Annotated in this window: 72 protein-coding genes and 4 pseudogenes; 56 read left to right on the forward strand and 20 right to left on the reverse strand. The window is 56.7% G+C overall.

Annotated elements, in window-relative coordinates:
- Positions 1-123: 123 nt before the first annotated feature.
- The 7 genes and pseudogenes from AC3WQH_RS12740 to AC3WQH_RS12770 form a co-directional block, all read left to right on the forward strand.
- Positions 124-225 (forward strand): annotated as a pseudogene (locus AC3WQH_RS12740) (HTH domain-containing protein); the annotation flags it as partial.
- A 25-nt stretch (positions 226-250) separates the two neighbouring features.
- Complete coding sequence (locus tag AC3WQH_RS12745; protein WP_005835352.1) at positions 251-454, forward strand: helix-turn-helix transcriptional regulator; 204 nt, start codon at positions 251-253, stop codon at positions 452-454.
- A gap of 71 nt (positions 455-525) precedes the next feature.
- Entirely contained in the window at positions 526-1017 is a 492-nt protein-coding gene (locus tag AC3WQH_RS12750) for a GyrI-like domain-containing protein (RefSeq protein WP_309478724.1), read from the forward strand.
- Between the two features lie 133 nt (positions 1018-1150).
- On the forward strand, positions 1151-1738 hold the full coding sequence (locus AC3WQH_RS12755) for a TVP38/TMEM64 family protein (protein ID WP_005835348.1): 588 nt from the start codon (positions 1151-1153) through the stop codon (positions 1736-1738).
- Between the two features lie 21 nt (positions 1739-1759).
- The gene (locus tag AC3WQH_RS12760) at positions 1760-2449 is read left to right on the forward strand and encodes a response regulator transcription factor (protein ID WP_005835347.1); all 690 of its coding nucleotides are present in this window, start codon (positions 1760-1762) and stop codon (positions 2447-2449) included.
- Between the two features lie 8 nt (positions 2450-2457).
- Positions 2458-3834, forward strand: a complete 1377-nt coding sequence (locus AC3WQH_RS12765) for a sensor histidine kinase (RefSeq protein WP_283859202.1) — start codon at positions 2458-2460, stop codon at positions 3832-3834.
- A gap of 76 nt (positions 3835-3910) precedes the next feature.
- Complete coding sequence (locus AC3WQH_RS12770; protein ID WP_005835343.1) at positions 3911-4537, forward strand: LysE family translocator; 627 nt, start codon at positions 3911-3913, stop codon at positions 4535-4537.
- Between the two features lie 108 nt (positions 4538-4645).
- On the opposite strand, the gene AC3WQH_RS12775 is transcribed toward AC3WQH_RS12770, so the two are convergent.
- The 3 genes from AC3WQH_RS12775 to AC3WQH_RS12785 all read right to left on the reverse strand — a co-directional run bounded on the left by AC3WQH_RS12775 (position 4646) and on the right by AC3WQH_RS12785 (position 6801).
- Positions 4646-5875 carry an MFS transporter gene (locus AC3WQH_RS12775; protein ID WP_007783547.1) on the reverse strand — a complete coding sequence of 410 codons (1230 nt, stop codon included), beginning with the start codon at positions 5873-5875 and terminating at the stop codon, positions 4646-4648.
- A 204-nt stretch (positions 5876-6079) separates the two neighbouring features.
- Positions 6080-6337, reverse strand: a complete 258-nt coding sequence (locus AC3WQH_RS12780) for an STAS domain-containing protein (RefSeq protein ID WP_005835339.1) — start codon at positions 6335-6337, stop codon at positions 6080-6082.
- 17 nt (positions 6338-6354) lie between these two features.
- The gene (locus AC3WQH_RS12785; protein ID WP_492332074.1) at positions 6355-6801 is read right to left on the reverse strand and encodes a hypothetical protein; all 447 of its coding nucleotides are present in this window, start codon (positions 6799-6801) and stop codon (positions 6355-6357) included.
- Between AC3WQH_RS12785 and AC3WQH_RS12790 the strand changes: the two are divergent.
- From AC3WQH_RS12790 to AC3WQH_RS12800, 3 genes and pseudogenes are all read left to right on the forward strand, one after another.
- A pseudogene (locus tag AC3WQH_RS12790) lies at positions 6745-8155 on the forward strand (ABC transporter ATP-binding protein). The gene AC3WQH_RS12785 and the pseudogene AC3WQH_RS12790 overlap by 57 nt on opposite strands.
- A gap of 69 nt (positions 8156-8224) precedes the next feature.
- Positions 8225-9016 carry a (2Fe-2S)-binding protein gene (locus tag AC3WQH_RS12795; RefSeq protein ID WP_005835331.1) on the forward strand — a complete coding sequence of 264 codons (792 nt, stop codon included), beginning with the start codon at positions 8225-8227 and terminating at the stop codon, positions 9014-9016.
- 151 nt (positions 9017-9167) lie between these two features.
- The gene (locus AC3WQH_RS12800) at positions 9168-11432 is read left to right on the forward strand and encodes an EAL domain-containing protein (protein ID WP_492332064.1); all 2265 of its coding nucleotides are present in this window, start codon (positions 9168-9170) and stop codon (positions 11430-11432) included.
- A gap of 70 nt (positions 11433-11502) precedes the next feature.
- Here AC3WQH_RS12800 and AC3WQH_RS12805 read toward each other — a convergent pair whose 3' ends face one another.
- The 4 genes from AC3WQH_RS12805 to AC3WQH_RS12820 form a co-directional block, all read right to left on the reverse strand.
- Entirely contained in the window at positions 11503-11643 is a 141-nt protein-coding gene (locus AC3WQH_RS12805) for a hypothetical protein (RefSeq protein WP_007783562.1), read from the reverse strand.
- A 6-nt stretch (positions 11644-11649) separates the two neighbouring features.
- A complete protein-coding gene (locus AC3WQH_RS12810) occupies positions 11650-14511 on the reverse strand; it encodes a DEAD/DEAH box helicase (RefSeq protein ID WP_005835323.1) in 2862 nt (953 codons plus the stop codon).
- Positions 14508-16112 carry an SWIM zinc finger family protein gene (locus AC3WQH_RS12815; RefSeq protein ID WP_492332065.1) on the reverse strand — a complete coding sequence of 535 codons (1605 nt, stop codon included), beginning with the start codon at positions 16110-16112 and terminating at the stop codon, positions 14508-14510. The genes AC3WQH_RS12810 and AC3WQH_RS12815 overlap by 4 nt, the downstream gene beginning before the upstream one ends.
- A gap of 76 nt (positions 16113-16188) precedes the next feature.
- Positions 16189-17232, reverse strand: a complete 1044-nt coding sequence (locus AC3WQH_RS12820) for a DUF4855 domain-containing protein (protein WP_429782133.1) — start codon at positions 17230-17232, stop codon at positions 16189-16191.
- A 185-nt stretch (positions 17233-17417) separates the two neighbouring features.
- Between AC3WQH_RS12820 and AC3WQH_RS12825 the strand changes: the two genes are divergently transcribed.
- Positions 17418-18302 carry a YitT family protein gene (locus AC3WQH_RS12825; protein ID WP_007783572.1) on the forward strand — a complete coding sequence of 295 codons (885 nt, stop codon included), beginning with the start codon at positions 17418-17420 and terminating at the stop codon, positions 18300-18302.
- 325 nt (positions 18303-18627) lie between these two features.
- Here the strand turns inward: AC3WQH_RS12825 and AC3WQH_RS12830 are convergent, their stop codons facing one another.
- Positions 18628-19929: an IS1380 family transposase gene (locus tag AC3WQH_RS12830; protein ID WP_492332066.1), complete on the reverse strand. Its 1302-nt coding sequence runs from the start codon at positions 19927-19929 to the stop codon at positions 18628-18630.
- 183 nt (positions 19930-20112) lie between these two features.
- Between AC3WQH_RS12830 and AC3WQH_RS12835 the strand changes: the two genes are divergently transcribed.
- The 9 genes from AC3WQH_RS12835 to cdaS all read left to right on the forward strand — a co-directional run bounded on the left by AC3WQH_RS12835 (position 20113) and on the right by cdaS (position 30280).
- Positions 20113-23649: a M14 family metallopeptidase gene (locus AC3WQH_RS12835; protein ID WP_492332067.1), complete on the forward strand. Its 3537-nt coding sequence runs from the start codon at positions 20113-20115 to the stop codon at positions 23647-23649.
- A gap of 31 nt (positions 23650-23680) precedes the next feature.
- Positions 23681-24385 (forward strand): DUF969 domain-containing protein, encoded by a 705-nt coding sequence (locus AC3WQH_RS12840; protein ID WP_005835315.1) that lies wholly within the window; start codon positions 23681-23683, stop codon positions 24383-24385.
- Between the two features lie 3 nt (positions 24386-24388).
- A complete protein-coding gene (locus tag AC3WQH_RS12845) occupies positions 24389-25342 on the forward strand; it encodes a DUF979 domain-containing protein (RefSeq protein ID WP_327921193.1) in 954 nt (317 codons plus the stop codon).
- Between the two features lie 88 nt (positions 25343-25430).
- Positions 25431-26201 carry an IclR family transcriptional regulator gene (locus AC3WQH_RS12850; RefSeq protein ID WP_007783581.1) on the forward strand — a complete coding sequence of 257 codons (771 nt, stop codon included), beginning with the start codon at positions 25431-25433 and terminating at the stop codon, positions 26199-26201.
- 37 nt (positions 26202-26238) lie between these two features.
- A complete protein-coding gene (gene pcp / locus AC3WQH_RS12855) occupies positions 26239-26886 on the forward strand; it encodes a pyroglutamyl-peptidase I (protein WP_005835309.1) in 648 nt (215 codons plus the stop codon).
- Between the two features lie 95 nt (positions 26887-26981).
- Positions 26982-27695 (forward strand): 5-oxoprolinase subunit PxpB, encoded by a 714-nt coding sequence (gene pxpB / locus AC3WQH_RS12860; RefSeq protein ID WP_005835308.1) that lies wholly within the window; start codon positions 26982-26984, stop codon positions 27693-27695.
- Positions 27674-28720, forward strand: coding sequence for a 5-oxoprolinase subunit C family protein (locus AC3WQH_RS12865; protein ID WP_007783584.1), 1047 nt, complete (start codon positions 27674-27676; stop codon positions 28718-28720). Before pxpB ends, AC3WQH_RS12865 begins: the two co-directional genes overlap by 22 nt.
- Entirely contained in the window at positions 28717-29481 is a 765-nt protein-coding gene (locus AC3WQH_RS12870; RefSeq protein ID WP_005835304.1) for a LamB/YcsF family protein, read from the forward strand. The genes AC3WQH_RS12865 and AC3WQH_RS12870 overlap by 4 nt, the downstream gene beginning before the upstream one ends.
- 187 nt (positions 29482-29668) lie before the next feature.
- Positions 29669-30280 (forward strand): sporulation-specific diadenylate cyclase CdaS, encoded by a 612-nt coding sequence (cdaS, locus tag AC3WQH_RS12875; protein WP_005835302.1) that lies wholly within the window; start codon positions 29669-29671, stop codon positions 30278-30280.
- Between the two features lie 84 nt (positions 30281-30364).
- Here cdaS and AC3WQH_RS12880 read toward each other — a convergent pair whose 3' ends face one another.
- Positions 30365-31591, reverse strand: a complete 1227-nt coding sequence (locus AC3WQH_RS12880) for an aminopeptidase (RefSeq protein WP_005835300.1) — start codon at positions 31589-31591, stop codon at positions 30365-30367.
- A gap of 237 nt (positions 31592-31828) precedes the next feature.
- Here AC3WQH_RS12880 and pepF point away from each other — a divergent pair, with 237 nt between their 5' ends.
- Positions 31829-33628 carry an oligoendopeptidase F gene (gene pepF / locus AC3WQH_RS12885; protein ID WP_005835298.1) on the forward strand — a complete coding sequence of 600 codons (1800 nt, stop codon included), beginning with the start codon at positions 31829-31831 and terminating at the stop codon, positions 33626-33628.
- 115 nt (positions 33629-33743) lie between these two features.
- Entirely contained in the window at positions 33744-34058 is a 315-nt protein-coding gene (locus AC3WQH_RS12890) for an MGMT family protein (protein ID WP_005835296.1), read from the forward strand.
- Positions 34059-34112: 54 nt separating this feature from the next.
- On the opposite strand, the gene AC3WQH_RS12895 is transcribed toward AC3WQH_RS12890, so the two are convergent.
- On the reverse strand, positions 34113-34472 hold the full coding sequence (locus AC3WQH_RS12895) for a Lin0512 family protein (RefSeq protein ID WP_005835290.1): 360 nt from the start codon (positions 34470-34472) through the stop codon (positions 34113-34115).
- Between the two features lie 165 nt (positions 34473-34637).
- Here AC3WQH_RS12895 and AC3WQH_RS12900 point away from each other — a divergent pair, with 165 nt between their 5' ends.
- On the forward strand, positions 34638-36602 hold the full coding sequence (locus tag AC3WQH_RS12900; protein WP_026557137.1) for an ATP-dependent DNA helicase: 1965 nt from the start codon (positions 34638-34640) through the stop codon (positions 36600-36602).
- A 202-nt stretch (positions 36603-36804) separates the two neighbouring features.
- Here AC3WQH_RS12900 and AC3WQH_RS12905 read toward each other — a convergent pair whose 3' ends face one another.
- The 4 genes from AC3WQH_RS12905 to AC3WQH_RS12920 all read right to left on the reverse strand — a co-directional run bounded on the left by AC3WQH_RS12905 (position 36805) and on the right by AC3WQH_RS12920 (position 40065).
- Positions 36805-38427 (reverse strand): multicopper oxidase family protein, encoded by a 1623-nt coding sequence (locus AC3WQH_RS12905; RefSeq protein WP_005829521.1) that lies wholly within the window; start codon positions 38425-38427, stop codon positions 36805-36807.
- 231 nt (positions 38428-38658) lie between these two features.
- Positions 38659-38829, reverse strand: a complete 171-nt coding sequence (locus AC3WQH_RS12910; protein WP_309478718.1) for a hypothetical protein — start codon at positions 38827-38829, stop codon at positions 38659-38661.
- Positions 38798-38965: a hypothetical protein gene (locus tag AC3WQH_RS12915; protein ID WP_309478717.1), complete on the reverse strand. Its 168-nt coding sequence runs from the start codon at positions 38963-38965 to the stop codon at positions 38798-38800. Before AC3WQH_RS12915 ends, AC3WQH_RS12910 begins: the two co-directional genes overlap by 32 nt.
- A gap of 479 nt (positions 38966-39444) precedes the next feature.
- The gene (locus tag AC3WQH_RS12920; RefSeq protein ID WP_157179536.1) at positions 39445-40065 is read right to left on the reverse strand and encodes a hypothetical protein; all 621 of its coding nucleotides are present in this window, start codon (positions 40063-40065) and stop codon (positions 39445-39447) included.
- A gap of 237 nt (positions 40066-40302) precedes the next feature.
- On the opposite strand from AC3WQH_RS12920, the gene AC3WQH_RS12925 reads away from it, so the two are divergent.
- The 3 genes from AC3WQH_RS12925 (at position 40303) to AC3WQH_RS12935 (ending at position 44691) form a co-directional block, all read left to right on the forward strand.
- Positions 40303-42444, forward strand: a complete 2142-nt coding sequence (locus AC3WQH_RS12925; RefSeq protein WP_290425995.1) for an acyltransferase family protein — start codon at positions 40303-40305, stop codon at positions 42442-42444.
- A 298-nt stretch (positions 42445-42742) separates the two neighbouring features.
- Entirely contained in the window at positions 42743-43669 is a 927-nt protein-coding gene (locus AC3WQH_RS12930; protein WP_026557140.1) for an MsnO8 family LLM class oxidoreductase, read from the forward strand.
- A 104-nt stretch (positions 43670-43773) separates the two neighbouring features.
- Positions 43774-44691, forward strand: coding sequence for a DMT family transporter (locus AC3WQH_RS12935; RefSeq protein ID WP_026557141.1), 918 nt, complete (start codon positions 43774-43776; stop codon positions 44689-44691).
- Positions 44692-44892: 201 nt separating this feature from the next.
- On the opposite strand, the gene AC3WQH_RS12940 is transcribed toward AC3WQH_RS12935, so the two are convergent.
- Complete coding sequence (locus AC3WQH_RS12940) at positions 44893-46209, reverse strand: helix-turn-helix domain-containing protein (RefSeq protein WP_492332068.1); 1317 nt, start codon at positions 46207-46209, stop codon at positions 44893-44895.
- A gap of 389 nt (positions 46210-46598) precedes the next feature.
- Here AC3WQH_RS12940 and AC3WQH_RS12945 point away from each other — a divergent pair, with 389 nt between their 5' ends.
- From AC3WQH_RS12945 to AC3WQH_RS13055, 23 genes are all read left to right on the forward strand, one after another.
- Entirely contained in the window at positions 46599-47531 is a 933-nt protein-coding gene (locus AC3WQH_RS12945) for an ABC transporter permease (protein ID WP_005829531.1), read from the forward strand.
- A 3-nt stretch (positions 47532-47534) separates the two neighbouring features.
- Positions 47535-48479, forward strand: coding sequence for an ABC transporter permease (locus tag AC3WQH_RS12950; protein WP_005829533.1), 945 nt, complete (start codon positions 47535-47537; stop codon positions 48477-48479).
- A 28-nt stretch (positions 48480-48507) separates the two neighbouring features.
- Complete coding sequence (locus AC3WQH_RS12955; RefSeq protein ID WP_005829535.1) at positions 48508-49527, forward strand: ABC transporter ATP-binding protein; 1020 nt, start codon at positions 48508-48510, stop codon at positions 49525-49527.
- Positions 49528-50475 carry an ABC transporter ATP-binding protein gene (locus AC3WQH_RS12960; protein WP_005829537.1) on the forward strand — a complete coding sequence of 316 codons (948 nt, stop codon included), beginning with the start codon at positions 49528-49530 and terminating at the stop codon, positions 50473-50475.
- A gap of 36 nt (positions 50476-50511) precedes the next feature.
- The gene (locus AC3WQH_RS12965; RefSeq protein ID WP_005829540.1) at positions 50512-52146 is read left to right on the forward strand and encodes a peptide ABC transporter substrate-binding protein; all 1635 of its coding nucleotides are present in this window, start codon (positions 50512-50514) and stop codon (positions 52144-52146) included.
- A 125-nt stretch (positions 52147-52271) separates the two neighbouring features.
- A complete protein-coding gene (locus AC3WQH_RS12970; protein WP_007783651.1) occupies positions 52272-54059 on the forward strand; it encodes a S9 family peptidase in 1788 nt (595 codons plus the stop codon).
- A gap of 5 nt (positions 54060-54064) precedes the next feature.
- Positions 54065-56083, forward strand: a complete 2019-nt coding sequence (locus tag AC3WQH_RS12975) for a S9 family peptidase (protein WP_007783660.1) — start codon at positions 54065-54067, stop codon at positions 56081-56083.
- A 36-nt stretch (positions 56084-56119) separates the two neighbouring features.
- Complete coding sequence (locus AC3WQH_RS12980) at positions 56120-57520, forward strand: M20/M25/M40 family metallo-hydrolase (protein ID WP_005829546.1); 1401 nt, start codon at positions 56120-56122, stop codon at positions 57518-57520.
- 155 nt (positions 57521-57675) lie between these two features.
- Positions 57676-58647 carry a peptide-methionine (S)-S-oxide reductase MsrA gene (gene msrA, locus AC3WQH_RS12985; RefSeq protein WP_005829548.1) on the forward strand — a complete coding sequence of 324 codons (972 nt, stop codon included), beginning with the start codon at positions 57676-57678 and terminating at the stop codon, positions 58645-58647.
- Between the two features lie 220 nt (positions 58648-58867).
- The gene (locus AC3WQH_RS12990; protein ID WP_290425993.1) at positions 58868-60394 is read left to right on the forward strand and encodes a glutathione ABC transporter substrate-binding protein; all 1527 of its coding nucleotides are present in this window, start codon (positions 58868-58870) and stop codon (positions 60392-60394) included.
- Positions 60395-60653: 259 nt separating this feature from the next.
- A complete protein-coding gene (locus AC3WQH_RS12995; RefSeq protein WP_025847681.1) occupies positions 60654-61580 on the forward strand; it encodes a bile acid:sodium symporter family protein in 927 nt (308 codons plus the stop codon).
- A gap of 179 nt (positions 61581-61759) precedes the next feature.
- Positions 61760-62680: a M15 family metallopeptidase gene (locus tag AC3WQH_RS13000; RefSeq protein ID WP_007786394.1), complete on the forward strand. Its 921-nt coding sequence runs from the start codon at positions 61760-61762 to the stop codon at positions 62678-62680.
- A gap of 131 nt (positions 62681-62811) precedes the next feature.
- Positions 62812-63459: a TetR/AcrR family transcriptional regulator gene (locus AC3WQH_RS13005; RefSeq protein ID WP_005829556.1), complete on the forward strand. Its 648-nt coding sequence runs from the start codon at positions 62812-62814 to the stop codon at positions 63457-63459.
- A 227-nt stretch (positions 63460-63686) separates the two neighbouring features.
- Positions 63687-64223 carry an acetyl-CoA carboxylase biotin carboxyl carrier protein gene (gene accB / locus AC3WQH_RS13010; RefSeq protein ID WP_025847684.1) on the forward strand — a complete coding sequence of 179 codons (537 nt, stop codon included), beginning with the start codon at positions 63687-63689 and terminating at the stop codon, positions 64221-64223.
- Positions 64224-64256: 33 nt separating this feature from the next.
- Positions 64257-66383 carry a methylmalonyl-CoA mutase family protein gene (locus tag AC3WQH_RS13015; protein ID WP_310669938.1) on the forward strand — a complete coding sequence of 709 codons (2127 nt, stop codon included), beginning with the start codon at positions 64257-64259 and terminating at the stop codon, positions 66381-66383.
- Complete coding sequence (gene scpA / locus AC3WQH_RS13020) at positions 66380-68563, forward strand: methylmalonyl-CoA mutase (RefSeq protein ID WP_005829562.1); 2184 nt, start codon at positions 66380-66382, stop codon at positions 68561-68563. The genes AC3WQH_RS13015 and scpA overlap by 4 nt, the downstream gene beginning before the upstream one ends.
- Positions 68560-69606 (forward strand): methylmalonyl Co-A mutase-associated GTPase MeaB, encoded by a 1047-nt coding sequence (gene meaB, locus AC3WQH_RS13025; RefSeq protein ID WP_005829564.1) that lies wholly within the window; start codon positions 68560-68562, stop codon positions 69604-69606. The genes scpA and meaB overlap by 4 nt, the downstream gene beginning before the upstream one ends.
- 21 nt (positions 69607-69627) lie before the next feature.
- Complete coding sequence (locus AC3WQH_RS13030; RefSeq protein WP_025847690.1) at positions 69628-71178, forward strand: acyl-CoA carboxylase subunit beta; 1551 nt, start codon at positions 69628-69630, stop codon at positions 71176-71178.
- Between the two features lie 17 nt (positions 71179-71195).
- Positions 71196-71657 carry an acetyl-CoA carboxylase biotin carboxyl carrier protein gene (locus AC3WQH_RS13035; RefSeq protein ID WP_492332069.1) on the forward strand — a complete coding sequence of 154 codons (462 nt, stop codon included), beginning with the start codon at positions 71196-71198 and terminating at the stop codon, positions 71655-71657.
- Between the two features lie 14 nt (positions 71658-71671).
- Positions 71672-73048 carry an acetyl-CoA carboxylase biotin carboxylase subunit gene (gene accC / locus AC3WQH_RS13040; RefSeq protein ID WP_492332070.1) on the forward strand — a complete coding sequence of 459 codons (1377 nt, stop codon included), beginning with the start codon at positions 71672-71674 and terminating at the stop codon, positions 73046-73048.
- Positions 73049-73424: 376 nt separating this feature from the next.
- Positions 73425-74903 (forward strand): Lsa family ABC-F type ribosomal protection protein, encoded by a 1479-nt coding sequence (locus AC3WQH_RS13045; RefSeq protein WP_492332071.1) that lies wholly within the window; start codon positions 73425-73427, stop codon positions 74901-74903.
- Between the two features lie 114 nt (positions 74904-75017).
- Entirely contained in the window at positions 75018-75602 is a 585-nt protein-coding gene (locus tag AC3WQH_RS13050) for a hypothetical protein (RefSeq protein WP_492332072.1), read from the forward strand.
- A gap of 25 nt (positions 75603-75627) precedes the next feature.
- Positions 75628-75966, forward strand: a complete 339-nt coding sequence (locus tag AC3WQH_RS13055) for a hypothetical protein (protein WP_005829576.1) — start codon at positions 75628-75630, stop codon at positions 75964-75966.
- Between the two features lie 398 nt (positions 75967-76364).
- Here the strand turns inward: AC3WQH_RS13055 and AC3WQH_RS13060 are convergent, their stop codons facing one another.
- Together AC3WQH_RS13060 and AC3WQH_RS13065 are read right to left on the reverse strand one after the other, a co-directional pair.
- A complete protein-coding gene (locus AC3WQH_RS13060) occupies positions 76365-77360 on the reverse strand; it encodes a homoserine kinase (RefSeq protein WP_026557146.1) in 996 nt (331 codons plus the stop codon).
- Between the two features lie 52 nt (positions 77361-77412).
- A protein-coding gene (locus tag AC3WQH_RS13065; RefSeq protein ID WP_309478711.1) for an IS5 family transposase occupies positions 77413-78188 on the reverse strand; the annotation gives its coding sequence in 2 pieces (ribosomal slippage) (positions 77413-77861 and positions 77861-78188; 777 coding nt in all).
- Between the two features lie 49 nt (positions 78189-78237).
- On the opposite strand from AC3WQH_RS13065, the pseudogene AC3WQH_RS13070 reads away from it, so the two are divergent.
- Positions 78238-79701: pseudogene (locus AC3WQH_RS13070) on the forward strand (TOMM precursor leader peptide-binding protein); the annotation flags it as partial.
- Positions 79702-79733: 32 nt separating this feature from the next.
- Positions 79734-81335, forward strand: coding sequence for a SagB family peptide dehydrogenase (locus AC3WQH_RS13075; protein ID WP_005829590.1), 1602 nt, complete (start codon positions 79734-79736; stop codon positions 81333-81335).
- 62 nt (positions 81336-81397) lie between these two features.
- Here AC3WQH_RS13075 and AC3WQH_RS13080 read toward each other — a convergent pair whose 3' ends face one another.
- The 3 genes from AC3WQH_RS13080 to AC3WQH_RS13090 form a co-directional block, all read right to left on the reverse strand.
- A complete protein-coding gene (locus tag AC3WQH_RS13080) occupies positions 81398-82651 on the reverse strand; it encodes a cation:proton antiporter (protein WP_005829592.1) in 1254 nt (417 codons plus the stop codon).
- Between the two features lies 1 nt (position 82652).
- Entirely contained in the window at positions 82653-83150 is a 498-nt protein-coding gene (locus tag AC3WQH_RS13085; RefSeq protein ID WP_007786369.1) for a cation:proton antiporter regulatory subunit, read from the reverse strand.
- Between the two features lie 220 nt (positions 83151-83370).
- Complete coding sequence (locus tag AC3WQH_RS13090; protein ID WP_167333261.1) at positions 83371-83520, reverse strand: hypothetical protein; 150 nt, start codon at positions 83518-83520, stop codon at positions 83371-83373.
- A 193-nt stretch (positions 83521-83713) separates the two neighbouring features.
- On the opposite strand from AC3WQH_RS13090, the gene AC3WQH_RS13095 reads away from it, so the two are divergent.
- From AC3WQH_RS13095 to AC3WQH_RS13115, 5 genes and pseudogenes are all read left to right on the forward strand, one after another.
- Positions 83714-84325 (forward strand): DedA family protein, encoded by a 612-nt coding sequence (locus AC3WQH_RS13095; protein WP_005829594.1) that lies wholly within the window; start codon positions 83714-83716, stop codon positions 84323-84325.
- Between the two features lie 266 nt (positions 84326-84591).
- Positions 84592-85740, forward strand: a complete 1149-nt coding sequence (locus AC3WQH_RS13100; RefSeq protein ID WP_290426832.1) for an amidohydrolase family protein — start codon at positions 84592-84594, stop codon at positions 85738-85740.
- 279 nt (positions 85741-86019) lie between these two features.
- Entirely contained in the window at positions 86020-86880 is an 861-nt protein-coding gene (gene kynA, locus AC3WQH_RS13105; protein WP_005829598.1) for a tryptophan 2,3-dioxygenase, read from the forward strand.
- Positions 86881-87402: 522 nt separating this feature from the next.
- Positions 87403-88501, forward strand: a pseudogene (locus AC3WQH_RS13110) (ATP-binding protein).
- The gene (locus AC3WQH_RS13115; protein ID WP_492332073.1) at positions 88489-88818 is read left to right on the forward strand and encodes a DUF5682 family protein; all 330 of its coding nucleotides are present in this window, start codon (positions 88489-88491) and stop codon (positions 88816-88818) included. Before AC3WQH_RS13110 ends, AC3WQH_RS13115 begins: the two are co-directional and overlap by 13 nt.
- Positions 88819-88882: the final 64 nt, after the last annotated feature.

An 88882-nucleotide genomic window follows, 5' to 3' on the forward strand; every position in this document is an offset into this window, starting at 1 on the left:
CCAAATTGGGGTGAAGTCCCTTTTTTATCCCTAGAAATCCTTGTGTCTCAAGGGCTCAGATTTCTGCAAAATGCTCACGTAAGAAAGCGCCGGTAGCGGAGCCGCCAAAAGGTGGAACGAGAGTTGAAAGTAGAACGATTCCTGGCGATTGTCATGATGCTGTTGAACAAACGCCGGATGAGCGCTCGCGAGCTGGCCGACCGCTTTGAAGTATCGCTGCGCACCGCGTGTCCACGTCCGGGTACGAGACATGTTTGATCCGCAAACGATTGAAACCGCGCCAAACGGCGAGATGACTGTCCGCACGACGATGGCAGACGATGAGTGGCTGACAGGCATGCTGCTCAGCTACGGCGACAGCGTGCAGGTGCTGGCGCCGGATTTCATCCGCCAGCGGATCGCGGATACGGCGAAAAAAATGTTGGCATGCTACGAGACAGACCAGAAACGTTGACAGACAGGTGTCAAGGTAGGATAGCTATACTAGGCATGTAATCCATTCTTTGAACAGGAGCGTGCAAACAGATGAATCCGACGATCGTCCAACTGGGGGAAATGCGTGTAGCTGGTCTGCAAATTCGGACCACGAACGAGGCTGAATGCGGAGCAAACGGGAAAATCGGGCCTTTGTGGCACCGCTATTACGAGCAAGGGTATCCGGCGCGTACGCCCGGGCAAAAAGAGCCGGGAGTCGTCTATGGCGTCTACTCGGATTACGCAAGCGATGAACAGGGAGCGTACTCGTTGCTCGTTGGCGTTGAGGTGGAAGCGGGGGGCGAGCTGTCTGCCGAGCTGACCGTGAAAACGATCCCGGCAGCTACATATGCGGTCTTTACAACCAGAGTCGGCCCGATGGTCGAGATCATTCAGGAGGCGTGGGCGCGCATCTGGGCGTGGGCGCAGGAGTCAGGCGTCAAGCGGACGTTCGTCTCGGATTTTGAGCGCTACGACGGCGTGCGCTGCGCCGACCCGAATCAGGCGCAAGTCGATATTTACGTGGCCATCGAGCAGAAATAAGGCGCTATTGCCGCCTTCCGCAAACAGTCGCTTCCAGAGAACGGGAGCGATTGTTTGTTTTTTTCCATGATTTCTTCACAATTTTCGTATAGGCTTAAAGGAACAGGCAACAGAGGGGAGTCCGCAAGCGAACATGGATGGATTGACGAATATAGAAGGCTTGGCAGAATGGATTCGCTCGTGGGGAATGCTGGGAGTAATCGGCAGCATCTTGTTGAATATCGCCATCAGCGTGGCAGGCGTCCTGCCGTCCATTTTTTTGTCTGCGGCCAATGCCGTTGTATTTGGCTTGTACGGAGGTTTTTTCCTTTCCCTCACAGGGGAGGTGCTCGGTGCGGGCATCGCTTTTTTCTTGTACCGCTATGTCATTCGAAAAGCCGATCGGCGCAAAAAGCTGGCGTCGTTCCAATGGGTAGCGGCGATTAACGGGGCGACCCGGGTGCGAAAAGGGCTCGCCGTCGTCTTGCTGCGGCTCAATCCGCTGCTCCCTTCGGGGGTAATCAATCTCGGGGCGGCGATGACGAACATGACGTTCGCCGATTTTCTTCTCGCGACACTCGTGGGCAAAATTCCTTCGATGGTGTTTGAGACATTCGTCGGGCACGATCTCGTCTACTTTGGCGAAAACAAGCTCAGGCTGGTGATCGCGCTTGCAGCAGGCGCGCTTGTTTTCCTGCTGTTCTGGAAGCGCGGGAAGGGACAGGCCAGCCAGTCGGAATAAGGGGCAAAAGGAGGCCAGGACATGTCTACGATTTTGCTGGTAGACGATGAACACAAAATTTTGGAGATTTTATCTTCCTATCTGCAAAAAGACGGCTATCACGTGCTGACGGCGATGACAGGCGGGGAGGCTATCCAGATAGCCAGCTCGGCGGCCGTCGACTGCATTATTCTCGATTTGATGCTCCCGGACGTCAGCGGTGAAGAAGTTTGCCAGCGCATCCGCAAGCATTCCCGCGTCCCGATTCTGATGCTCACCGCCAAGAGTCAGGAGGCTGACCGGATTTATGGGCTGGAAATCGGGGCGGATGATTACTTGATGAAGCCGTTCAGTCCGCGCGAGCTGGTGGCGCGCGTGCGGGCCGTCATGCGGCGCTCCGGCGACTATTCGGCGCTCTGCGACGAGTTCGAGGCAGGCCAGCTCACGATTTCGATTCGCGACAAAAAAATTCTCAAAAACAAGGTAGCGCTCGACGTCACCCCGAACGAATACCGGCTGCTCACGACGCTGGCCCGCCATCCCGGCCGGACGTGGAGCAGAGACGAGCTGGTGCGCGAAGTTCTCGGCTACGACTTCGAAGGCTACGACCGCACGATTGATACGCATGTCAAAAATTTGCGGCAAAAAATCGAGGACGATCCGAAGCAGCCTGTCTACATCAAGACGGTGTACGGACTGGGCTATCGGTTTGACGTCCCGGTGAGGAAATGAGGTTTGCGATGAAGCGCATATGGATGAAGCTGGCGCTCGCCTTTATGGCGATGGGCGTCGGTGCCGTACTGATTACGACATGGCTTGCGGTCAAGGAAATGGACGAGCATTTCATGATGTACGCAAACGAGGTGAAAAGCCAGCACAACGAAGAAATTTCCCAGGTGGCGCTCGCCTCCTACCGCGCCAGCCAGGCGTGGGACCAATCCGCTTTTTTGCAACTGGAGGCCGTCTCGTCTGTGCTCGGCCTGCACATTGCGCTGCACGACGCGCGGGGGGAAAAGCTGGGCGAATGGGGGCAAGCGCCGGGCGCTGGACGGGAGGGCGAGCACGCCACGCACGCCGAACATGCCGAGCGCGCAACCGAAACGATTCCGCTTTATGACGGCGGTCGAAAAATCGGGCAGCTTGTCATCAGCCACGATGACGAAAATGCGTACATGGCTTTGGAAGGCCATTTTCAATGGGCGCATAAAAATACCGCGCTGTGGACGATGGCGGTTTTGCTTGTGATCGTCGTCGTGCTGTGCATTCCGCTGGCCCGCACGATGGTTCGGCCTGTCGTGCAGGTGAGTGCGGCGGCGCAAAAGGTCGCGCAGGGCGATCTGCAAGTGCGCGTGCCTGTACCGGAACGGCAAGACGAAATTGCCGCGCTGGTCGTCGCCTTTAACAACCTGGTGACGAGCCTGCACGAACAGGAGGAGTTGCGCAAACGGCTGACCGCAGATATTGCGCACGAACTGCGTACGCCGCTCAACACCTTGCTGGCCCAGACAGAAGGGATGATCGACGGCATCTGGGAGGCGACGCCTAAGCATTTGGAGAGCACGCGCGCCGAAGTTCTCCGCCTGATCCGGCTCGTGAACGATCTCGATCAGGTGATTCAGGTCGAGGCAGGCGCCCTGCCGATGCGGCGCGAGCAGGTGAATTTGCGGGATGTCGCCGAGGAAGTCAGCGAAGCGATGCACGTCGCTTTTGCGCGCAACCAGATTCGCTTTCAGTTGGAAGGACCAAAAGACGCCTGGATGACAGGCGATCGGCAAAGAATCGCGCAAGTCGTGGCAAACTTGCTGGCAAACGCGTGCAAGCATACGCCGCCCGACGGAACGATCTGTGTGACGATCGAAAAAGCGGGCGGACATGTTAAGCTGCAGGTGCGCGACAACGGCGCAGGCATCGCCCCGGACGATTTGCCGCACGTTTTTGCGCGTTTTTACCGGGGGGACCGCTCGCGGGCGAGAGAGCGCGGAGGGGCTGGCCTCGGGCTGACGATTGCCAAAGGCATCGTGGAGGCGCACGGCGGACAGATCGCGCTGGAAAGCAGCCTGGGCAAAGGAACGACGGTCACGGTGCGCTTTCCGGGCGGGGACGAGGCCCGGACATGATCTTGTCGCCACGAATGCCAGGGCGCGCTATAATGGGAGCATCCATAGACAAACAAGAGAAGAAGGAGAGGAGAACATGTTTGATCTGGCGACGTTGAGCACGTTTTTGGCTGTCGTGATCGGCCTGTTTTTAATTCCCGGCCCTGCCGTGCTACTGACGGCGACACGCACCGTTCAGGGCGGCAGACGTGCGGGAATCATGGCGGGGCTTGGAATCGCGACAGGCGACTTCATCCATACGATTTTTGCCGCTGTCGGCTTGTCGGCGATCTTGATGACATCCGCCTGGGCGTTCCAGCTCGTCAAATTCGCCGGGGCCGCCTATCTCATCTACCTGGGGATAAGGGCGCTGCTGGAGAAACCGACAGACCCCGAGTTGCCAAAAGTATCGCCGCTGCCGCCGGGGAAGGCGTATGTGCAAGCGATCATCGCGGAAGTGCTGAATCCGAAGACGGCTTTGTTCTTTCTGGCGTTTTTGCCGCAGTTCGTCCACCCGGAGCGGGGAGCGTCCGTGATGCAGTTTGTTGTGTTGGGCCTGATTTTTTCCATTCTCGGCTTCTTCTACACGTCGCTGATCGCCCTCTCTGTGCGGCCGCTGGGGCATCTCGTCAGACGCATCTCCTGGATCGGTCGTTGGAGCGGCAAAATGATCGGGTCTGTCTACATTTTGCTCGGGTTAAAAGTAGCGCTGCAGCAAAAGTAAAGCAGGAAAAAAGCGGCATCGTCCATACGAGAAACTCCCTTTTGCCACCGCCAGGCAAGCGTTGTCTGACGAAGCGAAAGGGAGTTTTGTTTTTGGGCGTGCGCTGCGTTATTTCGCAGCCAGTTGCGGATCGGAAGACTGCTGTTGGGCTTGCTTCCCGGCCAGGCCCGGTTTTTTCGAGCGAATCAGGATGGCGGTAGCGAGCAGGGCGATTCCGTTGATAATGAACACGTAGCGGATCGGGATGGCGCCACCGAGCACGCCGCCGAGCACAGGGCCGAGCATCGTCGCGAGCTGGTTGGCGGACTGGTTCAGGCTGAAGGCTCTGCCGCGAAACTCGGGTTCGGTCACTTTGACGATCATCGCGTTAATCGAAGGGTAAACCGCCGCGAAAAACAGGCCGTAGGCGAAGCGCAAAACCCCGAAGCCGTACAGGTTGGTGAAGAAAAATTGCAGCAGGTTGCCGAAGGCGCCGCCGAGCAAGCCGATGAACAAAATTTTCGTGTAGCCGACCTTGCCGCCGAGTTTTCCCCATTGCGGAGCGGCGATCACGGTGGCAATACCGACGGCAGCGAAAATGATCCCGGCGCTGAGCGAGGCTTCCTGCTGCGAGGCCCCGAGCTGCAACACGTAGACGGTCAACAGCGGTTCCAAGAGCATGACGGAGATCGTGACCATCAGGCTGAGGCCGAGAATCGTCATGAGCGAGCGGTTGGCGATGGCAGCCCGCAAGTCTTCCCGCACGTTGGAGCGGCTGCCGGAGCGGTTCATGTTGGTCTCTTTGACGAGGAAGGTCGCGATCAGCGCCGCTACGAGCACGACACAGCCGGAGAAAAGAAAAGCCTCTGCGTTTCCCCAGAGGTGACTGACTACCCCGCCGACGAGCGGCCCGACAATCCCGCCCGTGGCTCCAGAGGTTGCCATCACCCCGAGAGCGTACCCGACGTTTTTTTCCGGTGTATTCGTCGCTACCAGCGCGATCGCGGCAGGCACGTAGCCGGCGAGCAGCCCCTGAAACACGCGCAGCACCAGGAAAAGGTAAGGATCTGTAATGAAGTAAGTCAGGAAGTACAACAAAGCCAGGCTAAAACCGGATCGGATCAACATCGGTTTTCGCCCGTATTTGTCGGCGAGCGAACCCCAGTACGGCGAGATCAGGGCGCTTGCCAAAAAGGTAATGCCAAACGAGATACCAGACCAGGCTTCCAAATGCTCGTGAACACCCAAAGATGTATGGAGGAAGATGGGCAAGAATGGTATGGAGATCGAGTAGGCTGTGCTGCAGAAGAAGACGCCGACCCATAACACAAACAAATTACGCTTCCATGAAAACTCCATCTTTCTGTTCACAACCTTTGCAGTAGAAAAGCCGGAAATTTGATATTGATTATTCTAGCACTGGTTTTTGGCGCTGACCAATAAAGAAATGTGATCGTACTATTGCAAAAATGAAATAAGGAAAAAACGAAACGGGCACAAGCAACGCGTCTGGCGCATACAAAAACCCCTTTTGACGGAGCGAAAAGGGGGAGTTGCTGTCTGTCAATGCCCGGCAGGAACCGTGATTCCAAGCCGATCTACAAGCTGTTTGCTTTCTTCATTCAATCCCGTGATGAGCACGAATTTATCGGCATCGCGGTATTTGGCGACTACTTTGGAGATGGCGGTTACGGCTGACATATCCCAGACATGCGAGCGGGAAAAATCAATGACAATCTGGCCGAGATCGTTTGGAACATCGAATTGCTCGACAAAGTGCGTCATCGTACCGAAAAACAGTTGCCCGGAAATCGCGTACACGTTTTCACCTGTTTCCCTCATAATAGCTGGTGGAGTGCAAGCGTGCCCGCCAGCATCGCGTACATGGTCCCCGAAGCTCCGACGAAATGCGGAAGCTGTGCCATGAAGATGAGGATCGCCAGTTTTTTTTCACAGGAGGCGATTGTCCAGTCTATGGCGATTCGCCGTGCCCCTTTGCGGACCGAAAGTATATTGGCAAAAGAGGCCGTGATCTGTCCAAACAGAAAGGGGTGGCCTTTTGCAGCCGCAAGCGGGACGAGCCGTGCTGCAAACTGCAAGGGACGCGTTCTTTTGCAAAATGATGATCGATCTTGCCAACCAATCCAGCTATAATGAAAATGATTTTCAAAAAAAGCGTGAGGAGCTGTGTCATGTAGCTTGTCAAAGAAAAAGGAGGTGCTGCTGCGATGCTTCGCAGATTTTTTTCTTACTACCGGCCTTATCGTGGATTGTTCGTACTCGATTTCACCTGTGCGATCTTCGTGGCTGTTCTGGAGCTGGGATTTCCGCTCGCGGTAAACATGGTAGTCGATCAGCTTCTGCCGAGCAAAGACTGGGAGCTGATTGTCTGGGCCTGTCTTGGGCTGCTTGCGCTTTATGCCATCAATGCGGGAATGAACTACGTACGAAGACATGGCGGATTTCAATGCGCGCGTCGAGGACAATGTCGGCGGCATGCGCGTCGTACAGGCGTTTGCCAACGAGAGCTTTGAAAACAAGCGCTTTGCGGAAAACAACCAGCGTTTTCGTCTGACCAAGCTGTTGTCCTACAAAATCATGGCCCAGAACGCCTCGGTCAGCTATATTCTGATGCGGCTCGTTATTTTGTTCGTGCTGATCTGCGGCAGTTGGTTTGTCATCGAAGGCTCTCTCACCTACGGGGAGTTCGTCGCCTTCCTGCTGTTGACGAACGTCTTTTTCCGTCCGCTGGAAAAGATCAACGCGATTATCGAAAGTTATCCGAAAGGCATTGCCGGCTTCAAGCGCTACATAGAAATTATGGATACGGCGCCAGACATCGCAGACGCTCCGGATGCGGTCAAGGTAGAGGCGCTGAAGGGCGATATCGAGTACAAAGGCGTCTCGTTCGGGTACGAGCAAGGCTCGCGCGTTTTGCAAAACATTGATTTGCGCATACGCGCGGGAGAGACGATTGCCTTTGTCGGTCCGTCCGGCGCGGGGAAAACGACGCTGTGCAGCCTGCTGCCGCGGTTTTACGAGATTGACGGAGGCAGCATCACGATTGACGGACTGGATATTCGCAACATGACGCTGGCTTCGCTGCGCAGCCAGATCGGGATCGTGCAGCAGGACGTGTTTTTGTTCTCCGGCACCATTCGGGAAAATATCTCTTATGGCAAGCAGCACGCAACAGAAGAAGAGATTTGGCAAGCGGCGCGCCGGGCCAAGCTGGAAGACTTTATCCGTGCGCAGCCGACAGGGCTTGATACGACTATCGGGGAGCGCGGGGTGAAGCTGTCTGGCGGACAAAAGCAGCGGCTCGCGATTGCCCGGATGTTTTTGAAAAACCCGCCGATCCTGATTTTGGACGAAGCGACGTCCGCTCTCGATACGGAGACGGAAGCGGCGATTCAGCAGTCGCTCGCGGAGCTGTCGCAAGGGCGCACCACGCTGGTGATCGCGCACAGGCTGGCGACGATCAAAAACGCGGATCGCATCGTCGTCGTGACAGAGCAGGGCATTACCGAACAGGGGAACCATGAGCAATTGCTGGCACAGGATGGCATCTACAGCCGGCTGTATCAGGCGCAGTTCGGCTCGTATCTGGAGCAGCCGCAAAACGCTTTTTCCAGCTAGCGCCCGTCCTTGTGCTGGCGGAGGCGTTTTGGAAGCGAGCTTTTCAATCAAAAAACGGGGGAGAGAGTCTTGCAAACATGGAATGAACCGTTTTTGGCGGAACAGTTTCACCTGACGACTACGCACCGAACAGACGCGCTGCTCTCGATCAAGGCAAGCGATCTGCTAAAAGCCAGACATGCGGAACAGTTGGTGCAGACGTACGCGCCGCTTATCAAGGCACATGACCAAAAGCCTGTCGGCACTTATGCGGCCAGTTGGCTGTCTGGGCTCGCGCTCGGCTTGCAGTACGCGCTGTCTGTATGGAACGTAGCGATTCGCATACCGCTCGACCAGTTGACGATTGAGCTGTACGACGAGGATGGCTACGTCCAGTTCTCTTTCGTCGTGGACGAGTGGCACAAGGCGGAGGGTCCGAGCACAAGCACAGCGCGTTCTGCCTGGCGCGCCGAGCAGTATCGGCAGTTTTACGGACATACGCTCCGGCCGTTGTTCCAGGTGCTGGCTGATGCGACTGGCAATCCGCTGAAAATGATTTGGGGCCAACTGCCGACGAGATTTAACTATTATCTCGATACTTTCGTCCAGGAGGCCCGGGAAGAGGCGATCCGCCAACGGCTGCGCGACGATTACGCGGCGCTTTGCGACGAACTGGACGGGGAGTGCTTCGGGCTGCCCAAAAATCCGTTCGCGGTCAAAGTGCGCTGGGTGGAGGACATGCGCGACCCGAACAAGCAGGTGCGCCTGAAAAATCAATGCTGCCTGTACTATCAAACCGGGGATGGACAGTACTGCTACACCTGTCCACGGCTGAAGGAAGACGAGCGCGCAGCCCGTCGCCAGGCGGCGCTGCAGGCATGAGTTCACCCCCCTCCAGCCAGGAGAGGGGGGTGTGCTTTTTCCTTCTCTGGACAGGGGGCGCATTCTTCCTATAAAGTAGAAAGAGAGGAAGTGTCAGAATAGTTCGGAATTGTGGGACTTGCTGTCGCTGTCCCGTTTGATGACAAACTTTATGAGGGACGTGGTTCGTATTCAAACAATCGACCAGGATGAGCTGAATCAGACCGATGAAGATCTGTTTCAAGCCATTGTGAACCAGCAGCTCACACTCTATTACCAGCCTTTTTTCGATTTGCGAACAACAGGGATGACGGGGGTCGAGGCCCTGGTTCGCTGGCATCATGAAAAGTGGGGACTTTTGCCGCAACAGACATTGCTGCTGCTTGCCAAAAAAAGCGGCGTGATTCATTTGTTGGAGGAATGGGTCCTGCGAGCCGCGTGCACGCAATGCAAGGAATGGATCGACATCGGCTTCGGGCCGCTGGTCGTATCGGTCAACCTGTCCGCGCATGCTTTCGAGTCTGTCGGATTCGGGGATACGATCCAGACGATTTTGCGGGAAAGCCAGTTGCCGCCGCGCTATTTGGATCTGGAAATAACGGAATTGGCCGGGGGCGATATGGAGCGTACGATTGGCGTCCTCGCCCAGCTCAAGCAGCTCGGTGTGCAGGTGAGTCTGGACGAGTTCGGAAAAGATCCGGTTTCGATCCCGTATTTATCGCGTGTTCCTGTAGACAAGCTCAAGCTCGATTCAACCTTGATCCAGCAAGCGCTGACCGACGCTGCGCAAGAGGCTGCGCTCAAAACCGCATTGGCGATCGCGCAGACAATGGGCCTGCAGGCGACGGCTGCAGGAGTCGAGAGTCGCGAGCAAGCAGAGTTGTTGGGGGAGCTTCTGTGCGACCTTGCCCAAGGAAATTACTTTTGCGAGCCGCTGCTGGCAGAGGGGCTTGTCGCGAAGATGAGCTCACAGGGCAAGGCGTTTGCCGATGCGCCAGCGCGCGCAAAGCAGGGAGCGGGCGAGAACCACAACTGTTTGCGCGAGGTGCTGCGCAATCAGCAAGGAATGACGTTTACATTTCGCAAGCAGGACGAGCGGTTTATCCATACGTTTTGCGCGGGGGAGTTGATCTACCGGATCGGCTTGACGCCGGAGCAGGTCGTAGGGAACGAGTTGTGCGACATCTTGCCCCGCAAGGAAGCGCTGCGCAAGACAGAGCATTACGAGCGGGCCTGGGGCGGCGAAGAAAACGTCACCTATGAGGGCGTCGTCAACGGCGTTTGCTACCTGGCTGTCATGCGCCCGATCTTCCGGGATGGGCGGGTGAAGGAAGTGATCGCTTCCTGTGTCGACATCACGGAACTGAAAAAAGCGGAGGAAGCCCAGCGGGTAAGCGAAGCGAAATACAGGCTGATTGCGGAAAACATTTCGGATATGATCGTGGTCATTGATTGCCATGGATATGTTACATACGTGTCGCCGTCCGTTCACACCGTCTTGGAGGTATCCCCGGAGGTGTTTTTGCATCAGCATCTGCAAACCATTTTGCCGAGCGAACAGCTCAAACGCGTCTGGCAGACGTTTCAGGAAATTATGGAGTGGAAGCTTCCCAGGGCGGTTACCTTTTCCTGCCAGCACCGCAATGGCAGCAAGCTGATTTTGGAAACAAAAGGAACGCCTGTGCAAAACGAGCAGGCCGAGGTGGAGCAGATCGTCTTCATCATCCGCAACAGTACGGCGCAGGTGCAGGCAGAGGAATTTTTGCGCAAAATGGACAAGATCGACGTCGTCGGGCAGCTCGCAGCAGGAGTCGCACATGAAATCCGAAACCCGGTGACCTCGATCAAAGGCTTCGTGCAGTTGCTGCGGCGCGACCAGTGGAAAAGCGAATACTTTGATATCATGCTCGCCGAGTTTCACCAGCTCGAAAGCATTTTGCGCGAATTTGTCTTTTTGACCCAGCAAAGGTCCCACCAGTTTGAGTCGCAAAATCTGGCGCAACTGCTGCGCAGCGTCACGCAGGTCGCGCAGGAGGAAGCGCCGGCACATCAGATGGTGCTCGAGATCGACGATGTCGAAGAGACGTGGCTGTGGTGCGATCAAAGCCAGATCAGGCAAGTGTTCATCCACTTGCTCTCCAATGCCGTGGAGTCCATGCCGGACGGGGGGACGATACGCATCCGGGCGCTGCGCTCGGGGCACGATCAGGTCATGATCCAGATTGTGGACAAAGGCTGCGGCATGTCCGAAGAGCGATTGAAGCGGCTCGGGGAGCCTTTTTACAGCACGAAGGAAAAAGGGACGGGGCTTGGCCTAATGATTACTTATAAAATTATTCAGTACCATGACGGGTACATCCATTTTTCCAGCGCCCCCAACCAGGGAACGAAGGTCGAAGTGTATTTGCCGCTGAACAGGCCGACGGATACCGCTTGACGCGCTGCGGCGACAGCAACAAAAAAAAGTCCGATCGGCTGGCGAGGCGGATCGGACTTTTTGGCGTGGTTTATTTGGCGGATGGCGGCTTTTGCGCGGAGAACTGGCTTTGGACTGCCTGTAAAAAGCGTTTCCACGCTTCGGGCAAGTCTTTGCTCTCGTGTTCTGTAGCCGGGGGAGAAGAGGGCTTGGTTTCCTTCACAGGCTCCATCTGACACTATCCTTTCGTATTGCTCCAGTCGTGGCGCAGGGCGAACAGCTCGCGAAGCTCGGCCGTCGACAACTCGGTAATCCAGCCTTCCCCGCTGCCGACGATCTGTTGGCTGAGCGAGAGTTTGCGCTCCATCATTTCGTCAATCCGTTCCTCGATGGTGCCGAGCGAAATGAATTTGTACACCTGCACGTTCCGCCGCTGACCGATGCGGTGCGCCCGGTCGGTTGCCTGGTTTTCCACGGCGGGGTTCCACCAGCGATCGACGTGAATGACGTGGTTCGCTTCCGTCAAGTTCAAACCTGTGCCGCCTGCGCGCAGGGACAGAATGAAAATGGCGCCGCGCTCCTCATCCGGGAGGGAGGCATCCTGAAAACGGGCGATCATCTCGTCCCGTTTTTCTTTTTTGGTGGCGCCGTTCAAAAAGTAAACGGGGCCGTAGCCTTCGCGCGTCAGCACGCGCTGGAGCAGGTTGCCCATCTCAATGTATTGCGTAAAGATCAGGCAGCGCTCCTTTTTTTGCCGAATTTCCTCGACCAGTTCCAGCAGTCGCTCCAGCTTGTGCGAGCGGCTTGCTTCATCCGCCGTAGTGATCTCGTTTAAGATCAACGCGGGATGGTCGCAAAGCTGCTTGAGCCGCGTCAATGTCGTGAGGATGAGGCCGCGCCGTTCCATGGCGGAGACGTTTTCCATCCGGGCGAACATGTCCTGGATCGCGGTTTCGTAGAGCGCGCCTTGCTCGGCGGTCAACGGCACGTATTCCTTGCTTTCGTTTTTCTCCGGCAAGTCGAGCTGAATCGCCGGGTCCGTCTTGGTGCGGCGCAGCAGGAACGGCTGAATGAGCCGTTGCACCGTCTGGATCAGCGCCTGGTCGCGGTCGCGCTCGATCGGCAGGACGAAACGCTGGGTAAAGTCGCCGAGGCTGCCCAAGTAGCCGGGATTGAGGAAGTCAAAAATCGACCAAAGCTCGCTCAGGCGGTTTTCGATCGGCGTTCCGGTGAGCGCGATCCGGTGCCACGCCTTCAGGTCACGGACGGCGGACGCTTGCTTCGTATAGGCGTTTTTAATGTTTTGCGCCTCGTCCAGACAGATCGTATTCCAGGTGATGGAGGACAGCTCCTGTTCGTCGAGGTGGGACAGCGCATAGGACGTAATGACCAAATCGACCCCCTCGATGGCCGGAGCAAAATCTTCTTTTTTCGGACGGGTATTCCCGTAATGAATGAACACGTTGAGCGAAGGGGCGAACCGCTGCAGCTCCTTTTGCCAGTTGCCGATGACGGAGGTGGGACAGATGAGCAGCGAAGGGGACTGGGCGGTTTTTGTCGCCTTCACATGCAGCAAGTAGGTGATAAACTGCACGGTTTTCCCAAGGCCCATGTCGTCGGCGAGACACGCTCCCAGACCGAACTGGCGCAAAAACAGCATCCACGAGCTTCCTTCCAACTGGTAGTTGCGCAGCGTGCCGCAAAACGTGTCCGGCTGCGGCAAAATCGGGATGTGCTTCGTTTCCTGCAGGCGGTGCATCAGCTCCAGCAAATGCGCGTTGAGCTGGACTTCCACCGTCAGCGGGTAAGGTTCAGCGAGATCGTCGTCGTCCGCTGGTTCTTCGGCTTCGACATTTGCGGTCAGGTGCATGCTCATCACGTCGCGCAAGGTCATGCCGTTTTTTGCGTTCGTTTTTTTCAGCGCTTCCTGCAGCTCGGCGAACAGGTCAGGCGTGAGCTGCACCCAATGCCCCCTGATTTTCAGCAGCCGCTGTTTCTGGCGGATCAACTGCGCAAACTCTTCCTCGCTCAGCTCGACAGGACCGAGCGCGAGCTTCCACTCGAAATCCATGACCTGCGAAATGCCCAAAAAAGACTGTCTGCTCGCCCCGACAGAGGAAGAGACTTTCGCCCGGAGCTTCGGTCTGACTCTGCGCACCTGCTCCCACCACGCCGGCAAAAAGACGTGAATGCCAGCCTGGACGAGCTGCAGGCTGCAGGACGTCAGGAAAAGCCACGCTTCCTCATTGGTAAGCTGGGTGCGCAGCCCGTCCGGTTCGTCAGCGCCGGACGTTTGCCAAGGGAAAATGTCGCGGCATTTGGCCAGGTCGCTTTGAAAACGCCGCCAGTGCTCTTTCCATTCCAGAGGGATGCGCGCGGTGTGCGCGTCTGGAGCGCCGAACTGATGCGGCTCGATCACAAACAGCCGATCCGGTTCTTCCCGATCCTGCAAATAAACCTGGAGCAGCCATTCGCTGGCGGCGTGCGCAGGCTCGACAATTTGCAAACAGGTGCGAAACGGCGTCACATCCGGCAGCCAGCCAATCGATTGCAGCCATTCCGTCTCCTGCAAATGGACGGACAGCTTGTCGCCCATGACGTGCAGCGCCGGAAACTGGGCAGTGAGCTGATCCCAGGCGCGGCCGACCTCACCAAAGGCGTGGACAGCTTCCTCCAACACATGCGAAAGCCACCTGTTGCCGTAGGGCGCAAACGAAGCCGGGGCCTGCTTCGCCCTCCAGCCGAATCGTCCTTGCTTCCATGCGGCAAAGTCTGGGACGATGGCGCCTGCGGCCAGCGTTTTTTGCAGGAACACGGCGACGCCCTGGTATTCCAGAAAACGCTTGTCGACGGAATAAGCCCGGTGCAAAAGCCACGGCGGCGAGGCGAAAAAGGCCAGCGCCTCTGTCGGGCCGAGCAGCAAGCCTTGCTCGTTTTTTTCCACGAACGTGCCGTAGTAGGAGGCTTCATCCCAGGCAAAAAGCGCTCCGGCGAGCTCATCCGGGTCGAGCGCCTGCCCGCTTGGGTCTGCTCCCGCAATAAGGAACTGGCCGTCTGCCAGAAGCTTTGCGGTTAGCACCATGGTTGTAACAGTGTTCATAGGTTCAGATTTCCTCTCCTTAGCTCCTCCTGAAATGCCCGCAGGCGGTTGTGCTTGGCGGACAGTTTGTCCACGAAGCGCTCCCAGTCGGACTCCTGCTCGGCCTTGGCGTAAGTGGCCCGCGCTTTTTTCAACAGCTTGATCGCCTCTTTGTAGGCGGGGCGGTTGCGCTCGCGGATCAGGCGGTTGATCTCGCGCACATAGTACGGATACAGCAAGGACGGATCGGCGTCCTCGATTTCTTTCAGGTGCACAGACGAGATGTCGGCAAGCGGCACCTGATAGGACATTTGCAAATCGACCCATTGCTTGAACTGCTTTTCCTCGTACAAATGCAGGGCGTACTCGGAATAGCTGCTCGGCAGGAAGTTTTTCAGCATGGCTCCGCACTCGTCGGAGCGGCCGACCTGCTTCATCGCTTCTTGCCAGATGGCGATGACCAAGCGATATTGTGCGGCCTCCGCCGACCCGATCAACTCGGTCAGCGCCTCCGTCCAAAACAGAAAGCGCTGCCACTCCTGATTGCGGGCGAAAGCTTTCATGTAGGGCAAGTAAAAACTTAAAGGCAAGCGGCGAATCGGCTTCCAGACTTGCAGGGCGAGCGCGTCCTCGTTTTCCATGACTGAAAAGTGGGCGCGCAGCAGGCGGTATTTTTCGCTTTCGGCTGCGGGCGCATTCGGCGTCTGCATGGCTTGTTCCAGCTCCGCCACCTCTTGTTTGATCCAGTCCGGGTCGGTGAGCAGCGACCACCAGATCATGCGATAGGCGTAGACCCAGTAGAGGGAGGACGTGTCGTTTTCCTTCCATTTTTGGATGATCGTCACCGTTTCAGCGAGCGCCGGGCGATGGTCGGCCCACAATGCCTGGCGATCGGCAAAGTAGATGGCCCCCTCCAACTGCTCGAGCAGCCGTTCCGCCGTCTGCGCCAAGTCCGGATACCAGTTGGACTGGCGGTAGCTCTTGACGTATTGCTGCAGCTTTTGCAGGTGAAACAAATTGGCGTGGATGTGAAACAACTGGGCCCGTTCCCGTGGCCATCCCGCGGCGACGGACTGGACGTTTTGGTAGCTGGAAAACATTTCGGAGGAAGCGCGGTACGATTCCATCGCGGATAACAAATTGCGCGTCCAGCTTTCGAAAAACGCCCACCAGTCGGAAACGGAGCTGGCTGCGGTCAGCGGGGAGGAAACGGGGGCGGCCTCATTCCCGTGCAAATCGCTTGCCACTGGCCGATAGCTCGGGATGAGCATGGCGGGAGTGAAGCTCACCCGACGCGGTTGCTGCGCCTTGGATAAAAAGTGGCGCGGGTTTTCGAAGACGCTGTACATTTGAAAAAAAGTAGCGGCGATATGCTTGCAAAGACGGGTGTACGGACAGGTACAGGTGCTGTCCTGCACATCTTCCAGGTCGAGTTGGACGTGGTACACCTGGGTGCCTTGCACATCGCTGCACAGGATGCGGTTGTTTTCGACGCGTGTATTAAAGACAACCCCATCGGAAAAGTACGAATAGCCACGCTCGATGATCGCACTCTCCATTCCTTGCAGGACTTGCTCTCCAGCCGCTACTGCCTGTTCCCGTGTCAACTCTCTTTGCAACATGTGTTCTGGTCCTCCGAACGAAGTGTCATCCCTCCATTATAACGCAAAAGTCGGGGAATGGAAAAAGCAAGAATCGTTACGGCGGCGCGATTCCGTTTAAAAAGGAGAAAAGCTCGTCGTAAAGCGGATCGCCTGACTGGTACAAGCTGACGAGCGCCTGCTTGCGCCCGTTTTTGCCGAAAAACCAGCCGCCCGTGTACCAGGCGAGCGGCGCGTCGTATTGAAAAGGCCCGAAAGCATTGCCATGCCCGTCTGTCCCGCCGGAAGCTCCGGCCCGCAAGTACGCCAGCAGCCGCTCGCGTTTTTCCCGATCGTAGGTGACTCCGAGGTCAAACTCGATTTCGACGCCCATTCCGGCTGCCTCGCTTGCGGCGGCGGAAGCATCCACGCTTTTTTTCGGGTTGAAGTAGTAGTTCGGTTGCAAAAAAGCGAGGTCGAAGCCAAGCTGTGCCCACTCGTTCCAGCCAGCCGCCTGTTGATACGGAATCCAGATGCTCCGAAGCATCCGTCCGGCGTGCGTGCAGCCGTGGATCGCGTCGTTGACCGCCCGGATGACTTGGCGGTCGTCGTGCTTGGGCCCTTGGAAGTACAGACTTTCCTGTAGCCAGTAGAAGCCTTTTAGGCAGAGGCAATCGTCCCACGGCTTTTTGGCCCACCTCGTAAGAAACAGGCACATCCACTCGATGACCGCCTCGATCCGGTAGGCGTCGTCGCCAAACTGCTGCGGATTCGGGTAAGGCAGGGCCACCCACACATTCGTGCGCGACAGCGGCGAGCAACGCACCGCCTGGCAGAGCGCGTCGAGATTCCGGTCGCCAAGGAACAGCTCATCCATGTAGCGCAACCATTCGTTCCAACCAGCGGGAGCCTTGTCGCTGCGCGCCAAAAAGCGGCCTTCCCCCGACTGATTCAAAATCCCGAGAGCCAAAAACAGAAAATCGGTGAACATGCCGCCGTCCGCCAATCCGGTCACCGGATCGGTATGGAAGAGCAAGGGCAAAAAGTCGGTGCACTCCCAAAACTGGTAGTGCGGAGTGCCGTCCGTGCCGATGCTGTAGCCTGTGTACGCGAGAAACAGTTGATTGATCGGGCTTTTTCCGAGCGAGGGATAGGGAGCCATGCCAACACACCTCTTCTTCTAACGGTTTGATCGCGAAAAGGTCCTTCGCTAACACGTATGTCAGAAAGCGGGCGTATATACAGCCAGCCGCAGGACTTACTAGCCGCTGAAAGCAGGCTGGCTATTTTTGGAGCAAGCGGGGAAAGCTGAATGCAGAAAAGAAAAAACGGGTAAGGATGATTTTTATGGAAGCCGCAAAAACGGGTCCGATTACCCATAAGCGGGCCAAAAAGCGAAGAATCGTCACAAGGGCGCTTGCGATTATCGTCGGAGCGCTGATGGTTGCCGTCGGCCTGGAAATTTTTCTCGTGCCGAACAAGATCATCGACGGCGGGGTCACAGGTCTGTCGATCATGATGTCACACCTGACCGGAATCAAGCTGGGGATTTTCCTCTTTCTGTTCAACTTGCCGTTTTTGTTGGTCGGCTACAAGCAGATCGGGAAAACGTTCGCGATCTCCACGCTGTTTGGGGTAGCCGTCATGTCGCTCGGGACGAATTTTTTGCACCACGTTCCCAGCTTGACCGACGATTTGCTGCTGTCTGCCGTCTTTGGCGGCATCATTATCGGGATTGGCGTCGGACTGGTGATTCGCGCAGGCGGGTCGTTGGACGGCACCGAGATCGTCGCGATTTTGCTGACGCGCAAAAGTCCGTTTTCCGTCGGGGAAGTCGTAATGATTTTCAATATTTTCATCCTCGGCAGCGCGGGCTTCATCTTTGGCTGGGACCGGGCGATGTACTCGCTGATTGCCTACTATATCGCGTACAAAATGATCGACTTGACGATGGTCGGCCTCGAACAATCGCGCTCGGTCTGGATTATTAGCGACTATCCGAACGAAATCGGGGACGCGCTGTCTGCCAGGCTGGGACGGGGGATTACGTATTTGCGCGGAGAGGGCGGCTACTCCGGGGACGACAAAAAAGTCATTTTCTGTGTCATCACCCGGCTGGAGGAAGCCAAGCTCAAATCAATCGTGGAGGAGATCGACGCATCCGCGTTTCTCGCGATCGGCCATATTCACGACGTATCGGGAGGGCGGTTCAAGAAAAAAAATATTCATTAACGGCGAGCGTGGCCGGCTAGGCTAGTCAGGCGCAAACAGGACAGGCAAGCAGCAGATGCTTGCTTTTTTCTGCGTGTCTGCCATTCCTAACTGATTATCTTTTCTGAAACTTGAAAATGATCTATTGATTTTTAAGCATTATGAATTTATCCTGAATTTCGAAAGTCCATAAGATCAGGGCGAGGTGCCGAAGCAATGGGATATTGAGATGTAAAAGTAAGGGAATTTCCCATTGTTTACGAGAGGATCTCGTGAGGAGTGGATAATCTTTCCCCCTCCCCACTGAAGGAGCAACTTCATTTTCCATGTAAAATTTTGGAGAATGTCATTCCAGCAAGGCTACTTTCGCTTCGATTCGTTTCCAAGCGTAGCGACCGGCGAAGTCCTTCAACAGCTTGAGCACGACAGATCGACTGTGCCGTACGAGTGTCGCCGCGCAATGGAAGAACTCCAGACGGAATCGGGCAATCGTATAGCCTTGATACACCGGTTCGCAGCAATCGCGTTTGAAACGCTCGAATAAATTATAGGTGAGCAGTTTGATCAGTAAATCCAGTTCATTGGCTGTAAAATCGCTTGTGGCGATGCGATCGATGGAGAATCCGTTCTTGGCTTCCTTGATGTAGTTCTCCATGCAGCAGCGCTGGTTGTAGAAGCGCCACAGATCAATCGCTTCCCATTCCAGATTGGTCACGATCGCTTCGTATTGCCAGTCGGTGTCGAACACGAATCGTCCTTGGTCGTCATCGAACACTTGTGCCTTGCGGATGATCGCCACCCGGCGCGCCTTCTTCCAGGACGTCGCTTTGTAGATCAAGGTAATGCCTTCGATGATCCAATCCTCGTCGACGTATCGCGTCCAGTAGTGGCAAGCACGGACTTCTTTTGCGAGTCGCTTCGTCCATTTGAGCTTGCCGACATAGCCGATGTCCTTGCGTTCCCACAGGCTGTAGAAATCCTCGCCGCCGAAGCCTTTGTCGAACCGGGCGTACTTCACCTGGCGCTCGCCGAGAAGTTCAAACGTCTGCTGAAGGAAGTCGACAGCGTCGGTGGAAGAGTGCGTATTGCCCGGCCGGAGGACCGCATTCAGATTCAACCGGGTTTGCCCTTCAAAGGCCAGCAGTGGATGGTAGCTTTTGCGTCCGGGTTTGTGCGGATTCGTCCCTTTGGCTGCACCGTCCTGATCGCCGTATACCGTCTCTACCGTGGAATCCAGATCGAGAATGATGTCAAACGGCAGGCAGGGTCGGATGATTTCCTGATTCAATCCCTTCAGTTCTGCCGTCAATTGCGGATACGACCGACCCAGTCTTCCCAGTTCTTTGTACAACAGGCTATGATGCGGACATCGCCCACCCAGGAAACGTTTTAACAGCACGTCATGCTGCAGTTTGCGAAAATGGAAAATCCGTTCGCAGCCGAGCATCCAGCCTATGATGAGATAAAGCAGAATCCGATGAATGGGGAAAAGTGAGTTGGGTGCTTTGCCTCCGGAGAGGTTGCGCATCGCTCCGGCCAGCTTGATTTTTTCCAGATATTCCAGAAAGATTTTGACGCCTCCGAAACTCGTTGCGTTCTGTAGAGAAAATTCGGTCTTGATTTTACTGACGGGTGTGGTAGACTTCATCTAAAAGGTGCTCCTCTCTTTGGGTTATGTTGTTCGGATAAACACCATTCTACCAAAGATTCGGAGATCTTTTCACGTTTTCAAAGAGTCGTACTTTCGAAATTCAGGTTTATGATTTGTTTACTGAATATGAAATAGTAGTTCCGAAATTCGGAACAAAATGAGAAAGACGGGTGAGGCAAGGTGAGGATAGACGAGCTGTGGAGTACGAACGGCTTTTTTCGGGCCAGCAAAGGGAGCAGCGCCCCTGACGGAATCGTCTCGAAAATCACGGTTCCGTCCGAGCGCACGAGCTGGGAATCTGCCGCGATGGCAGAGCTGGCCAGTCGGATCGGTTTGCACCTGACCGACTTGCCGCTGCCGATTTTTGAGCACTTGTTCATTTTCGATCAGCTCGATGAACAGGCTCTCCCGGTACAGGGGGACAAGCCGCGTACTTTGCGGATCGTCGTAGGGTACGAGCAGGCATGGCTTGCTTCGGTTTTGGGCGAACGCAAAGCGGCGCTACTCGCTCTGCACAAGCTGCGGGACAACGGCGAAAAAGAGGCAGGCATTCTGTATGTGAGCGAGGGCGAAGACGAGTCGATTCTCGTCATTACAGGCACATCGCCGCAAATGACGTTGCTTTCGGCACGCGCGCTCGTATCCGGGGAGTACAGGCAAGATGCAATAGAGCAGGCGGGCTTCGGCCATCAGCGCGCGATTTTGATTGCGCCAAAACCGGCGGCTCCGTTGACCGCCGAAAAGACGGCGACCATTCCAGGCAACAACCGCTCCCGGACTTTTTCGCTGCACGAACTGTTTACGACAGAAGGGCTGTACGAGCAAAACGACGGGGAGCTGCTGCCGACGCTGGACGTGTTGTTGTCCATGCCGGATGGCTCGCTGGAGAAGACGGTGGCGGCCGTGGAGCTTGGCGCGCGCCTCGCCTTGTCTGCGGGCTATGTGCGCACGCCTGTGACGCGGTGTGCAGGGGAAGAAAACGAGGCGGGGCGGTTTGAGATTGTCTTCGAAACAAAAACGGCCCCGGCTGCTCATGGAGAGAGCCGTATGGAGCTTTCCGAGGACGGCAAGCAGTTGCGGATCGAGAGCGATGCTTTGCATCTGGTCGGTTTTGTGCGCGAGCTGCTCGCAGACGGATTTGCGCCGCTTTCCGCAGGACAGCATTTCGGCTGGCGCCAGCGGTTGTTCGCCTTAAAGAGCGACAGCCAAGATTTGTCGTTGCGCGCGTCTCTTGGCTTGCAAACGTTTTCGCTGCGGGAGCGCACAGAGATCGCGCGCCTGGAAGTACCGGAGCATTTGGCCCGCCCCACAGAAGTATGGGAGCAGTATGTGGGCGGCGGTGGACGAGCGGGTGGCCCCGTGCCGCTTGCGGTTACGGAAGAGCTGCCTGTCTGGACGGCGGAGTGGAGCGATCCGGGCGAGCTGGCAGAGATGGGAGACTATTTGCTGGCCGTTGTGCAAAAGCACGCCGAACATTCCGGGGGAGCCGCTTTGGAGATCGAAGTGACGACCACGGCGAGCGAGCAGACGTTTGCGGCGTGGGCGAAAAAGCTGGTCGGGCAATGCGGGGAGCGCTACGGCGTCGAAGTCTGGTTCGCGTTTCGCGACGCAAACAAGTCGGGGCTGAACTGGGCCATGCAGGAGGTGTTGCCGCAAATCGTCCAGCTCAAAGACGTGCACAGCGTCGAACTGCGGGCGAGGGCGTTTCGGCCAGCGGACAAGCACTTCGACCTGGTTCACCGCTTTTTGCAGGAGCTGTATCCGTTTGATGCGATTTTGGCCGACAGCCTGTCGCTTCCGCTCGAACGCATTCGCCTGCAGCTTGCAGAAGATTCTGCCGCTCCGATGTTTTCCGTGTGTGCTTTTGCCGAGTCGAAAGAGGTGCTTGCCGACTGGAGCTGGGAAGGCTGGGCAGAGAGCAGGCCGTACATGCCGGATCAGCCGCAGCGCGGTCGTGTGCTCGTTCCGTTTGCAGGCGTCCGGGTAAAGGAAGCGCAGACGCAAAACGAGCTTGCGAGGAAACCGTTTGCAACCAATCCGTATCGCTTTTGGCAATGGTACCAGGAGCAGGTGCTGCCGATGATTTTCCGGCAGGTAGGGGGCAATCCTGGCGTGCCGAAGTTTTCCCGGCTGGAATGCCATGTCGGGATGGATGCCGTGGAGAAAAAGCTGCCGCATCTGGAGGAGAACAGCTCCGTCCTGGAAGCGCTGCACGAAGATATTTACTTTTACACGTTGCACGCCATGCACAACCACGGGAAAAAGGTCGGGGACCCGGAGTGGGACGCACCTGGCGGAATCGTGCCGTTCATGCACGTCGAACAGGGCGGCAAGCCGTGGGCGCGGATCGCTTTGTACGCCTTTCCGACGGAGCATGCGATCACGGCGGTCGACGCGAGCGGCGCGGCGACGGTCATCCGCCCGTTTGCGGGGATGCCGTTTCGGGATGCGGTAGCGACCGGGCTTTGCCGCAAAGAAACCGACTGGTCGGTTACGCTCGAAGGGATTGCGGACGCTACGCTGAGAGAGCAGTGCCAGGCATGGCTGGGCTTTTCCATGGCGCAATCACAAGCGCAGCCTGCCGACCAGCAGCCAATCGCGCAGCAGGCTACTACAGAAGCTTCCAAGGGAAAGTCGCTTTGGGAGGACGTTTTCACAGGCGAGGACGTGGAGCAGTGGCTCGCACAACACCGCGAGCAAGTGCCCGGACAGGTCGTGCCGCTCGATTTTTCGCTGAGCGGCCGCTGGATTTGGGCCGTCGAGCTGTTCGCCCGAAAAGCGCAGCACAGCTTTGCGACGAGCACGGCCAAGCACGCGCTGTACAGGCCGACGTTTTTCATCAACGCAAGGCACCACGCCAACGAAGTATCGAGCACGAACGCCGCTTTGCAAATGATCGCCCAGCTTGCAGACGATCCTTCTGTCCTGGAGGCGGTCAACCTCGTCATCATCCCGCTGGAAAACGTCGACGGAGCCGCGCTGCACGCGCAGCTTGCGCAGGACAACCCGTGCTGGAAGCACCACGCCGCCCGCTACAACGCATGCGGACTGGAATTTGCCAAGTATCGGTTTCAAAGCGGCGTGCCGTTTGGCGAGAGCCGGATTTATCCGAAAGTATGGGAGCGCTGGGCGCCTGACATCGTGCTCGACGACCACGGGATTCCGTCGCACGAATGGATTCAGCCGTTCAGCGGCTACAACAGCCCGCCGCGCTTCCCGGTTTCGTACTGGATTCCGAGCGCGCGGATGTACACGATCTGGCGCGCGCTGACAGAGGCGACCCCCGAGCAGCGCGAAGCCTACACTTCGCTGCGCGCAGCCCTCACCGCTTCGCTGCACCAGGACGCGGCTGTCGCGCAGGACAACGTCGATTGGCTCGCCACATACCGCAGATGGGGCCATGACTTTGACCCGCAGCATTTTCCGATTGAGCTGTCGAACGGAAGCATTGCCTACACGCGGGACAGCCCGATTAACCGCAACTCTCATGATCTGATCGAGCGCTTCCCGGAGTGGGTGACAGCCGACCTGATGACAGAGGTCAACGACGAGACGGTGTATGGCAAAGAATTGCAAGCGTGCCGACACGCCCACCATGTGGTCCACCAGGCGATTGCCGACTGGATGAAAAATCGGAAAGTAACAATAGAGGAAATCCGGGAGCACGAGGCAGATGGCACCATTCGCATCGGCCTCATCCGCAAGCGCCCGCTTTAGATTAGCGCTCATTTGAGAGGAGACTACCAACATGGTTTTGATTGGTGTTGCAATCGTGATTATCGGCTTCATCGTGCGGCTCAACCCGCTACTGGTGGTGACGGTCGCGGGGCTTGCCACCGGACTGCTCGCCAAGCAGCCGCTGTATGAGATCATCGAGCAATTTGGCAAGGCGTTTACAACGAACCGCTACATGGCGATTTTTATCGCCACCTTGCCCGTCATCGGGCTATTGGAGCGCTTTGGACTGCGCGAACAGGCAGAAGCGCTCGTCTCCAAAATCAAGGCCGCCACGGCAGGCCGCATCATTAACGTCTACTTTTTTATCCGCGAGGTCGCTGCCGTGTTTGGCCTGACCTCGATCGGCGGCCATGCGCAAATGGTGCGGCCGCTCGTCGCGCCGATGGCAGAAGGAGCGGCGGAGGCGAAGTACGGCAAAGACCTCCCCGACGACGTGCGGCAAAATATTCGCGCGCACTCTGCAGCGGCCGACAACATCGGCGTGTTTTTTGGCGAGGACGTGTTTATCGCGATTGGCGCAATTTTATTGATGAAAGGCTTTTTCGACCAGAACAACATTCCGTCCGATCCGCTGCAAATGGCGATGTGGGCCATTCCGACCGCGATTGCCGCGTTCGTCGTGCACAGCATCCGCCTGATTTTGCTCGACCGCAAGCTGGACCGACGGCTGGGACAGCGCAACAGCAAGCACACATCGACAGGCAAGGGGGAATAACCGATGTGGATTTCGATGGAAGCGATCTATGTATTTCTCGGTTTGATTGCGCTTGGCGGCAGCCTGTTTACGTTTGTGGACAAGAAAAATCCGCGCCGCTTCACCTCTGGCCTTTTTTATGCGCTCTACGGGATTTCCTTGCTGCTCGGCAGTATCATCCCGCCTTTTGTCATGGGACTTTTAGTCATTGTGATGGTGCTGATCGTCGGCTTGGGCGGCTTGAAGGTGGGAAGCTACGGCGAAGCCTCCGCTGAGGAGCGCAGGCAGAACCGCCAGCGGCTGGGCAACTGGCTGTTCGTGCCAGCGCTGTTGATTCCGCTGTTGACGATTGTCGGCAGTCTCGGCTTCAAGGACGTGAAAATCGGCGAGCTGTTCGTGCTCGACCAGAAAAACATTACGCTCGTCTCGCTGGGGCTTGCGACGTTGATCTCGCTGCTCGTCGGGATGGCGCTGACCAAAAGCAACCCGTTGACACCTGTCAAAGAATCGCGGCGCTTGCTGGAAGCGATCAGTTGGGCGGCTGTGCTGCCGCAGATGCTGGCTACGCTCGGAACGATTTTTACCAGCGCAGGTGTCGGGACGGTCGTCTCTGATCTGGTTGCGCACGTTATTCCGACGCATTCCTTGTTCTGGGTCGTCTTCGCCTACTGCGTAGGCATGGCGCTGTTCACGATGATTATGGGCAACGCGTTCGCGGCTTTCCCGGTCATGACGGCGGGCATCGCCATTCCGCTATTGATCGGCCAGTTCGGCGTCGATGCGAACCATCTGGCGGCAATCGGGATGTTCGCGGGCTACTGCGGCACGCTCATGACGCCGATGGCAGCGAACTTCAACATCGTGCCCGCCGCGCTGCTCGACTTGAAAGACAAAAACCACGTCATTCGCGTGCAGTTCCCGACAGCGCTCGTTTTGCTTGCGTTCAACATCATCCTTTTGTATCTCGTCTCGCTGTAGGCAAAAACCATCTGTTGTTTTTTCCTCCTGGCAACAATAATGATAAAATATGGACAAAAACAACCAGATCGCGAGGATGGAGAAGTCCATGATACAAAACCAGAACAAAACAGTCGTGAAGTCGATGGAGCTGCTCAATCTGTTCATCGACCACGACAGATTGAGCTTGAACGAGATGGTCGAGCTGACGAACATGCCGAAAACGTCGATCCATCGCATGATCGGCTCGCTCGAAGGAATGGGCTTTTTGCAGAGGGGCGAGGACGGCAAATTTTCGCTCGGGCTGTTGTTTTTGCAGTTCGGCCAGTTGGTGTCCGAGCGGCTGGATATTCGCCAGCTCGCTTTGCCCGTGATGAGCGCCCTGCGGGACGAAGTGGAAGAGGCGGTCAATCTCATCGTCCGGGACGGAAAAGAAGCGATCTATATCGAAAAGCTCGATACGCCACACCCGGTACGGCTCTATACGAAGATCGGGCGCAGATCGCCTCTGTACGCCGGGGCCTGTTCGCGAATTATTTTGTCTTTTCTGGAAGAAAAGGAAAGAGAGCAGTATTTGCGCGAAGTGGAGCTTGCGCCGATTGGACGCGGGACGATCACGGACAGGGACGAGTTGCGCAAAGCAGTGGCGGATGCGCGGGAAAAAGGGTACACGATCAGCTATTCGGAGTTGGAAAACGATACGGTAGCGGTCGCAGCGCCCATTTTTGACCACATGGGTCGTCTGCATGCAGGCATCAGCATCGCTGGACCGCAGGAGCGGTTCACCGAGGAGCGGCTGCCAACGCTGATCGCCCATTTGACGGCTGCCGCAGAGCGCATTTCCACGGCGCTGGGCTGGAGGCGAGCGAGGCGAAGCTGATTCATAAAACAGATAGCAGGGACAGGGGAGAGCGACGATGAAAACCATTTTGGTAACAGGCTTTGACCCATTTGGCGGCGAGCCGATCAACCCGGCGTGGGAATCGGTCAAGCGACTGGCTGACGTCCGGTCGGAACGGTATCGCATCGAAACAAGACAAGTGCCAACGGTGTTCGGCAAGTCCATCGAGCTTTTGCAGCAAGCGATTCGCGAGACGGAACCTGATCTCGTGTTCTGCATTGGACAGGCTGGCGGCCGGCCGGACATTACCGTCGAGCGCGTGGCGATCAATGTTAACGATGCGCGGATTCCCGACAACGAAGGAAACCAGCCGATCGACACCCCGATTGTGGAAGGCGGGCCAGCGGCTTACTGGTCCACGCTGCCGATCAAAGCGATGGTCAAGGAAATGAGGGCGAACGGCATTCCCGCTTCCGTTTCCCAAACGGCAGGAACGTTTGTGTGCAACCACCTTTTTTACGGACTGATGCATACGCTCGCGCAGCAAAACGCGGCGATCCGCGGCGGCTTTCTCCACATTCCGTACTTGCCCGAGCAGGCAGCGAAGCACCCCGGCCAGCCGAGCATGTCGGTGGAGACGATCGCCAAAGGACTGCAAGTCGCGATCGAAACAGCGGTGCGACTGGAGCAAGACATCGTCGAAGGCGGCGGACAAATCAGCTAATACGAAGAGGAGGACAACTCCTCTTTTCCTTTACTCTAAAATTCGGAATGATTATACCGATTATCGGAACAAAAATGGAATAGGAGGGGAGCAGGTTGGAGCAAGTCGCGTTTTTTCCACTCGGCGACTCGGGAATTGTCATCAAGCTCGGAGACGCCATTGACCAGGCGACACAGCAAAAAGTAAAGGCGCTCGCCGACTATTTCGAAGAGCACCCGCTTCCGGGAATGGTCGAATACGTACCGGGGTACACGTCTGTCACGGTGTATTACGATCCGGTGGCGTGGTACGATCCGCGCGCAGCGGACATGCCGTACGAGCGGTTCAAGGCGCTGCTCGCGGGGCAGCTTGTGCACATTCGCGCGGATGAACAGACGAAGCCGCGGCTGGTGGAGATTCCCGTCTGCTACGGCGGCGCGTTTGGCCCTGACCTGCTGGATGTGGCCGCGTATCACGGCATCACCCCGGATGAACTGATCCGCATTCACTCCGGGCAGGAGTATCTCGTGCACATGATCGGCTTTGCTCCTGGCTTTCCGTATTTGGGCGGACTGGACAAACGCATTGCCACCCCGCGCAGGCAGTCGCCGCGAACCGCGATTGCGCCGGGAAGCGTCGGAATCGGGGGAGAGCAGACGGGCGTCTACCCGATTGAGAGTCCGGGGGGCTGGCAGATTATTGGCCGGACACCGGAGCGCCTGTTCCGCCCGGAAGAACAGCCGCCGAGCTTGCTGCGCGCAGGCGACAGAGTCCGCTTCTGTCCGATCTCGGAGGAACAATACGGGAAATGGGGGCAGATCGGGCCATGACCATGAGCATCGAAGTCCTATCACCAGGCTTGTACACGACCGTTCAAGATTTGGGCCGATACGGGTACCAGCGGCACGGGGTGATCGTCGGCGGGGCGATGGACACGCTGGCGATGCGCATGGCAAACATGCTCGTCGGCAACGAGCCGAACGCCGCCGTTCTGGAGCTGACGGTAAAAGGGCCAGTGCTGTTGTTTCACCAGGATGCGCTCTTGGCCGTGTGTGGAGCGGACATGCAGCCTGCTATAGACGGCGTGCGCATCCACAGCAACCGTCCTGTCTGGGTGAAAAAAGGCAGCACGCTGAAGTTTGCCCATGCCAAAAAAGGCTGTCGCGCCTACCTTGCCATTGCGGGCGGCTGGGAGGTTCCGCTCGTCATGGGCAGCCGCAGCACGAATGTCCGGGCGGGCTTTGGCGGGGCATGGGGCAGGACGCTCCGGGAAAAAGACCGACTCGAGCCAGGCAAGCCGAGCGAGCTGGCGCTGTTTTTCGCAGAGCAGTTGCAAGCGAAAAGCAAAGCGCGAAACGCTGGTTGCGGCGAGATGGACTGGTTTGTCCCGCAGCATGTTTTTCCGTACCAAAAAGACGCGGTCGTCCGGGTCATGCGCGGAGCGGAGTTCGGCTATTTTTCCGAGGAGAGTCGCCGACAGTTTTTCGCGACGCCGTATCAGCTCGCGGCGCAATCCGACAGAATGGGCTATCGTTTGGAAGGGCCGCAGCTTGCGCTGGAGTCGCCGCTGGAACTGATTTCCGCCGCCGTCTCTACGGGCACGATCCAGGTCCCGCCGAACGGCCAGCCGATCATTTTGCTCGCGGACAGGCAAACGGTTGGCGGCTACCCGAAAATCGGCCATGTGGCGACCGTTGACTTGCCGATTTTGGCGCAGTTGCGGCCGGGCGATCGCGTGCAGTTTCAGGAAGTGTCTTTGCGTAAAGCCCAGCAGGCGCTGTACGAGCAAGAAACCGAGCTGCAACAAATCAAGCTGGGAATCCAAATCAACGCGGGATGGAGGCAGAGCAAATGAAGGTTGTCGATTTGAACTGTGACATGGGGGAGAGCTTTGGGGCGTATCGACTGGGCAACGATCAGGCGATTTTGCAGCATGTAAGCTCCGCGAACATCGCCTGCGGCTTTCATGCGGGCGACCCTTCCACGATGCGAAAAACGGTGAAGCTGGCCATCGAGAGCCGGGTGGCAATCGGGGCGCATCCCGGACTGGCCGATCTGGTCGGGTTCGGCCGCCGCAACATGGACATCTCCGCCCAGGACGCCTACGAGCTGGTCGTCTACCAGATTGGCGCGCTGCAAGCGTTCGTCCAGGCGGAAGGAGGCGTCATGCAGCACGTCAAGCCGCACGGAGCCTTGTACAACATGGCAGCGACGCGTCCCGCGCTGGCCGAGGCGATCGCCGAGGCGGTTTACCGGGTCAATCCGGAGCTCGTTCTGTTCGGACTGGCTGGCAGCGAATTGACGCGGGCCGGGGAAAAAATCGGGCTGTGCACCGCGCACGAAGTGTTTGCAGATCGGACGTACCAGGCGGATGGCACGCTGACGCCGCGGACGCAGCCAGACGCGCTGATCGCCGACGAAGCCGAGTCGTTAGCCCAGGTCGTGCGCATGGTGACAGAAGGCAAGGTGCAGTCGCTGCAAGGCGTCGACGTGCCGATTCGCGCGGACACGATCTGCATCCACGGGGACGGTGCGCACGCGCTTGCATTTGCAGAGAGCATTCGCCAGGCGCTGCAAGCGGCGGGCGTCTTTATTCGCTGCATCCGCTCGTCATAAGGAAGGGTAATCCGCCTGTTTTTCTGGGAAAAAGGGCGCTTTCCTCCATCTGACCCGCTTTCTTTTGCGACGAGGCGCGCCAGGCTCTTTCGCGAGAGGATAGCAGGATGAAAGCGCACGGGATGGGGAACAATCAAGGCAAGGAGCAGTCGGGTAGTCGAGAACACAGGAGGGAGAGGTTTCCTGCGTGCACGTAAACTGCGATTCATCTTCCTTGAAAGCCGAGCTGAAGCAAGAGCTGCTCAGCATTTCCCAGGCGATGGAGCAAAGTCTGCTCGCCCTCGACCAAGAGGAAGGCTGCTTGCTCGGTACGTTCGACCATATACGCAGCAGATTTAGCCGGCTGGAGACAGTGGCTGCCTCGTTTTACTTGCAATGCTATCTCGCGCCGTACACGGAAAAATACATAGACTTGACGATTGCCGTGCAGCATTTGGCCGAAAAACGCCAAGGGGCCCTGATCGTCATCGAGCGCGACGACTCCCTGGCCGAGCATTTGCAGGCGGGCATTCCCATCGGGGCTGTTTTGAGCTATTCGCTCCTGGAGTCGATCTTTTTTCCGGGCAGTCCGCTGCACGATGGGGCGGTGTACGTGCGGGACAATCAGATCGTTTCTGCGGCGAACGTCCTGCCGTTGTCGCACATTGCCGTCGGCGAAAAAAAGCTCGGGACACGGCACCGCGCCGCCCTGGGCCTGAGCGAGCAGAGCGACGCGCTGGTGATCGTCGTCTCCGAGGAGACGGGAAAGGCGTCCTTTGCCATGCAAGGCAGGCTGTATCCGATCATCACGCCTGCGTAGGCAACCAAAAAGAGGATCATGGCTCCCGACAGGGCCTGATCCTCTTTTTGGTTGGCTGAAAGCGTGCCGTTCGGCTCATTTGGCTTACGCCCAGTTGCCGTTGCGGAACAGCGGCTCACGCACGCCGTCCGCTGTCTCGCCGTCGATGTTCATCTCTGCGGAGCCGATCATGAAGTCGACGTGCACCAGGCTCGTATTGATGCCGCGGGCTGCCAGCTCTTCCTGGCTCATCGCTGCGCCGCCTTCGATGTTGACCGAGTAGGCGCTGCCGATCGCGAGGTGATTCGAGGCGTTTTCGTCAAACAGCGTGTTGTAAAAAATGATGTTGGACAACGAGATCGGAGACTGGTGCGGCACAAGCGCGACTTCGCCGAGATAGTGCGAGCCTTCATCGGTCGCAACGAGTTGCTTCAAAGCTTCTTCGCCCTTTTCCGCGCTGACCGAGACGATTTTGCCCTGCTCGAACGTCAAGGTGAAATTTTCAATCACATTGCCGTGATAGCTCAAAGGTTTCGTGCTGCGGACGGTTCCGTTTACGCCGTCTTTTTTCGGCGCGGTGAACACTTCCTCGGTCGGCATGTTCGCCATGAACGCCGCGCCTTTTTCGTTCACGCTGCCGCCGCCGATCCAGATGTGACGGTCAGGCAGCTCAATGGTCAATTGCGTGCCCGGCGCCTCGTAGTGGAGGTAGCGGTACTGCTTGGCGTTCAGTTGCTCTACTTTGCTGTTCAGCGTGGCATGATGCTCGTGCCACGCCTGAACAGGATCGTCCGTGTCCACGCGCGTCGCCCGGAAAATCGCGTCCCACAGGGCAGGCACCTGTTCGTCGGCGGGCAAGTCAGGAAACACCATGGCCGCCCATTCCGGCGACGGGACAGCAATCACGCTCCAGCTTACCTTGTCCGACATGGTGTAGTTGCGGAACGTCCGCAACGCTTGTCCCGCTGCCTTGTTCGCAGTCGCGATTCGCTCCAGCTTGACACCTTTGAGCAAATCCGGGTTGGTCGAGTTGATGTACAAAAACGCCGCTCCGTTTTCGGCCATCTCCTCCAGCCCTTTTGCCTTCCACTGCGGATAATCGGCAAAAGCTTCATCCGGCGCGAGATCGTATTTCATGCGGGTCAGCTCGTCATCGGTCCAGTCGATATGTACGTGTTTGGCTCCTGCTTCATACGCTTTGCGCGCTACCTTGCGCACGAACGGAGCAGCGGAGAGCGGAGCAGTCACAACCAGTGTTTGCATCGGCTGTACATTGACGCCGACTTTTACAGCGAGATCGGCATAGCGGTCAAACAAAAGTTCGAAAGACATAGGAAAGCCTCCTTTTCACTTGCGTTCAGCACCTCTCTATTATACCTGCACAACGGGAGTTGCTCGCTAGTCATTTTGAAAAAATTTCCTTGGAAAGCGCAGAAACAGACAGATTACGGAAGTTTTCGCGACATTTTTCGTTTATTTATTTTTTGGAATGGGAGGAAAATTCAAACGAGAATCAAACTTGAATAATAGAAAACATTTTATTGTAGGAATCATAAGGAGGCAGACACAGTGAAGACGAGACAGACGCGTGACCAGGTAGCCGTGGAATATACATGGAACCTGGATGACTTATTTGCCAGTCAAGCAGCGTGGGAGCAGGAGCTGGACGAGATTATCAGCCAACTGCCGGCCGTAACGGCTTTCAAAGGGCAACTGCACACAGGCGCAGAAACATTGCTGGCCTGCCTGGAAGCAAAAGAAGCGATCGAGGTTCGCGCCAATCTTGCAGCTACCTATGCTCGCCTGCGCTCATCCGAGGACGGAACCAATCCGCAAAATCAGGCAAATTCCGCGCGTGTCGGGGACGTCGTCTCCAGGCTGAACGCAGAGCTTTCGTTTGTGCCATCGGAAATTTTGGCCTTGCCGGACGGCACGATCGAGAAGTTCCTGCAAGAAGAGCCGGGTCTTGCGCCTTTCCGCAAAAGCCTTTCCGATCTGCTGGAAACCAAGCCGTATCGGCTGTCTGCGGAAACCGAAGCGTCGCTTGCCGCACTCGGCGAAGTATTCGGCGCTCCGTACACGATCTACCAGCGCGGGAAGCTGTCCGATATGTCATTTGCGCCCGTGCAGGACGGGGCCGGAGCAGAGCGCCCGGTGTCTTTTGCCCTGTTTGAAGCCGACTACGAAATGTCTGCGGACACGACGCTGCGCCGGGCTGCCTACGAATCGTTTTCAAACACGCTTGCTGCCTACCAAAACTCGTTTGCCGCTGTGTACGCCACTGAGGTGAAAAAGCAAACCGTGCTGTCCAGGCTGCGCGGCTTCGAGACAGTGACTGACATGCTCTTGCACACGCAGCAAGTAACACTGGACATGTACCACAACATTCTCGATATCATCGGCACAGAGCTGGCGCCGCACATGCGCCGCTACGCCAAGCTGAAGGCGCGCGAGCTGGGGCTTGAAAAGCTGAAATTCTGCGACCTGAAGGCGCCGCTTGATCCGGAATTCAGCCCGCCGATTACGATTGAGGAAGCGGGCCGCCTGATTCAGTCTGCTTTGCAAGTAATGGGACCGGAATACTCCGCAATCATGGAAAAGGCGTTGAACGAACGCTGGATCGACTACGTGGACAACGTGGGCAAATCGACAGGAGCGTTTTGCACGACACCGTACGGCAACCACTCCTACATCCTCATTACGTGGTCGGGCAACATGCGCAGCGCCTTTACGCTGGCTCACGAGCTGGGGCACTGCGGCCATTTCACGCTGGCGACCCGCGAGCAAAGCTATACCAATTCGCGTCCGTCCTTGTACTTTATCGAAGCGCCGTCGACGATCAACGAGCTGCTTCTGGGGCAGCACATCATGGCGCAGTCCGACGATCCGCGCCTCAAGCGCTGGGTGATTTTGCAACTGATGAATACGTACTACCACAACTTCGTGACGCACCTGCTGGAAGGCCGCATGCAGCGCAAAGTGTACGAGGCGGCGCAAAACGACGTGCCGCTGACGGCAAAAAAGCTGTCGGAATGGAAAGGGCAAGTGTTGGCGGAGTTCTGGGGAGACGCCGTGGAGCTTGACGAGGCAGCCAGCTTGACGTGGATGCGCCAGCCGCACTACTACATGGGGCTGTACCCGTACACGTACGCGGCGGGCTTGACCGCTTCCACCGCGATGGCAGCGAGCATCAAAGAGGAAGGACAGCCAGCCGTCGATCGCTGGCTGGAAGTATTGAAGGCGGGCGGCACCTTGAAGCCGCTTGAACTGATGCAAAAGGCGGGAGTGGACATGTCCCAGCCGCAGCCGATCCGCGACGCTGTCGCCTACGTGGGCAGCCTGGTAGACGAACTGGAAAGGCTGTTCTAGTTGTAGCCGGGCCAGCCGTTCGCGCAGGCAAACAGGAAAAAAGGCTTGTGATGGCGAAACCGTCACAAGCCTTTTTCAACGTCATCTTTTTACAAGAAAGATAGGAGCGCAGGAAATGACCGAATTTACAGAGCGAGCCGTAAAAATCATCGCCAGCATCCCGCCGGGCAGCGTCATGACGTACGGACAGATCGCCGCCTTGGCGGGAAGTCCGCGCGGAGCCAGACAAATTGTGCGGATTCTCCACTCCATGTCGCAAAAATACAAGCTTCCGTGGCATCGGGTCATCAATGCCAAAGGCAAAATCGGATTGCAGGACCGCGATTCCATGAATTTGCAAAAAATGCTGCTGGAAGGCGAAGGCGTAGCAGTCTCCGAGGCAGGGGAGATTGACCTCGAACGCTATCAGCACCATCCCGATTCGCTTTAGGCAGCTTGACCGCCTTCGTGTCGCCCAGCCCAGCCCAATCCGGCTCGGCCTAGCCTAGTAGCCTACTTCCACAGAGGCAATGACGACGTAAGCCAGATCGTTTTTGTCATCCTTTTCCGCGATCACGACGCCGCTTGACGTCAGCATGCCGCCGTCCACGACCTCAAACGACACTTCTCCGTACGGCAATTCGGCGCGCACGGTGTCCAGATCGAGCTTGTCGCGGTCGGCTGGCACAGCGAGGCGGACGTTGACCTTCATATTGTGAATATCGTTGCCGGGCAGCACGGAGCGCAGCCCTGGCATCGAATTGTGATGGATCGCGTTTTGGACAGCGCGAACGGCTGCTTTCGTGACGTTTTGCCCGTGGAGATCAATCCCCATTCCGATTTCGATAAACATGACCTTGTCCATTGTCGCATTCACTCCTACATTTTCCTTCGGTGTTCCTCTTTCATCTTACCACGGATCGCGATTTTTTCGCTCCTGACGTCTTGTGTTTCTCCACAAGTCATGTCATCATTACACTTTGGCATCATTGCTCGATGATTCTTTTACCATAATGGAGGCAGGTCTGAAGTGGAACGGTATCCTTTTGCCCACGATCCGGCCCAGCCGTTCATCCCGCAGGTGAGCGACTGGGTAGCGGACGTTTTTTACGATACGTTGCCAGAGGCGGGCTTCGAGGTCCGCGATGAGCAAATCTACATGGCGTTTCAGCTTGAACGGGCCTTCCAGGAAAAGCGGACGATTTTCGCCGAGGCGGGAGTCGGGACGGGCAAAACGCTCGCCTACCTGCTGTACGCGGTCTGCTATGCCCGCTATATGAGAAAGCCGGCGATCATCGCCTGTGCCAACGAGTCGCTGATCGAGCAGCTCGTGAAGCCGGAAGGGGACATCGCCAAGCTGGCCAGGCACCTCAACCTGACGATTGACGCGCGACTGGGAAAATCGCCGGACCAGTATATTTGCTTGCGGAAGCTGGACGAGGCCCGTCACCAACTGGATGGCGATGAAGTTTTCCAGGAAATTTACGAGGGGCTGCCGTCTTTTGTGCACACGCACGAAGCGCTCCAGTCGTTTTATCCGTACGGGGACCGCAGCGCTTACGCGGCATTGAACGACCAGCAGTGGGCGAAGATGAACTGGGATGCGTTCCAGGACTGCTTTGTCTGCGACAGGCAGCATCGGTGCGGACAGACGCTGTCGCGCGACCACTACCGCAAGTCTGCCGATCTCATCATCTGTTCGCATGATTTTTACATGGAGCACGTCTGGACGTACGAGGCGAGAAAGCGGGGCGGACAGCTTCCGCTTTTGCCGAGCCACAGCTCTGTCATTTTTGACGAAGGGCATTTGCTGGAGCCTGCCGCGCAAAAGGCGTTGACCTACAAGCTGAACCACGCCGTTTTTGAAGAGATCATTACGCGGCTGCTGCAAGGAGAGATCAGGGAGTCGCTGGCCGTCGCCATCGAAGAAGCGATCATCCAGAGCGAGGAACTGTTTTCGCGCTTGAACGCCGAGAGCAAGCCAGTCGCGGGCTCCGCGCGCAAGGAAATCGTGTTTCATCCCGAACTGATTGCAGCCATTCACCGCTTTACGAGCCTGATTGGCTCGATTGAAGAGGAGCTGGCGCTGGAGAGCGGCCTGTACACGCTGGACGACTTTCAGTTGCGGATCGTCGAGGAGCATCTGGAAATGATGCAGCTCGCTCTCGGCCTGTTCCAGCGGCCCGATCACGTCATTTCCTGGATGAGCGAAGAGTGGACAGGCCCGACCTTGGTCGTCATGCCCAAAATGGTGCAGGAAGTGCTCCGGGAGCGCGTTTTCTCGCAAAACATGCCGATCGTTTTCTCGTCTGCGACTTTGTCGGTAGAAAATTCGTTTGCCTACATCGCGGACAGCCTGGGCATTGAAGACTACTTGTCGTTTTCCGTCGCTTCCCCGTACGACTACGCGGAGCAGATGGAAGCTTTCGTTCCGCCGCTGTCCTGTACGCAGCCGTTCGCCGAAAAAATGGAGCTGGCTGTCGCCTTGCTGCAAAAAACCGGGGGACGCGCGCTGCTTTTGTTTTCCTCCCTGGAAGAAATGCGGGAGTTCAAAAACGCGGCGGAAGCGTACCCTGCGTGTGCCTCGATGCGCTTTTTGTACGAAGGCGACGCGGAAATCAGCCACCTGATCTCCTGTTTTCAAAACGACGAGGAAAGCATCCTGTGCGCCGTCTCGCTATGGGAAGGGCTGGATGTGCCGGGGCCGTCTCTCTCGAACGTCATCATCTGGTCGCTGCCGTTTCCGCCGAACGATCCGGTGTTTGCCGCCAAGCGAAAAAGCGCAGCGTCGCCGATGGAAGAGGTCGACCTGCCGTACATGTTGCTGCGACTGCGCCAAGGGATTGGCCGCCTGATTCGCACCCGCGAGGACAGAGGCATCGTCTCCATACTGAGCCCGGAGTTGTGGAGAGACGAACAGTTGCGAAAGCACGTGCAGAGCGTCTTTCCCGCAGGCGTGCGATGGCGCGAGACGCTTGCGAGCGAGGTTGTGTAAGCGAGCTCAAGCTTTGGGCAAGACCGCTTTTGGCTAGGTGCAAAAGTCCAGCGGGGCGCACGTGCGGCGCTTTGCGAAGAAACGGCGCTTCCGTCGTTTCTGTTCCAAAAAGCAAAAAGGCAGGAGCCAGATGGATGGCGTCCTGCTTTTTTGTGCGTAGCGGTTTTCGTTTTTGCCGTAGCGGGTGCAAGCGCGAATGTTGTTACTCCGGCATGTTGCCGACGGTCGGATCGACGACGAAGTCCCGCTGGAAGCCCGCGTATTTGACCTCGGACACCATCCCTTTGGCCGCATGCCCCAGGTCGTGGCAGTGGAACATCCACTCGCCGGGATTGTCAGCCGCAAAGGCGACGACGTAGGACTCGCCTGGCAGCACATTCAAGGTGTCCTTGACCAGCGGCGAGCCGGACACGGGCTGGCCGTTTTTGCTCAGCACCTGGAAGAAGTGTCCGTGCAAATGCATCGGGTGGACGTCCTCCGGCGAGTTGTTGACGATGGTCACCTTGACCCGGTCGCCTTTTTTTACATCCAGCGGAGGGACGTTCGGGAACGTTTGGCCGTTGATCGTAAACACCATCTGCCCGTCGCGCGAGTCGGTGTTCAAGTCCATTCGGTATGTGATATCGTACGGCTGCTCCAGCGAAAAGCTGCTTTGGGCCGCTTCGCCGTATCGGGTGAGATCAATGACCGGGAGTTGACCCGACTCCGGTTTGGCCTGCGCCGCTTCGTAGCCTTCGTAGACGATAGGCACGGCAAGCGATTTGGCGCCAGGGTTGTCGCTTCGCTCCTCCAGCAGCCATGTTCCCGGGTTGTTCGCTACAAATTCGAGATCGTAGCGCTCGCCGGGGGCGATGTTGAGCAACTGTCCGCTCGTGAGCGGCGGATTGTGCAGCGGCTGCCCGTCCGTGGAAACGATTTGGAACGCATGTCCTTGCAGGTTCAGCTTGTGCGACAAATACCCGGCATTGATGAGGCGGATGCGGACTTTTTCGCCTTCCTTCACGCGCAGCGGAGCGATGGCAGGTCCCGTCTTCCCGTTGACGGAAAAGATCGTGTACATGAGCGGCATCATTTTCGCGTCGCTCATGTTCGCCATGTCGTGGCCGCTCGCAGCAGAGGTGGCGGGAGCGGCGTGGTCAGCACCGTGGTTCATGCCTGCCATCGAGCCGCCGCCACCGTGCATTTCGGCCATGCTGTCGTCCTGCATCCATTCGTCGAGGACGAGCGTGACGTCTTTGTCTGCTGGCTCCGGCGTTTTCGGCTCGACGACGAGCGAGCCGTACAGCCCTTTGTCGACCTGCCTGGAGCTGTTTTGATGCGAGTGGTACCAGTACGTTCCCGCCACGTCGACCTTGAAGCGGTAGGTGAAGCTTTCGTTTGGCTTCACCGCATTTTGCGTGACACCGGGGATGCCGTCCATGTTGTTTGGCACAGGCAGCCCGTGCCAGTGGATCGTCACCGGCTCCGGCAGTTCATTTTTCAAGGTGACGGAAATCGTCTCGCCCTGCTTGACGCGAAGCTGCGGTCCAGGGACGGTTCCGTTGTAGGTCCAGGCTGTTTTCATCGTCTGGTCGTCGAGGTGCAGCATGCTCTCTTTTGCCGTGAGGGTGAACGTATTGCCCGTCAGCACCTCCATGGCATTGTCGCCTGACGCAGTCATCGGTTGGGAGGGAGCAGCCGGTTGCTGCGTCGCGCTTTGGTCGGCTCCCATGTCGTGCCCGGCGTGGCCCGCGGTCGTCGCTTGCTCGGTCGAGCAGGCGGACAGAAGCAGCAGACCGCCCAGCAAAAGCGGGAAGGCTGTGCTTCGTAACGATGATTTGTTCATGATTCTGGCGTCCTCCTTTGCGCACTTTCGAAAAAAGCGTAGCAAAGGAATGTGGAGAAACCATGAAGGCGCGAGGGACGGGGAGGAAAAAAAGCGGCTTTTTCTGCGGCGGGAAAAGCGGGAAAGTGGCAAAGCGTCAAATCACCAAATCACCAAATCACCAAAGCACAAAAGCGTCAAAATGCCAAAATACCAAAATACCAAGGCGCCGCCCAACGGCCAGTCCAACGGTCAGTCGCCGCGCCTGTTTGAATCGGCGCTCGCCAGCGCGTGCTTTTGCGCGTCGCGTTTTGGCCGTCCCAGGCCATGAACAGCGATCAGGCGAAAAAAGACAGCGGCATCCCGGCAAGTGAGCCATGGTGCAGGCAGCTCATGCCGCTCGTAAGCAGTCTTGACCAGCACGCAGCAGCCAAGCCCCGGCACAGCGCCGACCGTCCTGCGCCATGAACAGCGACCAGGCGAAAAAGGACAGCGGCATCGCGGCAAGCGAGCCATGGTGCAGGCAGCCCATGCCGCTCGTACTCAGTCTGACTAACACGCAGCAGCCAAGCCCCGGCACAGCGCCATCCGTCCCGCGCCAAAAACCCCGACGGCGAAGCCGAGAAAACAGAGCCGGAAAAACAAGGCTTGCTTTTGCAAATGTATGACACTTCTGTTACGATCTGAGCGAAACCGGCGAAGAGAGCGTGAAAAATGCTATAATGGAGTATCCTCCATGCAAAAATGAAAGTAGATTGGGACAGGGATGGTGTTCACTTTTGGGTAACGTGGATTTTGCAAGCTTACCTTGGAATTTGTTTTGGATCGGAATCTCCTATTTTTTGGTGACCGGCGCTTTCTTCTGTATTGGCTTTATGCGTCTTGTATCCCAGCGGGTGAAAAGCGGCATCGTCTGTATGGTCATCGCGGTCATCAGCGGGGGACTATTCCTGAACTATTTGTTTACTCATCACATTTAATTTTCGAAACCATGGCTCTGCCAAGCCATGGACGAATCCTGGTTGCACCTATACCGGATCAGAATGATCTGGACAAAACATCCCATGCGGGCCTGATGTGTATCGGACATCCTGATTCGATAGCAGTACATAGTGGAGCTGACGGTGGAAACGCGCCGTCAGCTTTTTGCGTCTGTCCGGCCCGGAAAAAAGAGGCATGCCGCCCGGAAAAATGCGCATAAAACCAGGCCATTTGGCTGAAAACAGAAGCGCTGCTCCCTGTCTTTTGCCGCAGCTTTTGGCGCCTGTGATTTCCCGGAAAAAATCGGCAGGGAATGTAAACAATTTGTAACGCGTTTTTGTCTTTGTGCGTCTTATAATCAGGATACAAGAGGTTGCCGGGCACAAAGCAGAAGGCATGAAAAAGGTGACCGGGCAACTGATTTGGGCCGATCAGATTTTCTTGCAAAAATCCGGTCGGCACCGATGCAGCGAAGGCTTCGTCCACATCGTTGGGAAAGTCTGGTTTGCGCACAAAAATCAGGAAGGAAAGAGGGGAAACAGCCATACATAAGAAGAAGGCGCACACATTACGGAAAGTACGTAGGGCACCACATCCTGAATACGGGCAATGATGATTGGAGGATTCATTTTCCATTGCAGATAATGAACGAGACCAACCCCCGTTTTCTTCAGCCAACCTTTAAGAAACCTGGGGTTTTTGCATTCATATAGCACGCAATTCCCGATGTGTAATGACTGCCCCCGTCAACTAATAACGAAACAGAACGGAATTAAAAGGGGAGAGTGCAGATGAGCTGCATGGCGAGCACGGTAAGCAAGAACAAAGCAATGGTTTTTTCGAATGGCAAGGATCTGACGCACAAGCAAGTGGAAGTACGGACTCGCCAAACAAACAGCAGAGGAGGCCGCCACCATGCCTGAACCGATCAAGGCTTCCAACAGCCGTTACATGCCCGGAATCGACGGGCTGAGGGCACTGGCGGTACTCGCAGTCATTATTTATCACTTGAATTACAATTGGGCGCCGGGAGGACTGCTCGGAGTCGGGATCTTTTTCGTCCTCTCGGGTTACCTGATTACTGATTTGCTGATTGCCCAGTGGAGCAGGCACGGGCGATTGGATATGAAAGACTTCTGGCTGCGCAGGGCCAGACGGCTGTTGCCGGCACTGTTGCTGCTGATGGTCGTCGTCGTGATGAGCGTCGCGCTGTTTGTCCCGGAGCAAATGGGACGCTTGCGCGGGGATGTGTGGGCGGCTGTTTTTTACGTCAGCAACTGGTGGCTGGTCTTTTCCGAAGTATCGTATTTTGAAAAGTTTGGCCCGCCTTCGCCGCTCGGTCACCTCTGGTCGTTGGCTGTAGAGGAGCAGTTTTACTTGATCTGGCCTCTCCTGGTCGCGCTCGGGCTGTCCGTGGTCAAACGCCGCGGCCCGCTCGTGATGCTGACGCTCGGCCTGGCTGCACTCTCGGCAATCCTGATGGCCGTGCTGTATGTGCCGGGAGAAGACCCGAGCCGGATTTACTACGGAACCGATACACGGGTGTTCGCCCTTTTGATCGGTGCTGCTCTGGCCATGATGTGGCCGAGTCGCAAGCTGACCACGAACATCTCCGGCAAGGCGCGTCTGACGCTGGACGTGGTCGGAGCTGCGAGTCTCGCGATTTTGCTTCTGTCGATCTGGAAAACGAACCAGTACGATGACTTTTTGTATCAGGGCGGGCTGGTGCTGCTGTCGCTTGTAAGCGCGCTTTTGGTAGCTGTCCTCGCCCATCCGGCAAGCGCTCTGGCGAAGGTGATGGGCTGCAAGCCGCTCAAATGGCTCGGCGTGCGCTCGTACGGCATTTATTTGTGGCATTATCCCGTAATCGTGCTCACGAGTCCGACTGGTATGGAGGACGGAGGCGTGATCGCGGTCGTGCGCGCCGCTCTGCAACTTGTCGCTTGCATCGTGCTGGCCGCCTTGTCCTGGAAATACGTCGAGGAACCGATTCGCCACGGCGCGCTGGGCAGACTGTGGGCGAACGTCGGCTCGGGCAAAAAGCGGGGGGCTTCCAAGCGTTCTACCCGCATCCTCGCCACAGGATGCGCCTTCGCGCTGTGCGTCATTTACTTTGGAGTCGCGACCTTGACTTCCGGCGCTACCGCTGGCAACAGCTCCCCGCAGCCAAAGCCGGTGGAGTCGGCCTCCGCCGCAGACGCTGCGGGACAAAAGGAACAGGCTGCCGAGCGCGCCGGAAAACCGTACGGCCCGGAAGTGCCAGCCGTTGTGAAGAAGCCGGACCCGGCACCGAAGCCAGATAGCCAGACGGCGGCAAAGCCGAAAAACGAAACAAAGCCAAACGCAACCAAGCCTGCTGCGGACAGCACCAAGCCCGCGCAAAATCAGGACAATTCCGCCGATTCCAAACAGCCGAAAGCTTCGGATGCGCCAGCCGTCGCTGTCCAATCCGGCAAAGGAATTACTGCCATCGGCGACTCGGTCATGCTCGACGTGGAGCCGTATCTGGAAAAGCTTTTGCCCGGGATCGTAATTGACGGCAAGGTCGGTCGGCAAATGTCGCAAGCGCCTGACACGATTGCCGCCTTGAAAGCGCAAGGGCGGCTCGGCAATCGCGTCATCATCGAGCTGGGGACGAATGGCTCCTTCAGCAAAGGCCAACTGGATAAGCTGCTAAAGGCATTGAATGGCGTGGAGCAAATTATCGTCATCAACACGCGGGTTCCGAAGCCTTGGGAAAGCGTTGTCAACCAGACTTTGGCAGATGTGGAGGCAACCCATCCGAACGTCAAGCTGATCGACTGGCATGCGGCCAGCGCCGGGAAAAACTCGTACTTTTACAAGGACGGCGTGCATCTCAACTCCGAGGGCGCACGGGCGTACGCGCTGCTCGTAGCCAGCGCGCTCGCTCCGACCGAAGCGGACAAGGAGAGCGAGGCGCAAGCACCGAAGCCAAATGAGGAAAAGCCGCAACAGCAACAGCCAGCGGCTCAGGAGGACAACAAGCAGGAGCATGCGCAAAAAGAACCGCAGGAAGCGGAAGAAGCGCAGCCATAAACGGAATCGCACAAAACAGGCCAGTCTGCCGAAAGGGGGCTGGCCTGTTTTTATGTTGTGAGAGTTGCTAGTAGTAGTATTCACGTCAGCATCCAGACTGGCAGGCAAACAGCCGGACGCCGCATTTGTCGAAACAGTTGCCATCTGGATCGTTGTGGAATCGCACCGGATAGCGCTATAGTGAACAAGACAGGCCCGATCGCTGGAACGTCATAGGCGGCAAGCAGTCCCATCGACTTTGCTGCCAAAACATAGAGGCGCCTGGCAAAAGAACAAGGCAGTTAGGTGGAATGCACATATGACTTTAGAAAAACTAAGCGTGCTGGATTTGTCGCCCATCTACGGGGGAGTCGATCCGGCTGTTGCCCTGCGGCAATCAGTGCTGCTGGCCCAAACCGCTGAAGCGCTCGGCTACTGCCGTTACTGGGTGTCCGAGCATCACGACATGCCCGGATTGGCTTCGTCTGCGCCGGAAGTTTTGCTCGCGCATATCGGGGCACAGACGAGCAGCATCCGGATTGGGTCGGGAGCGGTGCTGCTGCCGCATTACAAGCCGTACAAAGTGGCCGAAGCTTTTCATCTGCTTTCGACCTTGTACCCTGGGCGAATCGATCTTGGCGTCGGCCGCGCGCCGGGAGGCTCTGCGCATGCGACGATGGCGTTGAACGACCATTTTTTGCAGCAGGTTGGCCGGATGCCGGAGCTTGTCGCGCAACTGGCTGCCTTGCTGGGCCACGCGTTCACCGTCGAGGGCGAGCCTGTCCTCGCCCGACCGCTCCCGCCACAGCCGCCGCAGCTATGGTTGCTCGGGACCAATCAAAAAAGCGCGGGCTACGCCGCGGCAAACGGGGCAGGCTACGCGTTCGGCCTGTTTATGAGCGAAGCGGAAGGGGAGGACGTCATTGCCGCGTACAAGCGAGACTACAAGCCGTCCGTCCGGCAGCCAAAGCCGGAGGTCATCGTTGCCGTCGGCGTCATTTGCGCCGAGACGATGGAGGAGGCGAGCGCCTGTGCGCAAGCGAGCAGCGCCGCGTTCCGCAGGCCGCCGATCGCGGGCGACCCGCTTTTTGTCCGGGAAAAGCTGCAAGAACTGGCAGAGCGCTATCAAGCAGCGGAAATCATGGTCATCACCGACATTCCGGATTACGCCAAACGGCTGCGCTCCTACGAGCTGATTGCCCACTCCGTCTTTGACCTTGGTTCCCCGGCTTGCCGCCAGACATAAATTGGGGCAGAGTATGGCGCATCTGCACATGGACTTTTTTGGCCTTCTCATGTACGATTGCATACGGGATTCCATCATGTAACGGGTGAAAGAAGGAAAAAACGATGATTCGTTCATACTTGCTGCTGCTTTTTTGTGTGACGCTGTGGGGAAGCAACTTTGTGTTCGGAAGCATGCTGGTCAAAGAGTTTCCTCCGCTGTTTCTCGCCGATGTCCGGCTGATTTTCACGTCGCTGTTTTTGATTTTGTACGCCTGGCTGACGAAAAAATTCGTGAAAATTACGCTGCGCGAGCTGGGGCTGCTCGTCTTGCTCGGACTCATCGGCACCCTGGCCAATCAGACGGCGTATTTCAACGGCCTGCTGACGACAGACGCCACGACCGCCTCGCTGATCCTGTCGCTGGCGCCGATTGTGACAGCCGTTCTGGCCTCGCTGTTTTTGAAGGAGCAGTTTACGCTGCGCATGAAAATCGGTTCGGGCATCGCCTTGCTCGGCACTTTTTTCGTCGTGGGGATTGGAGCGGGCCTCTCCATCTCCAAAGGCGTGCTGTTGATCGTGATTGCGATGGTGACGTTCTCGGCGTCGATGATTATCATTCGCAAGCTGACGCAGACGATGCAGCCGTTCATTACGACGGTGTATTCGACGACGGTCGGGACGCTGTTTTTGACGCCTGCGGCGATGCTGACGCTCGATTCCACGGCGCACATCAGCCATGAAGCGTGGGCGTGGGGCATGTTGATCGTCACCGCGATTCTCATGCAAGGCGTGTGCGGGATCGTCTGGAATTCGCAGTTGAAAATTGTCGGGACAGGGAAGGCGGCAATTTTTCTCAACTTGCAGCCGTTCGTGGCGATGCTCGCCGGCTTTTTGCTGCTCGGCTCGCAGGTGACCGCGATCCAGGCGGGCGGCTCTCTTTTGATCGTCGCAGGCGTCGTCGTCGCCAGCGTGCGCTCGAAGCGGTCCGCGCAGGCGGCGGCGCAAAGGCTCGCCGATCGTCCGAATCGCTGCAACGTTTAGAACCATACAAAAGCCAAAAACCAAACGGCAAAAAACCAGTCCGCCACGGCATCGCTTCAAACGCGCACCGTGTCTCAGACTGGTTTTTTGTACTGTACAGATAAGAATGGATAAGATGGTTATCCAGCATATGTGCAACTAAGGCTGAGCCAAGCGGTTGGCGCGGCCAAGTTTTCTAATCGGGCATGCGGACGATTGTACTTACGGGCTGTCCGATAAAGCGGGGAGAACGCGGTAAATTTTGCGCGGGCGTCCGCGATTGGTCGGGGTTTCCTCGCCGATCTGCTCGATGACGTTGTGCTCCGCCAGATCGCTCAAAATCCGTCTGGCATTGCGCGGCGTCATGCCCATCCATTCGGCCATTTCCGCCGCGCTGATGTAATTTTGCCCCAACGCCTTTTGCACCGAAATGATTTTGTTCAAGGTCGTAATGCTGACCCCGGCCTTTTTCAGTCCTTCGCTGATCTCCTTGTCCTCTGTCCAGTACTCGTAGCTGATGCTTTTGGCCTGGCGCAAGGGGCCTTCGATGGAGCCGTCGTGATCGACGAGAATCGCGGCGTTTCCGTGCTTTTTGGCGTGGACGAGCGCGAGCTGCGCGTTGCGTTCGGCCGCCAGCGCGGTGACGCCAAAGCCGATGCCCATATTGGCTGTCGAGTTGGTGAGCAGCATGATTTTTTCCAGCAGGCACGTCGGATGGAACGCCGGGTTGTCTTCGAACGAGCCGCGCGTAGAAAACAAAATGAACTTGTAGTTGCCCAACGAGACGAAGCTTCCCGAGATGGATTCGGTGTAGTCGAGCACGATCTCCTGCAGCTTGAGGTCGAGGCGGCGCAAATCGTAAGCGTTTGCAGGTTCATTGGCGAGCTTGTCCATATCGGATACTTCCAGCAGTTGCACGGCGATTTGCGACCGTTGGAAGTGCAGCGTCTCGCCCTCCTGCAAAATTTGCTTGAAAATTTCGCGGAACGTCAGACGGGTGAAGCCCATCCGGTACACCTTGATCCCTTGGCGCTGCAGTTCTTCGGTCACGGACAGCATCCCGGTGACGCAGGCGTCTACTTTTCCTTCCCGGACGAGAGCCGTGTGATAGGCGACGAGGTGGTTGGTGAGCCGGAACTCCTGGTACGGATTGAGATACGGCTGCTCGCACGTCAGCCCAAGCTCCTCCAGCGTTTCGCGAAAATGCATTTCTGATACGGTATCGAAGCTGACGCGATCCAGCGATAGCCCGTCGCGGTACACCAATTCCAGGAGCACCTTCGTCAGCACACTGGCGTTGATTTGCGGATAAAAAGCTTTTTGCTTGTGCAAATGCTGCTTCGCCATCGAGTAGGGGCCAATCCCGGAGAAAAACCAGATATCTACCTCCGGCTCGTTTTCTACCACGATCGTAGCCGCTTCCTCCGCGCGCTGGTAAACAAACGGAATCAGGACGAGGCGGTCTGCGAACTCTCGTCCCACCTTTTTCATCAATTCCACGGAATCTTTCGGACCTACTAAGCCGACTCTTATAATCATCATGTCCTCCAACTAAACGGTAAAGTACGGGATAACCTATTCGTCACGAAGTGGATCGATCCTCTTTTCGGCATTATCGTATCGTTATATTCCTGATGCCAATGCCATAAATACCCAGCCCAAGCAAAGGAAATCCAGCACGTGAGCAAAAGGCGTTTAAGGGATGTTTTAGGGAAAAATTCCGTATTAGCGTAGTTTACTATTAGAACAGGCGAGTTGCAACCGATGAAAAAAATTATGAGTAAAACAAAAAAATCAGAATTGACATTAAATACAGATATCACTATATTGTTGATTTAAGGAATGTTTTAGGTTAATTTCCGTTAAAGGGGGCCGAACGAGAGAGAAGCACGTTTTTTGCAAGCCTGGATAGGGGGAATAAGAAGAAAATGGCGCGTTACTTGTTAAAACGAATTTTGATGATGGTCGTCACGCTGTGGATTATCGTTACGCTGACGTTTTCCTTAATGCACATGATCCCGGGCGATCCGTTCGCCTCGGAATCCGATCAGCTCCCGGAGCAAATTTTGCTCAACTTGCGCGCCAAGTACCATCTGGATGAGCCGCTGCCGATGCAGTATTTGTCTTATCTGAAAAGCTTGGCGATGCTGGACCTGGGCCCTTCGATCAAATCAGAGACACGCGGGGTCAACGATATGATTAAAGACGGGTTCGGGGCGTCGGCCCTGATCGGGATGCAGGCAATCGTCATTGCGCTTTTTTTTGGACTGATATTCGGAATAATTGCGGCATTAAACCGAAATACATGGATTGATTATGCGGCGATGGTCATGGCCGTCCTGGGGATTGCGGTACCGAGCTTCATCATGGCGCCGCTGTTGATTAACTATCTGGCGATCAAGTGGCCACTGTTCCCGGTCGCGACGCTCGCAAGCTGGAAGCATTCCGTGTTGCCTTCCCTGGCACTTGCCTTCGGGCCGCTCGCGATCATCACGCGCTACATGCGGACGAGCATGATCGAAGTCATGAACCAGAACTACATACGGACAGCGGAGGCAAAAGGGATTCCGACTTTTCTGATTGTAGTCCGCCACGGCATTCGCAACGCGATTTTGCCGGTCGTCACGTTCCTCGGTCCGCTGGTGGCCGGGCTTTTGACCGGAACGTTCGTCGTCGAGAAAATTTTCGCGGTGCCGGGTATCGGGAAATATTTCGTGGACGGTATTTTCAACCGGGATTATCCGGTCATTTTGGGAACAACGGTGTTTTACAGCGCGATTCTCGTGCTGATTATTTTCTTGATTGACCTGGCGTACATGTTCATTGATCCGCGCATCAAATTGTCGAGCAGGGGGAGGTAGCCAATGGCGGCAGAACAAGCAGCGAATGAGCTGTTTCGACCAAGAGCACAAAAAACAGACGGGCAAGCTGTCCAGATGCGGCCGAGCCTGACCCATTTTCAACAGGTGACGCGCAAGCTCGTCCGCAACAAGCTCGCGATGGTAGGCTTTACGCTCATCGTGCTGATGGTGGTCATGGCCATCGTCGGGCCGCATCTGGTGCCGTACAGCTACTCGGACCAGAGCCTTTTGACCGCGAATCAGGAAATATCCGCCGAGCATTGGTTCGGGACGGACGAGCTTGGACGGGACATGTTTTCCCGCACCTGGTACGGAGCGCGAATCTCGCTCATCATCGGCGTCACAGCGGCGCTGATCGACCTCGTGATCGGGGTCACGATCGGAGGGATTGCCGGATACATGGCGGGCCGGGGAAAACGCGGCGACCGCATCGACACGATCATCATGCGTCTGATCGAGGTGCTGTACGGCTTGCCGTACTTGCTGGTCGTCATCATGCTGATGGTCGTCATGGAGCCGGGAATTTTGACGATTATCATCGCCTTGTCGGCAACTGGTTGGACCGGGATGGCCCGGCTCGTGCGCGGGCAGATTTTGCAGTTGAAAAACCAGGAGTTCATTATGGCGGCCCAGGTGCTCGGGGCAAAATTTCCGCGCATCCTGCTGCGCCACCTGATTCCGAACACGATTGGCGTCATTATCGTCAACCTGACGTTCACCATTCCGTCGGCGATTTTTGCCGAATCGTTCCTGAGCTTTCTCGGCTTGGGGGTACAAGCTCCCATCGCTAGCTGGGGGACGATGACGAACGATGCGCTGGGCGTGATTTTGACCGGAGACTGGTGGAGGCTGTTCTTCCCGGCTTTGATGATCTCGCTGACGATGTTCGCCTTCAACGTTTTCGGCGATGGCTTGCAGGACGCACTCGACCCGCGGATTCGTGAGTAACCGCGCCCAAGGATAGGAGGAACCGGGCATGACAGAGCAATTGCTGCAAGTAGAAAACCTCCGGGTACATTTCAAGACATACGGGGGAGAAGTACAGGCGGTGCGCGGCGTCACGTTTCACGTCGACCGCGGCGAAACCGTCGCTGTAGTCGGAGAGAGCGGCTGCGGAAAGAGCGTGACCGCCCAGGCGATCATGGGCTTGATCCCGAATCCGCCGGGACGGATCGTCGACGGGCGCATCCGCTTTGCCGGAAAAGACATCACGAGCCTGAGCAAAAAAGAGTTGCTCGCCTTGCGCGGCGCCGAAATCGGGATGGTGTTCCAAGACCCGATGACCGCACTGAACCCGACGATGAAGGTAGGAGCCCAGATCGTGGAAGGCTTCGTGCGCTCTCAGCAGGTGACGAAGGAAGAAGCGCGGCAAAAGGCCATGGAAATGCTGCGGCTGGTCGGCATTCCCGATCCGGAAAAACGGGTCGATCAATACCCGCACGAATTTTCCGGCGGCATGCGCCAGCGCGTCGTCATCGCCATCGCGCTGGCCAACAATCCGAAGCTGGTGATCGCCGACGAGCCGACTACGGCGCTCGACGTGACGATTCAGGCGCAAATTCTCGATTTGCTGCGCGAACTGCAAGCCAAGCAGCAGCTTTCTATCGTGATGATTACGCACGATCTGGGGGTCGTAGCGGAGATCGCGCACCGCGCTGTCGTCATGTACGCAGGGATCGTCGTCGAGACGGGCAAGGTCGAGGACATTTTCGCCAATCCGAAGCACCCGTACACATGGGGGCTGATGCGCTCGCTGCCGCGTATTGATGGCGAGGAAAAAGAACGGCTCGTGCCGATCGAAGGCGCGCCGCCAGACTTGTTCCATCCGCCAAAAGGCTGCCCGTTTGCCCCGCGCTGCCAGTTTGCGATGGAAATATGCGAGCAGCAGATGCCAGAGGCTAGCGTGTTTGAAAATGCACACCAGGCAGCATGCTGGTTGCATGATCCTCGGGCGCCCAAGCTGGATGAGCTCGTAGCAGCAGGGAGGCAGACGTAGATGAGTGAGTCATTGCTGGAAGTAAAAAATTTGAAGAAACATTTCGAGATCGGCAACGGCATCCAGCTCAAGGCGGTAGATGGGGTCACGTTTTCGATCAAGCGGGGAGAGACGCTCGGGCTGGTAGGGGAAAGCGGCTGCGGAAAGTCGACGCTCGGCAGGACGATGATTCGCCTGTACGACCGGACAGACGGCGAAGTTTTGTTCAAGGGCAAAAATGTACACCAATTAAAAGGAAAAGACTCGGCGCAGTTCAACCGCGATGTGCAGATGATCTTCCAGGACCCGCAGGCCAGTCTCAATCCGCGCATGACGGTCATGGATATTATCGCAGAAGGCTTGGACATCCACGGCTTGTCGCGCGGGGCGCGCGCCGATCGGGTCAAGGAGCTGCTGGAGCTGGTCGGTCTCTCCAAGCAGCACGCCAGCCGGTTTCCGCATGAGTTTTCCGGCGGTCAGCGGCAACGGATCGGCATCGCGCGGGCACTGGCGGTCGAGCCGGAATTTATCATCGCCGACGAGCCGATTTCTGCGCTCGATGTGTCGATCCAGGCGCAGGTCGTCAATCTGCTGGAAGATTTGCAGCAGGACAAAGGGCTGACCTACCTGTTCATCGCCCACGATCTGTCGATGGTCAAGCATATCTCGACGAAAATTGGCGTCATGTACTTAGGGAAAATGGTGGAAATGGCCGAGAGCTTCGAGCTTTACGCCAAACCATTGCATCCATATACGCAAGCCTTGTTGTCATCGATCCCGATTCCCGACCCGACGATCAAGCGGGAGCGCATCATTTTGCAGGGGGATTTGCCGAGCCCTGCCAATGCTCCGAGCGGCTGCGTCTTCCGGACGCGCTGCCCGAAAGCAACCGAGCAATGCGCACAAGAGGTGCCGGAGTGGATCGAGGCGGCGCCCAAACATTGGGTCGCCTGCCATTTGTATCGGTAGTACGATTTTACATCTTTTTATACAGGGGGAACCATTGTGAAGAAACTAGCTGCTTTTGCCCTGTCTCTGTCGCTCGTGGTGCCAGCGCTTGCTGGCTGCGGCGGCAGCGGCGGGACAGCAACCAACGGAGGTGCCGCTACAGGTGCTCCAACTGCTGCGGTCAAACAAGAAGTCGTGTTCAACGCCAAGTCAGAACCGCCTGACTTGAACCCGCTCACCTCCACAGATACGACCTCGTTCTGGATTATGGATCATCTGGGCGAAGGGCTGTACACCAAGGACAAAGAGGGCAATCCGATCCTGGGCGCAGCAAAAGAAGTGAAGCTGTCCGACGACAAGTTGAAGTACACGTTCATTTTGCGTGACGATGCGAAGTGGTCGAACGGCGAGCCGGTGACGGCAGAAGATTTCGCCTATACGTTCATGAAGCACATTGATCCGGCGACTGCTTCCACGACTGCCTATCTGCTCTACTACATTAAAGGAGCAGAGGCTTACAACAAAGGGACTGGAAAAGCAGAAGACGTCGGCATCAAGGCTGTAGACGAAAAAACGCTGGAAATCGAGCTGGTAGCGCCAACTTCCTACTTCGACAAAATGCTCGCAACCCGCTACTGGCATCCGATCAACAAAAAGCTGGCCGAAGCCAATCCAAAATGGGCAGCCGATGCGGAAACGTACATTTCCAACGGCGCGTACAAGCTCGTTTCCTGGAAGCATGACTCCGAGCTGGTCATTGAAAAGAACGAGCATTACTGGAACAAGGACGACGTAAAAATGGAGAAGATCACCTGGAAAATGGTGAACGATGCCACGACGTCCTACCAGATGTACAAAAGCGGCGAGCTTGATTTCAACAAAGAGATGCCTTCTGACATTCTCGCCCAGGAAAAATCAAGCCCTGACTACAAATCCGTTCCATACTACGGCACGTACATGTACATGTTCAACGTAACGAAAGAGCCGTTCACCAACAAAAAGGTCCGCCGTGCTTTCGCAATGGCAATCGACCGCAAAGCGTTGACCGAAATGGTCAGCCAGGGCGGAGAAACGCCAGCTTACTCGATGGTACCGCGCGGAGCGATCACGCCGACAGGCAAAGACTTCCGCGAAGAAGGCGGCGACTACTTCAAAGAAGACGTGGCAGAAGCGAAAAAGCTGCTCGCAGAGGGCATGCAGGAAGAGGGCTGGTCTACTCTGCCTGAAGTAACGCTCATGTACAACACAGATGAGAGCCACAAAAAAGTAGCGCAGGCGATTCAGGAAATGTTGAAGAAAAACCTGGGCGTAGAAGTGAAGATGATGAACCAAGAGTGGAAAGTGTACCTCGACACGACGAAACAAAAGAACTATCAAATGGCTCGTATGGGTTGGGTAGGCCAAATCAGCGACCCGGCGTTTAACCTCGACTACTATTTGGGCGACAGCCCGAACAACCGCACTGGCTGGGTGAACAAGGAGTACGATCAACTCAACATGGCGGCAAAAGTCGAGCAAGATCCGAACAAACGGATGGAATTGCTGCATAAAGCCGAAGCGGTCCTGATGGATGACATGCCGTTCATTCCGATTTACCACTATCAGCAAAACTATTTGGTTAAACCAAACTTGGAAGGTTTGACATATCCGGTCAACGCTTTCCCAAGTGCGCGTTGGGCAACGAAAAAATAGAAAAAAGAGGAGTCTCTCCTCTTTTTTCCCTTTTCTACACGGTCATCCCCACGCAACGATTCGTCAGCCAAGATCCACCTACATACACACGCAACTTACGAGGAAAGGGTGATTGAACCTTGTTTATGGACTATTTGCAAGTGAAGTCCGCCTATCAGTTGAAAGTGGTGCCGCAGACAGACGAGCTGACCTTTTTGACCAAGCTGACAGGCATCGCCCAGTTGTGGCGCTGGGACGAAGGGAGCCAGAGCGCGCGCCAGATGAGCTTTTTGCCTGACAGAGTGGTCGATTTCGGGCATTCGCCGTGCGGGACGAAAACCGTCGTAGGCATGGACAACAAAGGCGACGAACGGCAGCAGTTTTTTTTGTTGACGGACAAAGGGGCTGCCGTCAAGCCGCTCACGGATGCGCCGCAATGTTTCCACTACTTCGGTGGCTGGTCGCCTTGCAGCAAAAAGATCGCCTGGTCGAGCAACCGCAGGCATCCGCGCTGCTTCGACCTGTACGTGCAAGACGTGGACAGCGGTGTCTATGAAGAGGTGTATCGCTTTGACGGGCGCTGCGACCCGATCGCCTGGCTGCCGAATGGCAACGGCCTGATTTTTACCGTGCAGGAAACGAATATCGACAACGCGCTCTACCTGCTCGATCTAAAGAGCAGAGAGGCGAAGAAGCTGCCGATTTGCAGCAAGCAGGCGCGCTTCCAGTCGCTGCAATTGACGAAGGACGGCGAGCACGGCTACATCGTCACAGACCGCGACGACAATACGATGGCGCTTTGCCGCTTTTCGCTGGCAGATGCAGAGCTTGTGAAGCTCGTTCACATCGCGAAGTGGGATATCGAGGAAGCGAAGCTCTCGCCCGACGAGGATTTGCTTGCTTTTACCGTCAATCAGGGCGGGCGTTCCGTTTTGGGCGTTTACTCGCTGGCCGAAGAGCGCTGGGAGTTGGCGGAAAACGTGCCTGGCGGAGTAATTGCCGGATTGGCTTTCCGGGCGGATGAGCAGCTTGCCTTTGCGCTGAAAAGCCCGACCTTGCCCGGCGATATATGGACGTACTCGCTCCGCGAAAAAACAAGCGCGCGCGTGACGAGCATCGGCGTGGCGCGGACGATCCAGGACAAGCTGGTCGAGCCAAAGCTGTGTACGTTCCGTTCGTTCGACGGCCTGGAAGTTCCGTACTTCCTGTACAGCAAGGAAAAAACGGGCAAAAGCCCTGTCGTCGTCTACGTCCACGGCGGGCCGGAGAGCCAGATTCGCGCCGAGTATCATCCGGTTTTTCAATATTTGGCCAATCAAGGCTTCACCGTCGTGGCTCCGAATGTGCGCGGCAGCATGGGCTACGGCCGGGAGTACGTGCAGCTCGACGATCGCCGCAAACGGATGGACTCTGTCGCCGATCTCGCCTGGCTGGTCAAAGACCTGTCGCAAAAAGACACGGTCGACCCGCAAGCAATCGGTATCATGGGACGCAGCTACGGAGGCTTCATGGTGCTGGCCGCTCTGACCCATTACCCCGACCTGTGGGCTGCCGGAGTGGATATCGTCGGCATTTCGCACTTCCGCACGTTCCTGGAAAACACCGGGGAATGGCGGAGAAAGCTGCGCGAGGTCGAGTACGGATATTTGGGCGAGGACGACGATTTCTTCGAAGAGATCGCGCCGCTGAATCACTCCGCCAAGATCAAGGCGCCGTTGCTCGTCTTCCACGGGCGCAACGACACCCGCGTACCCGTAAGCGAGGCAGAACAGCTTGTGGCGGATATGCAGGCCAGAGGGCAGCAGGTTTCGCTGCACGTCTTCGAGGACGAGGGTCATTTCACGGAAAAGCTCGCCAACCACATCACGCTGAACCAGAGCATTACGCAGTTTTTCTTGCAGCATCTACAGCCTTCCCATAGTGAAAAGGAGTGAGGGGCATGACCAAACGAGGAATGACCGCAGAAGATTTGTACCAACTGAAGTACGCGAGCGATCCCCAACTGTCTCCGGACGGGCGCACCGTCGTCTACGTAGAAACCTCGATTGACGAGGAACATGCGTACCGCAACCATCTGTACGTAAGAGAGCTGGCAGCGGCAGAGCCGCGGGCGCTGACGACAGGCGCTGTGCGCGACACGTATCCGCGCTGGTCGCCGGATGGCTCGCAGCTTTCGTTCGTCTCCAAGCGTTCCGGCACGTCACAGGTGTGGCTGATGGACGCTACCGGAGGCGAGCCGCGCCAGCTCACTTTCTGCAAGGCAGGAGCAAGCACTCCGATCTGGTCGCCGGATGGCCGCTACATCGCGTTTTCTGCCCTGCTGGATCGCGGTGAGACGTTCCACGACCGCGAAGGCGAAGGCGAAAAGAAAGCGACTGCCCCGAAAGTCATCCACGTGGAGCGGATGAAATACAAGTCCGACGACCACGGCTACTTGTACGAAAAAACCCGGCAACTGGCACTGGTCGATGTGCAATCGGGAGAAATCACGGCGCTCACGGACGGCCCGTACCACCATACGGTCGGCTCCTGGTCGCCGGATGGACAATGGCTGGCGATCACGGCCAACCGCACGGAAAATCCCGACATGCAGCACAGCCTCGATGTGTACCTCATCCCGATTGCGGGAGGGGAATGGAAAAAGCTGACGAGCAGCAACGGAACCTTCTTTTATCCAACCTGGTCGGCGGACGGCAAAAAGCTCGCCTATATTGGCAGCGTGTCTGAAACCTACCTGAATGCGACGCAAAAGAAAGTATGGGTCTACGATTTGGAAAGCGGCCAGCAGACGTGCGTGACGGCAGACTGGGATGTGCAGATTGGCGATTCGACGATTGGCGACGTGCGCTCCCCGGGACATCCGAATCCGGGCGCGGTCTGGACAGAGGACGGAAGCGCGCTGTACGTGATCGTGAGCGAGCGCGGCAACTCCGGCATTTACCGCGTGTCGCTCGGTGGCGAGGCGACGCGCATCGTCGGCGGCAATCGCAACGTGTACGGATTTACCTTCCACGAGCAGCAGCAGACGGTGATCGCGGCCATTAGCGATCCGCTCATCCCTGGCGATTTGTACCAGATTGATTTGACGACAGGAGCCGAGCGACGTCTGACAGAGCTGAACCGCGACTTTTTTGCGGATGTGGAACTGTCCGTGCCGGAAGAAATCGAGTTTACCGCACAAGACGGCTGGAACGTGCACGGCTGGATTTTGAAGCCGGTCGGCTACCAGCCAGGCGAAAAGTACCCGCTCGTCCTGCAAATCCACGGCGGCCCGCACTCGATGTACGGCAACACGTTTTTCCACGAGTTTCAGCTTTTGGCGGCAAAAGGCTACGCGGTGCTCTACACGAATCCGCGCGGCAGCTTCGGCTACGGCGAGCGCTTCATGCAGGCGTGCTGCGGCGATTACGGCGGCAAAGATTACCTCGACCTGATGAGCGCGGTCGATTACGCGTGCGCACAGTTCGACTTCGTGGACGAGTCGCGCCTCGGGGTAGCTGGCGGCAGCTACGGCGGCCTTATGACCAACTGGATCGTCGGGCAGACGAACCGCTTCAAGGCCGGGGTGACAGATCGCAGCATTTGCAACTGGATGAGCTTTTACGGCGTGAGCGACATCGGCTACTACTTCAGCGCAGAGGAAATTCAGGCGAATCCGTTCACCAACCCGGAAAAAATGTGGCATCACTCGCCGATCCGCCTCGTCGCCAACATGGAGACGCCGCTGTTGATTATGCACGGAGAACAGGATCACCGCTGCCCGATCGACCAAGCCGAGCAGCTTTACATCACGCTGAAACATCAAGGCAAGGCTCCCGTGTCTTTCGTCCGCTTCCCCGGCGCCAGCCACGAGCTGTCCCGCAGCGGCGACCCGGAGCAGCGCGTCCTCAGATTGCAGTACACCGCAGACTGGTTCGCGACGTACATGGAGCCAAAGGTGCCGAGCTTGCAGCAGTAATCGTACCACCCATTCGGTCTTGAGGAGGAGCGTACCATGAACAAGGAACAAGTATTGGGCTACGTCCAGGAAATATTGCCGGAGGCTGTCGACCGACTGAAGCAATACGCCAGCTTTCCAACAGTGTCCGCGCAGCATAAAGCGATCCCGGAGACGGTGGAATACGTGGTGCAGATGATTCGCGAGGCGGGCGGCGAGACAAAAGTTCTCGACGACCTGGGCGGCAATCCGGTCGTCTACGCCTTTTTTGCAGCGGGCAGCGAAGGCGACGCGAGCAAAACGTTGCTCTACTACAACCACTACGACGTTCAGCCGCCAGAGCCGTTCAACGAGTGGCAGACCGAGCCGTTCACGCCGACCGAGATCGACGGCAAGCTGTTCGCGCGCGGAGTGGCAGACAACAAGGGCGACCTCGTGGCGCGGCTTTCCGCGATCAAAATCTTGCAGCAAAAGCTGGGCGGCCTGCCGTGCAACATCAAGTTTTTGATCGAAGGCGAGGAAGAGATCGGCAGCCCGAACCTGGAGCCGTATTTGCGCAAGTACAAAGACCTGTTTGCAGCCAATGCGTGCATCTGGGAGTTCGGCGGAAAAGACGAGGCTGAGCGCATCAGCATGGTCGCCGGAATCAAAGGTATGGCGTATTTGGAGCTGACGTGCGTAGGCGCGGACATCGACATGCATTCCTCCGTGGGCGCGTATGTCGACAACGCGGCGTGGCGCTTGGTGCAAGCTTTGGCGACGATGAAAAACCAGCAAAACGAAATTTTGGTAGAAGGCTTTTTCGACGGGATCGTGGAGCCGACAGAAGAGGAAAAGCAGGTCGTGGCCGCGCTGCCGTTCAGCGAGGAAGCGACGGCGCAGCTATACGGCTTGAAGCGCCCGCTGATTACGGCGGCAAAAGGGGTAGACCCGCGTGAAGCGATGGTGTTCCATCCGACGATGACGATTTGCGGGCTGGACAGCGGCTACACGGGCGAAGGCGCGAAAACGGTTTTGCCGAAGGTGGCAAAAGCCAAGGTCGATTGCCGCCTCGTCCCAGGCCAAGACCCGGACCACATCCTGCGCTGCGTCGAGGCTCATCTGCAAAAGCACGGCTTCGACGACATTTCCGTCACGATGATTAACGGCCAAAAAGCGTACCGCTCCGCTTTCCGCCATCCGTTCGTCGCCCATGTGCTCGATTCCGCACGGGTTATTTATGAAAACGAGCCTGTGCTCGCGCCAAATGCGGCAGGAACTGGCCCGATGTACATTTTCGGGGAGCAACTTCAACTGCCCGTCGTCAGCACAGGTGTAGGCTGGGTCGGCTGCAAGGTACACGCTCCGAACGAATCTATCCGTCTGAAAGACTTTGAGGAAGGCATTGCCCACATGGTCGTGATGCTCTCCGGCTTTGCCCAGGCGCTGTCCGGGGCTGAAAAAGAAGTGGAAGCGTAAGCGCAAATTTCATTTCCCCCATTTCAAGACCTCGTCCAGACGGGGTCTTTTTTTACCCGGTTGCTGTTTGCGACAGCTACGGAGTGGACTTTCATTTTGCAAACCATGTACAATCGACTTAGCGAAGCTGTCGTATATTTCAGGAGGCGAATGGCATGAACAGCGAACATTCCCGGTTTGAAACCGCAACCTTTGCAGGTGGCTGCTTCTGGTGCATGGTCAGCCCGTTTGACAAGCTGCCAGGAATTGAAAAGGTTGTGTCCGGCTATACAGGCGGACATGTGGAAAACCCGACTTATGAACAAGTATGCTCCGGGACGACCGGGCATTTTGAGGCTGTACAGATTACGTACGATCCTGCGCTCATCTCCTACGAGGAGCTGCTGCAAATGTTTTGGAGACAGATCGACCCGACAGATGCAGGCGGCCAATTCGGAGATCGCGGACAGTCTTACGCTCCGGCGATTTTCTTTCACACCCCCGAGCAGGAGCGGCTGGCGATCCAGTCACGCGACGAGCTTGCGCAAAGCGGGCGTTTTCAGAAGCCGATTGCGACCTTGATTTTGCCTGCCAAGCCGTTTTACCCGGCGGAGGAGTATCACCAGGACTACTACAAGAAAAATCCGCTGCGCTATCAGTATTACAAGGCGGCGTCCGGCAGGGCGAAGTTCATCAAGGAAGCGTGGCGCGACAAACAGAAGCAGGAAGAACTGAAAAAGAAACTGACGCCGATTCAGTACGAAGTGACGCAAAACAACGGCACGGAGCGCCCGTTTGCCAACGAGTTCTGGAATCACAAGGAAGAGGGCATCTACGTCGACATCGTTTCCAACGAGCCGCTGTTTTCCTCGCTGGACAAATTCGATGCGGGCTGCGGCTGGCCGTCTTTCACGAAGCCGCTGCAAAGCGAGAACGTTACCGAGCACATTGACCTGTCCCACAACATGATTCGCACAGAGGTGCGCAGCAAGCACGCGGACTCCCATCTCGGGCACGTGTTCGAGGACGGCCCGGGGGAAAACGGCTTGCGCTACTGCATCAACTCTGCGGCGCTGCGCTTCATTCCAAAAGACAAACTGGAAGAGGAAGGCTTCGGCGAGTATAAAAAGCTGTTTGAAAACAAATAACGCCAGTTGCTGTTCCTTGCGCATCGCGAGGATCGGGCCGCCATTCTCTGTGGATTTTTTTGGGAAGGGCGGTCTTTTTGTACAGTTTAAGAATGGATAAGATTCTTATCCAGTATAAGGGCAACGAAGGCTAAGGCAATGGCTTGGCGCAGCCAAGTTTTCTCATCCAAAACAAGCGCGCCTCACAGGCTTACAGGGAAAGGATGCGAGAGAGTCCACCATGATCCGAAAGAGACTTTTCCACAGCTTGCTTGGACTGCTGCTCGCAGCGACGATGCTTGCGGGCTGTTCCATGGGGGTGGAACCGCCTGCGGAAAACGAGAGCCCGCCACCAAAAGCGGGGGCTGAGGGAGGCACCTTGGTCGTCGCCCGCATGTCTGATGCGACCAATCTCGACCCGCACTTCATTTCTACCATCAATGCAGCCAGTGTGGTGCACCAAAAAGTTTACGAGGGGCTGGTCAAGCGGGATGCCAACATGGTGATCGCGCCGCAGCTTGCCCTCTCCTGGAGGCAGGTGAACGACCTGGTGTGGGAGTTCAAGCTGCGTCAGGGCGTGTTCTTCCACGACGGTACACCGTTTGACGCTGCAGCGGTCAAAAAGACGCTGGACCGGGTGATGGACCCAAAAACGGCTTCTCCGCGGGCTGCGATGTTCGACAAGATCAAGGAAGTCAAAATCATCGACCCGTACACGGTGCAGTTTCTTTTGGAAAAGCCGTTTGCGCCGCTGCTGTCCATTTTGGCCAGTCACGAAGGCAGCATCATCAGCCCGAAAGCCATCGACGAGTACGGCCGCGAGCTTTCCGCGCACCCTGTCGGGACAGGGCCGTTTCTGTTTCGCTCCTGGGAGCCTGGCCGGCAGATCGTGCTGGACAAAAACCCGCACTATTGGGGCGATCAGCCGAAGCTCGATCGCGTCGTTTTCCGCGTCGTCGCCGACGACACGAAGCGGATTGCGCTGGTCGAAAACGGCGAGGCCCATGTGGCCGAGTCCATTCCGGTGCAGGACATCGAGCGGCTGTCCGCGTCCAATCGTCTGCGCGTCTACCGCAGCGAGGCGTTGGGCACGGAGTTTATCGGGTTCAACGTGGCGGCGGGGCCGCTGCGCGATCTCCGCGTCAGACAGGCGATCAGCTCTGCCATCGAGACGGGCGCGATCATCAAAGGCGTGTACAACAACGTAGGAACGCAGGCCAATTCGCCGCTCGGCCCGAAAGTGTTCGGCTACAGTCCTTCCGTCAAAAGCTATCCGTACGACTTGAACAAAGCGCGGGAGCTGCTCGCCAAAGCCGGCTATCCGAACGGCTTTTCCATCCGCATGCTGACCTATGACCGCAACGACCGCGTTATGGTCGCGCAGGTGATCCGCTCGCAGCTAAAAGGAATCGGGATTGATGCCAGGCTCGAAGTGGTCAGCTACGCCGATTTTGTCACGCAGATCGAGAAGACGAGGACCCACGAAATATTCGTCAGCGGCTGGGGCAATGCGACAGGCGATGCGGACTACAATCAGTACAACCTGTTTCACACCCAGGGCGGCGGGGCCGGAAACAGCTTTCAGTACAGCAACCCGGAGCTGGACAGGCTACTTGACGCCGGAAGAGTGGAGACAGACCCGGCCAAAAGGCTTGCGATCTACGCCAAGGCGCAGGAGCTGGAGCTGCGCGACGCTTTGCTCGTACCGATCCGCAACCTGGAAAACCTCGCCGTCATCAGCACGGACATCCAGGGCTTTTCCATCTGATGCTCGATCAGGTGAGTTTGCAAAAATAAAAAAGGCGGCAGCACGGCGCACGAAGTGGCTGTGCTCCAGGGCGGAACCCGAAGACGCGCTTGCACAACAGCGCGTCTTTTTGTTGCTTTGTTACGCGCAGGCTATAGCTGTATAGGTTTTAAGTATAGATAGAATGGTCGAAAAGGATAGAAGAATCAAAAAACGTGCAGTATAATCAAAAATATTTTAAATAGCCGTAAAACATAGAGAAAGAGTAGGAGAGAGAAACATGCATACTGTGGAGAGAATCAGCAAGTTTGTCGGCAGCACGTTTTCGCTATGGGTGATCCTGTTTGCCATTCTCGGTTTTTTCATGCCGGAAGCGTTCGTCGGAGGAAAAGGCTACATCTCGTTTTTGCTCGGGAGCATTATGTTCGGGATGGGGCTGACATTGTCGTCCGAAGATTTTCGCGAAGTGTTTCGCAGGCCAGTCGATGTGCTGATCGGCGTCGTCGGCCATTATTTGATTATGCCTTCGCTCGCGTTCATCCTCGCGGTTACGTTGCAGCTTCCGCCTGATATTGCCGTCGGCGTCATTTTGGTCGGCTGCTGTCCAAGCGGAACGGCGTCCAACGTCATGACCTATTTGTCAAAAGGGGACGTGGCGCTCGGTGTGTCCATCGCCGCCGTGTCCACGCTGATCGCGCCGATTGCCACGCCTGCGCTCATCTCGCTTTTGGCCGGCAAGTGGATGGCGATTGATGCGAAGTCGCTGTTTCTCGATATCGTCCTGGTTGTGATTGTGCCGATTGTACTCGGTGTCATCGTCAAGGCGTTTTTCGGCAAGCAGGCGGAGGCGAGTGCAAAAGCGCTGCCGCTCGTATCCACCATCGCGATTGTGCTGATCGTGGCGATCGTCGTCGCCCTGAACAAAGGCAAGATCGTCGAAACGGGCATGATGATTTTCGCAGTCGTCATCTTGCACAATGTGCTCGGCTACTTGCTCGGCTATTTCTTCGCCAAGCTGTTCGGGCTGAACCTGGCCAAGCGCAAAGCGGTCACGCTGGAAACAGGGATGCAAAACTCCGGTCTCGGCGCCGCGCTTGCAGCCGCTCACTTCAACCCGCTGGCAGCCGTGCCGAGCGCCATTTTCAGCGTCTGGCACAATCTGTCCGGGTCGGTGCTCGCTACGTACTTTGCGAAAAAAGAAGAATAGTACGTATGACAACCGATCGCTCGGGGTGGCATGATGATTTTTTGCCGATACAGACAACGTTCCTGTAACGAAACGGGCCCGATTTATGTCATAATGGGTACGTACTTCCGCTTTGCAGGACGTACCCAACACCTTTTGGGCTGACTTTGTAGCCGGGCCCGATTCGAAAGGACGTCAAGATGAAACGTTTTGCCAATTGTACAAACCATCCGATCATACTGGTAACGGCAGCGCTTCTTGCGCTGTCGGGGTGCAGCGGCTTGGCCGGGCCTGCTCCGCAGGAAAAAACGGCTCCGCCCGCGACAGCGCCGGAACAGACGAAGCAGAAGAGCGTAAAGCCAGAGGAGAGCAAGCCGGCGGATCAGCAGCCGGCACCTTCTGCAAAAACCGCGCCGCCGGCCGAGGCCAAGCCGGATGAGGCAAAGCAAACCGAAGCGCAACCGCCGAAAAAGCCGCCTGCCACAGCGGCCGCAGACACCGAGGCGATGCTTGCGGATATCGAGGTAGTCGCCGAGCCAGCGAGCATGGCCGTTCTCGTCAACAAGCAGCGCAAGCTCCCGGAAAACTACACGCCAACCGACCTCGTTTTCCCGAATGTGCCTTACCTGCTCCCGAAAAAGAGCGAGAAGCGGAAGCTGCGCAAAGAGGCAGCAGCGGCACTGGAAGCGTTGTTTGCTGCGGCGAAAGCAGACGGAGTCTCGCTTGCGGGCGTATCCGCCTACCGCTCCCACACCTATCAAAAAGCGCTGTTCAACCGCTACGTGCAAAAAGACGGAGTAGAAAAGGCGCGCACGTACAGCGCCGTGCCTGGCACGAGCGAGCATGAGACGGGACTTGCGATCGACGTCTCCGGCATCGACGGCAAATGCGCCGCGACGAGCTGCTTTGCGGACACAAAAGAAGCGAAGTGGCTTGCCGAGCACGCTCAGGAATACGGCTTTATCATCCGCTACCCGGAAGGCAAAGAGGCGATTACCGGCTACATGTACGAACCGTGGCATTTGCGCTATGTCGGGACAGAAATCGCCAAGGAAATCAAAGCGCAAGGCATCACCCTGGAAGAGTATTTGGGCGTGGTTCCAGCTTCCGCAAGCGAATAGCGATCATCCGCAAAACGCGACGCCGATTTTTCGCCCGATGAAAAATCGGCGTTTTTCCTGCCCGGCTGCTGTTCGCGCAATCTGCCATTGAGAAACGGATTTCTATGCTATAATGATCTCGGGTGAAGATAATGAGCGAAAAATCAATCAGAGAACGAATCATCGAAACATCCATGCGCTTGTTCGAAGCACATGGCTACCACCGGGTGACCGTCGACCAAATCGTCAAGGAAAGCGGAACCTCGAAGGGAGGATTTTATCACAACTTCAAATCCAAGGATGAACTCCTCTACATCATTCACGACCAATTCATTACGTACGTTCTGGAAAAAGCAGAGGAAGCTTACGAGAAATGGGATACGCCGACGGAACGCCTGCAGGCGATCGTAAAATCGTTTGTCATGATGATTGATCTGTACCGCTCACAGGTAACGATTTTTTATCAGGAAAGCCTCTTTTTGACCCCGGAATATTTTACGGATATTGAAACGAAGCGGGATCGCTACAAAAAGATCATGTTTACGGTCATCTCGGACGGGATTCAGTCAGGCGAATTTCGGCCGGAGCTGCCTGTGCCGATCGTCTCCATGGCGATTTTCGGCATGGTCAACTGGATTTACAAATGGTATCAAAAAACAGGGACGTACTCGATCGAGCAGATTGCGGACATTTACGCCGACATGGTGCTGCATTCCGTTTTGAAGCCCGAGGCGATGGAAAATCCGGCGTTCAACCGTTTTTTCCTGACGTCTGGCGACACGCCGTTCAAGTCGTTTTAAAGCAGGAGGGATCAGGCGGCTACTCGCCGTTTGCTGGCAAGAGAGCAGGGGCATAGTCGCTTCACGGTCCGCTTAAAAATGTATCGCGCAGACTGACTGGTTGGTCTGTACTATTATTCAGATATTTGCTATAATCAGCAAAAGACCAACTGGTCGGTCCAGTAGACACTCCACAGACCAACCAGTCGGTTCGTAAAAGACAGACTCGGAACACGGGAGGAATAAGTGTGCTGACGATCTATGAATTGAGAGAACTTGTAAAGCTGTTGGAGCAGACGGACATAGAATCGCTCGAAGTAAAAGACGAGGAATCCCGCCTGCGCATCAAACGACGCACGAATGAGACTGCGACAGCCGACAAAGCGGCCTACGTGCAAAAGACGGAGCCTGGCAAAAAAGCGGCTGCGGTCGTTGCCTTGCCACAACCTGAAAAAGCGCCTGTCCAGCAACCGAAGCCGCAACCTGTGGCTGTAGCTGTAGCAGAAAAAGTCGCTCCGGCCGCAGTCGCTGAACAGACGGAAAGTTTGCACAAAATTACCTCCCCGATGGTCGGGACCTTCTATGCCGCTCCGGCCGAGGATGCTCCGCCGTACGTTTCCGCGGGCGACCGCGTAGAGCCGTCAAGCATCGTTTGTATTGTCGAGGCCATGAAGCTGTTTAACGAGATTGAGGCAGAGGTAAAAGGGGAAATCGTTCAAGTACTGGTGGAAAATGGTCAGTTGGTTGAGCATGGTCAGCCGCTGTTTCTCGTAAAGCTTGCCTAGAAGGAAAGCGCGATTGAAGGGAGGTCTGGACAAGTGAACAAAGACACGCTGTTTACGCAATTTCCCGTGCCGACGTACGAGCAGTGGCGGGAAGCCGCAGAAAAATCGTTGAAGGGCGCGTCATTCGATGCCAAACTGTTGACCAAGACGTATGAAGGAATCGTCCGCCAGCCGATCTACCGGACGGAAGATGTCGCAACATTGCCACAGCTAGACGTGGAGCCGGGCCAGGCGCCATTTGTCAGGGGAACGAAAAGTCCGTACGGAGGCGGCGCACAGCGCTGGGAGGTCTGCCAGGAGATGACGGCCTCGGACGCCAAGTCGTTTAACGAAACGGCCCTCGCGGATTTGGCTCGCGGACAAACGATGCTGCACCTCGTCCTCGACCGGGCGGCACGGGCAGGACTGGACCCGGATGAAGCGCTGCCAGAAGACATCGGAGCAGGAGGCGTCTCGCTTTTTTCCGTGGAGGATTTGGCTGAGGCGCTGCGTGGACTGAACCTGGAGGAACTGCCGATTTTCATCCCATCCGGGCCGCTCGGCTTGCCAGTGTTTGCCCTCGTGTTGGCTCATCTGGAAGCGAGCGGGTGCAAAGCCGGAGAACTGCGCGGCTGCATCGGCCAAGACCCGGTGGCAGCGCTGCTCGCAGATGGCGAGCTTCCGTACTCGCTGGACACGGCGTTTGCCGCCATGGCGAAAATGACGCGCTGGGCGAGCGAGCATGCGCCGCAGCTCAAAACGATTCTCGTCCAAGGCAACGCCTACTACGAAAGCGGCGGTCATGCGGTTGCCGAGCTTGCGTTTTCGCTGGCGACGGGCGTCGACTACATCCAGGCCATGCTGGAGCGCGGGCTGTCGATTGAGGAAGCGGCGGGCCGGATGCAGTTTTCTTTTTCCGTCGGCTCTGACGTGTTCATGGAAATCGCGAAGCTGCGGGCCGCGAAAATGCTCTGGGCGAATATCGTCGCTTCCTATGGAGGCTCGACCGAGGCCCAGAAGATGAAGATTCACGCGCGGACGGCCGCCTGGACGAAAACGGTGTACGATCCGTACGTCAACATGCTGCGCGCGACGACGGAAGCGTTTTCAGCGATTGTGGGGGGGGTCGACAGCTTGGATGTGTCCGCGTTCGACGAAGCGATCCGTCCGGCAACCGATTTTTCCCGACGAATCGCGCGCAACACGCAAATCATTTTGGAGCAGGAGGCCCATCTGGCGAAGGTGGCAGACCCTGCCGGCGGCTCGTGGTACGTGGAATGGCTCACCGATGAGCTGGCGAAAAAAGCGTGGGAGCTGTTTTTGCAGGTAGAGGAAAAGGGCGGCATGCTTCGGGCGCTGGCGGAAGGCTTCCCGCAAAGCGTGATTGCAGAGAGCGCCGCGCGCAAGGAAAAAGATATCGCCGAGCGCAAAAGCCGCATCGTCGGCACGAATATGTATCCGAATCCGTCCGAGCAGCCGTTGCCGCAACAGGCGGCACCTGCCCTGCATGAACAGCGCATCGCCGCACTGCACGCTCATCGGGCGAGAACAGCGCCGTCTGCGTTTTCCGAACGGCTGGCAAAGCTCGCGCACGACGCAGAAGAGTGGGTCGGCCATGCGGTACAGGCCGCGCTCGCCGGAGCGACCATAGGCGATCTCGCCAAAGCGTTGACCCGCTCCGGGCAAACAGCGACCGTCATTGCCCCGCTGCGCACGCACCGCGCGGCCGAGGCGTTTGAAGCGCTCCGCAAACAGGCGGACGACTATACGCACAGGACCGGGCAGCGCCCGAGCGTCTTTCTCGCGGCAGTCGGCCCTGTGGCGAAGCATAAGGCGAGGGCGGATTTTGCCGCCGAGTTTTTTGCCGTCGGAGGCTTTGCGGTTTTGCGCCCGCAAGCATACGGCACTGCCGCAGAGGCCAAGGAAGCGGCGCTCGCCTCCGGAGCCAAAATTACCGTCATCTGCTCCGACGATGCGAGCTATCCCGAACTGGTGCCGCCGCTCGCCCAGGCGCTCAAGCAGGAAGCTGCCGACATGACCGTGCTGCTTGCCGGCTTGCCTGACGCCGAGCAGTTGGCCGCGTACAAGGCGGCTGGTGTAGATGACTGCATCCATTTGCGCTCCAATTGCTATCAGATGCTGCGAGAACTTCAGGAGCGGACAGGAGTGAGCTCACGATGAACAGACCTGATTTTTCCAAAGTGCCGTATCGTGGCAGCCGGGACATTTCCGATCTGTTTCCAAACCATGTGGCATCCGCCGAAGCGAAAAAGCTTCTGGATGAGCAGATTTGGCAGACGCTGGAGCAAATTCCCGTCAAGCCTCTCTATACAAAAGAAGACGTGCAAGGCATGACGCATCTCGGCTACATGCCGGGCTTGCCGCCGTATTTTCGCGGGCCGTATCCGACGATGTACGTGACGCAGCCGTGGACGGTGCGCCAGTATGCCGGCTTTTCCACGGCGGAGGAGAGCAACGCCTTCTATCGCCGCAATTTGGCGGCCGGACAAAAAGGGCTGTCGATTGCCTTTGACCTCGCGACGCATCGCGGCTACGATTCCGACCACCCGCGGGTCGTCGGCGACGTCGGGAAGGCCGGGGTGGCGGTAGACTCGATTCTCGACATGAAAATTTTGTTCGACGGCATTCCGCTGGACAAAATGTCTGTCTCGATGACGATGAACGGAGCGGTGCTGCCGATCATGGCGTTTTACATCGTGGCGGCAGAAGAGCAGGGCGTCTCGCAGGACCAGTTGACCGGAACGATCCAAAACGACATTTTGAAGGAATACATGGTGCGCAATACGTACATTTATCCGCCGGAAGCGTCGATGAAGATCATTTCCGATATTTTCGCCTACACCTCGAAGCACATGCCGAAATTCAACAGCATCAGTATTTCCGGCTACCACCTGCAGGAAGCGGGCGCGACGGCGGACATCGAGCTGGCGTACACGCTGGCAGACGGGCTGGAGTACGTGCGCACAGGGCTTGCCGCAGGGATCGACATCGACGCATTCGCGCCGCGCCTGTCGTTTTTCTGGGCGATCGGCATGAACTACTTCATGGAAGTCGCGAAAATGCGGGCAGCCCGCCTGATCTGGGCGAGCCTCATCAAGCAGTTCAACCCGAAAAACGAAAAGTCGATGGCGCTGCGAACCCACTCGCAGACGTCCGGCTGGAGCCTGACGGAGCAAGACCCGTACAACAACGTCGTGCGGACGTGCATCGAAGCGATGGCGGCGGCGCTCGGGCATACCCAGTCGCTGCATACGAACGCGCTCGACGAGGCAATCGCGCTGCCGACCGACTTTTCTGCCCGGATTGCGCGCAACACACAGCTTTTTTTGCAGGACGAGACGCAGATTACGAAGGTCGTCGATCCGTGGGCTGGCTCGTACTACGTCGAGTCGCTGACGGCGCAGCTCGTGGAAAAAGCGTGGGCGCACATCGAAGAGATCGAAGCGCTGGGCGGCATGGCCAAGGCGATTGAGACCGGCCTGCCGAAAATGAAGATCGAGGAAGCGGCCGCAAGACGCCAGGCGCACATCGACTCGGCGAAGGAAGCGATCATCGGCGTAAACAAATACCGGCTGGACAAGGAAGACCCGCTGGAAATTCTCGAAGTCGACAATACGGCGGTGCGCGAGGCGCAAATCCGGCGGTTGCAGGAGCTGCGCCAAAACCGCGACGAGGCGAGAGTGCAGGCGGCTCTGGCGGCGATTACGGAGTGCGCGCGCACAGGCGAAGGCAACCTGCTTGCGCTGGCGATCGAAGCGGCGCGGGCACGGGCTTCGCTCGGGGAAATATCCGACGCCTACGAAAAAGTGGTCGGCCGCCACAAAGCGGTCATTCGCTCGATCAGCGGCGTCTACAGCTCGGAATACGCGGATGCGGAAGAAGTGGCAGCCGTGCGCAAGATGGCGGACGAGTTCGAGCAGTGGGAAGGCCGACGCCCGCGCATCATGATCGCCAAAATGGGCCAGGACGGGCACGACCGGGGCGCCAAAGTGATCGCGACTGCTTTTGCCGACCTCGGCTTTGACGTCGACATCGGGCCGCTGTTCCAGACACCGGAGGAAACAGCCAAGCAAGCGGTGGAAAACGACGTGCACGTCATCGGCTTCAGCTCGCTGGCCGCAGGGCACAAGACGCTGCTGCCGCAACTCGTCGAGGAGCTGAAAAAGCTCGGGCGCGAGGACATCGTCGTCGTCATCGGCGGGGTCATTCCGCCGCAAGATTACGCGTTTTTGCGCGAGCACGGCGCTGCTGCCATCTTCGGTCCGGGTACGGTGATTCCGGTAGCGGCCCAGCACGTTTTGCAGGAGATTGTGCATCGGCTGGAGGCTGCTGGCCTATGAGCGCAGGTGGAGACGGCAAGGCTTCGCTGAACTTTTCCTCCAAAGTCCGCCTCCCGCGCCTCTCCGTCGAGCAGTACGTAAAGGGCGTGCGCGAAAACAACCGGACCGTGCTCGCGCAGGCGATTACGCTTGTCGAGAGCAACTCCGCCGCCCATATGGAGATGGCCCAGGAGGTTATCCGCCAGCTTTTGCCGCACACGGGAAATTCGATTCGCATCGGCGTGTCCGGCGTGCCGGGAGCGGGCAAGAGTACGTTTATCGAAGCATTTGGCACGATGCTGTGCGAAAAAGGCCACCGGGTCGCCGTGCTCGCGGTCGATCCGAGCAGCACGGTGACGCGCGGCAGCATTCTCGGGGACAAGACGCGGATGGAGCTGTTGTCGCGCAATCCGCAGGCGTTCATCCGGCCGTCCGCGACGGGCGGGACGCTTGGCGGCGTCAACCGCAAGACGCGGGAGACGATGCTGATTTGCGAAGCGGCAGGTTACGACGTGATTCTGGTCGAGACGGTCGGTGTCGGGCAAAGCGAGACGACGGTCAGGTCGATGGTCGATTTCTTTTTGCTGCTGATGCTGACGGGAGCGGGCGACGAGCTGCAAGGCATCAAAAAAGGCATCATGGAAATTGCCGATGCGCTGTTGATTCACAAGGCAGACGGGGAAAACCGCACCCGCGCGCTGATCGCCAAGGGCGAATACAACCGGGTGCTGCACTACTTGCAGCCTGCGACAACCGGCTGGGAGACGAAGGCGTACATGTGTTCGTCCGTGACAGGCGAAGGGATTCCCGAGATATGGGACGTCATCGGACAGTTCCGCGAGACGACCGTGAAGTCAGGCGGCTTCGAGGCCCGGCGCAAGGCGCAACTGCTCGACTGGATGCACAGCATGGCGCAGGACTATTTGCGCGCGACGTTTTTCGGCAATCCGCAGGTCGCGCAACTGCTGCCGGCGATTGAACAGGCTGTAGCCAGCGGAGAGCTGTCGCCGACGAGCGCCGTTCAGCAACTGGTGGCAGTCTACGAAAAAGCGATCATGAAATAGGGACAGGAAGAAGGTCGGACGATGAGCGATATGTACGAAAAAATCGACGAATTGATGGAACGCAAATTCAAAATCCAGTTGGGCGGCGGCGATGCGCGCATTGATGCCCAGCACAACCGCGGCAAGCTGACCGCCCGCGAGCGGATCGAGTTGCTGCTCGACCCGGACACGTTCGTGGAGCTGAATCCGTTTGTCGAGCACCGGGCCACGCACTTTGGGCTGGACCAGATGGAAGCGCCCGGCGAAGGCGTCGTGACGGGCTACGGCAAAATCAACGGGCGCCCCGTCTACTTGTTCGCGCAAGATTTTACCGTGTTTGGCGGCGCGCTCGGAGAAATGCACGCGATGAAAATTGCCAAGGTGATGGATTTGGCGGCGAAAAACGGCGCTCCGTTCATCGGGCTGAACGACTCCGGCGGCGCGCGCATCCAGGAAGGCGTCAGCTCGCTTGACGGCTACGGGACGATTTTTTACCGCAATGCGATCTACTCCGGCGTCATCCCGCAGATCTCAGTCATTCTCGGCCCGTGCGCAGGCGGCGCTGTCTACTCTCCGGCGATTACCGACTTCGTGTTCATGGTGGAAAAGACAAGCCAGATGTTCATTACGGGTCCGAAAGTCATCGAAACGGTGACGGGCGAGAAAATTTCCGCGGAAGATTTGGGCGGCGCGCGGGTGCATTCTTCCGTCAGCGGCAACGCCCACTTCACGGCCGAGTCCGAGCAGGAGGTGCTCGAAAGCGTGCGCAGGCTGCTTGGCTTCCTGCCGCAAAACAACCGCGATCGCGCCCCTGTGGCGGAAGCGGAAGTCGGCAAGGACTGGCAGGAGGAACTGTTGGAGCTGGTGCCTGCCGAGAGCACTAAAGTGTACGATGTGCGCAAGGTGATCGAAAAAATCGTCGACTTCGGCGACTTCATGGAGGTGCAGCCGAACTTCGCCCGCAACATCGTCATCGGACTGGCCCGCATCGACGGACACAGCGTCGGGATCATCGCCAACCAGCCGAAGGTGATGGCTGGAGGACTCGACATTCATTCCTCCGACAAGCTGGCGCGGTTCATCCGCTTCTGCGATTGCTTCAACATCCCGCTCTTGACCTTCGAGGACGTCTCCGGCTTTTTCCCGGGGATCAACCAGGAGCACGGGGGAATCATCCGCCACGGCGCGAAAATTTTGTACGCCTACTCGGAAGCGACCGTGCCGAAGATCACCGTCATTTTGCGCAAGGCATACGGCGGAGCTTACGTGGCGCTCAACTCCAAGTCGATTGGCGCCGATATCGTCTACGCCTGGCCGAATGCGGAAATCGCCGTGATGGGACCGGAAGGCGCAGCCAATGTCATTTTTGCCAAGGAAATCGAGAGCAGCGAAGACCCGGCAGCGACGCGCGCGGAAAAAATCGCGCTCTACCGCGAGAAGTTCGCCAATCCGTACGTCGCAGCCAGCCTGGGCATGGTCGACGATGTGATCGACCCGCGCGAAACTCGCCTGAAGGTCGCCCAGGCGTTGGAGATGCTCCGCAACAAGCAGGAAGAGCGTCCATATAAAAAGCATGGGAACATCCCATTGTAAGAGGGGAGCGTCTTGGAATGAAGCTGCATGAACTGCGTGAATTTATCAAGCTGGTGAACCAGTCCTCGATCGAGGAGCTGGAATGGCAAAAGGGCAAGACCCGGATCGTCATCAAAAAAAGCGAGCCTGTCGCTGTAGCGGCAGCCGAGCTCCCTGTGCAAGCAAGCGAAGTCGAGCAAGGCTACCAGGAAGCAGCGGCCACGGCTGAGGCAGAGCCTGTCGCCACCGTCGCCGAAGAAAAAGTGCCAGAGGAAGCGACACAGCTTGTCCTGTCCACATCCGTCGGCATCTTTTACGCGCAAGTGACCGTCGGCCAGGCGATCAAGGCGCAGGAGGTAGTCGGACGCTGCACCGTGGACGCGCTGCAACTGTCGTCCGACATTGTGTCGCCGGCGGCAGGGATCGTGACGGAAGTGCTTGTACCGGACGGTCAGCTCGTCGATTACGGCAGAGCGTTGCTGGTCGTCAAACCACAGTAAGAAGGAGCGTTCCTATGTTCACGAAAGTATTGATTGCCAATCGCGGCGAAATCGCCGTGCGCATTATTCGGGCGTGCCAGGAGCTGGGAATCGCCACAGTCGCCGTCTACTCGGAAGCAGACCGCGAAGCGCTGCACGTCGAGCTGGCAGACGAAGCGTATTGCATCGGCCCGAAGGAATCGAAGGACAGCTACTTGAACATGGCCCGGATCATGACGGTTGCCTTGCTCACAGGCGTGGATGCGATTCATCCCGGCTACGGCTTTTTGGCGGAAAACGCTTCGTTTGCCCAACTGTGCCAGGATTGTTCGATTACGTTCATCGGCCCTGATCCTGACGCGATCACGAAAATGGGAGACAAAGCTGTCGCCAAAGCGACGATGAGCGCAGCGAATGTGCCGCTCGTCCCAGGCACGGACGGACTGATCGACGACATCGACGAAGCGCTGCAGGTGGCTGAGAAAATCGGCTATCCCGTGATCGTCAAGGCGACGGCGGGCGGAGGCGGCAGAGGCATGCGCGTCGCCTTTGACGCCGAGGAGCTGGAAAAAGCAATTCGCCAGGCGCAAAAAGAGGCGGAGACGGCTTTTGGCAACGCGGGCGTGTACCTGGAGAAATACGTCGAGGAGCCGCGCCATGTGGAGATTCAGGTGATGGGCGACAAGCACGGCAACGTCGTTCACCTGGGCGAGCGGGACTGCTCGATCCAGCGCCGACACCAGAAGCTGGTGGAGGAAGCGCCATCGCCTGCGCTCGATCCGGAGCTGCGCGAGCGGATGGGGCAAGCGGCTGTCGCGGCCGCGAAGGCGGTTTCGTACCACGGAGCAGGCACCGTCGAATTTTTGCTCGATCGGCACGGACAGTTTTACTTCATGGAAATGAACACGCGCATCCAGGTCGAGCATCCGGTCACGGAAATGATTACGGGCATCGACCTCATCAAAGAGCAGATTTCGGTCGCGGCGGGCAATCCGCTGTCCTTTTCCCAGGAAGACGTCAAAATCAACGGCTGGGCGATCGAGTGCCGGATCAATGCGGAAAACCCAGCGAAAAATTTCATGCCGTCGCCAGGAAAGGTCCGCAACTACTTGCCGCCGGGAGGCTACGGCGTGCGCGTCGACAGCGCCGTTTACCCGTGCTACGAGATTTCGCCGTTTTACGATTCCATGGTCGCCAAGCTGATCGTGTGGGGCACAAGCCGCGAAGAAGCGCTTGCTCGCATGAAGCGGGCCTTGCGCGAGTTCGTGATCGAAGGCGTGCACACGACCATTCCGTTTCACGAAAAGCTGCTGGAGCATCCTGATTTTGTCTCGGGCCATTTCGCGACCAACTTTTTGGAGAAAAATCCGCTGGAGCTGAAGGAAACCGAAGCCGCAAGCGGCGGCAAATGACGAAAGCGCTCGGGTTCGGTTCGCCAGGCGGGCAAGGGGCAGAAGCTCTGCGCGCAGCCTGGCGACACCGGGACATTTGCTCGTGGAGCGAGCGTGCCGGATAGTTGATAGAAGCAGCGCGGTATGGTAAGATAGTTGTACTTTGATGACTGGAGTTGAAGCCGATGAAGTAAGCTTTCTTGCTCAAAAAAGGAAAACAAGTGCGTTTTTTTCGCATGCTTATTTCCTTCTATGCAAGAAAGTTACTACATCTGTTCACTCAAGCGATATATCCAAATCCGGCTCCTGGGTGGAGTAGGTTTTGTTATACGTATTTGAGCTGCAAGAGAGTAACTTTCTTGCAGCTCTTCTATTTTTATCCAGGGGGGATGAGGTTATGTCGACCATCAAAGTGACGAATCTGACTTTTGCCTATGATGGCAGTTTCGATAACATTTTTGAAAACGTGAGCTTCCAGATTGATACCGATTGGAAGCTCGGCTTTACCGGAAGGAACGGCAGAGGGAAGACGACATTTCTGAACCTGCTGCTCGGCCGCTATGAATACAGCGGCACGATCTCGGCGCAGGTGCAGTTCGAATATTTTCCGTATCCAATCGAAAACAAGGAGCGAATCACCGCAGAGATCATCCAGGAGATGATTCCCGATTACATGCACTGGGAGCTTCTGCGCGAGTTTTCCTTTTTGCAGATGGACGAGGAAGTGTTGGAGCGGCCATTTGCGACGTTGTCCAACGGCGAGCAGACGAAGGTGCTTCTTGCGGCCTTGTTTTTGAAAGAAAACAGCTTTTTGCTGATTGATGAGCCGACGAACCATCTGGACATGGGCGCCAGAAAGCTCGTCAGCGACTACCTCCAGAAGAAAAGCGGCTTTATTCTCGTCTCTCACGACAGAGCTTTTCTCGACAACTGCGTCGACCACATCCTGTCTATCAACAAGACGAACATTGAGATTCAAAAAGGCAATTTTTCGACGTGGTGGGAGAACAAAGAGCGGCAGGACAACTATGAGCTGGCCGAAAACGAGCGGCTGAAAAAGGACATCAGACGGCTGTCCGAGTCCGCGAAGCGCACCAGCAACTGGTCGCACGAAGTGGAAAAAACGAAAAACGGCACGAGAAATTCCGGCTCCAAGGTAGACAAAGGGTACGTCGGCCACAAGGCAGCGAAAATGATGAAGCGCGCAAAATCGCTGGAGCAGCGTCAGCATGCGGCCATCGAGGAAAAGTCCAAGCTGCTGAAAAACGTGGAGCAAGGCGACACGTTAAAAATCGCTCCGCTTGCTTACCATAAAGATCGCCTGGTCGAGCTTGTGGACGTTGCGATTTTTTACGGAGACAAACAGGTCACGAGCGGCATCCGCTTTTCGGTTTCGCAAGGGGAGCGAATCGCGCTGTCGGGGAAAAACGGCTCGGGCAAATCGAGCATCCTCAAGCTGATTTGCGGCGAGGACGTGCGCTACACGGGAACATTCCGCAAAGGAAGCCAACTGAAAATTTCCTACGTCTCCCAGGATACATCGCACCTACAGGGCAATTTGACGGATTACGCCAGAAGCAACGGGCTGGACGAAAGCTTGTTCAAAGCGATCCTTCGCAAGCTCGATTTTTCCCGCGTGCAATTTGAAAAGGATATGGCCGCTTTCAGCGGGGGACAGAAGAAAAAGGTGCTGATCGCGAAAAGCTTGTGCGAGCGGGCGCATCTGTACGTATGGGATGAGCCGCTGAACTTTATCGACGTCATTTCGCGCATGCAGATCGAGGAGCTGCTTTTGGAGCACGCGCCGACGATTTTGTTTGTGGAGCATGACAGCGAGTTTTGCAAAAATATCGCGACAAAGGTTATCGAGTTGTAGCAGGAAGGCTGGTTTGGCAGGGCGATGCGAGAGGGCGCCGCCACTTGTTCTTGTCCTGTTTTGCACCGCCTGGACATACGGTGTAAGGAGGGACATATACGTAGAGGTGGTATCATGAGCGCCGTTTTCCAGATTTTTGCGTTCGTCATTATCGCGTACGTCTGGTTTGCCTGGCTGGTCTGGCGAAGAAGAGGGCACATACAGCCGATGCACGGGATGGTAGGCGCCATGGCGATCGGGATGCTGGTTGGGCTGATCGCTGGTCTGTTGTTTGGGCTCGTATTCCAAGGGAGCCTTTCTCGTTCCACGCTGTGGGGGATGTCGTCAGGCGCGGCGGCAGGCTTTTTGGTGGGCTTGCCCTTGTCGACGCTGACCGTGGTGGAAGGCACGCTATCCGGCCTGATGGCGGGCATGATGGGGGCTATGCTTGGTGAAATGATAACGCTGGAGCAGGCGGAGCCGCTTTTGTTTTTTCTGGTGATGCTGTACACGGCATGTCTTTTGCTGATGGAGAGGTGGCATCTGCCTGAACAGAAGAAGGCGGAGCCGTCCGCAAAGTTGCTTGCGCTACGGCATCCCGTCGTCGGGGCTTTGCTGTTGCTCGCTGTGTTTGTCTGGTTTCAGGCGATGAGCTTCGCGCTCCCCGAGTCAGGCGAGCGCCCAGCCAATCCGATGCATCATGAACAACGACAGAAGTGACCGACAGGAAGAACAGGAGGAAGGTATGGCGTTAAGCAAAAAAGGCACACGGAAAATTACCGTGGGGCAAACGGAATACCGCTGGGTGGTCAGCCCCGCTGCCGACGGGCTGATCGTCGTCACGATTCAGCATGCGGAAGGAACCGGGCAGTTGATCCGCGTCTATGCCAAAGCGGACGTGCATGACGCGAGGTCGGCGGGTGCGAGCGGCTCAGCGCCAACGCGCGAGCGCCGGGCAATCAAGCCATCTGACGTGGAGGCGATCATCACGGAAGCGGTGGCGCAAGGGTGGGTCCCGGAAAAAAGCGGGGCCCCGCTCGGCTTTGACTGGAAGGGGAGTACGCTACTCAAGCGAGGCAGGTAGAGGGGGCATACGCCTTGTCGGGTAAAAAATAAAAGGGCAGTGGTCGGTCAGGAGCAACGCGCAGTATGCCGCAAGCATACGTGCAGCACGCTCCAGGTGGGCCGCTGCCTTTTTGGATCGGTTACAATTTTGGTAAGCATCGTTGTTTGGCGAAGGAGGGGCTTGGGCAATGTGGTATAGCTATGCGGTTTGGCGATGCAGGTTGGCAATGCGGTTTGATTAGGTATAGTCTAGCAATACGGTGTGACAATGCGGTCTGGCAATACGGTTTAGCCATATGGCCGGGCTATATGGTTCAACAATACATTAGCCATTTCCTCAGACAAACAAACCGCCGCTTTCCAATCTCCACTTTTCCTCGCCATATTTGTTTACCATAATAATATTCTGTCAACCACCTATAATCCCTCAAGCATCTCCGCCAAGCTTTCCCCATGCTCAGCCAGCCAGATCATTTCTTTCGCGAAGCGGGCTGGAGGCACGCTGTGCTCGTCCATCCGCGCCGTAATCCACCAGGTGCTCTCCATATACCAAAGCAGCGACAGGGCAGTTGCCAACCAGCCGTCCGCCGACGCAGGCCGTTCCTCCTTGTATCCGGCCATGAAAGCCGAGGCGAGGGCAGGATCGAACTGCTCGTCCAACGCGTACGATAGGACCGCCCGCGCAACATCAAGCGCCGGGTAGTCGTACTTCAATCGGTCAAAATCGAGGATGGCCGCTACGCGCTCCGCACGAAACAAAATATTGTCCGCCCACAGATCGCGATGCGCCCACCCGCAGGGCAAAGCGGTGAACCGTTCCAGGTCCATTCTCTCGGTCGCGCGGATTTGCCATTCGATCTTGTCGAGAAGCTGCGGCTTTCCGGCTGCTTTCGCCTGGTCATAGACCGAGTGCCAATGAGCCAGCCGCTCTTCGCGGCGTGGGGGCGTAAACTGCGGGGATTTTTGCGTTCCAGCCGTTCCGTCGTTTAGCAGCCGGTGCATGGTTCCCGTCGCCCGGCCAAGCTCGTACATTTGCGCTGCATTTGCTTTTCCCGGCGGAACGAGGGTGCCTGGGCAAAATTCCATGACCAGAAACCGTTCTTTGCCAGCCGATTCCAACAAAAACTGTCCGGCGTGCGCCAGCAGCTTCGGGCAAGGGAGGCCCGCCGCATGCAATCTCGCTTGCTGGGAAAAAGCGAGAGCCAGGTCCGCCGAATGGTACAAGGCAAATCTGTCTTTGTTGTACTGCTTTAGCAAAAAGCTCCCATCTTCCGTGCTGATCTTCCATTTCAAATTGAGCCACCCCCGGTTGATGGGAGTGGCTTTGCTGATCGTCAGGCCGAAGAATTGCGCTACCGCCTCCGTCAAGTCAGCGAGAATCATTTCCTCGGTTGCAAGTGCGTTGCTTTTCACGTAACAGCCCCCTGTTCCAGCGTTCTGAATACTAGAGCGTGTCTGAAAACTCTTACTGAGTCAATTTAAAAATAGAGGCAATGTGTACAAACGCTAGGAATGATTTTGCCAATTTATCGTAGCGGGTGGCTATACGACGAAAATGCTTGATTTTATTGAAAAAGCACTCCACCAAGTGGCGTTCTTTGTAGCGATACCAATCCACATCCCAAGGTTCTTTACAGTTTGCTTTAGGAGGGATGGTAAAGGATGCTTCGCGTGATGTAATCCAGTTCCGAATTGCTTCTGAGCCATAGGCTTTATCGCCAAGAATATGACTACCAGCAATATCTAATTCTTGAAGTAAATCAATGGCGGGGACGCTATCATAGACCTGACCACCCGTCAGGAGAAAAGCGAGAGGATTACCTAAGCCATCAACGACGGTATGAAGCTTGGTTGTCTTGCCCCCACGGCTGACGCCGATATGCTGATTTACTTCGTGGCCGGGGGCGTTTTTTTAGCACCCGCACTATGTTGATGAGCTTTTATCGATGTAGAGTCGATGCTCAAGTTTTCAAAATCGGGTTCAACCTGGAGGGATTGAAAGATTGCTACAAGTAATCCTGTATCTCTCCATTGGCAAAAGTGACTATAAACTGTTTTCCATGAACCATAGAGTTCTTCGGGTAGATCGCGCCAAGCTGCACCGCTTCGTGCAATCCAAAGAATTGCGTTAAACATCGTCCGATTGCTTAATTTAGACGGTCTTCCTGTTCTGTATCGTGGAAACATATCTTTTATTTGATTCCACTGCTCATCACTTATTTCATACCGTCGTTGTATCATCCTCAGTGCTCCAATTCGTTTTTCTCATAGGATACCATATTTTTCTTTAGTTTTCAGATACGCTCTAGAGACGCTGGCAAGCTCTCGCCACTTTTTTCTCGCCGATCCGCTCTGCGGCATTTGCGGTCGTCTGGACGAGGACACGTCAGAGCGGGCGACGTTTGCCTGGAAGCCGAGTCCGAAGCGGCATCCGGACAGCTACCGCGTGAAGTCGATGGCGGAGTTGCAGCCCGCGCTGCGCACGGAATACGTGGATGCGCGGACAGGCTTTTTAAACGGGAAAATGCGCGATCTCGTCTCGGTTTACTCGGATGTGAGCGTCAATCTGCCGCTGTTTCCCCACGACGAAGCGACAGCGGGGCGGTCCAATTCCTATGCCGACAGCGAGTGGACGGCGATTCTGGAAGGGCTGGAGCGCTACTGCGGCTTGACGCCGCGCGGCAAAAAAACGGTCGTCTACGACTGCTACGCGAATCTGGCGGAGCACGCGCTCGACCCTGTGACATGCGGCGTTCATTCCCGGGAGCAGTACGCTATGCCCGGCTTTCCGTTTCAGCCGTTCGACCCGAAGCGACCGATGAACTGGGTATGGGGCTATTCCTGCATGAAGGAGCGGCCGATCCTCGTTCCCGAGCGGATGGCTTACTACAGTCTCGGCTACGGAGACGGATTCGTCTTCGAGACGTCCAATGGCTGTGCGATCGGGGGAAGCCTGGAGGAAGCGATTTTTTACGGCATGTTGGAAGTGGTGGAGCGCGATGCTTTTTTGCTCACCTGGTATGCCCGGCTGCCGCTGCCGAGGCTCGATCCGGCGACGTCCGGCGACCGGGAGCTGGACTTGATGCTCGCGCGGCTTGAGTCCGTCACCGACTACGACCTGCACTTGTTCAACGCGACGCTGGAAAACGGCATTCCGAGCGTGTGGATGATCGCGAAAAACCGCAAACAGACAGGGCTGAATCTCGTCTGCGCAGGCGGCGCCCATCCCGATCCGATCCGGGCAGTCAAAAGCGGGCTGCACGAGACGGCAGCGATGCTGAACAATTTGCACGACAAGTTTGAAGCGAACCGCGACCGCTATGTGCGCATGTACCACGACGCCTCGCTCGTGAAAAAAATGGACGATCACGCCATGCTCTACGGCTTGCCGGAGGCGGAAGAACGCCTCGGCTTTTTGCTCGAAAATAACGGGCCGCAGCAGTCGTTTGCCGAGGCGTTTGCGCAGCCGGGCAGGCACGCGGATCTGACAGACGACTTAAAGGCGCTGTTGGCTGTATTTCGCCGCTTGCAGCTCGACGTGATCGTCGTGGAGCAGACGACGCCAGAGGTGAGCCGCATCGGGCTGTCCTGCGTGCGCGTCCTGATTCCGGGGATGCTACCGATGACGTTTGGTCACCATTTGACGCGGCTGACCAATCTGGAGCGCGTCTTGCACGTTCCTGTCACGCTCGGCTACGCCAAACAGCCGCTCACGTACGCCCAACTGAATCCACATCCGCACCCGTTTCCGTAAAAGCAACGACCAAAGGGGGAGAGTGTGAGGAAATGAGCCTTGAGCGTTTCGTGCACGACCTGCATTTTGCCACCGAAAAAGTCAGGCCGCCCGATCTGGAAGTGAACTGGGACGACGCTCCGCTGCCCTACAAGCTGTATAGCGGCTTGCCGGCTGTGTCGTTGCCTGCGGAGGTGGCATTGTCACTGGCGGAGGAAAAGGTAGAGGGCGAACCGTCGCTCGCCCAGCTCGGCAGCCTGCTCTACTATATGTACGGACTGGCAAAAGTCAGCCAGACGGTATTTCCGCAAGAGGCCGCGGAGGAGGGGCTGTTTCCCGTGCAGTCTTACCGCAGGGCGATTCCTTCCGGCGGGGCGTTGTATCCGAACGAAGTCTACCTGTACGGAAAGCTCTCGTACATGGCCCAGGGCGTCTATCATTACGATGTGGCGCATCATCGGCTCGTGCTGCTTCGCGAAGGCGACTTCGATGCTTACGTAAGCCAGTCGCTCGGCCAGCGCTGCGCGCTTCACCATTGCTTTGGCGCGCTGTTTGTCTCCGCTTACTTTTGGAAAAACGCCTTTAAATACGACCTGTTTTCATACCGGCTGCAAGGGCTGGACACGGGAGTGCTGCTCGGGCAATGGTTGGCTTTGGCCGAGGGTTGCGGCATCGAAACAGGGGTGCACTATTTGTTTTTGGATCGCGCAATCAACCACCTGCTCGGCTTGTCCGGAAACGAAGAGAGCGTGTACGCGATCATGCCGCTTGCAGCGAAGCGACAGGAAGCGTGGCCGCTGCCCGCAGCGCCGGGGCTTTCCGCTGGAGCGAAATCCCGAGGGGAGACGACGGCTGAACAACTGCTCCGGCAGCTAGAACCTGTCACGCATCGGTATCATATCGGCTCGCAGAGGCAAAAAGACTACCCGCTGCTGCGCAAAATGAATGAAGCGGCGATGTACGAGTCGACCGCTTCATTTGGAACTCCGCGAGCCGCCGCCGAGCAGCCAGTCGCGGACAGTGCAAAGAAGCGGCATGTTTTGCCGGACAGCTTGCCGCAGCGGTACGATTTCGCGGAGTTTTGCCGCCGCCGCACTTCGCCGGAGCTTGACTTTGTTTGGCGAAAAATCGCCCAGGAGCAGCTATCCGCTCTCTTGCAGGAGGCGTTCGGCGCTTTTCGCTACCGCCATGACCTCGGCGGCACAGACAGTGGGCTGCCCGCGCTCTGCGTCTGCATTCACCAGGTGGACGGCATCGAAAACGGGGCGTACCGCTACGAGCCAGACAGCCACAGTCTGCTGGCGAGACGGTACGGGGACCAGCGGCTGGAGCTGCAAGCGGGCATGACGCTCGACAATGTCAATCTGTTTCAGGTGCCGCTCTGCTTCCACGTAGCGGGGGAGCGAAACCAGTTGCGCGACAGATGGGGGGACAGAGGCTACAGGATTTTGCAGATGCAGGCGGGGATCGCGGTACACCGCTTGCTGCTTGGCGCTTTTTCCTGCGGGCTGGGAGGACATCCGCTGCTCGGGTACGATGTGGCGAAAAGCGACGGCATTTACGGGCTGGCAGATGAGCAGAAGACGTGCCTGATTCAGTTGCCCGTTGGCTCGTACAGGCCGCGAGTCCGCCTAGAGGGGAGCTTGCATGGGTAAAAAAAGAGAAGGCTGACGTGCGCCGGATGCACAGAAATCAGCCTTCTCTTCGTTATGGATGATTACCCTTGTTGCTTTTCCGCGCTTGGCGCAGGAGCAGATGCCTTGGCTGCTTTTGCCTGAAACATCCTCTCCAGCGGCAGCACTTTGCTGAGCAGGTTGTGAATATGTTTCGATTCCTTCGTCAGTACCGGGCCGAGAATGGCCAGAATCAGGACGTAGAGGGCGGTGAATGGCTGCAAAATTTCCAACAGTCCGCCTGCTTTCCCCATATTCGCAATCAGGATGGAAAATTCCCCGCGCGCCGTAATCGTCAGCCCGATGTTCGAGGAAGCGCGTGCCGACAAGCCTGCGCTGCGCCCGGCCAGAAGTCCGGCGGTGTAGTTTCCGATCAGCGTAATGGCGACAGCCGCCAGTGACAGCCAGACAGCTCCGCCGAGCTGAAGCGGGTCAATCGACAAGCCGAAGCTGAAGAAGAACATGGCGCCAAAAAAGTCGCGGAAAGGCAGAATCATGTGCTCAATTCTCTTCATATGGACCGTTTCTGCAAGGACCAGACCGACGAGCAAGGCGCCAATCGCCTCGGCTACGTGGATGGTTTCCGAGAAACCAGCTACGAGGAACAGGCCTGCAAAGACCGTCAACATGAAAAGTTCATTTGATTTGATATTGAGCGCACGGTTGAGCAATGGAACGAGCTTGCGCCCTACGATGATGAACAGAAGCATGTAGCCGAGTGCGATCAGCGCAGAAGTGAGGACGCCGACGACCGATGTGGCTCCGCTGAGCACGAGACCGGACATGATGGACAAGTAAACAGCGAGGAACAGGTCGTCAAACATAATCATGCCCAGAATCATTTCCGTTTCCGGGTTGGCTGTCCGTTTAAGATCCACCAGCACTTTTGCCACGATGGCTGTAGAGGAGATCGTCGTAATACCGGCGATAATGAGAATTTCTTTGAAAGGAACCCCGGCAAAGTACCCGAAGAGCAAGCCGAGCGTAAAGTTGATGCCTATATAGATAGTGCCGCCGATCGCGATAGAGCGTCCCGCTTTAATCAGACGGCCAACCGAAAATTCAAGCCCGACGTAAAACAAGAGGAACAAAACACCCATCCGACCCATGAAGTCAATGAGCGGTTCGCTTTCAATAAACCGAAAGTCGATCAGACCGATCGAAGCGGCGTGCGGCCCTACGGCCATGCCGATGAGGATGTAAAACGGAACGATGGAAAAGCGGAGTTTTTGCGAAATGAACCCTGCGATGGCAATCAAGCCAATGGCTAGACCAATTTCAAAGACGATGTGTTCCAAATCAAGCCCCCCCTGATATGAGTGTAGATTTTAACACCTTCACCTGCCCTCTCTCACCTGCCACAACCAGCGTCACGCCTGCAGTCAGAACGCACTCTGGTCCCGGACTCACTTTTTGCTTTTGATCCTTTTCAATAATGGCGATGATGGTAGCCCCGGTCTTTTGGCGAATGTCCAGTTCCCCGATCGACTTGCCGATGCAGGCTGACCCTGGCTCGATCTTGTACCATTCAATCACGAGCTGGTCGAGCGCCATCTCGATCGTTTCCAGCGCTTTCGGCTTGTAGGTCATCCCGCCGATGATGCCAGCCAACTGCCGCGATTCCTGGTCATCCAGCGTGACCATGGAGACGCTTTCGTCCCAGTCGTCTTTGTCAAAATGGTAAATTTCCCGTTGGCCGTCATCGTGGATAATGATAATCAGCTTGTCGCCGCTTCTTGTTTCCACCTGGTACTTTCGTCCGATTCCTGGCAAATCTGATTCCCTGATAGTGAACATGGAAACGCCTCCTAAAAAGTGGAATCCACCTGTTTTTCGACAAACAAATAATTGTTTGCTAATATCATCATATACTTAAATGATGCGAAAAGTCTACATTTCGAAACAGTTTGCAAAAAATATGACACACTTTGTCTGGTTTCTGAATGGGCAGAAAAGTACAAAAAAAGACCGCCTCTGCGAGTAGTCCAGGTAAACGATCTTTAACTTGGGTTGAACACTATGATTGTCTTTTTTTGATGTCTTCCAGCAGCTTGATGATTCGTTCGTTTTGCTCGACTTGCATGAGAATGTTCGCGTTGATTTTCCGCAGGGCGTCGTACAGGGCAGCCAAAGCAGCAACGGCAACGACGGCAACCAAAACCAGCATCGGAATGCTCCTTTTACATTTTCTGCTAATCTATCTAATAGAAAGAATTGTACCATATTTACCAGATTTGGCGTGCGCAAGGCCCATAGCTTTGCACAGATTCTCCCGGGCAAATGCCGCTTTTCATTGAACTATGAACAAATCGTCTCTATACTTGAATCATAAGCATCGGTTGATATAAAAGAGGGGTAGTATGCAAAACTGGCTGACGCATTTCATTGAACAATACAGCTATCTGGGCATTTTTTTGATGATGGCGCTGGAAAACGTATTTCCACCGATTCCTTCTGAAGTGATCCTGACATTTGGCGGTTTTATGACCACACACTCGGCGTTGACCGTGCCGGGTGTCATTTTGTCGGCCACGTTCGGGTCCGTACTCGGCGCGATTTTGCTTTACGGGATCGGCTACTATTTGGACGTAGGAAAAATCGAGAAGGTCGTAGAGCGCTGGGGACATCTGCTGCGGGTCAAGCAGACAGACATCGAGAGAGCGCATGCCTGGTTTGACAAATACGGCTACTGGACGATTTTGTTTTGCCGGATGATTCCGTTGGTGCGCAGTCTCATTTCCATTCCGGCGGGGATGACCCGGATGAATCTCCCGCTGTTTTTGCTGTTTACGAGCATCGGGACGCTGCTGTGGAACATTGCCCTGGTGTGGATCGGGGCGTTTCTCGGCGAATCGTGGCAAGATGTTTTGCACGTGATGGACGTCTACTCCCACTTTGTCTACGGGGTGATCGCTGTCGCTGCTCTTGTTTTTCTCATCGTTTTCCTGCGCAAGCGCAGAACCCATCCATAAAGCGTTGCCCGCTGTCAGCCATCCGCCATCTTTCCGTTTGGGAAAGGTGGTTTTTTCAGCTAGGGAGCCTTTTGACAAAATCGTATCGGCATACAGGCAGCGAAAGCGTCGCCAAAAGCGGGCAGGCAGGCGAAACAGGTAAAGATCGTGAAAAAAGTCGTAATACTCTTGCAAATACAACGGCATTGCTTTTCGTTATCGTGTAGGGTAGGGGGCCGCAGCACGCTTTTTCCCTCATGCACAAAAAGACAGGGAGGCGATTGCCAATGATCGATGTATTGCTCGTAAACGGCGTGGTCATCACGATGGACAAGGACAGACGGGTGATTGCGGACGGCGCAGTCGCGATTGACGACGGGCGGATCGTGGAGGTCGGGGTGCGGGAGATCGTTTGCACAGGGCCGTGCAACCCGCCGTGGCCGCATCCGTTCAGCCGCTGGGTCGACGGGAAAAAGGTGACGAAGGAAGTGACCTACGAAGAAGTGCTGGCGGGAGCCGAAGCGGTGATCGAGGCGCTGCACCATGCCAACTCGGACAGGACGCGGGCGTACATCACGCCGTTTGTCATCGTCACGTCGATCAACCCGTCGGCTCCGACCCAGGCCGATCAGTTGTTTGGCCTCACCGATTTTGACCGTTACCAGGCGCGAAAAATCCGGGAAATTGCCCGCAAGTACGACACGAGGATTCACTCTGACGCGTTTGGCGGCATGATTCATCTGGCTGTGCAAGACAAAGAGTACGCCTTGCTCGGTCCAGACGTCCACTTGCAGCATTGCCGCGGCATTTCGTTTGACGAAGCGAAAATTTTGGCGGAGACGGGGACGAATGTGAGCGCTTCGCCCGGTTTCGGGCAAATCAACGCCCGGACGCCGATCACCGAGCTATTGGAAATGGGGGCGACCGTCGCCATCACGACGGACGGCACTTCGCCGATGACGCCGTTTGACATGTTTCAGGCGATGCGCAGAATGCAGCTTTTGCAGCAGGCGGCTCTGCGCGATTACTTTTACCTGCCGCCCGGCAAGCTGCTGGAAATGGTGACGATTGATGCGGCGCGCTGCGTGGGCTGGGACGACGAGCTGGGTTCGCTCGAAGCAGGGAAAAAGGCCGATGTGATTACGGTGAACATGCAGCAGGCTCATTTGACGCCGGAAACGATGCACGTCCAACGCTTGGTGTACCAGGCCGTTGGCGGCGATGTGAACCACGTGATCGTCGACGGACAGTTGGTCATGGATCAGCGGCAGGTGCTGACCGTGGATGAGCAGCGCATTTTGACGGAAGCGAATGAAGAGGCGGCACGCACGATTGCGCGGGCGGGGCTTGCCGCTTACATGCAGCCGGGCAAGTACTTCTGGGGGCATGCGCGGGCCTACCTGGATGAAGGGCGGGCGCGGCCGTTGTTTTCGTAGCGACTAAGGCTGCGCCAATGGCTTGGCGTAGCCACGTTTTCCAATCGTTTGCCAAGGGGACTGTGACGCCATGGCTTGCAACGGCGGGGCAAGGAGCCGACTTCCTTGCCCTTTTCCTCTGGGGTGGCCATGTTCACGGAGAAAATGCAGGCGGACAAGAACCGAACAGCAGGAACTGTGCAGGGCGGCAAGGAATTAATACGTAAAGCCAGTACGCGCCCAGTAATGTAAGCGCATACATATCGTCTGCATGAAACGGAAAAAGGAGGCCGACCACAGATGAATCCCCATCCGCATGGAAGCAACGAACCGGACAAGTCCTCGCTGGAACACGATATCCATACCGATTTCAAGAAGGAAATGACGTATGGCGATTACCTGCATCTGGACAAAATTTTGGCAAGCCAGCAGCGGCTGTCGACTCATCACGATGAGATGCTGTTCATCATTATTCACCAGGTGAGCGAGCTGTGGATGAAGCAGATTTTGCACGAGCTTGCCGCGGCGATGGACTGTATTGCCAATCACGAGCTGGAGCCGGCGTTCAAGATGTTTTCGCGGGTGTCGCGCATCCAGCAACAGCTTATCAAGTCGTGGGATGTGCTCTCCACGCTCACTCCCGCCGATTACTTGCAGTTCCGCGACAAGCTCGGGCACTCGTCCGGTTTTCAGTCGTTTCAAAACAGGCTGATCGAATTTACGCTCGGTTACAAAAACGCTCATGTGCTGGCCGTGTACGAGCATCAGCCAAAGCTGCACGGGCAGTTGAACAAAGCGTTGCATGCGCCGAGCATTTACGATGCGGCGATCAAGGAAATGGCGGCGCGCGGCTTGCCGATCGACCCGGCGTGCCTGGAGCGGGACTGGTCGCAGCCGTATCAGCCAAACGCGAGCGTCGAGCAAGCCTGGCTGACGGTTTACCGCGACGTGCACCAATACTGGGACTTGTACGAGCTGGCGGAAAAGCTCGTCGACATCGCCAGCCAGCAGCAGCAATGGCGCTTCAACCATATGACGACCGTGGAGCGCATCATCGGGCAAAAGCCCGGAACGGGCGGTTCCTCTGGCGTCGCTTATTTGCGCAGGGCGCTCGATCACCGTTTTTTCCCGGAGCTGTGGAGCCTGCGCACACAGCTATAGGACAATCCAAGCGAATAGGCAACGGTAAAATGCCACAGCAAACAGGCGTGCGGACAAACATGTTCGGTCACGCCTGTTTTTTTTGACGCGCAAAGCGCGTGAGCTATCAGGACACAGGAACAACACGATGCTAAGCCTAGCATGCATCCGACGGCAACGAACGTACCCGGCAGAAAACTTCCATCTGTTTGTCGATGCTTACATTTTCACAAAAAGAACTCTTCGAAAAAATGGAACTTTTTGCATGTCATTGTTACAATCAAGGAAGAAGGAGAAAGCCGTGACCGAAAAAAAGGTGGATGTAATCATTTCGCTGCTTGTTGACTGCCTGGGGGGATCCAGGTTTTTTGTCCTCGAAAGTCCCGCCTCAAATTGCCGCGCACCAGGACTCCAAGCGCAAATTTTCACATATTCTTCCTAATATTGGGCACAAATACCCTTCATTTCCCAAGTTTGCTTTGCTTATTATTTTTGAGATAAGCCATGTTTGTCAGAAAAAGCCGAAACGGAGTGGGCATTTGGATGGAAACGATGAAGCCGCCGATGGAAGTTTTGTACGCAGCGCAACTGGCTGCTTTGCGGGCCAACGACACTGGAGCCAAGCCGCCGAACTGGCAATTGTCGCCGCGAGCGGTCCGCGACTTTATTCTCGGCACCGACAAGCCGCTTGCGTACGAAGGAGAGTCTATCGAGATTACGAAAAAGTTTTACGGCGACGATGCCCTGATCGAGCGGGCGATCGTGACGCTTGCCGGAAATCGCGGACTCATGCTCGTAGGCGAGCCGGGAACGGCGAAGACGATGTTAAGCGAGCTGCTCTCGGCTGCGATTAGCGGCACGAGCACCAATACGATCCAGGGCACGGCGGGAACGACCGAGGACATGATTAAGTATTCGTGGAACTACGCCATGCTGCTGGACAAAGGACCGTCGCTGCAAGCTTTGGTCCCGTCGCCCTTGTACAACGGCATGAACAAGGGCTTCATCACCCGCTTCGAAGAAATTACCCGTTGCCCCTTCGAGGTGCAGGACGTCTTAATCAGCATTTTGAGCGACAAAGTCATGAACATTCCCGAGCTTGCAGACGGCATCTTGTTTGCCAAGCCGGGCTTTAATATTATTGCCACCGCCAACCTAAGAGACAAAGGCGTCAACGAGATGAGAAGCGCTCAAGCGCCGCTTCAACTTCGAGACGATCGCGCCGATCAACCACGTCAAAATGGAAGCGCAAATCATCGAGTCGCAAGCGAAAATGATTTTGCAGCAAAGCGGCGTGGAAGTCGAGATTGATCGCGATGTCGTGGAACTTTTGGCGACGACCTTTATGGAGCTGCGCACGGGCGAGACGAAGGAAGGCTACAAAATCGAGTCGCCGCAATCCGTCATGAGCACGGCGGAAGCGGTATCCGTCTACGTGCAGAGCGCGATGACCGCCTATTACTACGAGGGCAAGCCGATTACGCTGGAGCGGCTGGTGCAAAACTTGCAGGGTGCGGTCGTCAAGGAAAATCAGAAGGACGCGGGCATTTTGAAAACGTACTTCACGAAGGTGGTCAAAGAACGGGCAAAGGAAGAGGGCCTATGGGAAGCGTACTACAACGAGAAGAAATGGATCAAATAAACAGGCTGGTCGAGCAGGAGGTCTACGATCTTTCCGGGCAGGTCGTTTATCTTCCGGTCAGGCACCACAGCCCTGCTTGCGCCTACCATCTGCAAAAGACGATTGAGGCATACGCGCCGCAGATCATTTTGATCGAGGGGCCGGACAACAGCAACCACCTCATTCCGATTTTGACCGATGAACAGACGAAGCCGCCGATCAGCATTTACTACGCGTATGCGTCCGGGGAGAACAAGTACGTCTGCTACTTTCCGTTTTTGGCCTATTCGCCGGAATACGTCGCGCTCACCGAAGCGCGGAAGAGAGACAGATTGTAATATCAAGTGCGACACCTAGATAAAAAAACGGCCCATGATTGATTCGTGTAAAATGAAGTCACCA

It is taken from the genome of Brevibacillus sp. FW301-21C12A, from assembly GCF_058788915.1.

Bases quoted from the DNA above. Each gene is read 5' to 3' on its own strand.
- kynA (WP_005829598.1), top strand. From the start codon at position 86,020: ATGAATCCCCATCCGCATGGAAGCAACGAACCGGACAAGTCCTCGCTG.
- AC3WQH_RS12905 (WP_005829521.1), bottom strand. From the start codon at position 38,427: ATGAACAAATCATCGTTACGAAGCACAGCCTTCCCGCTTTTGCTGGGC.
- AC3WQH_RS12880 (WP_005835300.1), bottom strand. From the start codon at position 31,591: ATGTCTTTCGAACTTTTGTTTGACCGCTATGCCGATCTCGCTGTAAAA.
- accC (WP_492332070.1), top strand. From the start codon at position 71,672: ATGTTCACGAAAGTATTGATTGCCAATCGCGGCGAAATCGCCGTGCGC.
- AC3WQH_RS12935 (WP_026557141.1), top strand. From the start codon at position 43,774: ATGATTCGTTCATACTTGCTGCTGCTTTTTTGTGTGACGCTGTGGGGA.
- AC3WQH_RS12820 (WP_429782133.1), bottom strand. From the start codon at position 17,232: ATGGCTCCCTATCCCTCGCTCGGAAAAAGCCCGATCAATCAACTGTTT.
- AC3WQH_RS12970 (WP_007783651.1), top strand. From the start codon at position 52,272: ATGGACTATTTGCAAGTGAAGTCCGCCTATCAGTTGAAAGTGGTGCCG.
- AC3WQH_RS12775 (WP_007783547.1), bottom strand. From the start codon at position 5,875: ATGGAGTTTTCATGGAAGCGTAATTTGTTTGTGTTATGGGTCGGCGTC.
- AC3WQH_RS12945 (WP_005829531.1), top strand. From the start codon at position 46,599: ATGGCGCGTTACTTGTTAAAACGAATTTTGATGATGGTCGTCACGCTG.
- AC3WQH_RS12815 (WP_492332065.1), bottom strand. From the start codon at position 16,112: ATGTTGCAAAGAGAGTTGACACGGGAACAGGCAGTAGCGGCTGGAGAG.
- pcp (WP_005835309.1), top strand. From the start codon at position 26,239: ATGAAAACCATTTTGGTAACAGGCTTTGACCCATTTGGCGGCGAGCCG.
- AC3WQH_RS13045 (WP_492332071.1), top strand. From the start codon at position 73,425: ATGTCGACCATCAAAGTGACGAATCTGACTTTTGCCTATGATGGCAGT.
- AC3WQH_RS12810 (WP_005835323.1), bottom strand. From the start codon at position 14,511: ATGAACACTGTTACAACCATGGTGCTAACCGCAAAGCTTCTGGCAGAC.
- AC3WQH_RS12925 (WP_290425995.1), top strand. From the start codon at position 40,303: ATGCCTGAACCGATCAAGGCTTCCAACAGCCGTTACATGCCCGGAATC.
- AC3WQH_RS12980 (WP_005829546.1), top strand. From the start codon at position 56,120: ATGAACAAGGAACAAGTATTGGGCTACGTCCAGGAAATATTGCCGGAG.
- AC3WQH_RS12960 (WP_005829537.1), top strand. From the start codon at position 49,528: ATGAGTGAGTCATTGCTGGAAGTAAAAAATTTGAAGAAACATTTCGAG.
- AC3WQH_RS12765 (WP_283859202.1), top strand. From the start codon at position 2,458: ATGAAGCGCATATGGATGAAGCTGGCGCTCGCCTTTATGGCGATGGGC.
- AC3WQH_RS12950 (WP_005829533.1), top strand. From the start codon at position 47,535: ATGGCGGCAGAACAAGCAGCGAATGAGCTGTTTCGACCAAGAGCACAA.
- AC3WQH_RS13050 (WP_492332072.1), top strand. From the start codon at position 75,018: ATGAGCGCCGTTTTCCAGATTTTTGCGTTCGTCATTATCGCGTACGTC.
- AC3WQH_RS13030 (WP_025847690.1), top strand. From the start codon at position 69,628: ATGAGCGATATGTACGAAAAAATCGACGAATTGATGGAACGCAAATTC.
- AC3WQH_RS12825 (WP_007783572.1), top strand. From the start codon at position 17,418: ATGGAAGCCGCAAAAACGGGTCCGATTACCCATAAGCGGGCCAAAAAG.
- meaB (WP_005829564.1), top strand. From the start codon at position 68,560: ATGAGCGCAGGTGGAGACGGCAAGGCTTCGCTGAACTTTTCCTCCAAA.
- AC3WQH_RS12845 (WP_327921193.1), top strand. From the start codon at position 24,389: ATGTGGATTTCGATGGAAGCGATCTATGTATTTCTCGGTTTGATTGCG.
- AC3WQH_RS12800 (WP_492332064.1), top strand. From the start codon at position 9,168: ATGAGGGACGTGGTTCGTATTCAAACAATCGACCAGGATGAGCTGAAT.
- AC3WQH_RS13000 (WP_007786394.1), top strand. From the start codon at position 61,760: ATGAAACGTTTTGCCAATTGTACAAACCATCCGATCATACTGGTAACG.
- scpA (WP_005829562.1), top strand. From the start codon at position 66,380: ATGAACAGACCTGATTTTTCCAAAGTGCCGTATCGTGGCAGCCGGGAC.
- msrA (WP_005829548.1), top strand. From the start codon at position 57,676: ATGAACAGCGAACATTCCCGGTTTGAAACCGCAACCTTTGCAGGTGGC.
- AC3WQH_RS12830 (WP_492332066.1), bottom strand. From the start codon at position 19,929: ATGAAGTCTACCACACCCGTCAGTAAAATCAAGACCGAATTTTCTCTA.
- AC3WQH_RS13005 (WP_005829556.1), top strand. From the start codon at position 62,812: ATGAGCGAAAAATCAATCAGAGAACGAATCATCGAAACATCCATGCGC.
- AC3WQH_RS12750 (WP_309478724.1), top strand. From the start codon at position 526: ATGAATCCGACGATCGTCCAACTGGGGGAAATGCGTGTAGCTGGTCTG.
- AC3WQH_RS12955 (WP_005829535.1), top strand. From the start codon at position 48,508: ATGACAGAGCAATTGCTGCAAGTAGAAAACCTCCGGGTACATTTCAAG.
- AC3WQH_RS13115 (WP_492332073.1), top strand. From the start codon at position 88,489: ATGGATCAAATAAACAGGCTGGTCGAGCAGGAGGTCTACGATCTTTCC.
- AC3WQH_RS12760 (WP_005835347.1), top strand. From the start codon at position 1,760: ATGTCTACGATTTTGCTGGTAGACGATGAACACAAAATTTTGGAGATT.
- AC3WQH_RS13075 (WP_005829590.1), top strand. From the start codon at position 79,734: ATGAGCCTTGAGCGTTTCGTGCACGACCTGCATTTTGCCACCGAAAAA.
- AC3WQH_RS12995 (WP_025847681.1), top strand. From the start codon at position 60,654: ATGCATACTGTGGAGAGAATCAGCAAGTTTGTCGGCAGCACGTTTTCG.
- AC3WQH_RS12805 (WP_007783562.1), bottom strand. From the start codon at position 11,643: ATGGAGCCTGTGAAGGAAACCAAGCCCTCTTCTCCCCCGGCTACAGAA.
- AC3WQH_RS12895 (WP_005835290.1), bottom strand. From the start codon at position 34,472: ATGGACAAGGTCATGTTTATCGAAATCGGAATGGGGATTGATCTCCAC.
- AC3WQH_RS12870 (WP_005835304.1), top strand. From the start codon at position 28,717: ATGAAGGTTGTCGATTTGAACTGTGACATGGGGGAGAGCTTTGGGGCG.
- AC3WQH_RS12850 (WP_007783581.1), top strand. From the start codon at position 25,431: ATGATACAAAACCAGAACAAAACAGTCGTGAAGTCGATGGAGCTGCTC.
- AC3WQH_RS13085 (WP_007786369.1), bottom strand. From the start codon at position 83,150: ATGTTCACTATCAGGGAATCAGATTTGCCAGGAATCGGACGAAAGTAC.
- AC3WQH_RS12940 (WP_492332068.1), bottom strand. From the start codon at position 46,209: ATGATTATAAGAGTCGGCTTAGTAGGTCCGAAAGATTCCGTGGAATTG.
- AC3WQH_RS13035 (WP_492332069.1), top strand. From the start codon at position 71,196: ATGAAGCTGCATGAACTGCGTGAATTTATCAAGCTGGTGAACCAGTCC.
- AC3WQH_RS12745 (WP_005835352.1), top strand. From the start codon at position 251: ATGTTTGATCCGCAAACGATTGAAACCGCGCCAAACGGCGAGATGACT.
- AC3WQH_RS12930 (WP_026557140.1), top strand. From the start codon at position 42,743: ATGACTTTAGAAAAACTAAGCGTGCTGGATTTGTCGCCCATCTACGGG.
- AC3WQH_RS12865 (WP_007783584.1), top strand. From the start codon at position 27,674: ATGGGGGCAGATCGGGCCATGACCATGAGCATCGAAGTCCTATCACCA.
- AC3WQH_RS12990 (WP_290425993.1), top strand. From the start codon at position 58,868: ATGATCCGAAAGAGACTTTTCCACAGCTTGCTTGGACTGCTGCTCGCA.
- AC3WQH_RS12755 (WP_005835348.1), top strand. From the start codon at position 1,151: ATGGATGGATTGACGAATATAGAAGGCTTGGCAGAATGGATTCGCTCG.
- AC3WQH_RS12770 (WP_005835343.1), top strand. From the start codon at position 3,911: ATGTTTGATCTGGCGACGTTGAGCACGTTTTTGGCTGTCGTGATCGGC.
- AC3WQH_RS13055 (WP_005829576.1), top strand. From the start codon at position 75,628: ATGGCGTTAAGCAAAAAAGGCACACGGAAAATTACCGTGGGGCAAACG.
- AC3WQH_RS12840 (WP_005835315.1), top strand. From the start codon at position 23,681: ATGGTTTTGATTGGTGTTGCAATCGTGATTATCGGCTTCATCGTGCGG.
- AC3WQH_RS12890 (WP_005835296.1), top strand. From the start codon at position 33,744: ATGACCGAATTTACAGAGCGAGCCGTAAAAATCATCGCCAGCATCCCG.
- AC3WQH_RS13095 (WP_005829594.1), top strand. From the start codon at position 83,714: ATGCAAAACTGGCTGACGCATTTCATTGAACAATACAGCTATCTGGGC.
- AC3WQH_RS13100 (WP_290426832.1), top strand. From the start codon at position 84,592: ATGATCGATGTATTGCTCGTAAACGGCGTGGTCATCACGATGGACAAG.
- AC3WQH_RS12975 (WP_007783660.1), top strand. From the start codon at position 54,065: ATGACCAAACGAGGAATGACCGCAGAAGATTTGTACCAACTGAAGTAC.
- AC3WQH_RS13090 (WP_167333261.1), bottom strand. From the start codon at position 83,520: ATGCTGGTTTTGGTTGCCGTCGTTGCCGTTGCTGCTTTGGCTGCCCTG.